Annotated in this window: 109 protein-coding genes, 1 tRNA gene and 1 other RNA gene (2 of these 111 cut by a window edge); 64 read left to right on the top strand and 47 right to left on the bottom strand. The window is 64.2% G+C overall.

The features are described 5' to 3' along the window. Positions 1–422, top strand: the 3' portion of a protein-coding gene (locus GR158_RS01320) for a chemotaxis protein CheW (protein WP_134649548.1). Its footprint begins 43 nt before the window's first position; only the last 422 of its 465 coding nucleotides appear in the window; its start codon lies beyond the left edge, outside the window; its stop codon occupies positions 420–422. A gap of 164 nt (positions 423–586) precedes the next feature. Beyond that, positions 587–940 (top strand): hypothetical protein, encoded by a 354-nt coding sequence (locus GR158_RS01315; RefSeq protein WP_134649547.1) that lies wholly within the window; start codon positions 587–589, stop codon positions 938–940. 54 nt (positions 941–994) lie between these two features. Here GR158_RS01315 and GR158_RS01310 read toward each other — a convergent pair whose 3' ends face one another. From GR158_RS01310 to GR158_RS01280, 7 genes are all read right to left on the bottom strand, one after another. Then, complete coding sequence (locus tag GR158_RS01310; RefSeq protein WP_160869458.1) at positions 995–1,498, bottom strand: CreA family protein; 504 nt, start codon at positions 1,496–1,498, stop codon at positions 995–997. A gap of 62 nt (positions 1,499–1,560) precedes the next feature. Continuing rightward, positions 1,561–2,307 carry a copper homeostasis protein CutC gene (locus tag GR158_RS01305; protein WP_246665504.1) on the bottom strand — a complete coding sequence of 249 codons (747 nt, stop codon included), beginning with the start codon at positions 2,305–2,307 and terminating at the stop codon, positions 1,561–1,563. A 19-nt stretch (positions 2,308–2,326) separates the two neighbouring features. Next, on the bottom strand, positions 2,327–3,382 hold the full coding sequence (locus GR158_RS01300; protein WP_160869454.1) for a dipeptidase: 1,056 nt from the start codon (positions 3,380–3,382) through the stop codon (positions 2,327–2,329). Between the two features lie 68 nt (positions 3,383–3,450). Beyond that, positions 3,451–4,611 (bottom strand): N-acetylglucosamine-6-phosphate deacetylase, encoded by a 1,161-nt coding sequence (gene nagA, locus GR158_RS01295; RefSeq protein WP_134649543.1) that lies wholly within the window; start codon positions 4,609–4,611, stop codon positions 3,451–3,453. After that, entirely contained in the window at positions 4,608–5,630 is a 1,023-nt protein-coding gene (locus tag GR158_RS01290) for an SIS domain-containing protein (RefSeq protein WP_160869452.1), read from the bottom strand. Before GR158_RS01290 ends, nagA begins: the two co-directional genes overlap by 4 nt. 22 nt (positions 5,631–5,652) lie before the next feature. After that, entirely contained in the window at positions 5,653–6,417 is a 765-nt protein-coding gene (locus GR158_RS01285) for a GntR family transcriptional regulator (protein ID WP_134649541.1), read from the bottom strand. Next, positions 6,414–7,301: an N-acetylglucosamine kinase gene (locus GR158_RS01280; RefSeq protein ID WP_160869450.1), complete on the bottom strand. Its 888-nt coding sequence runs from the start codon at positions 7,299–7,301 to the stop codon at positions 6,414–6,416. The genes GR158_RS01285 and GR158_RS01280 overlap by 4 nt, the downstream gene beginning before the upstream one ends. A gap of 195 nt (positions 7,302–7,496) precedes the next feature. On the opposite strand from GR158_RS01280, the gene GR158_RS01275 reads away from it, so the two are divergent. The 13 genes from GR158_RS01275 to GR158_RS01215 all read left to right on the top strand — a co-directional run bounded on the left by GR158_RS01275 (position 7,497) and on the right by GR158_RS01215 (position 25,043). Continuing rightward, entirely contained in the window at positions 7,497–8,420 is a 924-nt protein-coding gene (locus tag GR158_RS01275; RefSeq protein ID WP_160869448.1) for an N-acetylmuramic acid 6-phosphate etherase, read from the top strand. Positions 8,421–8,434: 14 nt separating this feature from the next. Further along, complete coding sequence (locus GR158_RS01270; RefSeq protein WP_134649538.1) at positions 8,435–9,694, top strand: ABC transporter substrate-binding protein; 1,260 nt, start codon at positions 8,435–8,437, stop codon at positions 9,692–9,694. Positions 9,695–9,998: 304 nt separating this feature from the next. Next, positions 9,999–10,949 carry a carbohydrate ABC transporter permease gene (locus GR158_RS01265; protein WP_160869446.1) on the top strand — a complete coding sequence of 317 codons (951 nt, stop codon included), beginning with the start codon at positions 9,999–10,001 and terminating at the stop codon, positions 10,947–10,949. Between the two features lie 15 nt (positions 10,950–10,964). Next, positions 10,965–11,804, top strand: coding sequence for a carbohydrate ABC transporter permease (locus GR158_RS01260; protein ID WP_134649536.1), 840 nt, complete (start codon positions 10,965–10,967; stop codon positions 11,802–11,804). A gap of 8 nt (positions 11,805–11,812) precedes the next feature. Further along, on the top strand, positions 11,813–12,865 hold the full coding sequence (locus GR158_RS01255; protein WP_202402112.1) for a Gfo/Idh/MocA family protein: 1,053 nt from the start codon (positions 11,813–11,815) through the stop codon (positions 12,863–12,865). 10 nt (positions 12,866–12,875) lie between these two features. Further along, complete coding sequence (locus tag GR158_RS01250) at positions 12,876–13,877, top strand: ABC transporter ATP-binding protein (protein ID WP_134649534.1); 1,002 nt, start codon at positions 12,876–12,878, stop codon at positions 13,875–13,877. Between the two features lie 187 nt (positions 13,878–14,064). Further along, positions 14,065–15,342 (top strand): efflux RND transporter periplasmic adaptor subunit, encoded by a 1,278-nt coding sequence (locus GR158_RS01245; protein WP_160869444.1) that lies wholly within the window; start codon positions 14,065–14,067, stop codon positions 15,340–15,342. A gap of 11 nt (positions 15,343–15,353) precedes the next feature. Then, the gene (locus GR158_RS01240; protein ID WP_134649532.1) at positions 15,354–18,491 is read left to right on the top strand and encodes an efflux RND transporter permease subunit; all 3,138 of its coding nucleotides are present in this window, start codon (positions 15,354–15,356) and stop codon (positions 18,489–18,491) included. Between the two features lie 5 nt (positions 18,492–18,496). After that, the gene (locus GR158_RS01235; protein WP_160869442.1) at positions 18,497–19,120 is read left to right on the top strand and encodes a TetR family transcriptional regulator; all 624 of its coding nucleotides are present in this window, start codon (positions 18,497–18,499) and stop codon (positions 19,118–19,120) included. Between the two features lie 167 nt (positions 19,121–19,287). After that, complete coding sequence (locus GR158_RS01230; RefSeq protein WP_160869951.1) at positions 19,288–19,983, top strand: TetR family transcriptional regulator C-terminal domain-containing protein; 696 nt, start codon at positions 19,288–19,290, stop codon at positions 19,981–19,983. Between the two features lie 259 nt (positions 19,984–20,242). Beyond that, positions 20,243–21,661 (top strand): amidase, encoded by a 1,419-nt coding sequence (locus GR158_RS01225; RefSeq protein ID WP_134649530.1) that lies wholly within the window; start codon positions 20,243–20,245, stop codon positions 21,659–21,661. 251 nt (positions 21,662–21,912) lie between these two features. Then, complete coding sequence (locus GR158_RS01220; RefSeq protein WP_160869440.1) at positions 21,913–23,115, top strand: DUF2778 domain-containing protein; 1,203 nt, start codon at positions 21,913–21,915, stop codon at positions 23,113–23,115. Between the two features lie 224 nt (positions 23,116–23,339). Continuing rightward, positions 23,340–25,043 carry a PAS domain-containing methyl-accepting chemotaxis protein gene (locus GR158_RS01215; RefSeq protein ID WP_134649528.1) on the top strand — a complete coding sequence of 568 codons (1,704 nt, stop codon included), beginning with the start codon at positions 23,340–23,342 and terminating at the stop codon, positions 25,041–25,043. Between the two features lie 42 nt (positions 25,044–25,085). Here GR158_RS01215 and GR158_RS01210 read toward each other — a convergent pair whose 3' ends face one another. From GR158_RS01210 to GR158_RS01200, 3 genes are all read right to left on the bottom strand, one after another. Next, complete coding sequence (locus GR158_RS01210; RefSeq protein WP_160869438.1) at positions 25,086–27,560, bottom strand: ATP-dependent helicase; 2,475 nt, start codon at positions 27,558–27,560, stop codon at positions 25,086–25,088. 102 nt (positions 27,561–27,662) lie between these two features. Then, a complete protein-coding gene (locus tag GR158_RS01205) occupies positions 27,663–28,076 on the bottom strand; it encodes a carboxymuconolactone decarboxylase family protein (protein WP_134649527.1) in 414 nt (137 codons plus the stop codon). Between the two features lie 48 nt (positions 28,077–28,124). Beyond that, positions 28,125–28,946: a cyclase family protein gene (locus GR158_RS01200; protein WP_160869436.1), complete on the bottom strand. Its 822-nt coding sequence runs from the start codon at positions 28,944–28,946 to the stop codon at positions 28,125–28,127. A 298-nt stretch (positions 28,947–29,244) separates the two neighbouring features. Between GR158_RS01200 and GR158_RS01195 the strand changes: the two genes are divergently transcribed. From GR158_RS01195 to GR158_RS25585, 4 genes are all read left to right on the top strand, one after another. Next, positions 29,245–30,411: an efflux RND transporter periplasmic adaptor subunit gene (locus GR158_RS01195; RefSeq protein ID WP_160869434.1), complete on the top strand. Its 1,167-nt coding sequence runs from the start codon at positions 29,245–29,247 to the stop codon at positions 30,409–30,411. After that, entirely contained in the window at positions 30,411–33,566 is a 3,156-nt protein-coding gene (locus GR158_RS01190; RefSeq protein ID WP_160869432.1) for an efflux RND transporter permease subunit, read from the top strand. The genes GR158_RS01195 and GR158_RS01190 overlap by 1 nt, the downstream gene beginning before the upstream one ends. Positions 33,567–33,658: 92 nt before the next feature. Beyond that, entirely contained in the window at positions 33,659–35,080 is a 1,422-nt protein-coding gene (locus GR158_RS01185) for an FAD-binding oxidoreductase (RefSeq protein ID WP_160869430.1), read from the top strand. A 43-nt stretch (positions 35,081–35,123) separates the two neighbouring features. Further along, positions 35,124–38,924 (top strand): AsmA family protein, encoded by a 3,801-nt coding sequence (locus GR158_RS25585; RefSeq protein WP_160869428.1) that lies wholly within the window; start codon positions 35,124–35,126, stop codon positions 38,922–38,924. Here the strand turns inward: GR158_RS25585 and GR158_RS01175 are convergent. The 5 genes from GR158_RS01175 to GR158_RS01155 all read right to left on the bottom strand — a co-directional run bounded on the left by GR158_RS01175 (position 38,917) and on the right by GR158_RS01155 (position 41,134). Continuing rightward, a complete protein-coding gene (locus tag GR158_RS01175) occupies positions 38,917–39,147 on the bottom strand; it encodes a ribbon-helix-helix domain-containing protein (RefSeq protein ID WP_134649521.1) in 231 nt (76 codons plus the stop codon). The two genes, GR158_RS25585 and GR158_RS01175, sit on opposite strands and share 8 nt — an antisense overlap. Before the next feature lie 70 nt (positions 39,148–39,217). After that, entirely contained in the window at positions 39,218–39,415 is a 198-nt protein-coding gene (locus GR158_RS01170; RefSeq protein WP_134649520.1) for a DUF4169 family protein, read from the bottom strand. An 8-nt stretch (positions 39,416–39,423) separates the two neighbouring features. Further along, a complete protein-coding gene (locus GR158_RS01165; RefSeq protein ID WP_134649519.1) occupies positions 39,424–39,945 on the bottom strand; it encodes an SspB family protein in 522 nt (173 codons plus the stop codon). A gap of 112 nt (positions 39,946–40,057) precedes the next feature. Continuing rightward, positions 40,058–40,419: a transfer-messenger RNA gene (gene ssrA, locus GR158_RS01160) on the bottom strand. 31 nt (positions 40,420–40,450) lie between these two features. Beyond that, complete coding sequence (locus tag GR158_RS01155; RefSeq protein ID WP_202402130.1) at positions 40,451–41,134, bottom strand: EAL domain-containing protein; 684 nt, start codon at positions 41,132–41,134, stop codon at positions 40,451–40,453. 178 nt (positions 41,135–41,312) lie between these two features. On the opposite strand from GR158_RS01155, the gene GR158_RS01150 reads away from it, so the two are divergent. From GR158_RS01150 to GR158_RS01125, 6 genes are all read left to right on the top strand, one after another. Further along, positions 41,313–42,107: a thymidylate synthase gene (locus tag GR158_RS01150; RefSeq protein WP_160869426.1), complete on the top strand. Its 795-nt coding sequence runs from the start codon at positions 41,313–41,315 to the stop codon at positions 42,105–42,107. 22 nt (positions 42,108–42,129) lie between these two features. Next, entirely contained in the window at positions 42,130–42,651 is a 522-nt protein-coding gene (locus GR158_RS01145) for a dihydrofolate reductase (RefSeq protein ID WP_160869424.1), read from the top strand. Positions 42,652–42,815: 164 nt separating this feature from the next. Then, a complete protein-coding gene (gene hflK, locus GR158_RS01140) occupies positions 42,816–43,940 on the top strand; it encodes an FtsH protease activity modulator HflK (protein ID WP_134649515.1) in 1,125 nt (374 codons plus the stop codon). After that, positions 43,940–44,890: a protease modulator HflC gene (hflC, locus tag GR158_RS01135; RefSeq protein ID WP_134649514.1), complete on the top strand. Its 951-nt coding sequence runs from the start codon at positions 43,940–43,942 to the stop codon at positions 44,888–44,890. The genes hflK and hflC overlap by 1 nt, the downstream gene beginning before the upstream one ends. Before the next feature lie 7 nt (positions 44,891–44,897). Next, a complete protein-coding gene (locus tag GR158_RS01130; protein WP_134649513.1) occupies positions 44,898–45,086 on the top strand; it encodes a DUF2065 domain-containing protein in 189 nt (62 codons plus the stop codon). A 177-nt stretch (positions 45,087–45,263) separates the two neighbouring features. After that, a complete protein-coding gene (locus tag GR158_RS01125) occupies positions 45,264–46,742 on the top strand; it encodes a DegQ family serine endoprotease (protein ID WP_370359620.1) in 1,479 nt (492 codons plus the stop codon). Between the two features lie 80 nt (positions 46,743–46,822). Here the strand turns inward: GR158_RS01125 and serB are convergent, their stop codons facing one another. Further along, a complete protein-coding gene (gene serB, locus GR158_RS01120) occupies positions 46,823–47,713 on the bottom strand; it encodes a phosphoserine phosphatase SerB (protein WP_160869420.1) in 891 nt (296 codons plus the stop codon). Between serB and miaA the strand changes: the two genes are divergently transcribed. Further along, the gene (miaA, locus tag GR158_RS01115; protein ID WP_160869418.1) at positions 47,712–48,614 is read left to right on the top strand and encodes a tRNA (adenosine(37)-N6)-dimethylallyltransferase MiaA; all 903 of its coding nucleotides are present in this window, start codon (positions 47,712–47,714) and stop codon (positions 48,612–48,614) included. The genes serB and miaA overlap by 2 nt on opposite strands. On the opposite strand, the gene GR158_RS01110 is transcribed toward miaA, so the two are convergent. Further along, complete coding sequence (locus GR158_RS01110; RefSeq protein ID WP_371731606.1) at positions 48,604–50,598, bottom strand: ATP-binding protein; 1,995 nt, start codon at positions 50,596–50,598, stop codon at positions 48,604–48,606. The two genes, miaA and GR158_RS01110, sit on opposite strands and share 11 nt — an antisense overlap. Positions 50,599–51,004: 406 nt before the next feature. On the opposite strand from GR158_RS01110, the gene GR158_RS01105 reads away from it, so the two are divergent. Together GR158_RS01105 and ilvN are read left to right on the top strand one after the other, a co-directional pair. After that, positions 51,005–52,783, top strand: a complete 1,779-nt coding sequence (locus tag GR158_RS01105) for an acetolactate synthase 3 large subunit (protein ID WP_134649508.1) — start codon at positions 51,005–51,007, stop codon at positions 52,781–52,783. A gap of 16 nt (positions 52,784–52,799) precedes the next feature. Then, on the top strand, positions 52,800–53,372 hold the full coding sequence (ilvN, locus tag GR158_RS01100) for an acetolactate synthase small subunit (RefSeq protein ID WP_134649507.1): 573 nt from the start codon (positions 52,800–52,802) through the stop codon (positions 53,370–53,372). Between the two features lie 83 nt (positions 53,373–53,455). On the opposite strand, the gene GR158_RS01095 is transcribed toward ilvN, so the two are convergent. Next, positions 53,456–54,301, bottom strand: coding sequence for an aldo/keto reductase (locus GR158_RS01095; RefSeq protein WP_160869414.1), 846 nt, complete (start codon positions 54,299–54,301; stop codon positions 53,456–53,458). A 114-nt stretch (positions 54,302–54,415) separates the two neighbouring features. Between GR158_RS01095 and GR158_RS01090 the strand changes: the two genes are divergently transcribed. The 4 genes from GR158_RS01090 to GR158_RS01075 all read left to right on the top strand — a co-directional run bounded on the left by GR158_RS01090 (position 54,416) and on the right by GR158_RS01075 (position 56,681). Then, on the top strand, positions 54,416–55,009 hold the full coding sequence (locus GR158_RS01090; RefSeq protein WP_160869412.1) for a LysE family translocator: 594 nt from the start codon (positions 54,416–54,418) through the stop codon (positions 55,007–55,009). A gap of 97 nt (positions 55,010–55,106) precedes the next feature. Beyond that, positions 55,107–55,682: a nitrile hydratase subunit alpha gene (gene nthA / locus GR158_RS01085; protein WP_160869947.1), complete on the top strand. Its 576-nt coding sequence runs from the start codon at positions 55,107–55,109 to the stop codon at positions 55,680–55,682. Beyond that, positions 55,679–56,338, top strand: coding sequence for a nitrile hydratase subunit beta (nthB, locus tag GR158_RS01080; RefSeq protein ID WP_160869410.1), 660 nt, complete (start codon positions 55,679–55,681; stop codon positions 56,336–56,338). The genes nthA and nthB overlap by 4 nt, the downstream gene beginning before the upstream one ends. Then, the gene (locus GR158_RS01075) at positions 56,325–56,681 is read left to right on the top strand and encodes a nitrile hydratase accessory protein (protein WP_160869408.1); all 357 of its coding nucleotides are present in this window, start codon (positions 56,325–56,327) and stop codon (positions 56,679–56,681) included. The genes nthB and GR158_RS01075 overlap by 14 nt, the downstream gene beginning before the upstream one ends. Here the strand turns inward: GR158_RS01075 and GR158_RS01070 are convergent. Further along, entirely contained in the window at positions 56,678–57,763 is a 1,086-nt protein-coding gene (locus GR158_RS01070) for an AbrB family transcriptional regulator (protein ID WP_371731605.1), read from the bottom strand. The genes GR158_RS01075 and GR158_RS01070 overlap by 4 nt on opposite strands. 146 nt (positions 57,764–57,909) lie before the next feature. Between GR158_RS01070 and GR158_RS01065 the strand changes: the two genes are divergently transcribed. Next, positions 57,910–59,037, top strand: a complete 1,128-nt coding sequence (locus GR158_RS01065) for an ATP-dependent RecD-like DNA helicase (RefSeq protein WP_134649501.1) — start codon at positions 57,910–57,912, stop codon at positions 59,035–59,037. A gap of 18 nt (positions 59,038–59,055) precedes the next feature. Here the strand turns inward: GR158_RS01065 and GR158_RS01060 are convergent, their stop codons facing one another. Both GR158_RS01060 and GR158_RS01055 read right to left on the bottom strand, forming a co-directional pair. After that, a complete protein-coding gene (locus tag GR158_RS01060; RefSeq protein WP_134649595.1) occupies positions 59,056–59,733 on the bottom strand; it encodes a MerR family transcriptional regulator in 678 nt (225 codons plus the stop codon). A gap of 256 nt (positions 59,734–59,989) precedes the next feature. Beyond that, positions 59,990–61,072 (bottom strand): hypothetical protein, encoded by a 1,083-nt coding sequence (locus GR158_RS01055; RefSeq protein ID WP_160869402.1) that lies wholly within the window; start codon positions 61,070–61,072, stop codon positions 59,990–59,992. Positions 61,073–61,320: 248 nt separating this feature from the next. Between GR158_RS01055 and GR158_RS01050 the strand changes: the two genes are divergently transcribed. Then, positions 61,321–62,073, top strand: a complete 753-nt coding sequence (locus GR158_RS01050) for a pyridoxine 5'-phosphate synthase (RefSeq protein ID WP_160869400.1) — start codon at positions 61,321–61,323, stop codon at positions 62,071–62,073. Between the two features lie 41 nt (positions 62,074–62,114). On the opposite strand, the gene GR158_RS01045 is transcribed toward GR158_RS01050, so the two are convergent. Next, a complete protein-coding gene (locus GR158_RS01045) occupies positions 62,115–63,002 on the bottom strand; it encodes an SDR family oxidoreductase (protein WP_160869398.1) in 888 nt (295 codons plus the stop codon). Positions 63,003–63,157: 155 nt separating this feature from the next. On the opposite strand from GR158_RS01045, the gene GR158_RS01040 reads away from it, so the two are divergent. Both GR158_RS01040 and GR158_RS01035 read left to right on the top strand, forming a co-directional pair. Further along, the gene (locus GR158_RS01040) at positions 63,158–63,565 is read left to right on the top strand and encodes a helix-turn-helix domain-containing protein (RefSeq protein WP_134649496.1); all 408 of its coding nucleotides are present in this window, start codon (positions 63,158–63,160) and stop codon (positions 63,563–63,565) included. Between the two features lie 18 nt (positions 63,566–63,583). Beyond that, positions 63,584–64,828, top strand: a complete 1,245-nt coding sequence (locus GR158_RS01035; protein WP_160869396.1) for an NAD(P)/FAD-dependent oxidoreductase — start codon at positions 63,584–63,586, stop codon at positions 64,826–64,828. Between the two features lie 3 nt (positions 64,829–64,831). Here GR158_RS01035 and GR158_RS01030 read toward each other — a convergent pair whose 3' ends face one another. Beyond that, entirely contained in the window at positions 64,832–65,545 is a 714-nt protein-coding gene (locus tag GR158_RS01030) for an aspartate/glutamate racemase family protein (protein WP_160869394.1), read from the bottom strand. A 168-nt stretch (positions 65,546–65,713) separates the two neighbouring features. Here GR158_RS01030 and GR158_RS01025 point away from each other — a divergent pair, with 168 nt between their 5' ends. Continuing rightward, positions 65,714–66,178, top strand: coding sequence for an Lrp/AsnC family transcriptional regulator (locus GR158_RS01025; RefSeq protein ID WP_134649493.1), 465 nt, complete (start codon positions 65,714–65,716; stop codon positions 66,176–66,178). 57 nt (positions 66,179–66,235) lie between these two features. On the opposite strand, the gene GR158_RS01020 is transcribed toward GR158_RS01025, so the two are convergent. The 3 genes from GR158_RS01020 to GR158_RS01010 all read right to left on the bottom strand — a co-directional run bounded on the left by GR158_RS01020 (position 66,236) and on the right by GR158_RS01010 (position 67,384). Next, positions 66,236–66,445 carry a cold-shock protein gene (locus GR158_RS01020; protein WP_134649492.1) on the bottom strand — a complete coding sequence of 70 codons (210 nt, stop codon included), beginning with the start codon at positions 66,443–66,445 and terminating at the stop codon, positions 66,236–66,238. Between the two features lie 260 nt (positions 66,446–66,705). Further along, on the bottom strand, positions 66,706–67,086 hold the full coding sequence (locus GR158_RS01015) for a hypothetical protein (RefSeq protein WP_160869392.1): 381 nt from the start codon (positions 67,084–67,086) through the stop codon (positions 66,706–66,708). A 34-nt stretch (positions 67,087–67,120) separates the two neighbouring features. Beyond that, positions 67,121–67,384 (bottom strand): hypothetical protein, encoded by a 264-nt coding sequence (locus tag GR158_RS01010; protein WP_160869390.1) that lies wholly within the window; start codon positions 67,382–67,384, stop codon positions 67,121–67,123. Positions 67,385–67,492: 108 nt separating this feature from the next. On the opposite strand from GR158_RS01010, the gene GR158_RS01005 reads away from it, so the two are divergent. The 3 genes from GR158_RS01005 (at position 67,493) to GR158_RS00995 (ending at position 70,919) form a co-directional block, all read left to right on the top strand. Then, on the top strand, positions 67,493–68,140 hold the full coding sequence (locus GR158_RS01005) for a TetR/AcrR family transcriptional regulator (protein WP_230640024.1): 648 nt from the start codon (positions 67,493–67,495) through the stop codon (positions 68,138–68,140). 57 nt (positions 68,141–68,197) lie between these two features. After that, positions 68,198–69,217: a ketol-acid reductoisomerase gene (ilvC, locus tag GR158_RS01000; RefSeq protein ID WP_134649489.1), complete on the top strand. Its 1,020-nt coding sequence runs from the start codon at positions 68,198–68,200 to the stop codon at positions 69,215–69,217. Positions 69,218–69,695: 478 nt separating this feature from the next. Then, entirely contained in the window at positions 69,696–70,919 is a 1,224-nt protein-coding gene (locus GR158_RS00995) for a PLP-dependent aminotransferase family protein (RefSeq protein ID WP_160869388.1), read from the top strand. Positions 70,920–71,131: 212 nt separating this feature from the next. Here GR158_RS00995 and GR158_RS00990 read toward each other — a convergent pair whose 3' ends face one another. Continuing rightward, entirely contained in the window at positions 71,132–72,784 is a 1,653-nt protein-coding gene (locus GR158_RS00990) for a M20/M25/M40 family metallo-hydrolase (protein WP_246665503.1), read from the bottom strand. Between the two features lie 137 nt (positions 72,785–72,921). Between GR158_RS00990 and GR158_RS00985 the strand changes: the two genes are divergently transcribed. The 10 genes from GR158_RS00985 to GR158_RS00940 all read left to right on the top strand — a co-directional run bounded on the left by GR158_RS00985 (position 72,922) and on the right by GR158_RS00940 (position 83,130). Then, the gene (locus GR158_RS00985) at positions 72,922–73,338 is read left to right on the top strand and encodes an Lrp/AsnC family transcriptional regulator (protein WP_160869386.1); all 417 of its coding nucleotides are present in this window, start codon (positions 72,922–72,924) and stop codon (positions 73,336–73,338) included. A 112-nt stretch (positions 73,339–73,450) separates the two neighbouring features. After that, positions 73,451–74,557: an endonuclease/exonuclease/phosphatase family protein gene (locus GR158_RS00980; RefSeq protein ID WP_160869384.1), complete on the top strand. Its 1,107-nt coding sequence runs from the start codon at positions 73,451–73,453 to the stop codon at positions 74,555–74,557. 93 nt (positions 74,558–74,650) lie between these two features. Further along, positions 74,651–75,565 (top strand): PhzF family phenazine biosynthesis protein, encoded by a 915-nt coding sequence (locus tag GR158_RS00975; RefSeq protein ID WP_134649485.1) that lies wholly within the window; start codon positions 74,651–74,653, stop codon positions 75,563–75,565. 117 nt (positions 75,566–75,682) lie between these two features. Then, positions 75,683–75,758 (top strand) — tRNA-Lys (locus GR158_RS00970). 328 nt (positions 75,759–76,086) lie between these two features. After that, entirely contained in the window at positions 76,087–77,142 is a 1,056-nt protein-coding gene (locus GR158_RS00965; protein WP_160869382.1) for an acyltransferase, read from the top strand. A gap of 86 nt (positions 77,143–77,228) precedes the next feature. Next, positions 77,229–77,780, top strand: a complete 552-nt coding sequence (locus GR158_RS00960) for a DUF924 family protein (protein WP_160869380.1) — start codon at positions 77,229–77,231, stop codon at positions 77,778–77,780. 101 nt (positions 77,781–77,881) lie between these two features. Beyond that, entirely contained in the window at positions 77,882–80,359 is a 2,478-nt protein-coding gene (locus GR158_RS00955) for a mechanosensitive ion channel family protein (RefSeq protein WP_202402108.1), read from the top strand. A gap of 140 nt (positions 80,360–80,499) precedes the next feature. Continuing rightward, positions 80,500–80,754: a hypothetical protein gene (locus GR158_RS00950; RefSeq protein WP_371731604.1), complete on the top strand. Its 255-nt coding sequence runs from the start codon at positions 80,500–80,502 to the stop codon at positions 80,752–80,754. A gap of 97 nt (positions 80,755–80,851) precedes the next feature. Further along, entirely contained in the window at positions 80,852–81,679 is an 828-nt protein-coding gene (locus GR158_RS00945) for a response regulator (RefSeq protein ID WP_160869376.1), read from the top strand. Between the two features lie 128 nt (positions 81,680–81,807). Then, on the top strand, positions 81,808–83,130 hold the full coding sequence (locus GR158_RS00940) for a diguanylate cyclase (RefSeq protein ID WP_230640021.1): 1,323 nt from the start codon (positions 81,808–81,810) through the stop codon (positions 83,128–83,130). Between the two features lie 46 nt (positions 83,131–83,176). Here GR158_RS00940 and GR158_RS00935 read toward each other — a convergent pair whose 3' ends face one another. Continuing rightward, on the bottom strand, positions 83,177–84,184 hold the full coding sequence (locus tag GR158_RS00935) for a GlxA family transcriptional regulator (RefSeq protein ID WP_134649479.1): 1,008 nt from the start codon (positions 84,182–84,184) through the stop codon (positions 83,177–83,179). Between the two features lie 287 nt (positions 84,185–84,471). On the opposite strand from GR158_RS00935, the gene GR158_RS00930 reads away from it, so the two are divergent. Then, positions 84,472–85,080 carry a GNAT family N-acetyltransferase gene (locus GR158_RS00930; protein WP_160869374.1) on the top strand — a complete coding sequence of 203 codons (609 nt, stop codon included), beginning with the start codon at positions 84,472–84,474 and terminating at the stop codon, positions 85,078–85,080. A gap of 86 nt (positions 85,081–85,166) precedes the next feature. Here the strand turns inward: GR158_RS00930 and GR158_RS00925 are convergent, their stop codons facing one another. Both GR158_RS00925 and GR158_RS00920 read right to left on the bottom strand, forming a co-directional pair. After that, entirely contained in the window at positions 85,167–85,382 is a 216-nt protein-coding gene (locus tag GR158_RS00925) for a hypothetical protein (protein ID WP_160869372.1), read from the bottom strand. A 103-nt stretch (positions 85,383–85,485) separates the two neighbouring features. Next, on the bottom strand, positions 85,486–85,704 hold the full coding sequence (locus GR158_RS00920) for a hypothetical protein (protein ID WP_160869371.1): 219 nt from the start codon (positions 85,702–85,704) through the stop codon (positions 85,486–85,488). A gap of 116 nt (positions 85,705–85,820) precedes the next feature. Between GR158_RS00920 and GR158_RS00915 the strand changes: the two genes are divergently transcribed. Further along, the gene (locus tag GR158_RS00915) at positions 85,821–86,738 is read left to right on the top strand and encodes a LysR family transcriptional regulator (protein ID WP_134649475.1); all 918 of its coding nucleotides are present in this window, start codon (positions 85,821–85,823) and stop codon (positions 86,736–86,738) included. Positions 86,739–86,772: 34 nt separating this feature from the next. On the opposite strand, the gene GR158_RS00910 is transcribed toward GR158_RS00915, so the two are convergent. From GR158_RS00910 to GR158_RS00870, 9 genes are all read right to left on the bottom strand, one after another. Further along, a complete protein-coding gene (locus GR158_RS00910) occupies positions 86,773–87,177 on the bottom strand; it encodes a hypothetical protein (RefSeq protein ID WP_160869370.1) in 405 nt (134 codons plus the stop codon). A 66-nt stretch (positions 87,178–87,243) separates the two neighbouring features. Then, on the bottom strand, positions 87,244–89,316 hold the full coding sequence (locus GR158_RS00905) for an ASKHA domain-containing protein (RefSeq protein ID WP_160869369.1): 2,073 nt from the start codon (positions 89,314–89,316) through the stop codon (positions 87,244–87,246). Positions 89,317–89,349: 33 nt separating this feature from the next. Further along, entirely contained in the window at positions 89,350–89,673 is a 324-nt protein-coding gene (locus GR158_RS00900) for a hypothetical protein (protein ID WP_160869368.1), read from the bottom strand. Then, on the bottom strand, positions 89,673–90,641 hold the full coding sequence (locus GR158_RS00895; RefSeq protein ID WP_134649471.1) for a methyltetrahydrofolate cobalamin methyltransferase: 969 nt from the start codon (positions 90,639–90,641) through the stop codon (positions 89,673–89,675). Before GR158_RS00895 ends, GR158_RS00900 begins: the two co-directional genes overlap by 1 nt. Positions 90,642–90,869: 228 nt before the next feature. Next, positions 90,870–91,964, bottom strand: a complete 1,095-nt coding sequence (locus GR158_RS00890; protein ID WP_160869367.1) for a methylenetetrahydrofolate reductase — start codon at positions 91,962–91,964, stop codon at positions 90,870–90,872. Between the two features lie 2 nt (positions 91,965–91,966). Next, the gene (locus GR158_RS00885; protein ID WP_134649469.1) at positions 91,967–92,581 is read right to left on the bottom strand and encodes a methylenetetrahydrofolate reductase C-terminal domain-containing protein; all 615 of its coding nucleotides are present in this window, start codon (positions 92,579–92,581) and stop codon (positions 91,967–91,969) included. Further along, positions 92,574–92,876, bottom strand: coding sequence for a virulence factor (locus GR158_RS00880; RefSeq protein WP_134649468.1), 303 nt, complete (start codon positions 92,874–92,876; stop codon positions 92,574–92,576). The genes GR158_RS00885 and GR158_RS00880 overlap by 8 nt, the downstream gene beginning before the upstream one ends. 199 nt (positions 92,877–93,075) lie before the next feature. Beyond that, positions 93,076–93,822, bottom strand: coding sequence for a formyl transferase (locus tag GR158_RS00875; protein ID WP_246665502.1), 747 nt, complete (start codon positions 93,820–93,822; stop codon positions 93,076–93,078). Between the two features lie 133 nt (positions 93,823–93,955). Next, positions 93,956–94,597 (bottom strand): DUF1638 domain-containing protein, encoded by a 642-nt coding sequence (locus tag GR158_RS00870; RefSeq protein ID WP_160869365.1) that lies wholly within the window; start codon positions 94,595–94,597, stop codon positions 93,956–93,958. Between the two features lie 17 nt (positions 94,598–94,614). On the opposite strand from GR158_RS00870, the gene GR158_RS00865 reads away from it, so the two are divergent. After that, positions 94,615–94,773, top strand: coding sequence for an entericidin (locus tag GR158_RS00865; RefSeq protein WP_160869364.1), 159 nt, complete (start codon positions 94,615–94,617; stop codon positions 94,771–94,773). Between the two features lie 49 nt (positions 94,774–94,822). Here GR158_RS00865 and GR158_RS00860 read toward each other — a convergent pair whose 3' ends face one another. Continuing rightward, the gene (locus GR158_RS00860) at positions 94,823–95,518 is read right to left on the bottom strand and encodes a B12-binding domain-containing protein (protein ID WP_023514481.1); all 696 of its coding nucleotides are present in this window, start codon (positions 95,516–95,518) and stop codon (positions 94,823–94,825) included. Between the two features lie 335 nt (positions 95,519–95,853). Between GR158_RS00860 and GR158_RS00855 the strand changes: the two genes are divergently transcribed. From GR158_RS00855 to GR158_RS00835, 5 genes are all read left to right on the top strand, one after another. Further along, on the top strand, positions 95,854–97,437 hold the full coding sequence (locus GR158_RS00855) for a trimethylamine methyltransferase family protein (protein WP_160869363.1): 1,584 nt from the start codon (positions 95,854–95,856) through the stop codon (positions 97,435–97,437). A 107-nt stretch (positions 97,438–97,544) separates the two neighbouring features. Then, positions 97,545–98,237 carry a 4Fe-4S dicluster domain-containing protein gene (locus GR158_RS00850; protein WP_160869362.1) on the top strand — a complete coding sequence of 231 codons (693 nt, stop codon included), beginning with the start codon at positions 97,545–97,547 and terminating at the stop codon, positions 98,235–98,237. A 114-nt stretch (positions 98,238–98,351) separates the two neighbouring features. Next, positions 98,352–99,044 carry a phosphodiester glycosidase family protein gene (locus GR158_RS00845; protein ID WP_246665501.1) on the top strand — a complete coding sequence of 231 codons (693 nt, stop codon included), beginning with the start codon at positions 98,352–98,354 and terminating at the stop codon, positions 99,042–99,044. 78 nt (positions 99,045–99,122) lie between these two features. After that, entirely contained in the window at positions 99,123–99,641 is a 519-nt protein-coding gene (locus tag GR158_RS00840; RefSeq protein ID WP_134649461.1) for an RNA polymerase sigma factor, read from the top strand. Positions 99,642–99,656: 15 nt separating this feature from the next. Beyond that, on the top strand, positions 99,657–101,729 hold the full coding sequence (locus GR158_RS00835) for a VWA domain-containing protein (RefSeq protein WP_160869360.1): 2,073 nt from the start codon (positions 99,657–99,659) through the stop codon (positions 101,727–101,729). 45 nt (positions 101,730–101,774) lie between these two features. Here the strand turns inward: GR158_RS00835 and GR158_RS00830 are convergent, their stop codons facing one another. After that, positions 101,775–102,074, bottom strand: a complete 300-nt coding sequence (locus GR158_RS00830; RefSeq protein ID WP_160869359.1) for a hypothetical protein — start codon at positions 102,072–102,074, stop codon at positions 101,775–101,777. A 98-nt stretch (positions 102,075–102,172) separates the two neighbouring features. Between GR158_RS00830 and GR158_RS00825 the strand changes: the two genes are divergently transcribed. Beyond that, positions 102,173–103,057: a LysR family transcriptional regulator gene (locus tag GR158_RS00825; RefSeq protein WP_160869358.1), complete on the top strand. Its 885-nt coding sequence runs from the start codon at positions 102,173–102,175 to the stop codon at positions 103,055–103,057. Here the strand turns inward: GR158_RS00825 and GR158_RS00820 are convergent. Next, on the bottom strand, positions 103,042–103,389 hold the full coding sequence (locus GR158_RS00820) for a hypothetical protein (protein WP_134649458.1): 348 nt from the start codon (positions 103,387–103,389) through the stop codon (positions 103,042–103,044). The two genes, GR158_RS00825 and GR158_RS00820, sit on opposite strands and share 16 nt — an antisense overlap. A 125-nt stretch (positions 103,390–103,514) precedes the next feature. On the opposite strand from GR158_RS00820, the gene GR158_RS00815 reads away from it, so the two are divergent. The 3 genes from GR158_RS00815 to GR158_RS00805 are packed head-to-tail and all read left to right on the top strand — an operon-like array spanning position 103,515 to position 105,820. Beyond that, on the top strand, positions 103,515–104,153 hold the full coding sequence (locus tag GR158_RS00815) for a transcriptional regulator (RefSeq protein ID WP_160869357.1): 639 nt from the start codon (positions 103,515–103,517) through the stop codon (positions 104,151–104,153). A 4-nt stretch (positions 104,154–104,157) separates the two neighbouring features. Then, the gene (locus GR158_RS00810; RefSeq protein WP_160869356.1) at positions 104,158–105,291 is read left to right on the top strand and encodes a pyridoxal phosphate-dependent aminotransferase; all 1,134 of its coding nucleotides are present in this window, start codon (positions 104,158–104,160) and stop codon (positions 105,289–105,291) included. 52 nt (positions 105,292–105,343) lie between these two features. Further along, positions 105,344–105,820, top strand: a complete 477-nt coding sequence (locus GR158_RS00805; protein ID WP_160869355.1) for a hypothetical protein — start codon at positions 105,344–105,346, stop codon at positions 105,818–105,820. 128 nt (positions 105,821–105,948) lie between these two features. Here the strand turns inward: GR158_RS00805 and bmt are convergent, their stop codons facing one another. From bmt to GR158_RS00790, 3 genes are all read right to left on the bottom strand, one after another. After that, a complete protein-coding gene (bmt, locus tag GR158_RS00800; protein WP_160869354.1) occupies positions 105,949–106,965 on the bottom strand; it encodes a betaine--homocysteine S-methyltransferase in 1,017 nt (338 codons plus the stop codon). Positions 106,966–107,164: 199 nt separating this feature from the next. Further along, positions 107,165–108,211 (bottom strand): glycine betaine/L-proline ABC transporter ATP-binding protein, encoded by a 1,047-nt coding sequence (locus tag GR158_RS00795; RefSeq protein ID WP_134649453.1) that lies wholly within the window; start codon positions 108,209–108,211, stop codon positions 107,165–107,167. After that, on the bottom strand, positions 108,204–109,115 hold the full coding sequence (locus GR158_RS00790; RefSeq protein WP_134649452.1) for a proline/glycine betaine ABC transporter permease: 912 nt from the start codon (positions 109,113–109,115) through the stop codon (positions 108,204–108,206). The genes GR158_RS00795 and GR158_RS00790 overlap by 8 nt, the downstream gene beginning before the upstream one ends. A 75-nt stretch (positions 109,116–109,190) precedes the next feature. Between GR158_RS00790 and GR158_RS00785 the strand changes: the two genes are divergently transcribed. Further along, positions 109,191–109,349, top strand: a complete 159-nt coding sequence (locus GR158_RS00785; protein WP_160869352.1) for a hypothetical protein — start codon at positions 109,191–109,193, stop codon at positions 109,347–109,349. 6 nt (positions 109,350–109,355) lie between these two features. On the opposite strand, the gene GR158_RS00780 is transcribed toward GR158_RS00785, so the two are convergent. Next, a complete protein-coding gene (locus tag GR158_RS00780) occupies positions 109,356–110,354 on the bottom strand; it encodes an ABC transporter substrate-binding protein (RefSeq protein ID WP_160869350.1) in 999 nt (332 codons plus the stop codon). Positions 110,355–111,119: 765 nt separating this feature from the next. After that, positions 111,120–111,263 (bottom strand): hypothetical protein, encoded by a 144-nt coding sequence (locus GR158_RS25065; protein ID WP_202402104.1) that lies wholly within the window; start codon positions 111,261–111,263, stop codon positions 111,120–111,122. A gap of 246 nt (positions 111,264–111,509) precedes the next feature. Here GR158_RS25065 and GR158_RS00775 point away from each other — a divergent pair, with 246 nt between their 5' ends. After that, a protein-coding gene (locus GR158_RS00775; protein WP_160869348.1) for a cobyric acid synthase crosses the window boundary here: on the top strand, positions 111,510–111,935 show its beginning. Its footprint extends 1,035 nt past the window's final position; 426 of the gene's 1,461 nt are visible here — the first part of the coding sequence; the start codon lies at positions 111,510–111,512; the stop codon falls past the right edge of the window.

The raw sequence follows: 111,935 nt of genomic DNA, 5'->3' as shown, positions 1-111,935 counted from the left end.
TCTCGTTCCATCTGGGCGAGCAGGAATTCTGCATCGACATCATGGCTATCCGCGAAATCCGCGGCTGGGCTCCGGTGACCCCGATGCCGCATACGCCGCCCTACGTTCTGGGCCTCATCAACCTGCGCGGCGCCGTCATTCCCGTGATCGACATGGCCTGCCGCCTCGGCATGAAGATGACGGAGCCCTCCGAGCGCTCGGCGATCATCGTCACGGATATCGCCGGCAAGCTGGTCGGCCTGCTCGTCGAGCAGGTATCCGATATGATGACCATCAAGAGCGAGGAACTCCAGCCGGCGCCGGAAATCATTCCCGAGGCACAGCGTGCCTTCTGCCGCGGCATCGTTGCCCTGGAAAAGTCGATGGTATGCTTCCTCAACCTCGATACTGTCATCGCGGACGAACTCGCCCAGGCCGCCTGAGGCGACGGGCAACACGCTGATTTTGCGCCCGGTGTCGCGTGTACTGCGCGCCGCCCGAAACATGAATTATCGTTCATGTCGGGATTTTCGCGAAACCCGGCAGGAACAATCGCGGCATGTTCCCATTCTCCCCCTGCATTTCAATCCAACAGTGGAGAATGAAAATGAACAAGACCGTAACCATCGCCCTTGCTTCGCTTCTCGCCGTTTCGCCGGTTGCCGGCATCGCGCATGCCCAGTCCGCCACGACGACCGAGACCATGACGACCGGCTCGATCTCCGCCGACAACGTGTCCGTCGTGACGCTGTCCTCGCTGGAAAACGACAGCTCGTCCAAGGGTGAATACGATCGCCTGAACGCCAAGGCCCAGGACGCCGCTGCTGTCGCCAAGACGCAGGACGAACTGCGCACCGATACGGCCCTGACGGACGTCCTCGTCTCGAAGAACGTTCAGCTTGAGAACGTGATCGACGTAACGACCGCAGCCAATGGCGGCAAGATCGTTTACGTCAAGTAAGCGGCTCCCACCGTTAAGAAAAAGCCCCGGTCACTGCAAGGTGCCGGGGTTTTTTTACGGCTTGCCGTTCGTCCAGGTGACGTTCTCATCGTAGAGCGGCACGGTCGATATCGACATCTTCGCCGATCCATCCGTCAGTTCGCGGGAATGGGCGAGATAGATCAGCGTGTCGTTCTTCTTGTCATAGACGCGTGTGACGATCAGCGATTTCCAGATCAGCGACAGGCCGGATTTGAACACTTCCTCGCCGCCGCGCGACAGGTCGATGTCGCCGATCGTGACCGGGCCCGTCTGGCGGCAGGCGATGGCGTTGTTGGACGGATCCTCGAACCAGTTCCCATTCTTCAGCCGGTCGATGACGCTGCGGTCGAAATAGGTGACATGGCAGGTGACGCCGGAAATCTTCGGATCGCTCACCGCATCGATGTAGATATCGTTGCCGATCCAGTCGACGCCCACCTTGCCGACGGTTTCTGCCTTCGCGGGCAGGGCGGCGAGCGTCAGGAGGCTGGCGGCGAGGACGGTGTGCAGGCGCGGCAGGGCGGATGACAGGGGCATGGCGGTCTCCATTGTTTCGCTGACACGTAAGGATAGCCGCCCGCCGCGCGCAAGTGGCGCGGTCAGGATTTTGCAGCGGCGATCGTTTCGCGCACGGCGCTCTCGTCGGTGATCGTCAGCTGGTACTCACGATCCTTCTCGGTGCCGCCCATGCCGACATGCGGATTTCGGAAGACCATGCCGCTTGGAACCGTTGTGAGGGCGGCGAAATGCAGCTCGGTGAGGCCCGTCGCGTCCCGCACGGCGCGAATGTTTGCGGCGTCCAGCCCGCCGCAGCCCATGATGACGATGCGGCCTGCCGCCTGTTCTGCCGCTTGCTTCAGGATGGCAATGCCTTCTACGGCGGTATCGCGCTGTCCCGACGTCAGAACGCGGTCGACGCCGCAGCGCACGAGCGCTTCCAGCGCTTCACCGGCATCGGCCGTCATGTCGAAGGCGCGGTGACAGGTGACGGACATGGGGCGTGCAGCCTCGACCAATGCCTTGGTGCGTGCCTCGTCGATCTGCCCATCCGGCGTCAGGCAACCGATGACGACGCCCGATACGCCTTCGGTGCGAAGCGCCGTCACGTCCTCCAGCATGCTGGCGAACTCGGCCTCGGAATAGAGGAAATCGCCCCCGCGCGGGCGGATGATGACGTGGACCGGGATATGCCCGGCCTTCACGGCGGCGCGGATGGTGGCAAGGCTCGGCGTCAGGCCGCCTTCCAGCAGGCTGGCGCAGAGTTCCACCCGGTCCGCGCCGGCGGCCTGGGCGGCAAGGAAGCCGTCTATGCCTTCGACGCACAGTTCGATGAGAGGCTTGGACATGACGGTTCTCCGTAATTGCTCAGGCTTCATGCCAGACGGTTTTGAGAAGCCGCAGCCAGTTTTCGCGGCACAGTTTTGCCAGGTCGTCTTCGCCGTAGCCTGCCGATCGCAGGGCCTGGACGAGCGCCTGGTTTCCGGCAGCGTCGCCGATGGCGGAAGGAATGGTCGCGCCGTCGAAATCCGAACCGATCGCCACGCAGTCGATGCCCATGCGCTCGACCAGGTAGTCGATATGCCGCACCATGTCGGACAGCGAGGTGTCGGGGTTTTCGAGACCATCGGACCGCAGCATGGTGGTGGCGTAGTTGAGCCCGGCGATGCCCTTGCGTTCGCGGATCGCGTCGAGCTGGCGGTCCGTCAGATTGCGCGAGATCGGCGTGAGGGCATGCGCGTTGGAATGGGTCGCGACCAGCGGCTGCGTGCTGACGCGCTCGACGTCCCAGAAGCCTTGTTCCGTGATGTGGGCAAGGTCGATCATGATGCCCATGCGGTCGCACGCCTTTACCAGCTCGATGCCTGCATGCGTCAGTCCGGGGGCGGTATCCGGCGAGGAGGGGAAGGCGAAGGGCACGCCATGGCCGAAGCGGTTGTGCCGGCTCCAGACGGGACCGAGCGAGCGCAGCCCGGCGGCGTAGAGCGTTTCCAGCGTCGACAGGTCCTCGGCGATCGGCTCGCAGCCTTCGATGTGGAGCACGGCGGCGAAGCGGCCGGCGGCCATGGCAGCGCGGATGTCGGCAGTGGAGCGGCAGATGGCAAGTGCGTCGGCGCCCTCCAGCCGGAAGGCGATGGCCGCCATCGAAAGCGCCGTGTTCAGCGCCTCCGGCTGGTTCAGCGGGCCGACCATGCGGATATTGTAGTGGCCGTTCGCATCGAGCTCGCGCGGCGGGTAATCCTCGTTGGGCGGGATGAAGATGGCGCAGAGACCACCGGCAAGGCCGCCCTTGCGCGCACGCGGGCCATCGATATGGCCGAGTTTCGTTCCCTGCACGAATTCGGCAACCGGATCGGCGCCCGCTTTTGCATTCTCCCACAGCCGCAGCAGAACGTCATTATGGCCGTCGAAGATCAGTTGCATGCGCCGCTCCTATGCTTGTCGCACCGGTAGAGCCGATTCCGCCGAGGCCCGCAAGGACCGGCCGAAGGTCAGGCGGCAAAGACCGGCGTGCCGCCGATCCAGGTCGAGACCACGTTTACGCCATCATCGATGACGGCGAAATCGGCGTCGTGACCATGGGTCAGCCGCCCCTTGCGTCCCGTCATGCCGATGGCTTCGGCGGGATAGAGCGAGGCCATGCGCAGCGCTTCCTCCAGATCGATGCCGACCGTATCGTGCATGAAGCGGATGCAGGATGCCATGTCGATATCGGCCCCGGCCAGCGTGCCGTCGGCGAGCGTCAGGCGTCCGCCTTCGCGGAAGATCTCGCGGCCGTTGAGGAAGAAGCTCGTCATATCCGTGCCGAGCGGCGACATGGCGTCGGTGACCAGGAAGATGCGGCCGGGGCCGCGCTTGGCGCGCAGTGCCGCGCCGATCGATACGGGATGCACATGGTATCCATCCGCGATGAGACCGGCATTGATATGGCCGAGATCGAGAGCCGCACCCACCATGCCCGGCTCGCGGTTGCCGAGCTGGCTCATGGCGTTGAAAAGGTGCGTCGTCATCTGCGCGCCGGCCGTGACGGCGGCGGCCGCGGTGGCGTAGCCGCAATCGGAATGGCCGAGGCTGACGGTGACGCCGGCTGCGTGCAGGGCGGCGATCTGCTCGTTGGTGGCGTTCTCGGGCGCGAGCGTCATCAGCAGGGCATCGAGACCCGTGCGGGCCGCGATGGTGCGCGCAAGGTCTTCCTGTTCCATGGGCCGGATGAAGGCCGGGTCATGTGCGCCCTTGCGCGCGATGGAGAGATGCGGGCCCTCCAGGTGAAGGCCGAGAAAGCCGGGCACTGCTGCGGCCCGCGCCGCAAGGCCGGCGTCGATCGCGGCCGTCGTGACGGCGACGCTGTCGGTGATCAGCGTCGGCAGGAGGGCCGTGGTGCCGAAACGGGCGTGCGCCGCGCAGATGGTGCGGATGCCCTCGACATCGGGACGCTCGTTGAGCAGCACGCCGCCGCCGCCATTGACCTGCAGATCGACGAAGCCGGGAACGAGCGAAAGCCCGTCCATCGGTACGATGCGGGCTTCGGCCGGCACATCGCGGTACGACGCGATGGCGGCGATCCTGCCGTCCGAGATCAAAAGCGCGCTGTGCTCATGCCAGAGATCGCCATCGAAAATGCGGGCGCCGGTAATGGCGGTGAGCGCTGTCATCGGGTTTCCGTCACTTTCTTGAGGTTGACCGGCTTGTCGGGGTCGAGGCCCTTGCCGCGCGACCAGGCCTCCACGAAGCCGTAGAAGGGCACGATCAGCGCCAGCGCATCGGTGATCGGATGGCCGGTGGCGACAAAGGGCAGCATTCGCGCCGCCTTCGCGGTGTCCGAGGTCACGCAGGCATAGGCGCCCCGCTCGGCGAGGCCATCGGCCATGCCGGTGACGGAGGCTTCCGCAGCGTCGCGCGCGGCGAGCGCGATGACGGGAAACGAGGGGCCGACAAGTGCCACCGGCCCATGCACCACCTCCGCCGAGGAATAGGCTTCGGCATGCATGCCCGACGTTTCCTTGAACTTCAGCGCGGCCTCGCTGGCTATCGCCAGGCCGGGGCCGCGGCCGAGAACGTAGAGCGACTGGGCGTCCTTGAGGTCGCCGGCCAGGCCAGACCAGTCCAGCGCCACGGCCCTGGCGAAATGCTCCGGCAGGTCCTGCACGGCCCGGCCGAGCGCGGTGTCGCCCGTCCAGTCGGCGAGCACGGCGAGGCCCGCGACGATGGAGTTCACATAGGACTTCGTCGCGGCGACGGAGAGTTCGGGACCGGCCGACAGATCGAGCGAGTGCGTACAGGCTTCAGCGAGCGGCGAGGGCAGGGTGTTGGTGAGCGCGATGGAGACCGCACCGCCCTTCGTGGCGCCATCGGCCATGGCGACGATATCCGGGCTCTTGCCGGACTGGGAAATGGCGATGGCCGCGCCGCCCGCCAGTTTCAGGCGTGCACCATAGATCGAGGCGAGCGAGGGGCCGAGCGAGGCGACGGGGCGGCCGGCCGTCAGCTCGATGGCATATTTCAGGAAGAGGGCGGCGTGGTCGGACGAGCCGCGCGCGACGGTCACGAAAAACTGCGGGTCGCGTTCGCGCAAAGCCAGGCCGGCCGCTTTGATCGCGCCGGCCGACTGTGTCAGCACGCGAGCCGCGGCTTCGGGGATTTCGTTGATTTCTTTGCGCATATTGGTCTGCATGGACGTCTCTTTCAGGTAGGGCTCACGTATCGGACAGCGTGAGCTCGGCGACGAAGTCATAGGCGTCGCCGCGATAGATGGAGCGGGTGAACTCGACCACCCGGCCCGTGCGAAGATAGGAAACACGCTCGATGGAGAGACCCGCCGAACCGGGCGGCACGCCGAGGATGGACGCGTCGGGGTCCTTCATGTTGTAGGCGGAGATGCGCTGGACGGCGCGCACCGGCCGGCAGCCGCGCTTTTCCAGCGCCGCGTAAAGCGAATCCTGCACCTGCAACGGTTCCGGCAGGAACTCCGCGGAAATGCAGGCGCGTTCGATGGCGAGTGGCATGCTGTCGGCGATGCGCAGGCGGCCCAGTCGCGCGACGAGGGCGTCAGCCGGCAGGCCGAGCATCATCATCTCGTCGGGCGAGGGGTGGAACAGGCCTCGGTCCAGCCATTCGGCGCGGGTGGTGAGGCCGCGCCGCGCCATGTCCTCGGTGAAGGAGGTGAGGCGCGAAAGGGACTGCTGCACCTTGGAGACCGGCTTGGCGACGAAGGTGCCGGAGCCGTGGCGGCGCACCAGAAGCCCGTCCTTGACGAGATCGTCCACCGCCTTGCGCACGGTCACGCGGCTGACATTGGCGTGGTCGGCCAGATCGCGCTCGGCGGGCAGGGCGTCGCCGTAGTTCAGCCGGCCGGAGGTGATCGCCTCTTCCAGCGTCTGACGCAGCTTCACATAGAGCGGGCCGGGCACGCCCGATTGCAGGCTGTTGGGCGGCAGGATGGCGGACAGCGGCGTCGTCATGCGGCCGCTCCCGTACGCTCCCGGTAGCCCTTGGCGGCGAGCGCCACCGCGCCCGTCAGGGCATCGGCCTCGGCCTCCATCAGGATCGCGCGGTGCCCGTGCGAGAGCCATTCGGGATAAAGCGGCGCAAGCCCGCCGAGCAGGCACAGGCGCGGTGCGCCGGCGAGCTTCATGATGGCGTCGAGGGCCTCGTTGACGGACGCGGCGGCCGCCTCGACGATCGCCAGCGCCTGGCGGTCGCCCTGGCGGGCATGGTCGAAAATCAGCGGCGCGAAACGACCGAAATCGCCGGGCTTGGACAGGCGGGCGAACTCGACGATACTGCGCGGATCGCCCTTGAATTCGTCCAGAACGGCGTCGGTCACGGTCGAGCGCGGATGCACGCCGTCATGGGCGAGCAGCGCTTCCTGCAGGAGGGCATGGCCGAGCCGCGCGCCGCCGCCGAGATCGCCGACCGTAAAGCCCCAGCCGCCGATGTAACGCACCGTGCCGTCCTTGCGGCCCATAAAGATGGAGCCGGTGCCGAGGATCGCCACCGCGCCGTCCTCGTCGCCGATCGCGCCTTGCAGGGCGACCAGGCCGTCCGAGTCGATGTCGGTATGCCGGAAGGGCAGGCGGTCGTGCACGTAGCGGGTAAGGTCGCCGACATTGGTGCCGGCAAGGCCGAGAAAGGCGGAGGCGCTGTTGATGCCGGCCTCGTCGAGCCCTGCATCGCGGTAGGCGGCCTTTGCCGCCTCGGTGATCGAGATGATCGCATTGTTGGGATCGGTGAGGATGTTGGCCGCGCCGCTCTTGCCGCGCCCCAGAACCATGCCATCAGGTGTGGCGACGGCTGCGCGGCAGCTGGTGCCTCCGCCATCGATGCCGAGAATGTAATGGGTCATGGCCACCTCCGGAGATGACGATACCAAAAAAATACCAATAACCAAGGGGTATGGTGGTATCGAAGTGTGACTTTCTCCTAATTTACTGTTTTTGATGGATAAAAATGAGTGCAGCCAAAAAATTGGTCTCAAAAGTTAATTCTCTATGGACAAGTGGTATTTTTTTGGCATTAATTTGGCCAAGGGAGAACAAGCATGGCCGAGCGCAGAACGGAAGGCAGGCATGAACAGGCGGAGGGGCTGGACGCGCGCCAGCCGCTGGATGTTCTTGGCGTGCTCGCCGATGCGCAGAAGGCGGCCGTCGCAGCCGTGGACCCCGCGCTTGCCGATATCGCCGCGGCGTCACGCCTTGCCGCCGATGCCCTGCTTGCCGGCGGGCGTCTTGTCTATGCGGGTGCGGGCAGTTCCGGCCTGATGGCCATGGCCGACGCGCTGGAGCTTCCCGGCACCTATGGTATTGGGCGCGAACACATCGTCATCCTGCTTGCCGGCGGTGCCGCGAGCCTGGTGGATCTGGCCGGCGGCTTCGAGGACGACCGGGCGCTCGCCGTCTCCGATGCGAGGGAAGCGGGGCTTCGGGCCGGTGACTGCGTGATCGCCGTTTCCGCAAGCGGCAGCACGCCCTATGCGCTTTCCCTGATCGCCTATGCGAAGGAGAAGGGCGCCAAAGTCATCGCGATGGCCAACAATCCGGGTGCCGCGCTGTTCGACGAGGCCGATGTCTCGATCCTGCTGCCGACGCCGCCGGAGGTGATTTCCGGTTCGACGCGCATGGGTGCGGGCACCGCGCAGAAGATCGCTTTCAACCTCTTCTCGACGCTTCTCGGCATTCATCTCGGCCACGTTCACGATGGCCATATGGTCAATCTCAAGGCCGACAATATCAAGTTGCGCGGCCGCGCCTGCCGCATCGTTTCCGACATTTCGGGTGTCGGTCTCGACGAGGCCGAGCGCCTGCTCACCTTGTCCGACGGGTCGGTCAAGGCCGCAGTGCTGCTGGCCAGGGGCGTGGAGGACAAGGCTGCCGCGCAGGTGGCGCTCGACCATTCGGGGCAAAGCCTCCGCCGGGCCCTCGAGGCCGTTGAACAACAGAATCTCAAAGCGCGCTACGGCGCATAAAAGGGGAGAATGACATGACACGCAACGCAATCAAGGGCCTGCTTCTGGCCTCCAGCATGCTCGGCACGGCCGGGCTTGCGCAGGCGCAGGACGTGACGCTGACGGTGGAAAGCTGGCGTAACGACGACCTGTCGATCTGGCAGGAGAAGATCATCCCGGCCTTCGAAGCGAAGAACCCGGGCATCAAGGTCGTGTTCTCGCCGTCGGCCCCGACGGAGTACAATGCGGCGCTCAACGCCAAGCTCGATGCCGGCTCGGCAGGCGATCTCATCACCTGCCGTCCGTTCGACGCCTCGCTCGAACTCTTCAACAAGAAGCACCTCGTCGGCCTGAACGATCTGCCGGGCATGGAGAACTTCTCCGACGTCGCCAAGTCCGCCTGGACGACGGACGACGGCGCGACGACCTTCTGCGTGCCGATGGCATCGGTCATCCATGGCTTCATCTACAATGCAGACGCCTTCGCGGAAGTCGGCGTAGAAGTGCCGAAGACGGAAGCCGAGTTCTTCGCGGTCCTCGACAAGATCAAGGAAAACGGCAACTATACGCCGATGGCCATGGGCACGAAGGACCTCTGGGAAGCCGCAACCATGGGCTACCAGAACATCGGCCCGACCTACTGGAAGGGCGAGGAAGGCCGCAAGGCGCTGATCGCCGGCACTGAGAAGCTGACCGACGAACCGTGGGTCGAGCCGTTCCGCGTTCTTGCCAAGTGGAAGGATTATCTCGGCGACGGCTTCGAGGCGCAGACCTATCCCGACAGCCAGAACCTCTTCACGCTCGGCCGCGCGGCGATCTATCCGGCCGGCTCCTGGGAAATCGGCCTGTTCAACACGCAGGCCCAGTTCAAGATGGGCGCGTTCCCGCCGCCGGTGAAGAACGAAGGCGATACCTGCTATATCTCCGACCATAACGACATCGGCATCGGCCTCAACGCCAAGAGCCCGAATGCGGAAGCCGCGAAGAAATTCCTGACCTTCGTCGCCTCGCCTGAGTTCGCCGACATCTACGCCAACTCGCTGCCGGGCTTCTTCAGCCTGAATTCGACGGCGGTGAAGATGAACGACCCGCTGGCGCAGGAATTCGTCTCCTGGCGCGAGAAGTGCAAGCCGACGATCCGCTCGACCTACCAGATCCTGTCGCGCGGCACGCCGAACCTTGAAAACGAGACCTGGACGGAATCCGCCAACGTGATCAACGGCACGGACACGCCGGAAGTCGCTGCGGAAAAGCTCCAGAAGGGCCTCGACAGCTGGTACAAGCCCGCGAAGTAAGACGGCTTGCCGAAGGGCAGGGATCTTTCCCCGCCCTGAGCCTCTTTCCGCAGGCGGGGAGAGGGGCCAAGTCTTGAAGCTGGTCTTCCTCTCCTCGTTTGCGAGGGGAGGAGGCCCGCAGGCAGGAGCCGGGACATCGCGCCCGCCCAGCCGCAGGCGGACGTAATGCCTCCGCGCAAAATCGGGGCGGCAGCCTCAAGCCAAATGTGTATGCTGACCTTGGCCCTGTGCGGCACAGCCGTCCGCGCATGGCGTCCGTTCCTGCGGGCATTCAACGAAGAACAACCGGATGGGGCAGGCTTTCATGAGCGACGCAACTTCTTCCCGCGACACGATGGCGCCGATCCGGCGTCCGAGGCGCTGGCATATCGCCGTCTTCCTGCTGCCGGCCTTCCTGGTCTATTCCGCGGTGATGATCCTGCCCCTGATCGAGACGCTGCGCCTTTCGCTGTTCAACACGGTGGACGGCGAGGCGGCCTTTGTCGGGCTCGCCAACTTCAAGGTCCTGTTCGGCGATGCGCGCTGGGCGGCGGATTTCTGGAACGCGCTGAAGAACAACGTCATCTTCTTCATCATCCACATGCTGGTGCAGAACCCGATCGGTGTCGCGCTCGCCGCCATGCTGTCGATCCCCAAGCTGCGTTTCGCCGCCTTCTACCGCACGGCCATCTTCCTGCCGACGCTGCTTTCGTTCGTGATCGTCGGTTTCATCTGGAAGCTGATCCTGTCGCCGATCTGGGGCGTGTCGCCCTATCTGATGGATCTCGTCGGCCTGAAGTCGTTCTTCTCGCCCTGGCTCGGCAAGCCGGATACGGCGCTGATCGCCGTCTCGCTCATCTCCGTCTGGCAGTATGTCGGCATCCCGATGATGCTGATCTATGCCGCACTCCTCAATATTCCCGAAGAGGTGATCGAGGCTGCGGAATGCGACGGCGTGACGGGCTGGAGCCAGTTCTGGAAGATCAAGCTGCCGCTGATCCTGCCGGCCATCGGCATCATTTCCATCCTGACCTTCGTCGGCAATTTCAACGCCTTCGATCTGGTCTACACCGTGCAGGGGGCGCTCGCCGGCCCCGACAAGTCGACCGACATCCTCGGCACGCTGCTCTACCGCACCTTCTTCGGTTTCCAGCTCCAGCTCGGCGACCGCTCGATGGGCGCGACGATCGCGACGGTCATGTTCCTGATCATCCTCGCCGGCGTCTCGCTTTACCTCTTCGTCATCCAGCGGCGCATGCGCCGCTACCAGTTCTGATCGGGAGGGCCTGACATGTCCAAGGCACGCGCTTCGCTCAGCCGCACGACCCTCGTTCACCTCGCGCTCATCGGCTATACGCTCATCGCGGTCTTTCCGGTGTTCCTGACGCTCATCAACTCGATGAAGAGCCGCAACGCGATCTTCCGCAATCCGATGCAGCTTCCCACGACCGAGACCTTCGATCTCGTGGGGTACACGACGGTTCTGGGGCAGGGGGATTTCGCGTCCTATTTCCAGAACAGCTTCATCGTGACGGTGGCCGCCATCGCGCTGGTGCTGCTGTTCGGTGCCATGGCCGCCTTCGCGCTTTCCGAATACCGCTTTCGCGGCAATACGCTGATGGGGCTCTATCTCGCGCTCGGCATCATGATCCCGATCCGGCTGGGCACGGTGGCCATCCTCCAGGGCATGGTCGCGACCGGGCTCGTCAACACGCTGACGGCGCTGATCCTCGTCTATACCGCGCAGGGCATACCGCTCGCCGTCTTCATCCTGTCCGAGTTCATGCGCACGGTCTCCGACGATCTCAAGAACGCCGGGCGCATCGACGGTCTTTCGGAATATGCGATCTTCTTCCGCCTCGTGCTGCCGCTGGTGCGGCCGGCCATGGCGACGGTCGCCGTGTTCACGATGATCCCGATCTGGAACGATCTGTGGTTCCCGCTGATCCTGGCGCCGAGCGAGGCGACCAAGACGGTCACGCTGGGCTCGCAGCTCTTCATCGGACAGTTCGTCACCAACTGGAACGCGGTTCTGGCGGCGCTGTCGCTCGCCATCCTTCCGGTCCTCGTCCTCTACCTTGTCTTCTCGCGGCAATTGATCCGCGGCATCACGTCGGGAGCTGTAAAGTGAGTTCTGCCATGACCCCCATCCGTGTCCTTTCCGCCGGCCTCGGCAACATGGGCAGGAGCCATGCGCTCGCCTATCACGAAAACCCGGGCTTTGAACTCGTCGGGCTGGTCAACCGCTCGAAGGTGCCGGTTCCGGCGGGGCTGGAAGGCTACGAGATCCATCCGTCGTTCCTCGATGCCCTCCACGAATTCAAGCCGGAGCTCTGCTCGATCAGCACCTATTCCGACAGCCATGCCGACTACGCGGTGGCGGCGATGGAAGCGGGCGCCCATGTCTTCGTGGAAAAGCCGCTGGCGACCACGGTCGCCGATGCCGAACGCGTCGTGGCCTGCGCCAAGGCCAATGGTCGAAAGCTCGTCGTCGGCTATATTCTCCGCCACCATCCATCCTGGGTGCGGCTGATCGACGAGGCGCGCAAGCTCGGCGGCCCCTATGTCTTCCGCATGAACCTGAACCAGCAGTCGAGCGGCGCGACCTGGGCGACCCACAAGGCGCTGATGAACACGACGCCGCCGATCGTCGATTGCGGCGTGCATTATGTCGACGTGATGTGCCAGATCACGGATGCCAAGCCCGTCGAGGTGCGCGGCATGGGGCTGCGCCTGTCGAACGAGATCGCGGCCGACATGTACAATTACGGCCACCTTCAGGTGCTGTTCGACGACGGTTCGCTCGGGTGGTACGAGGCGGGCTGGGGCCCGATGATCTCGGAGACGGCGTTCTTCGTGAAGGACGTCATGTCGCCGAACGGCTCGGTCTCCATCGTCATGGACCCGAACGCCAAGTCCGACGATATCGACACGCACACCAAGACCGCCGTGATCCGCGTGCACAATGCAGCGACCGGGCCGGACGGCAAGTTCCTGTCGCCGGACGAAGACATGACGATGGCGGGCGAACCCGGCCATCAGGAGCTCTGCGACCGCGAACAGGCCTATGTACTGAAGGCCATCCGCGAGGACATCGATCTCACGCGGCACATGGACGATGCCGTGCAATCGCTGAAGATCTGCCTTGCGGCGGATGAAAGTGTCAGAACCGGCCAGCCGGTCAAGCTCTAGAGGATATCGCGTGGGCTCTCTTCAACTCAAATCCGTCCGCAAGTCCTTCGGCCCGGTCGACGTGCTCAAGGGCATCGATCTCGATGTGAAGGATGGCGAGTTCGTCATCTTCGTCGGCCCGTCGGGCTGCGGCAAGTCCACGCTGCTGCGCATCATCGCCGGTCTCGAGGATGCGACATCGGGCTCCATCACCATCGATGACCAGGAGGTGGCGACGGTGCCGCCGGCCAAGCGCGGCATCGCCATGGTGTTCCAGTCCTACGCGCTCTATCCGCATCTGAACGTCAAGGACAATATGGGGCTCGGCCTCAAGCAGGCCGGCACGCCGAAGGATGAGATCGACAGGCGCGTCGCCAAGGCATCGGCGATGCTGTCGCTTGAAAAGTATCTCACCCGCCGTCCCGCCGAACTGTCGGGCGGGCAGCGTCAGCGCGTGGCCATCGGCCGCGCCATCGTGCGGGAACCGAAACTGTTCCTGTTCGACGAGCCGCTCTCCAACCTCGATGCGGCGCTACGCGTCAACACGCGCCTGGAGATCGCAAGGCTTCATCGCGAACTCAAGGCGACGATGATCTACGTGACGCACGATCAGGTCGAGGCGATGACGCTCGCCGACAAGATCGTGGTGCTCGATGCCGGCGTCATCCAGCAGGTCGGCTCGCCGATGGAACTTTACAACCGCCCGGCCAACCTGTTCGTTGCCGGCTTCATCGGCTCGCCGGGCATGAACTTCATCGACGCCGGCCGGCTGGGCGTGAGCGATGCGAAGACGATCGGGGTGCGGCCCGAGCATGTCGCTTTGTCGCGCGATGCCGGGACGTGGCAGGGCAAGGTCGTGCATGTCGAGCATCTCGGTGCGGACACGATCGTCTATCTCGAATCCGAGGCCATCGGCACCTTGACGGTGCGCCTGTTCGGCGAGCATCATCACGCCGTCGGCGATGTGGTTTTCGCAACGCCCTCGGCAGATCAGACGCATCGTTTCGATGCGGTGGGGCAGGCGATACGTTGAGGCCCCTCATCACAAATCCGTGATCACAGCAGATCGCGGTGCGTCCGGCATGCGTGCCGGATTGTCAAAAGGCAGGAATTAACATACAGCCGTGTTTGTATGTTGCGATGCGGTGGTCCTCTCGGCCACCGCATCTGTTCGTTTTCAGCACCCAGCCGCCTAGACGGCGCCTTCTATGGAAGAACCGATGCGTTTCACGAGACCGATTTCGATTGCGACCCTTGGCGCCGTTTTGATTCTCGCAGGATGTCAGGAAGAGCAGGCGCCGCAGGCCGGCGCCGCCTTTCCGCCGCCGGCGGTCTCCGTCATTACCGTGAAGGCCGAGGACGTGCCGATCACCAACGAGCTGCCCGGCCGCATCGCCGCGACCCGCACGGCGGAAGTCCGCCCGCGCGCTTCCGGCATCATCATCGAGCGTGTTTTCGAACAGGGCTCGCAGGTCAAGGAAGGCGATGTGCTCTACCGGATCGATCCGGCGCAGTTCAAGCTGCAGGTCGATAGCGCCGAAGCCACGCTGCGGCGCGCCCAGGCCGTCCAGGCCCAGGCGAAGAACGACACGGCACGGCAGGAGCAACTGAGGAAGTCGAACGTCGCCTCCGCGCAGAACTACGATGACGCCGTTGCCCGGCTGGCCCAGGCCGATGCGGACGTCGCGAGCGCCCAGGCTGGCCTCGCCACCGCCAAGCTGAACCTCGAATACACCGAGGTGAAGGCGCCGATCAGTGGCCGAATCGGTCGCGCCTTGATTACCGAGGGCGCGCTGGTTTCGGCCAACGGCACGGAAAACCTCGCGACCATCCAGCAGCTCGATCCGGTCTATGCCGACTTCACCCAGTCCGCCACGGACCTTATCCGCCTGCGCAAGGCGCTGGAGGATGGCGACCTGATGGCCGACAACAATTCGGCCGCCGTCAAGCTTATCCTCGATGACGGGTCGCCGTATCCGCACCCCGGCAAGCTTCTGTTCTCCGAAGCGGCTGTCGACGAGACGACCGGCCAGGTGACGCTGCGTGGCGAATTTCCCAATCCGGACGGCGATCTTCTGCCGGGCATGTATGTCCGCGTCCAGATCGAGCAGGGCGTCGAAAAGGGCGCTGTCCTGGTGCCGCAGCAGGCCGTTCAGCGTGACGGTTCCGGCAGTGCGCTCGTCTATGTCGTCAGTGCCGACAACAAGACGGGTGTCCGTCCGGTCCGCGTCGGCCGTGCCGCCGGAACGCGCTGGGTCATCACCGATGGCCTGAAGGACGGCGAAACCATCATCGTCGAGGGCTTCCAGAAGGTTCAGCCCGGCGGCGAGGTCGTTCCGTCCCCGTGGGATCCGAACGCCGTGGCCAAGGACGCCGAGAAGATGGATGCCGAAGGTGCTGCGACCGAAAACGGCGATGCCAAGCCGGCCGACGCGCAGACGGATGAAGCCGGCAAGGCGGAAGGCGCAGGCGCCGACACGACCGAACAGGCGAAGTAAGGACCGCAACGATGCCCAGTTTTTTCATCGACAGGCCGATTTTCGCCTGGGTGGTCGCGATCTTCATCATGATCGCCGGCGCCATCTCCATCCCGTTGCTGCCGATCTCGCAGTATCCGGATGTCGCTCCGCCGCAGATTTCGGTTTCCACCTCCTACGCCGGCGCGTCGTCCCAGGACACCTACCAGAGCGTCACCAAGCTCATCGAGGATGAGCTGAACGGCGTAGACGGCATGCTTTATTTCGAATCGACCTCGAGCGCTTCGGGTTCGGCCGAAATCAACATCACCTTCGCGCCGGGCACCGATCCGTCGCAGGCCTCGGTGGATGTGCAGAACCGCGTCAGCCGCGTCGAGCCGCGTCTTCCCGATTCGGTCCGCCGTCAGGGCGTGCAGGTCGAGGAAGCCGGTTCGGGCTTCCTGCTTATCGTGTCGCTGACCTCCACCGACGGCTCGATGGACGCGATCGGTCTCGGAGACTATCTCAACCGCAACATCCTCTCGGAAGTGCAGCGCGTGCCCGGCGTCGGCCGTGCACAGCTGTTTTCCACGCAGCGTTCCATGCGTATCTGGCTGGATCCCGCCAAGATGCTCGGCCTCAACCTGACGGCAGCCGACATCACGGCGGCTGTCCAGGCGCAGAACGCGCAGATCGCAGCCGGTTCGATCGGCGCGCAGCCCAATCCGATCACGCAGCAGATCGCGGCTCCCGTCAACATCCGCGGTCAGCTGACGACGCCGGAAGAGTTCGGCGCCATCGTGCTGCGCGCCAATGCGGACGGTTCGGCCGTGCGTCTGCGCGACGTTGCGCGCGTGGAAGTGGGGGGCGAGACCTACTCGTTCTCCACGCGCCTCAACGGCCAGCCTTCCGCCGCCATCGGCGTGCAGCTTTCGCCGAGCGGCAACGCCATGGCGACATCGGCAGCGATCAAGGCGCGCATGGACGAACTGTCGAAGTTCTTCCCGCCGGGCCTCGAATATTCGATCCCCTATGACACCTCGCCCTTCGTGAAGGTGTCGATCGAGAAGGTGCTGCACACGCTGCTGGAGGCCGTGGGTCTCGTATTCCTCGTGATGTTCCTGTTCCTGCAGAACATCCGCTACACGATCATTCCCACACTCGTCGTTCCCGTTGCGCTGCTCGGCACCTGCGCCGTCATGCTCGCCATGGGCTTCTCGATTAACGTGCTGACCATGTTCGCCATGGTGCTGGCGATCGGCATCCTCGTCGACGATGCCATCATCGTCGTCGAAAACGTCGAGCGCATCATGTCGGAAGAGGGGCTGCCGCCGAAGGAGGCGACCCGCAAGGCGATGAAGCAGATCACCGGCGCCGTCATCGGCATCACGCTGGTGCTCGCTTCGGTATTCATTCCGATGGGCTTCTTCCCCGGTGCGGTGGGCGTCATCTACCAGCAGTTCTCGCTGACCATGGTCGTGTCGATCCTGTTCTCGGCCTTCCTGGCGCTCTCGCTGACGCCGGCGCTTGCCGGCAGCTTCCTGAAGCAGGTGCCGAAGGGCCATCATCACGCCAAGGGCGGCTTCTTCGGCTGGTTCAACCGCGGCTTCGACCGTACGTCGAAGGGTTATAGCGGCAGCGTCAGCTGGCTGGTTCGTCGCGCCGGCCGGTTCATGATCATCTACCTCGCGATCCTCGCGGGCCTCGGCTACATGTTCATGAAACTGCCGTCCTCGTTCCTGCCGGATGAGGACCAGGGCTTCGTCATCGTCATGATGCAGCTTCCCTCGGAAGCGACCGGCCACCGCACGGATGAAGTGCTCAGCCAGACCGAGAAGATCTTCGGGCAGGAGGCTGCGGTCGACAAGATCGTCGGCATCAACGGCTTCTCGTTCTTCGGTGCGGGCCAGAATGCCGGCCTTGCCTTCGTGACGCTGAAGGACTGGAGCGAACGCGGGCCTGAAGATGCCGCGCAGGCGATCGCCGGGCGTGCCAGCATGGCGATGAGCCAGATCAAGGATGCGATCAGCTTCGCGCTGTCGCCGCCGCCGATCCAGGGTCTCGGCACGACGGGCGGTTTCTCCTTCCGCCTCCAGGACCGTGGCGGCCTTGGTCAGGAAGCCCTCTCGGCCGCGAGCCAGCAGCTGCTCGGCCTCGCCGCGCAGAGCAATGTCGTGGCCGGCGTTCGCGTCGAAGGCATGCCCGACGCCGCGCAGGTCAATGTCATGATCGATCGCGAGAAGGCCAACACCTTCGGTGTGACCTTCGCCGATATCAACTCGACGATCTCGACCAACCTCGGCTCCACCTATGTGAACGACTTCCCGAATGCCGGCCGCATGCAGCGCGTGACGGTGCAGGCAGATCAGAACGAGCGCATGCAGGTCGCCGACCTCCTGAACCTCAATGTCCGCAACGCGAGCGGCGGCATGGTGCCGATCTCGGCCTTTGCGACCGCCGAGTGGGTAAGAGCTCCCACGCAGACGGTGGGTTACAACGGCTATCCGTCGATCCGTTTCAGCGGCGACACCAAGCCGGGCTTCTCCTCGGGCGATGCCATCGCGGAAATGCAGCGGCTTGCCGCCCAGCTTCCGCCGGGCTTCGGCTATGAGTGGACCGGACAGTCGTTGCAGGAAATCCAGTCCGGCTCGCAGGCGCCGATCCTTGTCGGCCTCTCGATCCTCCTGGTCTTCCTGTGCCTTGCGGCGCTCTATGAAAGCTGGTCGATCCCGTTTGCGGTCATCCTCGTCGTGCCGCTCGGCGTCATCGGCGCGGTCATCGCGGTCACGCTGCGCGACATGTCGAACGACGTGTACTTCAAGGTCGGCCTGATCGCCATCATCGGCCTCTCGGCGAAGAACGCGATCCTGATCATCGAGTTCGCCAAGGAGCTTATGGAGGACGGCAGGTCGCTGATCGATGCGACCATCGAGGCCTGCCACCTGCGCTTCCGGCCGATCCTGATGACCTCGCTCGCTTTCACGCTCGGCGTTCTGCCGCTCGCGATCGCCACCGGTGCGAGCTCGGGCAGCCAGCGCGCCATCGGTACCGGCGTGATGGGCGGCATGATCACCGCGACGGTGCTTGCCATCTTCTTCGTGCCGATCTTCTTCGTCTTCGTGATGAAGCTGTTCGGATACGGAAGAAAGAAGGAGGAGCCGGCTCCGGCGGCGACCAACCCGGCCGAGTAAGCCGCATGCGCCGGACCAAGGCCAGGGCCAAGGAAACCCGCGAGCAGATTTTGCTCGCGGCCGAGAAGGTCTTCTACGAAAAGGGTGTTGCGCACGCCTCCATGGAGGACGTGGCGCGCGCCGCGGGGGTGACCCGCGGCGCCATCTACTGGCACTTCGCCAACCGGGCGGATCTGGTGCTGGAACTCTACAATTCCCTGCCCATGCCGCAGGAAGAGCTGATCGCACGCGAGCTGGAAGCTCAGAATGCCGATGTCTTCGGCGTGCTGGAGCGTGTGGGCCGGGAGTGGCTCGAGCTGCTGGCTTCTGACGAACACCGCCAGCGCATTCTCTCGATTCTCCTGCGCTGCGACCACAGCGGCGAATTCGCCGCGATAGCCGAGCGCCAGAACGATATCGACGACGAGCATATGCAGGTGCTGGAGGCAGCATTTGCGAAGGCTGATGGCCAGGGCAAGCTCGGCGGCACCTGGACGCCCCGCTCGGCGGCATCGATGCTGCGCTGGGTGATCAAGGGCCTCTGTTCGGAATGGCTGCTGTTCGGCCGCCGCTTCGATCTTGCCGGGGAGGGCAAGGAGGCGCTGCGCCGGCTTTTCGCCAGCTATGCCCAGCCCGCGCCGTCGGGCTGAGCGGCATCGACGCCGCTCCTTTTTGATCCGAACCCGCCTGTCTGCGTCGTCAAAAGGTTCTTGACAGCGGCGAGCATTGTCCCGCTCTGCTGCATCACGCCATGGCGGCCCTGTGGGCGCCCATGACCAGTATGCTTGATGATCCGGGAGGCAAGGTGACGGCGAAGATGCGGGCAGGCGGGGGCGAACAGGGCTCGATCGACGGCGAGAAGCGCGGTCGCAAGGCCTCCAGGGAGACGCGGCGCCAGCAGCTCATCGAGGCGACCATCGATTCGCTGGCCAAGCGTGGTTATTCCGACACGACGCTGGCGGATGTCGCCGTTGGGGCCGGACTTTCCCGGGGCATCGTCAACTTCCATTTCGAGAGCAAGGAAAACCTGCTCGTCGCCACGCTGCAGTTCCTGTCGGAGGAGTACAGCGACAACTGGCAGGCGGCTCTGGAGAAGGCGGGACCCAGCGTCGCCGGCCGGCTGTGGGCGCTCGTGCATGCGGATTTCAGCAGAAAGATTTGCACGAAACGCAAGATCGCCGCGTGGGGTGCCTTCTGGGGAGAGGCCAAGTCGCGCCCGACCTACCAGGCCCTCTGCGGCGCACGGGACGTCAAATATCGCGAGACGGTCATCGCTCTTTGCACCGAACTTAAGGCGGAGGGTGGTTACGATTACCAGCCGGAGCCGGTCGCGCTGTCGCTCTGCGCCATGCTGGAAGGGTTGTGGCTGCGCCTCTTGATGGGCGACGGCACGACGCGCGAAAAGGCGCTGGAAGCGGCTAGCGCATTCGTTGCGGCGGTCTTCCCGCGACACCTGACGCCGCAGGGACCGCGGCCGGATCAAGCGCCCGCCGGTCAATGGGACAGGCCTTAACCGCTCGGTAACCCTTCGGCATCGCCGGCATGACGGCGGATTGACCTTTCGCAAGCCGCGGGCGTAGTTGATGCAACCGCCATGATGGCGGCCAGCAGTTCGTCGTCCTGGACGCGGGCTGCGCCCTGTCACCGACACGCTGTTTTCGATGTAAATCCGCCGCGTCCTTCTCGCCCCTGTGTAGCAGCGTTCATGCCCGGGCTGGCGCTCCGATTTTCCACCTGCTAGCTCTTGCTCGACCAGATCGCCGGAGCAGACCTTGCAGGACATCACAGACCTTTCCGCCCTCGCTCTTTCCACCGCCATCGCCGAACGGCGGCTCGATTGCCGAAGCGTCATGACGGCCTACCTGTCGCGGATTAAGGCCATCAATCCCCGCATCAACGCCATCGTGAGCCTGCGGTCGGCCGAAACGCTGCTGGCGGAGGCCGAGGCGGCCGACCGGGCCCTTGCTGCCGGCGATTATCGCGGCTGGCTGCACGGCATTCCCTTCGCCGTGAAGGACCTCGCGGAGGCCAAGGGCATTGTCTGCTCATTCGGCTCTGCCAACTACGCGGATTTCGTGCCCGACTACGACGATATCCAGGTCGAGCGCATCCGCGCCGCCGGCGCCATCATCATCGGCAAGACGAACGCGCCGGAAATGGGCCTGGGCTCGCACAGCTACAATCCGGTTTTCGGCGTGACCCGCAATCCCTACGACACGACGAAGAGTGCGGGCGGATCGTCCGGCGGCGCCGGTGCGGCACTTGCTGCGCATCTTCTGCCGGTCGCCGACGGCAGCGACATGATGGGTTCGCTGCGCAATCCGGCCGCCTTCAACAATGTGGTCGGCTTTCGCCCGTCCTTCGGCCGCGTGCCGTCGCTGGGCACGGAACTCTTTCTCGGCCAGCTTGCGGTGAACGGGCCCATGGGGCGCACCGTCGCCGATGTGGCTGCGCTTCTGGCCACGCAGGCCGGATACGATGCGCGCGATCCGCTGTCGCTTGCCGATGAGGACCTTTCCCCGGATATGCAGCGGGACTTCTCTGGCGCCCGCGTCGGCTGGCTCGGCGATTTCGGCGGTTCCCTGCCGTTCGAGCCCGGCGTGCTGGAACTGTGCCGCAGTTCGCTCGACGTGTTCCGGCGGCTCGGCTGCGCGGTCGAGGATGTCGCGCCGGGCTTCGACATGGCGGCGCTCTGGCAGACCTGGCGCACGTTGCGCCATTTCCTCGTCTCGAACGGGCAGGCGGCGGATTATGCCGACCCCGCGCGCCGCGCGCGCATGAAGCCGGAGATGATCTGGGAGGTGGAGAACGGCCAGCGACTGTCGGCGGGGGACGTTTACGCGGCCTCGCTCGGGCGCAGCGAATGGTATCGCTACGTCGCCGGCCTTTTCGAACGCTACGATTTCCTGGTCCTGCCATCGGCGCAGGTCTTCCCGTTCGATGCCGCACTGGACTGGCCGAAGAGCATCGACGGGCGTTCGATGGACACCTATCACCGCTGGATGGAGGTGGTCATCGGCCCGACGCTGGCGGGTCTTCCGGTCGCGGCCATGCCGGCCGGTTTCGGCGCGAACGGCTTGCCCGCCGGCATCCAGATCATCGGCCGCGCCAGGGCGGATCGGGACGTGCTTTCCATGGCCGCGCGCTATGAGAAGGCGACGGATTGGCTCGGCCTGCATCCCCAGTTCTAGGGAGCCGGGCAGCGCGGACACGCGAGCGCCGCATTTCCATGACAGGGAGCCTTGCCGGGCGATGAGCGCCCACAGGGCCTATTCCTGCAAAAACATGGGGCGCCGTAAAGGAATTGCTTACCATATTTCGTCATTCTTTACCCGTTCGGCAGGAACCGGAGGCGCATCGCCCCACCCGCCGCAAGCGTAATGGCTTCCGCAGGATGTCGTCCGCGGCCGCGCCGAGTAACGAGTATCGGGTAACGAGTATCATGGCGTCTGTGTACAGTTCCGCGCGTTCCGCGTCGAAATCCCGTCGGGGTCGCCCCGGAGGTATTCTTGTCAGCGCATTGCTTGCCTGCGGCGTCATTGCCGGATCCGCCTGGGCCGTCGTCTCGACGCTCGGGGCCATGCAGGAAGCGGCGTCGTCGCTTTCGCAGAGCAAGAAGCACCTTGCCCTCTCGCTTCCCGGCCAACCTGTTTCGGCCGAAAAGATGCAGGCCGAGCGCAATCTGAAGATCGCCAAATTCTCGCGCCTCTCGCCGCCGTCGGAAAGCGATATCCGCCAGAAGCAGCTGACGGCCGAGGCCATTCAGGCTGCGCATCAGCGCAAGATTTCCGTCCAGCTCGCCTCCGCCGTCAAGCGCGAGAAGCAGAAGGCCATGATGATCGAGGCGGCCTTTGCCCGCGCCGAACGCTCGGTCGAGCAGGAGAAGGCGATCACGGGCCAGCCGGCGCTGGTGACGGCGCTCCTGCCGGACGATTCTTCGCGCAAGAACATCCAGCCGTTCGGCCTCGTCATGGCGAAGCCGGAAGCCGAGGACGAAGACGAGGATTTCCTGGCGTCGATCCCGCTGCCCGAGGCACGGCCGGCGCTGGAGACGGTGACGATCGAGCGCAAGCCGGCCGTCGAGGAAAAGCCGGTCGCCCGCACCAAGCGCGACGAGGCGAAGGACAAGGACGAGGATGTCGCCTTCGCCAAGCCGGAGCGCTCGCTGTTCGGCGATCTCTTCAAGGGCAAGGGCAGCGGTTCCGGCTGGCCGGGCAAGGGTACGCGGGTCGCGATCTACGATGTCTCCAACGCCACGGTCCACATGCCCGACGGCACGAAGCTGCGCGCCCATTCCGGCATCGGCAAGATGCGTGACAACCCGCGCTACGAGCACGTCAAGATGAACGGCCCGACGCCGGCCGGCATCTATCGCCTGCGGATGCGCGAAAGCCGCTTCCACGGCGTCGAGGCGATCCGCATGCTGTCGGTCGATGGCCGCGATCCGAAGAACCGCACGGGCCTGCTCACCCACACCAACCTGCTGCGCGGGCAGAAGGGATCGCATGGCTGCGTGGCCTTCCAGAACTACGAGCCCTTCCTGAACGCCTTCAAGCGTGGCCACGTCACCATGCTGGTCGTGGTGCCGGAGCTGCCGTCCTCGCGCAACCAGCTGGCGGCGCTCTATCGCAAGGCGGGCGCCTGAGCCATCCCGTTTCCTTCTACCAAGACCGGCGCCATGGCGCCGGTCTTGGTATGTGCGCTACGTCCCGTCGTCCAACACGGCGGTTTTTTTATCAAATGTCAGTTCTCCGGCCGCCGTGGTTTAGCAAACGCTAAGAATTTTAGGCGATTTCTGGTCAGCCGCGGATTGGACCGCGGCGTTTCGCGTTTCGTTTGGGGTGCTACGTGGCTGCTTTTGATTTCGGAATGAATGCACGCGCCGTTCTGGCGGCGGTGAACCGCTCGCAGGCGATCATCGAGTTCGACCTGACAGGCCGCATCCTCCACGCCAACGAGAATTTCCTTGAGGCCGTCGGCTATACGCTGCCGGAGATCGTCGGCAAGAACCATCGCATTTTCGTCGCGCCCGACGAGGCGGCGTCGGCAGCTTACGCCGCCTTCTGGGCCAATCTGGCGAAAGGCAATTTCGACCGGGGCCAGTACAGGCGTATCGCCAAGGGCGGCCATGAAATCTGGATCGAGGCGTCCTACAATCCGGTGTTTCGCGGCGGCAAACCCTACAAGGTGGTGAAGTTCGCGACCGATATCACGGTCCTGAAGCGCAAGGCGCTGGAGGACGAGGGCAAGCTTGCCGCGCTCGGCCGCGCGCAGGCCGTCATCGAATTCACGCCCAGGGGCGACATCCTTACGGCGAACGCCAATTTCCTCTCGACGCTCGGCTACAGCCTCTCGGAAATCGTTGGCCGCCATCACTCCATGTTCTGCACGCGCGATTATGTCGACAGTCCCGATTATGCGCGGTTCTGGGAGCGGCTTGCCGAGGGCCAGTTCGCTTCGGACCAGTTCACCCGCATTGCCAAGGATGGCAGCAGCGTGCACATCCAGGCCTCCTACAATCCGATCCTGGATGCCGATGGAAAGGTCTTCAAGGTCGTGAAGTTCGCGACCGACGTGACGGAGCGCGTGCGGGCAATCTCGGAGATCGGCGCGGGGCTCGGGCGGCTGGCCGAATGCAACATCCGCGTTACCATCGACGACGCTTTCGTCAGTGAATTCGAACCGTTGCGGCGCGACTTCAACAATTCGATCGCGGCCTTCCAGGAGACGCTTTCGCTCGTCCTCGACCAGACCTATGTGCAGAACCGCAGCGGCCAGGACATGCGCAAGGCTGCCGAGGAGCTTTCCGAGCGCACGCGCAAACAGGCCGTTGCGCTGGAAGAGACGGCCGCCGCCCTGACGCAGGCGACCATCGCCGTGCGTTCCTCCACCGAGCGCACGCGCGAGACGCGCAAGCTCGTGCAGGATGCGCGCGTATCCGCGAGCAGTTCGGCGCAGGTGGTGAACGATACCGTCAGCGCGATGCAGCGCATCGAGGCCGCCTCCAGCGAGATCGGCCAGATTATCGGCGTTATCGACGAGATCGCCTTCCAGACCAATCTGCTGGCACTCAATGCAGGCGTCGAGGCGGCGCGTGCGGGGGACGCGGGCAGGGGCTTTGCCGTCGTCGCGCAGGAGGTTCGCGAACTCGCTCAACGCTCCGCCAAGGCCGCGCGCGAGATCAAGACGCTGATCACCAATTCAGGGGCGGAAGTGCAGGATGGCGTGCGCCTCGTCGGCGAAACCGGCCGGGCGCTGCAGGAAATCGGCAGCTTCGTGCAGAAGATCAACGAGAATGTCGATGCCATCGCGACTTCGGCCGCGGAGCAGGCGTCCGGTCTCGAGGAGATCAGCGCCGCCGTCTCCGATGTCGACCGCATCACGCAGGAAAACGCCGCCATGGTGGAGCATACGACCGCCACAAGCCAGACGCTGGCCGAAGGCGCGGTCAAGCTGAGCGACCTCGTCAACCGCTTCCAACTCAACCGCCGCGCCCGTCGTCGCGATGGCGGCGATATCTGGACGCCGGAGGAGCGTGCGGCGCGCCTCGGGACGATGCGCAAGGCATCCTGATCCCTTAGCAAGGCGGGCGGGGCCGGTGTCGGCTCCGCTCCGTCAGGCCTTCTGGACGAAACCGTCCAGCACGCGTTTCTGGCCGGCGCGGTCGAAATCGATGGTCAGCTTGTTGCCTTCGATCGACGCGACATTGCCGTTGCCGAATTTGAGGTGGAACACGCGGTCGCCGATGGCGAATTTCGAGGGTTCGCTTGTCGCTGACTTGGCGATGAGCTCTCCTTCGATCGTGCGGCCGCGCGGACCGCTTTCACCATAGCCGACGCGTTCCACCGCATGGCCCGAGCGCGAGCCCCAGTTGTCGCGCGTCGCGTCGGTGCGGTTTGCCTGCGCGCGCCGCCAGCCGGGCGTCGAATAGGCGTTCTGGAACGGCTCCTGCTTGTCGAAGCGGGATTGGCCATAACCGCCCCCGCGACCATAGCCGCCATAGGACTGCTCGACCTCCGCTACTTCGACATGTGTTTCCGGCAGCTCGTCCAGAAAGCGGGACGGCAGCGTCGATTGCCACAGGCCGTGGATGCGCCGGTTGGAAACGAACCAGATGTGGCAGCGGCGCTTGGCGCGCGTGATGCCGACATAGGCGAGGCGGCGTTCCTCCTCCAGCCCCGAGCGGCCGCCCTCGTCGAGCGAGCGCTGGTGGGGGAAGAGGCCTTCCTCCCAGCCGGGCAGGAAGACGGTCTCGAACTCCAGGCCCTTGGCCGAGTGCAGGGTCATGATCGAGACGGCGTCGAGGTCGGCATTCTGCTCGGCATCCATGACCAGCGAGACGTGATCCAGGAAGCCGCGCATGGACTCGAACGCTTCCATCGAGCGGATGAGTTCCTTGAGGTTGTCGAGGCGTCCGGGGCCTTCCGCCGACTTGTCGGCCTGCCACATCGCCGTGTAACCGCTCTCGTCGAGGATCTGCTCGGCAAGCTCGGTATGCGGCATCGTCTCCAGCAGCGATTGCCAGCGGCGAAAATCGGTGACGACATCGAACAGCGCCTTGCGAGCCTTCGGTTTCAGCTCGTCGGTCTCGATGATATCGGCGGCGGCGGCGAGCATGGGGATGTCGCGGGCGCGGGCATAGTCGTGCAGGTTTCGGATCGTCGTGTCGCCGAGGCCGCGCTTGGGCGTGTTGACGATGCGCTCGAAGGCGAGGTCGTCGGACGGCTGGCTGACGAGGCGGAAATAGGCGAGCGCATCGCGGATTTCGAGCCGCTCGTAGAAGCGCGGGCCGCCGATGACGCGGTAGTTGAGGCCGAGCGTGACGAAACGGTCTTCGAATTCGCGCATCTGGAAGGAGGCGCGCACGAGGATGGCCATGTCGTTGAGCTTGTGCTGCTTGCGCTGGAGCTGCTCGATTTCCTCGCCGACGGCGCGGGCCTCTTCCTCCGAATCCCAGGCCGCGTGGACCACCACCTTGTCGTCGTCGGGGTCGTGCCGGTCTGTGAACAGGGTCTTGCCCAGCCGGTCCTCGTTATGGGCGATCAGGTGGCCGGCCGCACCCAGGATATGGGCGGTGGAGCGGTAGTTGCGCTCCAGCTTGATGACCTTGGCGCCGGGAAAATCCTTCTCGAAGCGCAGGATGTTGTCCACCTCCGCACCACGCCAGCCATAGATCGACTGGTCGTCGTCGCCCACGCAGCAGACGTTCTGCGGTGTGCCCTTCGGGCGCTGGGCGAGCAGGCGCAGCCACATATATTGCGCCGTGTTGGTGTCCTGATACTCGTCGACGAGGATGTAGCGGAATTTCTGGTGGTATTCCGCCAGCACGTCCGGATTGGCGCGGAACATGCGGATCGGGTGCAGCAGCAGGTCGCCGAAGTCGCAGGCGTTCAGCGTCTTCAGGCGGTTCTGGTAGGCGGTGTAGAGTTCGCGGCCCTTGCCGTTGGCGAAGGCGCGGGCATCGCCTTCCGGGATCTGCGCGGGATCGAGGCCCTTGTTCTTCCAGCCGTCGATCATGCCGGCGAACTGCTTGGCCGGCCAGCGCTTGTCGTCGATGTTCTCCGCCTGGAGCAACTGCTTGATCAGCCTTACGACATCGTCTGTGTCGAGAATGGAGAAATCCGAACGCAGGCCGACAAGCTCCGCATGGCGGCGCAGCAGCTTCACGCCGATGGAGTGGAAGGTGCCGAGCCACGGCATACCTTCCACGGCGCCGCCGACGAGCAGGCCGATGCGTTCCTTCATCTCGCGTGCGGCCTTGTTGGTGAAGGTCACCGCGAGAAGCTGGCTCGGATAGGCGCGGCCGGTGGCGAGGATATGGGCGATGCGAGTGGTCAGCACCCGCGTCTTGCCGGTACCGGCGCCGGCGAGCACCAGAACGGGCCCGTCGAGGGTCTCGACGGCTTCACGCTGTTCCGGGTTGAGGCCGGAGAGATAATCGGGCGCGCGGTTGGCGTCGCGCGCCGCCATGGCGCGCGCGGCGATGCCGAGCCCCGACCCGCCGCCCGCTTTCGGGGCGGGTGCGGCCGGATTGGGGCCGAGCTGCGGGTCTTCATCGAAGAAGGGAATATCGTCGTAACCGCTCATCATGCGGCTCAATGTAGTGATTCGGGACCGAAAGGCCAGTTTTGCGTTCTGCTTTTATTCCACGGGCAAAGAGATCGCTCCGAATATTGTGGAAAGGGCGGCCCGTCAGGGCTTCGCGGCATCCGCATCGAAAGCGCTGTCCACGGGGACCTGCAGGCCAAGTGCGAGCTGGTTTGTCTTGCCGGCCAGGGAGATGATCGAGAGCAGCTCGGCATATTGCGCGTCCGTCATCCCCTTCGCCTTTGCCGCTGCCGTGTGTGAGTGGACGCAGTAGCTGCAACCGTTCGTCACCGAAACGGCGATGTAAAGCATTTCCTTGATGACGGGGTCGAGTGTCGAGGGTGTCGCCATCACGGTCTTCACTTCGGCCCAGGTCCGTTCCAGAAGGGCCGGATCGAAGGCGAGATAAAGCCACATGTTGTTGATGAAATCCGATTTGCGCGTGGCGCGGATATCATCGAACACCGCCTTCACGCGGTGATCGGCTTCGAGGTTTTCGGCGGGCGTAATGGTGCTCATGACAATTCTCCGGAGGAAGCCGGCGGTGGTGCCGCCGGCCGCATGACATCAGGCGAGGGCGAAGACGCGGGATGGACCGCCGGTGCCGCCGCGTACCTTGGGCGCGCCGACGATCAGGGTGGCGCCCTTGGCGGGAAGCTGATCCAGATTGGCGGCCGCTTCAAGCCCCCAATGACCGGAGGCGAGCCAGGCATAGTGCGTGGCAAAATCCGGTGAGATGCCGTAGTCGAGCGACAGCGTGTCGACGGCGATGCCGACGGCGGTCGAATTTTCCGCAAGATACTGCACCGCTTCGACGTGGAAGCCGGGGAAGTGCATCTTGCCCTCACTGTCGGCGTTGCGGAACTTGTCCGTGCCGAGATGCTTGTCCCAGCCGGACAGAAGCGCGACGCAGGCCTTCTCCGGCAGGTCGCCATTCGCCGCGATCCAGCCCTTGATATCGTCGGGCGTCAGCTGCGCATCGGCATTCTCGGCGGCCTTCTTACGGATATCGATGACGGCGAGCGGCACGACGAGATCGGAAACCGGAATCTCTGCGACCGACTTGCCGTCTTCGGAAAAGTGCAGGGGTGCATCGATATGGGTGCCGGTGTGTTCGTTCACCCGCAGTTCGAACAGATTGAACTTGTGTTCCTTGTAATTGAACTTCTGCTCGCGCCAGAACTGCTGGTCGCCGAAGAAGGTCGGGAATTCCTCGTAGAGTTCGTGCGTAAGATCGGTCGCTTTCGTCGGTGCCTGCGCAAGGGCCGGGCTGAGCGCACCCGTGCCGGCTACGGCCGCGGTCGCCGCGCCGGCTGCGGCGGCGCGGAAGAAGCCCCGGCGCGAAAGCATGCGGTTTTTGACGGATTCGATGACGCAGGCGTCACACATGAGTTTCCCCTCTCGTTTGTGCGTCCCCAAGGATGCGTACCGGCCACGGACGACAAATTGGCCGGTAGGGACGCTATCACAAGCCGTGCCATGATCCAGATTACGGCATGCTCAAAGAGGCGGCGAACGGGAAACTTTTCTCCCCGGCGGCTTACCGTCCTGTAACGAACCGGCCGGGCAATCTTACAATTCCGTAATGATCGGATTCTTTCATTGCCGGTTCATTTCCAAATCGGGATACTTGCCCTATGTCGCGACGCAACATGTCGCGGTTTGCTTGTCATCGGAGAGAGAGTGCATGCGGGTTTGGAAACAGCTCCTTCTTGGCGTCGGCGTCATTTCGGCCGGCGTGCTGCTGTGGGGCCGTTTCGTGCCGGGTGCGAACGGTGTTCTGGAGGCCGCCGGCCTGCCGGAGACGGTGGTCGCGGCGATTGCGCCGGCCGGTGAGGGCAATGGGCAGGCGGGCGGCGAAGGCGGCGGCAGGAGCGGCGGCTTCGGCGGCGGCCCGGCCCTGGTGGTGACCAAGCCCGTCGCCATGGCGCTCGTCAACGACCGGCTGAATGCCATCGGTGACGGCGAGGCGATCCGCTCGGTGACGGTAACGCCCTATGCCTCCGGCAACCTGACGGAGGTTCTCGTCCAGTCCGGCAGCCGGGTTGAGCAGGGGCAGGTGATCGCCCGCCTCGACAATGACGAGCAGAAGATCGCGGCCGATCAGGCCCGTGTGGCTCGTGAAAGTGCTGCCCAAAAGGTGACGCGCCTGACCAACCTGCGCTCGTCCACCAGCGCGGCCGACCTCCAGGACGCCGAAACGGCGCTGAAGGCCGCGGAGCTGGCCTTGCGCAACGCCGAACTCATGCTCAGCCGGCGCGATATCACCGCGCCGTTCGCCGGCACGGTCGGCATCATCTCGGTCAATCCCGGCGATTACGTCACGACCACGTCCGCCATCGCACGCGTCGACGACCGTTCGAAGATCCTCGTCGATTACTGGGTGCCGGAGCGCTTCGCGACGAACATCCGCGTGGGCGGGGAAGTCACGGCCACCGCCGTGGCGCGTCCGGGTGAAACCTTCACCGGCACCATTCAGGCGATCGACAACCGTATCGACCAGGAAAGCCGCACGCTGCGCGTGCGCGCCCAGATCGAAAACCCGCAGGATCTGCTGCGCGCGGGCATGTCCTTCCAGGTGACGATGCATTTTGCCGGCGACCACTATCCGAGCGTCGATCCGCTTTCCGTGCAGTGGAGCGCTGACGGGTCGTTCATCTGGCGCGTCAGCGGCGACAAGGTGGAGCGCGTGCCCGTGCATATCGTCCAGCGCAATCCCGACAAGGTGCTCGTGAAGGCCGACCTCGCGGATGGCGATGCCGTCGTCGTCGAAGGCGTGCAGACGCTCAGGCCGGGCGGCGCGGTGCGCACTGCCGCCGAGCGACAGGCCCCCGCCGGCACGGAGGGTTCGTGATGTCGGGCGATGCGGTGGAGGCGAATGGCGGCGGCAAGGCGGGGTTTACCGCGCTCTTCATCCGCCGACCGATCTTCGCGCTCGTTCTCAATACGCTGATCGTGGTGGCGGGGCTCGCCGCCTTCAACGGCGTCGAGATCCGCGAGCTTCCTTCGGTCGACCAGCCCGTCATCAGCGTCACCACCGATTTTGACGGGGCATCGCCCGAAACGGTCGACCGTGAGCTGACCGATATCGTCGAGGGTGCGGTCTCGCGCGTCCAGGGCATCAAGGATATTTCCTCCACGTCGTCCTTCGGCCGTAGCCGCGTCACGCTTCAGTTCTCCGACACGACCGACGTCAACCAGGCGGCGAACGACGTACGCGACGCACTCGGCCGCGTGGCGAACAACCTTCCGGATGGCGCCGAGGAACCGCGCGTCGTCAAGGCGGATGCCGACAGCCAGCCGATCATGCGGCTTGCGCTCACCTCCGATACGCAGTCCCTCGAAAACCTGACGCTGCTCGCCAATAACGAGATCACCGACCGGCTCGCCTCCGTCGAAGGGGTCGCCGACGTGGTCGTCTACGGCGATCAGGAGAAGATCTTCCGCGTCGACGTCGACCAGTCGCGGCTTGCCGCGCGCGGCCTGACCGTGGCCGACCTGCGCAATGCGCTGGCGACGGCGGCCTTCGATGTGCCCGCCGGTTCGCTGAAGAGCCAGAGCCAGGACATCACGGTTCGGGCGACGGCGGACCTTGCCACCCCCGCCGATTTCGAGAACCTCATCCTGAAGAACCATGTGCGCCTCGGCGATGTCGCGCTGGTGACGCTCGGCCCCGACGACGGCTCGACCGCCTTGCGCTCGAACGGCCGGGCGGGCATCGGCCTCGGCATCATCCGGCAGGCGCAATCCAACACGCTCGACATTTCCGCGGGTGTGAAGACCATGATCGGGCAGTTCGGCGACGTGCTTCCGCCGGGAACCGAACTCAAGGTGACGAGCGACGACGCGGTCTTCATCGACGGCGCCATTCATGAGGTGGAGATCGCGCTGGTGGTCGCCGTCCTCATCGTGACGCTCGTGATCTATCTCTTCCTGCTCGACTGGCGCGCGACGCTGATCCCGACGATCAGCATGCCGATCGCGCTGATCGGCACCATCGCGGCGATCTACATGGCCGGGTTCTCCGTCAACATCCTGACGCTGCTCGCCATCGTGCTGGCGACGGGGCTGGTGGTGGATGACGCCATCGTGGTGCTGGAGAACATCGTGCGCCGCCGCGCCGAGGGCCTCAAGCCGCGCGCGGCCGCCATTATCGGCACGCTCGAAGTGTTCTTCGCGGTCATCGCGACGACGGCAACGCTCGCCGCCGTCTTCGTGCCCCTGTCCTTCCTGCCCGGACAGGCGGGCCGGCTGTTCCGCGAATTCGGCTTCGTGCTCGCCTTCGCGATCCTGCTCTCCTCCTTCGTGGCGCTCACGCTCTGCCCCATGCTCGCATCGCGCATGCTGACGAAGGACATGACGCACGGGCATACGGGCCTGCTCGCGCGCATCGGGGGCGCGGCTTCGCGCTTCTACCGCTCGACGCTCAGCGCCTGTCTCGGCGCGCCCGTCATCGTCTTCGTTGTCGCACTGCTTTTCACGGCCGCGGGCGCGACCTCGTTCTTCACCATCAAGTCGGAACTCACGCCGACAGAGGACCGGTCCATGGTGATGCTGCGCGTGAACGCGCCGCAGGGCGTGTCGCTCGAATATGCGCAGGACCAGATGCGGCGCATCGAGGGCAAGCTGCGCCCGCTCTACGACAAGGGCGAGATCGTCAACATCTTCTCGATTTCCGGGCAGGGCGGCTCGACCAACAGCGGCTTCATGGTACTGACGCTGGCGCCCTGGAGCGAACGCGACCGCAGCCAGCAGCAGATCGTCCAGGACATCAACACGGCGGTCGCCGAGGTACCGTCCGTGCGAAGCTTCGTCACGCAGCCGAACAGCCTCGGCATCCGCGGCGCCGGCAATGGCCTTCAGGTCGCGCTCGTCGGCAACGACTATACCAAGCTCGGCAATGCCGCGGCCGAGCTCGTGCGCAAGATCGAAGACAGCGGGCGCTTCCAGAATGTGCGCCTCAACTACGAGGCCAACCAGGCGCAGCTCTCCGTGACCGTCGACCGCGAGCGTGCGGCCGATCTCGGCATCGATATCACCGGTCTTTCCGCGGCCCTGCAGGCCATGCTGGAAGGCACCAGCGTCGTGGATGTCTATGTCGAGGGCCAGTCCTATCCGGTCAAGCTTTCCTCGACCACCACGCCGATCAACGATCCGACGGACCTGGAAAACATCTTCCTGAAGACCGGAGATGGAAAGATCGTGCCGATGTCGTCCATCGCCACGCTGGAGGAAAAGGCCGTCGCGCCGCAGCTGTCACGCGAGCAGCAGCTGCGCGCCGTGTCGCTTTCGGCAGGCCTGAAGGACGGCCTGGCGCTCGGCGAGGCGCTCCAGCTGGTGCGCGAGATGGCCGAACCCTTGCTTCCGGAGGGCTCGCGCGTGCTGCCGCTGGCGGAAGCGGCGACGCTTCAGGAAAACTCCAACGGCCTCATCATCACCTTCGGCTTCGCGCTCGTCATCATCTTCCTGGTGCTGGCCGCGCAGTTCGAAAGTTTCGTGAGCGCCATCATCATCATGGTCACGGTGCCGCTCGGGCTGGCCTGCGCCGTCTTCGCGATGGTCGCGACGGGGACGTCGCTCAACATCTACAGTCAGATCGGGCTGGTGCTGCTTGTCGGCATCATGGCGAAGAACGGCATTCTCATCGTGGAGTTCGCCAACCAGCTGCGCGACCGCGGTCAGGATATCCGCAGCGCCATCGAAAACGCCTCGAATATCCGCCTGCGCCCGGTCCTGATGACGATGATCGCCACCGTCGTCGGCGCCGTGCCGCTCATTCTGGCAAGCGGCGCGGGCGCGGAGGCGCGTATCTCGCTCGGCTGGGTCCTGGTGGGCGGCCTTGGCCTTGCAACCGTCGTGACGCTTTATCTCACGCCCGTCGCCTATCTCGTCATCGCGCGGTTCACCAGCCCGCATGCCGACGAGGAGCGGCGCCTTGCCGCCGAGTTGCAGCATGCCGCGACGATCGAGCGCCGCGAGGAGCCGCCATTGCCGCAGGCGGCGGAATAGGCACGCCGAAATGCTGCCGATGAGCCGCGATTGGCGCTGGACAGGGCAGCGCCAATTTGCACAGTAACGCCTCACGGATGTGAGGACCCAGCATGGCATTGGCGGATATCAGGCGTGGCACACGCAACGACACGGGCATCGCCGCGGCGCTGCCGCAACTGGCGTCGCGGTTCGGGCAGCGCTTCCAGACCGGCGAGGCGATCCGCACCCAGCATGCGCATACCACCACCTACATCCCGGCCCAGCTCCCCGACGGCGTCGTCTTCGTGGAGAATGCCGAGGATGTGAAGGCGGTCGTGGCGATCTGCGCAGCGCTGAAGGTGCCGGTCATCCCCTTCGGCACCGGCTCCTCGCTGGAAGGGCAGGTGAACGCGCCCGAGGGCGGTATCTCCATCGATTTCAGCAACATGAAGCGTGTGCTTTCGGTCAATGCCGAAGACCTCGACTGCACGGTCGAGCCGGGTATCACGCGTGAGGAGCTGAACCTCTACCTGCGCGATACCGGGCTGTTCTTCCCGATCGATCCGGGTGCCAACGCCTCGATCGGCGGCATGGCCTCGACGCGGGCCTCCGGCACCAATGCGGTGCGCTACGGCACGATGAAGGACAACGTCCTGGCGGTGACCGCGGTGATGGCGACGGGCGAGGAGATCCGCACCGCGCGGCGCGCGCGCAAGTCTTCGGCCGGTTACGACCTGACCCGGCTTTTCGTCGGCGCGGAAGGAACCCTCGGCGTGCTGACCTCCGTCACGCTGCGCCTGCAGGGCATTCCCGCCGTCATCGCCGGCGGCATCTGCGGCTTCCCGACGCTGAAGGATGCCTGCAATGCGGTGATCATGACGATCCAGCTCGGTATCCCCGTCGCGCGCATCGAACTGCTCAACACGTTGCAGATCAAGGCCTGCAACGCCTATTCCGGCCTGACCCTGCCGGAGCAGCCGACGCTTTTCGTGGAGTTCCACGGCAACGAGGAAAGCGTGCGACTTCAGTCGGAGGAATTCGGCGCCATCGTCGCCGAATGCGGCGGTGGCGAATTCCAGTGGAGCGCCGATGCCGACGAGCGGGCGAAGCTCTGGAAGGCGCGGCACAATGTCTATTGGGCGTCGAAGGCGCTGCGTCCCGGTTATGAGGCGATTGCCACCGATGTCTGCGTGCCGATCTCGCGCCTGGCCGATTGCGTGGCCGAAACGGAGCTCGACATCGAGAAGAACGGGCTGCTCGCGCCGATCGTCGGCCATGCCGGCGACGGCAACTTCCATGTCTGCGTCGTCTTCGATGACAAGGATCCCGTGCAGATCGAACAGGTCGAGGCTTTCGTCGGACGGCTTGCCGCGCGCGCGCTCGCCATGGACGGCACCTGCACGGGCGAGCATGGGATCGGACAGGGAAAACAGCGCTTCCTGCCGGACGAGCTCGGCGGCGCCGTGCATCTGATGCAGCAGATCAAGCAGGCGCTCGACCCCGACGACATAATGAACCCCGGCAAGATTTTTTCGTCACTTCCGTCGATTTAGACGTTATCCTCTGAACGACTGAAGGACATTCGAGGCATGCGGCGTGCTTTCTAGGATCGGGCTTATCGTTGGCGGCTTGGTGGTCGTGGCGCTCTTCGTGGCGCTTCTCGCTCCCCTGTTCGTGGACTGGACAAGCTTTCGGCAGGATTTCGAGCGGGAGGCGAGCCGCATCATGGGGCGGCCCGTCACCGTGCACGGCAGCGTCGATGCGCGGCTGATCCCGTTTCCCTCCGTAACGCTCAACGACGTGCGGGTCGGCTCGCCGGAGGACGGCCAGCCGCTGGTCGAGGTCGCGCGCTTCTCGATGGATGCCGAACTCGCGCCGTTCCTGTCCGGCGAGGCGTTGATTTTCGACATGCGCATCGAGGAGCCGAAGGCGCGCATCAAGCTTTTCAAGGACGGCACGCTGGATTGGGCGCGCGGCCGGAAATCCGATATCCCGGCCCGCACCGTCATTCTGGAAAATGTCTCGATCACCGGCGGCGAAATCGAATTCGTCGACGAGCAGACCGGCCGCACCCGCCATGTGACGGGTCTCGATGCGCAGATTTCCGCGAAATCGCTCGGCGGGCCGTGGCGCATCGACGGGCGCGGGGCGCTCGATGGCGAAGCCGGCGCCTTCCAGCTTTCGAGCGGGCAGGTGGAGGACGGCGCGCTCTCCCTGCGCACCCGCATCGTACCCGACCGGGTGTCCTTCACCGCCGATCTGGATGGCGCCTTGAAACTCGTCGATTTCCGGCCGCAATATGCGGGCGGCTTCACCCTGTCGGAAAAGCCGCGCGCCAAGGGCGAGAAGCCTGTCGATCCGATCCGCGTCGGCGGCAAGTTCGAGCTTTCCAACGAGCGCATCCGCGTGCCGGAATACCGCCTCGAGGCCGGGGCGCAGGCCGATCCCTATGTGGTGACCGGCGAAGCGACGCTCGATACCGGCCGCGCGCCGGAATTTCTGCTCACCGCCAATGGCCAGCAGATCGACGTGAACCGCATCGGCAACAGCGGCGAGTCGGGCAAGACCGGGCGCAATCCGCAGGTCTCCGCCCGCCAGCGGCTTCAGGCGCTGCTTTCGATCGCCGCCGACATTCCCATTCCGCAGGTGCCGGGGCGGGCGAGCCTCCTGCTGCCCGCCGTGGTGATCGGCGATACGACGGTGCGCGAAATCCGGCTCGACGTGAAGCCCGATGGCGACGGATGGCTCGTCGACCAGGCGACCGTGCTTTTGCCCGGCCGAACGACGCTGGAGGCGAAGGGGCGGCTGAGGCTCAAGGACAACCGCGGCTTCATCGGCGACCTCCTGGTCGCCTCCAACCAGCCGTCGGGGCTTGCGACATGGCTTACGGGCTCCGTCGACCCTGAGATCCGCAAGCTGAAGACGGCCGGGTTTTCCGCCCGGGTGAACCTTGCCGACGAGTTGCAGCGCTTCGAGAACCTGGAGATCGCCATCGGCGGTGCAAGCCTGCTGGGGCGGATGGAGCGTGAATCGCGCGCGGATGCCGTGCCGGCTCTTTCGCTGCAATTGCAGGGCAACGAGGTGCGGCTGGAATCGCTTCAGGCGCTTGTCGGCCTCGTGGCCGGCGATGCCTCGCTTTCCAGCATTGCGAGCAACGCGATCGCGCTCGACCTCAAGGCCGACAGGCTGGTTGCGTTCGGCGAGACCGCATCCGGTGTGAACGCGGTCCTCTCTTCCAGGAATGGTGCGCTGACGCTCGACCGTTTCAACGTGGCCTCGCTGGCGGGCGCGGCGATTTCGGCGAAAGGCACGCTGGGCGGATCGCTGGACGCACCGGATGCCGGGCTGGACGTGACCGTGAAAGTGGAGGCGATGGAGCCGCTCGCGGCCCTGCTGGCGCGTCATCTGCCGGCGCATCCGCTGTTGTCGCGCTTTGCCGAGAATGCGGGCTATTACGACAACGCCGATCTCGCCATGCGCATCGCCACCTCCGGCGGAGACGAGAGCCCTGCGACCGTGACCCTGTCGGGACCGGTCAATGACGGGCGGGTGGATATCAGGCTTTCGGCGGCAAGCCTCGCGGACCTGCTGGCGGCGCGCGATTTCGAGCTGAACGGCAGCCTGTTCAATCCGCGCACCGTGGTTCTGGCTGGCCAGGCGGGTCTCGCCCCCCTTCCGTTCGATGCCGATCCTGATGGCACCATCACGATCGAGGCCAAACAGCCCGCCGATGGGCCGGCTACGGTTTCCGCAGCGTTCAAGGCCGGCGGCACGACGGTTTCCGCCGCGGGCACGGCAGCGCTTTCGGCGGATGATTTTCTGAACGGCGCGCTCACGCTTTCGGTCGCCAGCGACGACATCGAGCCCTATCTGATGATGAACGGCATCGCGGCGCCGCAGGCGGGCACCGGGCTGCCGCTCACCTTGCAGGCCAAGCTGGACACCGGCGCCGAGAGCGTCGCGATCACCGACATCGCCGGCAAGGCGGATCGCAATGGCTTTTCCGGCGCGCTGACCTTCGACCGTGCGGCGACCGCGCTGAAGGGCACGGGCTCGCTGCGCATCGACACGGTGGATTTCGCGTTCCTCGCCGAGGCGGTCGGCGGGCCGGTGACGGATGTGGCGGAGGGCGGGCTGAACAGCGCGCCGCTGACGCAGCCCCTCTTGGATAATGCCGACGTTTCGGTGGCGCTGGAGGCCGGCGCCTTCTGGCCGGGCCTCTATGGCGCGGTGGACGGTTTCAAGGCGAACCTCGCCTGGAAGGGCAGCGAATTCGAGCTGACGGATATGGCCGGCGCGTGGCTGGGCGGCAGGCTTTCCGGCCGCGTGAAGGTCTCGAATGCCGAGGAGAACGGCCTGTTCGAGGCGCGCATGGACCTTGCCGGGGTGGATGTCTCCAAGGCGGTCTGGGCCCGACCGGGTGGCGCGGTCGCGAGCGGCAAGGCGGATGTGACGCTGGCCGTCGATGCCTCGGGCAAGAGCGTGCGCCGCATGGTGGAGGGCGCCAGCGGCTCGGGCGAGGCGAACATCTCCGACCTCGTGCTGCACGGCCTGGACACGTCGGCCTTTCCCGCCCTGCTGGCGGCGGCCAACGCGATCGAGGGCGACATCACGCCGGAGCGGGTGGCGGGCTTTGCCGCCGACGCCATCCTGAAGGGCGAGGCATCCCTTGGTGCCGTGCGTGTTCCGCTCGCGCTTGCCAGCGGCAGGTTGCGCGCGCAGAGCGTCGCAGCCGAAAACAGCGGTGCGGCGCTCTCTGCCGATGCCGATCTCGATCTTGCCGGCGATGCGATGACCGGCCGGCTCGCCGTCACCTTCAAGGCGGGTGAGGATGCGCTGGCGGGTGCTGCGCCCGAAGTGTCGCTCGATTATCGCGGTCTCATCGAGGCGCCCGGCGTCACGTTGGATGTCCAGCCTCTGGCCAACTATCTCTCCCTGCGGCGTTTCGAGACGGAGCGCCGGCGCGTCGAGACGCTCCAGGCCAATGTGCTGGAGAAACAGAGGTTGCGGCGCGAAGCGGCCCTTTATCGCGCACGTGCCGATGAACGCGCGGCCCGTGCCGAGGCCGAGCGCCTGCAGATGGAGGAAGAGCAGCGCCGCCGCGTCGAAGCCCAGGAGCGTGCGGAGCAGGAACGGTCCACCCGGGCGGCGGCCGAGGAAGCCGAACGCGTGCGGCGCAACGAGGAAGAGAACGCTCGCCGTATCCTGGCCGCACAGGAAGAAGCGCGCAGGCTTACCGAGCAGCGCGCCGCGCAGGAGGCGCGCAAGGCGGAAGAAGAGGCGCGCCGCCGCCGATTGCCGGCCACGGGTGGGGAGGCGGTGGAGCGCGGCGGCGAGTTGCCGCCGGTCGATGGCGGGAGAAACCTGAACTTCGAAAGCCTGCCGGGTGTCAACTGATCGCGGCGTCCCGCACTTTCGTCTTCAGCCATTCCAGCACATGAAGGCGTAGCGCCGAGGAGAGGTTGTCATCGACCGCACGCGCGTCGTCGATCTCGCGGATCAGCGCGGCGACGGGCATTTCCCGTTCGTCGGCGATAGCCTTAAGCTCGTCGTGGAAAAGCGGCTCGAGCGAGAAGCTCGTGCGGTGGCCGTGCAGCGTGGTGGAATATTTGCGGATCATACCGATCGTGGTGTCTGGCTGGGGGAGATTGGCAGATCGATTCCGGTTCCGGCGGCAAGCCGTTGAAAGATCACTCTTTCGTCTCGTCGGGCCGCTCGATGCGGCCTTGGTCGAGCGTGCGCCTCGCCTTGTCGTTGAGGGCATCCGTCAGCGTCTTCTCGGCCTTGGTACGGCCGAAGGTCAACCGGTTCTGCTCGGCCTGCCGCTCCTTTTCGGAGCGGGCCTTCTGCTTGCGGAACTGGCGAAGGTTGACGACGTCGCCGCTCATGCCGCTGCTCAGTTCTTCTTGCGGAAGGAATCGAGCGAGACCACGGAGCCGCCCTTGTCGCCGCCACCGCCGGTGGGGGGCGTGGGTTCCTCGACGGGCTCCTCGGTCTTTTCCGCAACCGGGTAGGCGGTGATTTCGGCGGAGTGATCGTCCTCGCCTTCTTCCTCTGCGGCGGGAACGTCGAACTCCAGCTCGAAGCTGACCGAGGGGTCATAGAAGCCGCGGATGGCGTTGAAGGGAATGACGAGCTTTTCAGGCGTGTCGGAGAAGGACAGGCCGATCTCGAACAGGCTCTCGGTGACCTTCAGGTCCCAGAACTGGTGCTGCACGACGATGGTCATCTGCTCGGCATATTTCGCCTTGAGATGCTGCGAGATGCGCACGCCGGGCGCATTGGTCAGGAAGGTGATGAAAAAATGGTGCTCGCCCGGCAGGTGGCCGGTGACCGCGACTTCGGACAAAACCTTGCGAATGACGCCGCGCAGAGCGTCCTGGGCGAGAATGTCGTAGCGAATGTGGTCTTGCGCCATCCGTTCCTGTCTTTCTTTCTGATGCCTTTGTCTTCAGGCATTGCACTTCATCTCGTGCCTTCCGACGCGAGTCATCTGGGACAGCTATAGACCATTTCAAGAGATTGGAGAAGGTGAAGGCTTCTGTTGCCAGGTGCCTTCGGACCCCGCCTGCCGGTGCGACCCGTCAGGACTTTGAGTGAAGTGTCACACCGCCATTAGGCAGCGAGACGAGCTTCCGCATAGTTGTCGTTTGCAACTACAAGTTTAGCCCGATAACGGTGGTACAATGCCGAGCAAAAAGTCGATCTTTACGCCCTTGTCGATCCTATTTCGCCCCCATCAAAAGCCGGTCGGTCGTGCTTTGACCGGTTTTTGGTGGAGGCGCCGGGTACCGCCCCCGGGTCCAATGGGTTTATTGCACCGCTCGTTTATTGCCATAGCTGCCGAAGCAGCAATCCACATATAGGCATTCTGTCCGGCCAAGGAAAGGGGGGCCGGCAGGGATTTGACACCGGGAGGGCGTTCAGGCGAGCCGCGCAGCCGGCGGGACGGGCTGGTCCGCCCATTGCGACTGGAATTCGCTGCGTGGCACGGGGCGCCCGAAGTAATAGCCCTGGAAGGCGGTGCAGCCGAAGGACCGGAGCAGACCCAGTTGCTCCAGCGTTTCGACCCCTTCGGCGACCACGGCAAATTCCAGCACATGCGCCATGTCGAATATGCTTTTGAGCAGCACGCGGTTTCGCCGGCTCTCCACGATATCCTGCACGAAGGAGCGGTCGATCTTGATTTCCTGCACGGGCAGCCGGCGCAGGTGGCTGAGGGAGGAATAGCCCGTGCCGAAATCGTCGAGCGATATGAAGAGACCGGCATCCCGCAAGGCGCGCATCTTTTCACTGATCGCGTCGATATCGCCGGCCATCATGCTTTCGGTAAGTTCGAGCTTGAGAAGGGCCGGGTCGAGCTCCAGCGTGCGCAGGCAATCTAGGACCATGTCGACGAAATCCGGCTTCATGAAGTGGTCGGCGCTGACATTGATCGCGAGTTTCAGCCCGCTCGTCGCCGGGTCGTGACGCCATGCCGCGAGCGTCTCGCAGGCCTGTGCCAGGACCCAGTCGCCGATGGCCGGCATCAGGCCCGCTTGTTCTGCGGCGGGGATGAATTCGGCGGGCGGAACGTGGGTTCCGTCGCCGCGTCGCCAGCGCAGCAGGGCTTCGGCCCGCGCTGAAATTCGTTCAGAAATTGCAAAAGGCTTCCGAACCGGCCTTCTGCAACCGCGAATAGGATAAGGCGCCTTAAGCCAAAAGCCGGGAAAATCCTATTTGCCGTTTGGCCGTTGCGGCGTCTGGCCTTAATATAGCGCGCTGAATCAGGAAACGGCGGCGATCATGCAGCAATATCTCGACCTTCTCGCGCATGTCATGGAAAACGGCAGCGACCGGGGTGACCGGACCGGCACCGGCACGCGCGGCGTTTTCGGCTACCAGATGCGGTTCGATCTCGAGGAAGGCTTCCCGGTGCTGACCACCAAGAAGCTGCATCTGCGGTCGATCATTCATGAACTCCTGTGGTTCCTGAAGGGCGACACCAATATCGCCTACCTGCACGAGAACGGCGTCACGATCTGGGACGAGTGGGCGGACGAAAAGGGCGAGCTCGGGCCGGTCTACGGCTATCAGTGGCGCTCATGGCCGACCTATGACGGCCGTCATCTCGACCAGATCGCCGTCGTCGTCGAGAGCATCCGGCGTAATCCCAATTCGCGCCGCCACATCGTCTCCGCCTGGAACCCGGCGCTGGTCGACGAGATGGCGCTTCCGCCCTGCCACTGCCTGTTCCAGTTCTACGTGGCGGACGGCAGGCTGTCCTGCCAGCTCTACCAGCGTTCGGCGGATATCTTCCTCGGCGTGCCCTTCAACATCGCGTCCTACGCGCTGCTGACCATGATGGTCGCGCAGGTGACGGGGCTGCGGCCGGGGGATTTCGTGCACACGCTGGGTGACGCGCATATCTATTCGAACCATTTCGAGCAGGTGCGCACCCAGATGACGCGCCGCCCGAAGCCCTTGCCCTTCATGAAGATCAATCCCGAAGTGAAGGACCTTTTCTCCTTCAAATTCGAGGACTTCGAGCTGGTCGGCTACGAAGCTGATTCAACCATCAAGGCGCCCATCGCCGTCTGATTTCTTTGAAAGTCTGTCTTGCATGAATGAACCCCGGATCGTGCTCGTGGTCGCCGTCGCCAGCAACGGTGTCATTGGCCGCGACGGCGACTTGCCGTGGCGGCTGCCGTCCGACCTCAAGCGCTTCAAGCAGCTGACCCTCGGAAAGCCTGTCGTCATGGGCCGCCGGACGTGGGATTCCATCGGCCGGCCGCTGCCGGGGCGCCCCAATATCGTCATTACCCGCGATCCGGCCTTTTCCGCGCCGGGCGCGCAGGTGGTCGCCTCGCTCGACGACGCGCTGGCCGCTGCGCGGCAGGAAGCGGAAACGCTCGGCGTGGACGAGATCTGCGTCATCGGCGGCGGGCAGATCTATGCGCAGGTCTTCGACCGTGCGGACATCCTGCATGTCACCCATGTCGAAGCGGATGTGGAAGGCGACACGCGCTTCCCGGATATCGACCCGGCTTCCTTCGAAAAGGTCGTGGAGGAGGAGATTCCCCGCGGTGAGAAGGACAGTCACGCCATGCGCTTCGTCACCTGGCGCCGGAAATCGGCCGTTTAAGCGGTAAAACCCATCGATCACGAACTATTTTGCCGCAAGGACACCCAAGCCGGGCGGGATTTGTTGAAAGGTGCCGGTGGGATACCTATAACGGGTTCACATCGCGTTGCGCGGCGAAACAATCCGCGACATGCGCCTATGGGGATTTATAGAAAGAGGTATTGATGCCCTGGAGCAATCAGAATGGCGGCGGCGGCCCTTGGGGCGGCGGCGGCGGTGGTGGAAACAATCAGGGGCCATGGGGGCAGGGACCGAACCGTCCTCGCGGCGGTGGCGGCAGTGGTAACGGTGGTCCGCCCGATATCGAGGACATCATCCGGCGCGGCCAGGACAAGCTGAAGACCGTCATGCCCGGCGGTTTCAACGGCGGTGTCGTCGTCATCGCACTGCTTCTCGTCGGCGTCTTCTGGCTGATGAACTCCATCTATACCGTCCAGCCGGACGAGCGCGGCGTCGAACTGCGCTTCGGCAAGCCCAAGCAGGAAATTTCCATGCCGGGCCTGCACTTCCATCTCTGGCCCTTCGAGACGGTCGAGCTGGTCAAGATCACCGAACAGCAACGCAATATCGGCCGCCGTTCGGCCGCGTCGAACTCCGACGCTTCGGGCCTGATGCTCACCGGCGACCAGAACATCGTCAATGTGCAGTTCTCGGTGCTCTACACGGTCACGGATCCGCAGTCCTACCTCTTCAATCTTGAAAATCCGGCCGAAACGCTGCAGCAGGTCGCCGAAAGCGCCATGCGCGAAGTCGTCGGCCGCCGTCCGGCGCAGGACATCTTCCGCGATAACCGTCAGGCCATCGCCGAAGGCGTGAAGACGACGATCCAGGCGACCATGGATGCCTATGGAGCCGGCATCTCGATCAACACGGTCGCCATCGAGGATGCGGCTCCGCCGCGCGAAGTGGCCGATGCCTTCGACGAAGTGCAGCGCGCCGAACAGGACGAAGACCGTTTCCTGGAAGAAGCCAACCAGTACGCCAACCAGAAGCTCGGTGCCGCACGCGGTCAGGCCGCGCAGATCCGCGAAGAGGCAGCCGCCTACAAGGATCGCGTCGTCAAGGAAGCCGAAGGTGAGGCGGCTCGCTTCATCTCCATCTACGACCAGTACAAGATCGCGCCCGACGTGACGCGCAAGCGTCTCTTCCTTGAAACCATGGAAGGCGTGATGAAGAACTCCAAGAAGGTCATCATCGATGAAAAGCAGGGCGGACAGGGCGTCGTTCCCTTCCTTCCCCTTAACGAACTCGGTCGCACGACCGGTCAGCAGGCAGGAGGTTCGCAGTAATGGGTAACCGTTTGCCAGCCGTTTTGATCGCCCTCGGCGTTCTTCTCTTCATCGCCTATTCGTCGGTGTTCGTCGTCAACGAGCGCCAGCAGGCCATCGTCATCCGCTTCGGCCAGATCCAGGACGTGAAGACCGAGCCGGGCCTGTACTTCAAGCTGCCCTTCGGCTTCATGGATGCCGACAGCGTCCAGTATATCCAGGATCAGGCCCTGCGCTTCGATCTCGACGATATCCGTGTCCAGGTCTCGGGCGGCAAGTTCTACGAGGTCGATGCCTTCGTGGTCTACAAGATCACGGATGCCCGTCGCTTCCGCGAAGCCGTCTCGGGTGACCGGGAATCGGCCGAGGCCCGCCTCAGCACCCGTCTCGATTCGGCTCTGCGCCGCGTCTACGGTCTGCGCGGCTTCGAATCGGCTCTTTCCGAAGAGCGCGCGTCGATGATGCGCGAAGTTCGTGGCGAACTGACCGCCGACGCCTCCAACCTCGGCCTCACCATCGAGGACGTCCGCATCCGCCGCACGGATCTCACGCAGGAAGTCTCCCAGCAGACCTACGAGCGCATGAAGGCCGAGCGTCTGGCGGAAGCCGAACTGATCCGCGCCCGCGGTAACGAAGCCGGCCAGCGTCGCCGCGCCATCGCCGATCGTCAGGTCGTCGAGTTCATCGCGGCCGCCCAGCGCGACTCGGAAATCCTGCGCGGTGAAGGCGACGGCGAACGCAACCGCGTCTTCGGCGAGGCCTTCTCCCAGGATCCGGCCTTCTTCGACTTCTACCGGTCGATGAGCGCCTACCGGGATTCGATGAGCTCGTCGGATACGACGCTCGTGCTGTCGCCGCAGTCGGAATTCTTCCGCTATTTCGAGGACGCGGCTGGCACACGGCCGGCGGCCACGGGCACCGGTGCGGGCACGACGAACGGCACGGCCACGACGCCGTCGACCGCAAACTGAGAACGCCATGTCCGATTTCCTGACGGGGATCGCGTTCTTCCTGATCATCGAGGGGCTGGTGTACGCACTGGCCCCTTCGGTTTTGAAGCGCATGGCGGAACTGCTGCCGCAAATCCCGGAAAACCAGCTCAGGCTTTCGGGGCTGTTTGCCGTGGCGCTTGGCGTTTTGATGGTGTGGTTCCTCCGCAGCGCCTGAAAGCCGCCCTTGCGAGCGGCGGCGAAGACAGGCAAAAGTTCAGACAAATCATCGTGGCAGACTGATTTTTGCCGTATCCGCGGCGAACACTCGCCAGAGCCGACCAGACCCGAGAGGATGCCGAACATGGCCTTGAAGATGAAGTCCAGCGTTGCCAATGCGGCGCTCACGCTTGCGATGAGCTTTTCGCTGGCCGCCGGCCCGCTCGCAGCGCCGGCAATGGCCCAGGCGCGCCAGGCCGGACCGGAATCGGTGGCCGACCTTGCCGAAGGCCTGCTGGACGCGGTGGTCAACATTTCGACCTCGCAGAACGTGAAGAACGAAGACAAGGCGCCGATGCCGCAGGTGCCGGAAGGCTCGCCCTTCCAGGACTTCTTCGATGAGTTCTTCAAGGGCGATGGCGGCGAGGGCTCCAACCAGGGACAGACGGTCAACTCGCTCGGGTCCGGTTTCGTGATCGATCCCGCCGGTTATATCGCCACGAACAATCACGTCATCGAAGGCGCCGACGATATCGAGGTGAATTTCGCCAACGGCTCCAAGCTGAAGGCCAAGCTCGTCGGAACCGACCCCAAGACCGACCTCGCGCTGCTGAAGGTCGAGCCGAAGGCTCCCTTGAAGGCCGTTCCGTTCGGCGATTCCCGCGTCATGCGCATCGGCGACTGGGTCATGGCCATCGGCAACCCCTTCGGGCTCGGCGGCTCCGTGACGGTCGGCATCATTTCCGCGCGCGGCCGCAACATCAATGCCGGCCCCTATGACAACTTCATCCAGACGGACGCGGCCATCAACCGCGGCAATTCGGGCGGCCCGCTGTTCAACATGAAGGGCGAGGTCATCGGCATCAACACGGCGATCATCTCGCCGTCGGGCGGTTCGATCGGTATCGGCTTCTCGGTCCCGACGGAGCTGGCGCAGAACATCTTCTCGCAGCTTCGCGAGTTCGGCGAGACCCGCCGCGGCTGGCTCGGCGTGCGCATCCAGCCCGTTACGGACGATATAGCCGAAAGCCTGGGCATGAGCGAGGCGAAGGGCGCGCTCGTTGCCGGCATCATCAAGGGCGGGCCGGTCGACAACGGCGTGATCCAGACCGGCGACGTCGTCATCCGTTTCGACGGGAAGGACGTGCATGAAATGCGCGATCTGCCGCGCGTCGTCGCCGAAAGCCCCGTCGGCAAGGCCGTGGACGTGCTGCTCCTGCGCAACGGCAAGGAAATGACCGTGAAGGTCACGCTCGGCCGTCTCGAAGACGGCGAAAAGCAGGTGGATGCCGAGGACGATGCGGCAACGCCGGACGAAGGCACGACCGAAGAGGATACGACGACCGGCGGCGAAGAGCTGGCCGAGCCGCAGAAGGCCGAGCTGGTGCTGGGCATGGGCATCGGCGATCTCGACGAAGCCGCCCGCAAGACCTTCAACATCGTGGAAAGCGTCAAGGGCGTTGTCATCACCGAGGTGGCCCCCGACACGGCGGCCGCCGAGCGTGGCATCGTGCCGGGCGACGTGATCGTCGAGATCGGCCAGGAGGCCGTGGCGACGGCCGAGGAGGTCAAGGCCCGCGTCGCCAAGCTCAAGTCGGAAGACCGCCGCAACGCGCTGCTGATGATCGCCGACCGCACCGGCGCGCTGCGCTACATCACGGTGCGCATCGACTGAAAGGCGAGTCCCGTCAGGGACTTGGCGACGTCAATGCAGAGATTGATTCAGGCCGCTGGAGCATTGCTTCAGCGGCTTTTCTACGCCGTGACAAAGTCGCTCTTGCGGTAGCCCTGCAGGTAGAGCAGTGCGGTGAGGTCGCCGTGGTCGATGCGGATCTTCGCTTCGGCCGCCACCGCGGGCTTGGCGTGCAGCGCGACGCCCGCGCCCGAGAGGTGCAGCATGCCGAGATCGTTTGCGCCATCGCCGACGGCCATCGCCTCTTCGGGAGAAATGCCGAGGCGGGCGGCGATCTCATTGAGGGCGTCGACCTTGGCCTGTTTTCCGAGGATGGGTTCGGCGACCTCGCCGGTCAGCCTGCCATCCGCGTCGAGAAGAATGTTGGCGCGGTTCTCGTGGAAGCCGAGCGTGGCGGCGATGCGGCTGGTGAAGACGGTGAAACCGCCGGAGACGAGGGCGGTGTAGTAGCCCTTCGCCTTCATGGTGGCGATCAGCTCGCGTCCGCCCGGCGTCAGCGTGATGCGCTTTTCGATCACCTCGTCGATGACGGACACCGGCAGGCCCTTAAGCAGGGCGACGCGCTCGCGAAGCGCGGGCTCGAAGGCGATCTCGCCGTTCATGGCGCGGGCGGTGATGGTGGCGACCTTGTCTTTCAGGCCAACCTCGGCGGCCAGCTCGTCGATGCATTCCTGGCCGATCATGGTGGAATCCATGTCGGCGATCAGCAGCTTCTTGCGCCGCGTTTCCGCCGCCTGCACGGCGAGGTCCACCGGCGCATCGCCGATGATCGTTCGCAGCGCCGCGCTCGCGGCCTCGATGTCGCTGCCGTCGCGCAGGGCGATATCGCAGGCGATGCCGTCCGCAAGCCAGTAGAGACCGGAAGCCTTGACGGCATCCGCGGCCTTCTCGGCAAGCGATGGCGTCAGAACAGGATTTGACGGATTGGCGACAAGCGTGGCAACGAAAGCCATGATGAGAAACCTTGATCGAATGCAGGACGCGATCCTGATAACGGGCCCGACGGCGAGCGGCAAGTCCGCGCTTGCGGTGCGCCTTGCCGCCGAACATGGCGGGGTCGTGGTCAACGCCGACAGCATGCAGGTCTACGACACGCTGGGCATCCTCACGGCACGGCCGCAGCCGCAGGATCTGGAGGGCGTCGAGCATCGGCTTTACGGTCACGTGCCGGCCGCGGCCGCCTATTCGACGGGCGAATGGCTGCGCGAGGCGACCGCTCTTGTCGCCGAACTGCGCGAACGGCAGACGCTGCCGGTCTTCGTCGGCGGTACGGGGCTTTATTTTCGCGCGCTGACCGGCGGTCTCTCGGATATGCCTGAAATTCCTGACGATGTGCGGGAGCGGCTGCGCGCGCGGCTTGCCGCGGAAGGACCCGAAGCGCTGCACCGGGTACTCGGCGAGCGTGATCCCGAAACGGCCGCGCGCCTGATGCCCGGTGACGGCCAGCGCATCCTCCGTGCGCTGGAGGTGCTGGACGCGACGGGGCGCTCCATCTCCACATTCCAGGCGGGGTCGGGGCCGGCGGTGATTGATCCGGCGCGCGCGCGAAAGATCGTCGTCCTGCCGGACCGGGCCGTCCTTGCCGCCCGCATCAACCGGCGCTTCGGCGAGATGCTGAAGACCGGTGCGGTGGAGGAGGTGAAGGCGTTGATGGCGCTCGATCTTTCACCCGCCATGCCGGTCATGAAGGCGATCGGCGTGCCGCAGATCGCGGCCATGCTGGCGGGCGAGATGAGCGAGGCCGAGGTCATCGAGCGCGGTGCGGCCGCGACACGGCAATATGCCAAGCGCCAGATGACGTGGTTCCGCAACCAGCTCGATGAGAGCTGGCAGCGCATCGACCCTAGCGCCTGATCAGGCTGCTCAGCGGCTTTTTCAAAAGCTGCTCGCGGATGGAGCCTTCGCGGCGCGGTTCCTGCTGCTCGCCGAAGGCGGGGCGCGGCGGCTGGCGGTAGGGATCGGCTTCCGGGCGGCGCGGTTCTGCCGCGAGCTCGCGGCGAATGGAATCGAAGCGCTCGTTTGCCGGGGGCTGGTATGCGCTCGCGGCGCCGGGCAGCATGTCGGGTCGATAGGGTTCGTGGGCTGTCGGTTGCGGCGCCTTCTGTGCCGCGGCTTGCAGCGTATCGATATAGTCTTCCTCGTCCTCGTAGGGCGCGTCCTCGTATCCGCTTGTTGCGACAGCGCTCGTATCGCGCGCCGCAAGATAGGAAGACTGGAAGCCGGAAATGTCAGGACCTGCGACCGACCGCATACGCGCCACGATGGAGCGAAGATCGACGCTTTGTGGCGTTTCTTCCGTATGTATGTTGCCTGTGCCGTTGGCCTTGGGCAGTCGGTTCGTATCGACACGGGCGAAGCGCATGCGCATCGGCACCGCCACCGCCTCGCCGAAGGCGATCGCCTCGCCATTGCCGATCGAGGAGATGAAGCTCGTCGTGGAGGAGGACGAATTGGGGATCGCCGAGCGGATGATGTCCTGGTCGCGGTCGTTGGCAAGCCGCATGGCGAAGATCGTCGAGCATTGCGACAGGATCGTCGGATCGAGTTCGCCCGGGCGCTGCGTGATGATGCCGAGCGAGACGCCGTATTTGCGGCCTTCCTTCGCGATGCGGGCAATGGCCTGGCGCGTCGGCGTGAAGCCGAGATTGGGATCGGCCGGCACGTAACGGTGCGCTTCCTCGCACACGACGAGCATGTGCACGCCGCCGTGGCTCCACAGGCCGATCTCGAAGGCCATGCGGCAAAGAACCGATGCCACCGAGTTCACCACTTCCGAAGGGATGCCGGCGAGTTGGAAGGTCGTCACCGGCTGGCCGTCGCCGGGAATGCGAAAGATGCGGGCGATGGTGTCGAGGATCGTGTCGGTGATCGTGTTCGAGGAGAACATGAAGTGGTAGCGCGGATCGTTGATCGCCGACATGATCTTGCTCTTGAGCGAGCGCAGGTGCGGCTTTTCCGCCCGTCCCTCGAGGCGGCCGATCCGTTCGTCGACCAGCGCCAGAAGGTCGGCCACACGGAAAGGCACCGGCGTATCGGCGGTGATCGAGCTTTTTTCGCTGGTGCGGCGCATCAGGCCGCTTTCGGGCGAACCGCGGAAGGCGCGCTTGGCCTCCGGGATCAGGTCGCGCAGGATGTCCATTTCCTCCGGCACGGGCGGGCGGCCGCGGAAGATCACCTCGGCGAACTCCTCCAGCCGGAAAAGCCAGAACGGCAGGTCGAGCGTGTCCGTATCGATGACCATGGCAAGGTCGCCGAAGGCGGAGGCGAATTCGTTGTGCGGGTCGAGAATGAGCACGCGCAGCTGCGGATCGGCCTGGATCGCCTTGTGAAGCAGGAGGGTAACGGCGGTGGACTTGCCGACGCCCGTCGTTCCCACGATGGCGAAGTGTTTCTCCAGCATGGAGGGCACGTGGATGGTCGCGTCGATCTGGTCATCCTGCGTCAGCTTGCCAATGGTGCAGACATCGTCCTTGCCGGTATCGTAGACCTTTGCCAGATCCGCGGCGCGGATCCTGTGCGCGATGGCGCCGAGATAGGGATAGTCGCTGATGCCGGCCGAAAACTCCTCGCGGCCATCGGCGCCCACGCGCACCTCGCCCATCAACTCCACTTCGACATGGAACGTCGTGTCGCGGTTTTCGGTCCAGTTCTGCTGGTCGGTGGCCATCGAATAGACGAGGGCGACGATGCGGTTGCGGCCGACGGAAATCGAGACGAGGCGGCCGACGGCCCAGAGCTCGGTGAGGGCGGTTTCCCCGCCTTCCGCCGTGGCGCAGATGGTGGCACGCGACCCGCTGCAGGCGACGACACGGCCCAGCATCCGGTTTCCGGCGGCCATCTCATCGCGGCGTTCCTGTTCGCCTGCGGTGATCGACGTCTGAAAATCGTTGTTCAGCAAATCCGGCGCTCCTTGCCTCCGATCCTTCACTTTAGGGAATCCGGCTTAATAACCCGTTTCCGGTTGTGGCAGGTTTCAGCGGCTCCGGCGGCGCGGCTGCCCCTGATCGTGCCATCGGGATGGAGCAAAAGGCGTTGACGCGCATTCGATTTGCCGTTAACACTCCGCACCATGAAAAACTTCACGACGATCATTCTTGTGGTGGGAAGGCGCATGGGCAGGATGGTGTAACCATCCGGCGAAAGCACCCATGCGCGGTAAGCAGGCTCCTCCAGGGGGCCTTTTTTTATGCCCGAAAATTCTATAAGCACCCCGACAATACGAAAGAAACGGACGGAAACATCCGATGAGCGGAACAGAAAACCAGATGACGGGCGCCGAAATTGTCTTGCAGGCCCTGAAAGACAACGGCGTCGAACATATCTTCGGCTATCCGGGCGGTGCCGTCCTGCCGATCTATGACGAGATCTTCCAGCAGGACGACATCGAGCACATTCTCGTGCGTCACGAGCAGGGCGCCGGCCACATGGCCGAAGGTTATGCCCGCTCCACCGGCAAGGTCGGCGTCATGCTCGTCACCTCCGGTCCCGGCGCGACCAATGCCGTCACGCCGTTGCAGGACGCGCTGATGGATTCGATCCCGCTCGTCTGCCTCACCGGCCAGGTTCCGACCACGCTCATCGGATCCGACGCCTTCCAGGAATGCGACACGGTCGGCATCACGCGCCCCTGCACCAAGCACAACTGGCTGGTCAAGGACGTCAACGATCTCGCCCGCATCATCCATGAGGCCTTCCGCATCGCGCAGTCCGGTCGTCCGGGCCCCGTCGTCGTCGATATCCCGAAGGACGTGCAGTTTGCGACCGGCACCTACACGCCGCCATCGGCAGCGCCCATCCAGAAAAGCTATCAGCCGAAGACCTCCGGCGACGCGCGCGCCATCGAAGCCGCGATCAGCCTGATGAAGGGTGCCCGTCGCCCCGTCATCTATTCCGGCGGTGGTGTCGTGAATTCCGGTCCGGAAGCCTCGCGCCTGCTGCGCGAACTGGTCGAGATCACCGGCTTCCCGATCACGTCGACGCTGATGGGCCTGGGCGCCTATCCGGCATCGGGCAAGAACTGGCTGGGCATGCTTGGCATGCACGGCTCCTACGAGGCGAACATGGCGATGCATGATTGCGATGTCATGGTCTGCATCGGCGCGCGTTTCGACGACCGTATCACCGGCCGTCTCAACGCGTTCTCGCCGAACTCGAAGAAGATCCATATCGACATCGACCCGTCTTCGATCAACAAGAACGTTCGTGTCGACGTACCGATCCTGGGCGATGTCGGCGCCGTTCTGGAGGACATGGTTCGCCAATGGCGCGCCGGTTCGAAGACGTATGACAAGGCCATCCAGGCGGACTGGTGGACGTCGATTGCCAAGTGGCGTGCCCGCAACTCGTTTGCCTACAAGGCGAGCGACGACGTGATCATGCCGCAATATGCCATCCAGCGTCTCTACGAGCTGACCAAGGATCGCGACACCTACATCACGACGGAAGTCGGCCAGCACCAGATGTGGGCGGCGCAGTTCTACGGCTTCGAGCAGCCCAACCGCTGGATGACTTCGGGCGGCCTCGGCACGATGGGCTATGGTTTCCCGGCGGCGATCGGCGTGCAGGTCGCGCATCGCGACAGCCTCGTCATCGATATCGCCGGCGACGCCTCGATCCAGATGTGCATTCAGGAAATGAGCTGTGCGGTCCAGTATAACCTTCCCGTCAAGATCTTCATCCTGAACAACCAGTATATGGGCATGGTGCGCCAGTGGCAGCAGCTGCTGCACGGCAACCGCCTGTCGAACTCCTATACGGAGGCGATGCCCGATTTCGTCAAGCTGGCGGAAGCCTATGGCGGCGTGGGCATTGCCTGCGACAAGCCCGGCGATCTGGATGCCGCTATCCAGGAAATGATCGACGTGAAGCGTCCGGTCATCTTCGATTGCCGCGTGGCGAACCTCGCAAACTGCTTCCCGATGATCCCGTCGGGCAAGGCGCATAATGAAATGCTGTTGCCCGACGAAGCCACGGACGAGGCGGTTGCCAACGCGATCGACGCCAAGGGCCGCCAGCTCGTTTGATGAAGAGGTAGATACCATGAACGCACACCTACAGCCCACCGGTTCCGCCTACTTCATCGCCGCCGAGACGCAGGTCGCGGAGAGCCACACGCTCTCCGTGCTGGTTGACAACGAGCCGGGCGTGCTGGCGCGCGTCATCGGCCTGTTTTCGGGCCGCGGCTACAACATCGAGAGCCTGACGGTTTCCGAGACCGAGCACGAGGCGCATCTGTCGCGCATCACCATCGTGACGCGCGGCACGCCCGGCGTGCTGGAGCAGATCAAGTCACAGCTCGAGCGCATCGTGCCCGTCCACCGCGTGGTCGACCTGACCGTGCGCGCCAAGGCCATGGGCCAGGAACGGCCCATCGAGCGTGAAGTCGCGCTGGTGAAGGTCGGCGGCTCCGGCGAAATGCGGGCGGAAACGCTGCGCCTTGCCGATGCCTTCCACGCCAAGGTCGTCGACGCCACCGTCGATCACTTCATCCTGGAAATCACCGGCAAGTCGTCCAAGGTCGACCAGTTCGTGGCCGTCATGAAGCCGCTCGGCCTCATCGAAGTGTGCCGCACGGGCATTGCCGCGATGAACCGCGGTTCGCAGGGCATGTAATCGCCGCCGCCCTTCGCTCAGGCGAGGTCCGGGATTTCAAGAAACGAGAAAGGCTTTCCGGTCAAATGGAAAGCCTTTTCGTTTCAGATCATTTCCAGCGGCCGTTTGCGGGTCGGCGGAGGGAAGGCTTCGTCGAGCAGGCGCAGGTCTTCGGAGGTGAGCCGGATCTCCGACGCCTTGAAATTCTCGCGCACGCGCTCCGGCGAGCCGGATTTCGGAATGGCGATCACACCAGCCTTGGTCAGCAGGAAGGCGAGCGCGACCTGGGCGCCGCCGGCATTGTGGATGCGGCCGATCTCGTCCAGCACGGGATGGCCGATCAGCCGGCCCTCATCCAGCGGCGAATAGGCCATGATCGGAATGCCCTGGACCTGGCTCCAGCGCAGCAGGTCGTATTCGATGCCGCGGCGTGCGAGGTTGTAGAGCACCTGATTTGCCATGGGGCGGGCCGGTTCGGCCACGCCGAGCAGTTCCTTCATGTCCTCCTCGTCGAAGTTCGACACGCCCCAGGCCCCGATCTTGCCGTCCGCTTTCAGGCGCTCGAAGGCCTCGACGGTGTCGGCCAGCGGATACCGGCCGCGCCAGTGCAGCAGGTAAAGGTCGATATGGTCGGTGCCGAGCCGCTCCAGGCTCGCTTCGCAGGCGGCGATCGTTCCGGCGCGGCTGGCATTGTGCGGCAGGACCTTGCTGACGAGAAACACCTCGTCGCGCCGGCCCCGGATGGCGTCGCCGACCACGGTTTCGGCGCCGCCATCGGCATACATTTCCGCGGTGTCGATGACCGTCATGCCGAGATCGAGCCCTGCGCGAAGGCTCGCGGCCTCCTGCGCTGCCGATGCGCGGCTTTCGCCCATATGCCATGTGCCGAGGCCAAGGGCGGGCACCTGTCGCCCGCCGGGAAGGGTCACTGCCGGTAGTTCCGCTTTCATCGTGCGCTCCATCTGCCGTGGCATGCAATTGTCTGCATGACAAGAATTGGCTGGTCGTTGCAAGGAGATGGACTATCAATCGCAAAAAACAATCCGGATACCCAGAGTTCTGCCATGCAGATCGAAATCTTTCTCGCCCTTCTCGTCTTCGCCTTTACCACGTCCATCACGCCGGGCCCGAACAACATGATGCTCTTTGCGTCAGGTGTGAACTTCGGTTTCGTGCGCACGATCCCGCATATGTGCGGCATCGGCCTGGGCTTTCTTTCGCTTCTGCTGGCGGTCGGCTTCGGGTTGGGCGCGCTCTTGGAGACGGTGCCGCTCGTCTATACGGCGCTGAAGTTTGCGGGCGGCGCCTACCTGCTGTGGATCGCCTTCAAGATCGCGACGTCTCGCACCCTGGGGGAAGGCAAGGCCGGCGCGCGGCCGATGAGCCTGCTGGAAGCGGCCGCCTTTCAGTGGGTAAACCCCAAGGCCTGGGTGATGGCCGTTTCCGCCATGGCGACCTATACCAATGCGGCGAACTATACGACGAGCGTCCTGATCGTCGGCGTCGCCTTCGCTCTCGTGAATTTCCCGAGCGTTTCCACCTGGGCCGGCTTCGGCTCGGCGCTGCGGCAATGGCTGTCCCATCCGGTGCGCCTTAAATGGTTCAACATCTCGATGGCGCTGCTGCTCGTGGTGAGCCTCTGGCCGATGCTGCGATAAATGCGCTAGAAGTGGGCCTCGAAGCGGAGGAACTGCCGTGTCGCACGATCACGACCACGACGACCATCATCACCGTCACGACAACCATTTCTCGCCGATGGAAGCCCGCGTTCGCGCGCTCGAGACCATTCTGACTCAGAAGGGGCTGATCGATCCCAAGGCCATCGATGCGATCGTCGAGACCTATGAAACGAAGATCGGCCCGCGCAATGGCGCGCGCGTCGTGGCGAAAGCCTGGGCCGAGCCGGATTTCGCCGACTGGCTGAAGCGCGATGCGACCGCGGCCATCGCCAGCCTCGGTTACACCGGCCGGCAGGGCGAACATATGCGGGCGGTCTTCAACGACGCGGAGACGCACAATCTCGTCGTCTGCACGCTTTGCTCCTGTTATCCGTGGTCGGTGCTCGGCCTGCCGCCCGTCTGGTACAAGGCGCCCGCCTACCGGTCGCGTGCGGTGGTCGACCCACGCGGCGTGCTGGCGGAGTTCGGCGTGACCTTGCCCGCGGGCAGGAAGATCCGCGTGTGGGATTCGACGGCGGAGCTGCGCTATCTCGTCGTGCCCGAGCGGCCGGCCGGAACGGACGGACTGGACCAGGAAGCGCTCGCCGATCTCGTGACGCGGGATGCCATGATCGGCACGGGGCTGGCGCTGGAACCGGAGGCCGGGGCATGAACGGACCGCACGATCTCGGCGGCCAGCATGGCTTCGGCCCGGTCGCGCCGGAGCCGAACGAACCCTATTTCCACGGCGACTGGGAAAAGCGGGCGCTCGGCGTGACACTCTCCTGCGGTGCGTTCGGCGCCTGGACCATCGACGAGAGCCGTCACGCGCGTGAGAACATCCCGCCTGCGACCTATCTTTCGGCGAGCTACTACGAAATCTGGATTCGCGCGCTGGAGACGCTGCTTGCGCGTCACGGCTTTGTCAGTGCGGAGGAATTGTCGACGGGGCGCATGCTGGAGAAGGGTGCTGTGCCGAAGCGCGTTCTGACGGCGGACATGGTGCCGGCCGTTCTTGCCAAGGGCGGCCCCTGCGACCGGCCGGTGGCGGCGACGCCCCGCTTTGCTGTAGGCGCACGCGTGCGCGCCCGAAATTTCAATCCGACGACGCATACCCGCCTGCCGCGCTATGCCCGTGGCAAGGTCGGCGTGGTCGAGGCCGTGCAGGGTTCCTTCGTCTTTCCCGACGACAATGCGCATGGCAGGGGCGAGAACCCTGAATGGGTCTATACCGTCGTCTTCGACGGCGGCGAGATCTGGGGCGAGGATGCGGCAGACGGCCTCACGGTCTCCATCGATGCCTGGGAGAGCTATCTTGAGCCGTTGTGAGACGCTTGCCGATTCGCCCGGCCTTCCCGTTTCGGCCGAAGGCGAGCCGGTCTTTGCCGAGCCCTGGCAGGCGCAGGCCTTCGCCATGACGGTTCGCCTGCATGAACAGGGTGTTTTCACCTGGGCGCAATGGGCCGAGGTGCTGTCGCGCGAAGTGCACCGGCCTGGTCGTGCGGTTGACGGCGCCGACTATTTCGACTGCTGGGTTGCGGCCCTCTCGTCGCTCCTGTCGGAGCGTGGCGTGGCGAGCGAGGCGGAGCAATCCGCCCTGTCCGACCGCTGGGCGCGCGCTGCCGAGGCGACGCCGCACGGCATGCCCATTCTTCTCGACAACGCCGGCTAGGCGCGATCTGCCACGAAGCGCGCGAGCCAGGGGCCGATGATGGTGACAAGGATGAGGCGCGCCGTCTGGAGCGTCATCACGAAAGCGATGTCCACATTGCTGGAGGCCGCGATGACGGCGATGGAATCGAGGCCGCCGGGGCTGGTCGCCAGATAGGCCGTCAGCGGATCGATGCCGAGCAGCAGGATCAGCGATCCCGCCAGCAGGCCGGAAAAGCCGATCAGCGCGAGGATCGACAGTATCGTGGGCACCAGAGCGCGGCGGGCGTGCACCAGGATCGTGCGGCTGAAGCCGAGGCCGATGTTCCAGCCGAGCAGGGTGAAGGCGATGACGAGCAGCCAGTCCGGCAGTTCGATGGTGACCGTGCCCGAGGAATTCAGCATGGAGGCCAGCGCGAAGGGCACGAGAAAGGCGCCGGCGGGAACGCGCAGTTTCTGCCCAATCAGGCCCGCGACGACGCCGATCGCCATCATGGCCACGAGCGGCAGCATCGGGACGGGCTTGAACCAGGCATGCGGCGGTACGGATGCGCCGTCATGGCCGCCGAAATGGGCAACGAGCGTCGCAAAGCTCGCGACGAAGACGACGCGCAGATATTGCATGAAGGCGACGAGGCGGGCGTCTGCGCCATAGGCTTCGGCCATGATCATCATGGTGGAGGCCGCGCCGGCCGAGGAGCCCCAGATCGCCGTCGTGCCGGGCAGGATGCCGGTCCGGGTGATCAGCCAGCCGGACAGCGTGCTCATGCCGATGACCGACGTCACCACGAGCAGTATCAGCAGCCAGTTGTCGCGGAAGGTGCCGACGAAATCCTTGGAGACCATGGTCGCGATCATCAGCGCCAGAACGACCTGAACGACAAAGAAGAAGAAGCGGGGCAGGCGGATCGTGCTGCCGGCAAGCGCGACCGCAATGCCTGCCAGCATCGGGCCGATGAGCAGGGCAGCCGGCAGGCCGGCGATTTCGAGTGGCACCGTCGTCAGCACGGAAAGGCCGGCGACGACCCCCCATTGCAGCCATGGCGGCAAACGGCCGATGCCGGTCTCTATGCGGGCGACGTCGTTCTGGTTTCGGGAAGGCACGTGACGGCTCCGGGAAGATCGGCCTTCCATACCGCGTGATGTCGAGGGAAGACAGGGCGAAATATAGGGACGGGCATTTTACAGCTGCTTGTGAACTGATCGGCGGGCCCCTTGCTTCACCGCCGCGAATCCTGCCAAGTCCCGGCATGGAATTCGCACCCCAACAGGATGAAGCGCTGAAGGCCGTCTCGCGATGGCTGAAGGATGGGCGCCAGCCCTTGTTCCGGCTCTTCGGTTATGCCGGCACCGGCAAGACGACGCTCGCACGCCATTTTGCCGAGAATGTCGATGGCGAGGTGCTGTTCGCCGCCTTCACCGGCAAGGCCGCGCAGGTGCTGCGCTCCAAGGGCGCTTCCAATGCGAAGACGATCCATTCGCTGATCTATCGTCCGCGCGGCGAAGAAGAAGTGTCCGACGAGGAGACCGGCAAGACCTCGATTTCGCCGATGTTTTCGATCAACCGCCAGAGCCCAGTCGCCAAGGCGGCGCTGGTGGTCGTGGACGAATGCTCCATGGTGGACGAGGCGCTCGGCCGCGACCTGATGAGCTTCGGCACGCCGATCCTCGTGCTGGGCGATCCCGGCCAGTTGCCGCCGGTGAGCGGCGGCGGCTACTTCACCAACCAGGAGCCGGATTACCTGCTGACGGATATCCACCGTCAGGCGCGCGACAATCCGATCATCCAGCTTGCCATGCAGGTGCGCGAAGGCAGCGATATCGATTATGGCGATTACGGCGCCGCCCGGGTCATCGGCCGCAATGAGGTCGATCAGACGCTCGTGCTTGATGCCGACCAGGTTCTCGTCGGCACCAACCGTACGCGCCGTCGTTACAACCAGCGGCTCCGCGAACTCAAGGGCTTCACCACGGATTATCCGCAGTCCGGCGACAAGCTGGTGTGCCTGCGCAACGACCCCGCCAAGGGGCTGCTGAACGGCTCGCTGTGGCAGGTGATGAGTTCGTCCAAGGAAACCGTGAAGCCGGGCATCAACCTGATGATCCGGCCCGAAGACGACGACATGGATCGCGGTGCCGCCAAGATCAAGCTTCTGAAGGCGGCCTTCGAGAACCTTGACGAGGAAATTCCGTGGTCGACGCGCAAGCGTTACGACGAATTCGATTTCGGCTATGCCCTGACCGTCCACAAGGCGCAGGGTTCGCAGTGGAACAATGTCGTCTTGTTCGATGAGAGCTTCGCGTTTCGCGATACGCGCGAGCGGTGGCTCTACACCGCCATCACGCGCGCCGCGGAAACGCTGACGATCGTTCGATAGGACCGCCTTTCGTCCGCCCTAGTGGCCGACGATCCCGAGCATCACGGCCTTTGCAATCGCCTGGAAGCGGTTGTTGCCGTCGAACTTGCCGATGATGGTCTTCTCCATGACCTGGATTTCGCCGGGCTCCATATCAAGGGCACGTGCGATCCGGCTGGTCGGATAGCCTTCCGCCATCAGCTCCAGGCAACGCAGTTCCGCGGGTGTGAGATGCGCCGGCGGCGCATTGTCGTTCACTTCGATTTCCGCAGACGGCGTGAAGTCGAGCAGTTCGTTGATCTGCTGCATTTGCCGGCGGATCGTCGATTGCTGGGCGGCCAGTTCGCGCTTGCGGGCAAGCATCGCGGACCGGAAGACGAAGTCCGCCTCTTCCTGCGTCTGCGCGGCGGAAAGCCGCTCCAGGAGCTCCTGGATGACGGCGACGGGCATGCCGGTTTCGCGGCAGGTATTGACCACCGCCATCTGGTGGATCTCGCCCTGACCATAGACCCGCATGGGGCCGACGCGGGCGGCGGTCAGCAGGCCTTTTTCCTCGTAGAAGTGCAGCGTGCGGTGGGTCACGCCAAAGGCATTCGCCATGTCGGCGATGGCAAGGCGGCCTTCCGGCAGGTTGTCCGGCAGCGGCATGACCGGCAGGAAACGGATGGATTTGCGCTCGCCGCCCTGCGTTTCGGTTTTCTTCGACGCGCTGGCCATCATGCTAGCCTTCCACATGAAAGAAGAGTGGTCATCGATTACCCCCGGATTGCCGGTGCCCTTTGGCCCGCGTGTGCATTGCCATGGCCGGAACCTGATTGCGAAGGCGCTCGCGATCGGCGACCGGGCAGAGAAGCCGGACGTAATCCTGTCGACGCGCTTGTATACAACAATACCCGCAGCGCATGCGAATGCCTATCACTACATCTAGGGATGTATGTTTCGTCACCGGCTGCGCGCGGAGGCCGCAGGGCCTTCACTGTGCGGAGGGCACGTCGTTTTGCGGCGTGATCGCGGCAACCACGTTCGGTGGCGTCGTTCTGCAGACGGTCGATTTTGCGCTCTGGGATATACCCGCCGAGAGCGAGGCGGTCCGGTGGATCAGGCATTCCATGAGGCCGCTGGCAATGCCGGTGCGCGCGGCGTGGCGATAGAGCGGGCCGTTCACGGAGAGGGCGCGCGCCGTGAAAGTCACTGCCTCGAAGGCCACGGCCTCGGCGCTGCCCAGCTGCTCGCGGGAAAAATGCCGCGTATCGACCGTGATACCGGAGCTTTCGTGGAAAAGGCGGACATAGACGCCCTTTCCATCCGGCTGGGTCTCGACGCGGACGGCATAGGACAGGGGCGCCGGATCGTCGTCGCGCGATCCCGCAATACGCACGGTCCTGTGATAGCCCGCAGCCTTTTCGACGGCATCGGCGAGGACATGGCATTCGCTGCCGGCCGGCCAGCAGCGGAGAATGCGAAGGCGCGGCAGGGCCAGCGCCTGGCTGGGAAAGCGGTTCTGGACGGAGAGCGCGAACTGGGCGTCGCCGATCGCCGCATTGGTCGCGCCCGGATAGACGGACGGGGCGAGAAAGACGAGCGGAAGCAGAGAGAAGAGCGCCAGGTGGGATGAGACGGGCGCGGGAAGCCAGGAGCGCGAGGGCTTGGCGGGCGCAGCGCGGGGCCGGCGCGTCTCGATGTCGCGGTTCGCTTTTGGCGGTACGTCCACGCTGACGACGCTGTATTCCGGCACATAGCTGCCGAGCGGCACCCGAATGCGCACGGGATCGGCCGCGCCTTCCTTGTTGTAGTATTCCTCGATGAGCTTGCGCAGCTTTCCCGCCTGCACGCGCACCAGGGGGTCGCTTCCCGCGTCGAAGCCGGGCGGGCGTCCGAAGACGTCGACGCCGATGCTGTAGCCCTTCAGGTGACTTGCCTTGCCGGAAAGATCCATCTCGACGATGTAGGCGAGGAACGAGCGCAGGCGCTCCGAGCGGGCGAACGTCTCGCTGGCGATGATGGCCGAAAGCGCCAGCCGAATGCACTCGCACGCCGGCCTTTCGATCCTGCTCATCGTGTCGCCATAAAGGAGACCATCGGTGTTTCGACGTCCTTCCCGTTTCGCCGGGCCTATTTCGCCGGCCGCTTCAGCATGCCCTAAAATTTAAGGGTACTTTAGCGGTGATTCCCGAGGGGCGGCAAGGGGGCGAAGCAGACTGTATACAGACGACTGACGACTGGCGGCGGCCGGCCGGTTGCGGGTGATTGCTCTTGTGGAAACAACCGGCTAGACCTTTCTTTCGAAAGGGAGTCCATGTCGCCATGCCTGCAAAACTGTCGGTCAATCTGAACGCAATCGCCATGCTGCGCAACCGTCGGGACCTGCCCTGGCCGAGCGTCACCGATCTCGGGCGGATCGCGCTCGATGCGGGGGCGAGCGGCCTGACGGTTCATCCCCGGCCCGACCAGCGGCATGTGCGTTTCAGCGATCTCGCGCCGATCCGTGCTTTGGTGGACGAGGCAGGCGCGGGCGCAGAGTTCAACATCGAGGGTTTCCCGGAAGAAAACTTCATGCGGCTCGTGGAAGAGCATCGTCCCGAACAGGTGACGCTGGTGCCGGATGATCCCTCGCAGGCTACATCCGATCATGGCTGGGACTTCCGCAAGAGCCACAATCTCCTGGGCAATATCGTCGACCGGCTCAAGAAGCTCGGCCTGCGCGTCTCGGTCTTCGCCGATGGTGATCCCGATCGCGAGGCGCTGACCATTGCACGGGAGATCGGCGCGGACCGGATCGAGCTCTATACCGGTCCTTACGGCGGCTGCTACGACAATCCGGCAGAGGGCGAGCGCATTCTGGAAACGCTCGGCGAGACCGCCGATATCGCTTTCGATCTGGGCCTCGGCGTCAATGCCGGCCACGACCTGACGGTCGCCAACCTGCCGCCGCTGGTCGCCCGCATACGCGGTCTCGCGGAGGTTTCGATCGGCCACGGCCTGACGGCCGATGCGCTGCAATACGGCATGGCCGAGACCGTGCGCCGCTTCTGCCGCGCCTGCGGGCAGGACGTCTGACGCGATGCGGCGCGCCTGTTGGCACGCCGCATCCTCATGGATCAGCCGAGCAGGGCTGCCTTGTTGGCGGCAACGAAATCCTCGAGCGTGGTGAGAGGGCGGCCAGACAGGGTTTCTGCGTCCTTCGTCACCATCGCGATCTTGCCTTCGCGCGTATTGGCGTCGAAGGAGACGATGGTTGGGATGAAGGCTTCGGGAAGCCCGGCGCCCTTCAGGCCTTCGGCAAGCTGCGCATCCGTGACGTGAACGACATTGAGCGGCTTGCCCGTGGCGGCCGAGACGATCGCGGCGATTTCTTCCGCCGTGCGGCTCTTCGGGCCGGTCAGCGTGTAGGTCGTGCTTTCCGTTCCGGCCTTCAGGATTGCGCCGGCGAGGGCCGCGGCGGTGTCGGCGCGCGTGATATGGGCGATCTTGCCCTGGCCGGTCGACGTGTACCAGGAACCGGTCTGCAGCGCATGCGGCAGCGACATGAAAAGATTTTCCGCATACCAGCCGTCGCGCAGGATCGTATAGGGGATGCCCGTCGCCTTGATGGCCTTTTCGGTGCCGAGATGATCGGGCGCAAAGGTGACGAGCGAATCGTCCGGCTGCGGCATGGACGTGTAGAGGATGTGCTTCGCGCCGGCCTTCTTCGCGGCGGCGACGGCGGCCTCATGCTGGGCGAGGCGGCGGCCCGGCTTGTCGAGCGCGTCGGTGGAGATGATGAGCACCTTGCCGGCGCCCGCGAACGCGGCGTCGAGCGAGGCCGGATCGTCGAAATCGGCGGCGCGGACGGTCACGCCCCGCGCGGCATAGTCACCCAGCTTGGCCGTATCGCGGCTGGTCGCGATAATGTTTGCGGGGGCTACCTTGCCGGAGGCCAGGAGCGCGTCGAGCACCAGCCGGCCGAGATGGCCCGAAGCGCCGGTGATGAGGATCGTGTCTGACATGGACTTGCCTTTCTCTCGATGTCTTGGGGGAGGCAAAGCGCCTTCGGACCCGATGGAATAAGGTCTCAAATTGAGACTATCTCCAATTTGGTCATGTGATAGAATAAGTAAAGGAGGCAGTTTTTCCTGCCGTGGTTACCTGGAGGGAACCGGCCATGAACAAGATGATCGACCGCGCCGAGGGCGAGCGCGTCATTCTCATCGACGGCGTCGCCATGTCGATGAACGACTGTCCCGTGCGGGACGTGCTGGACAGCGTGGGCGGCAAATGGACGTCGCTGATGATCCTCGGCCTTGCCGATGGTCCGCGCCGCTTCTCGCAGCTTCGCCGCTTCATTCCCGACATCTCGCAGCGCATGCTGACCCAGACGCTGCGCGATCTCCAGCGCGACGGCTATATCACGCGCACCGTCTATCCCACGCAGCCGCCGAGCGTGGAATATGCGCTGACGCCGCTCGGGCAGTCCTTTCTTGCACTTCTGCGGTCCCTGGTGCACTGGTCGACGGAAAATCACGACGCGATCCGTGCCGCGCGGGCGGTCTACGACGCTGAACAGGACTGAGGGCCCGGCGGGGAAAGCATGAAGCCACTGGATATCGGGATTGCCGGAGCGGGGCCTGCGGGGCTTGCCGCTGCACTTTTTCTGGCGCGCGCCGGCCACCGGGTCGAGATCATGGAACGTTTCGAGCAGCCGTCGCCCGTCGGTTCGGGCCTGTTGATGCAACCGACCGGGTTGACCGTGCTCGATGCACTCGGCCTGTCCTCGACGATCCACGGCCTCGGCAACCGGATCGAGCGACTGCATGGCGCGGATGCGCGCAGCGGCCGCACCGTGCTCGACGTTCGTTACGATGCGCTTTCCGGCGGGCGCTACGGGCTTGCGGTGCATCGCGCCGCGCTGTTTACGACCCTGCACGACGCTGTCGTGGCGGAGCGGATTGCGGTGCGCACGGGCATTTCGCTCGCCAAGGCCGAGACGCGGCAGGCGCGCACGGTCCTGCATGATGTCGATGGCGAGATCGTCGGGGATTACGACCTGGTGGTCGATGCGACGGGCGCGCGTTCGCAGCTCGTGGCCGCATCCGTCGTCGCGCCCGCGATCCGCGAACTGCCGTGGGGCGCCTTCTGGGCGACGCTCGACTCCGATGGCATCGATCATGATCCGCGCGCGCTGACACAGCGCTACGATGCGGCGAAGGTGATGATCGGCGTGCTGCCGGTCGGCCGGGCACATCCGGCGGAAGGCCGCAAGGTCGCCTTCTTCTGGAGCCTCAAGATCGCCGAGGCCGATGCCGTAAGAAAGGCCGGGCTTGCGCGCTGGAAGGCTGGCATCGCCGATTACTGGCCGGAAACGGCGCCGTTCCTCGACCAGATCGCCGACTGGGACCAGCTGACGCTGGCGCGCTATGCCCATCGCACGGCGCTTCCGCCGCATGCCGACGGCATCGTCTTCATCGGCGACAGCGCGCATTCGACCAGCCCGCAGCTCGGGCAGGGCGCGAACATGGCGCTGCTCGACGCCGCCGCGCTCGCCCATGCCCTGTCATCGGCCGCCAGCGTCGAGGAGGCGCTTGCCGCCTACGCCGCCGCGCGGCGCAATCACGTGCGGCTCTTTCAGCTGCTGTCCTATGTCTTCACGCCGTTCTACCAGTCGGATTCGCGGGCGATCGCGTGGTTGCGTGACCGGCTGGTCGCGACCGTCGCAAAAATCCCGCCGGCGCCGCAGCTGCTGGCGTCCATCGTCTCGGGCACGCTTGCCGACCCGTTCGCCCGTGCCGGCTTGCAGGAATGCCGCTGGCTGGAGGCGGCGCTGCGGGAGGCGTAGGCGTCAGGCCGCCCGGCTGGCGGCGGCACAGCCAAGCGCGAAATCGACGGCGGCCTTCGCGTGGATGGCGGTCGAATCGAAACCGGGCAGCGGCAGGGCATCGGGATCGAGCAGCATGCAGATTTCCGTGCAGCCGAGGATGACGCAGTCTGCGCCCTCAAGACGGGCTGCCTCGATCAGCGCGATCATGCGCGCATGGGAGCTTTCCAGCACCTTGCCCTGGCACAATTCGTCGAAGATCACGTCGTGAACCAGCGTGCGGCCCGCCGCGTCGGGGACCATGACGTCGAGGCCCGCCATCTTCATGCGGTCGGCGTAGAAGCCGTGCTCCATCGTGTAACGGGTCGCGAGCAGCAGCGGGCGGCGCTTGCCGGCGGCGAGAATGCTGCGCGCCGTCTCGTCGATGATGTTGAGAAGCGGGGCCTTCACCGCGCTCTGGACCGCATCGGCCACGAGATGCATCGTGTTCGTGCAGATCAGCACGCAGTCCGCGCCTGCCTTCTCCAGCCCCGCGGCCACTGCACCGAGGCGCGCGCCGGCGGCGTCCCAGCGTCCGGCCTTCTGCAAATCGACGATGGACTGGAAATCGACGGAGTGCACGATGACATCCGCGGAGTGCAGACCGCCGCGCCGCGCGCGGACGGCCTCGTTGATCATGCGGTAATAGACCGCGGTGCTTTCGAAGCTCATGCCGCCGATAAGGCCGATCGTTTTCATCGTCACTTCCCCATGATTTTCCTGTTGCGTCTATAATGATGCCGATGCCGTGGCGATTGTTTGCAAAGTTGCGGCGATTTTCCCGAATTCTCGCGTGTCTCGTGTTGTCTGATGCATTTAATGCGCTAATAATTCGCGCATAGGCCGTAAATATCGAGGAATCTGCGCGTGCTTGATGATCGTGACCGGAAATTGCTGGCGTTGCTTCAGGAGGATGCGGGTGCATCCGTGGCGGTGCTGGCCGAGAAGGTGAACCTTTCGCTCTCGGCCTGTGCCCGGCGCATCCAGCGGCTTGAGGAAAGCGGCCATATCGCCGGGCGGGTCGCGCTGCTGGACCGCGAGAAGATGGGGGTGCCGACGACGGTCTTCGCCCTGATCAAGACGGCGCATCATGCCGATGACTGGATCGAGCTGTTCTCGCGGGCGATCGCCGATATCCCCGAAGTGGTCGAGGCGCACCGGCTGACGGGCAATTACGACTACATCCTGAAGGTCGTTCTGCCGCGCGTCGAGCACTATGACGTCGTCTACAAGCGCATCGTGCGGCGGGTCGAACTCTTCGACGTCTCTGCCTCCATTTCCATGGAGGTACTGAAATCCGGGGTCAGGCTACCGGTCGACCACGCGCAGTAGGCCAAAGAAAAAGGCCGGTCGAGACCGGCCTTTTCCGTCTGTCAATTCAATTGCTGATCAGGCCGCGGCGAGCTGATCGGCCGACATCTTGCCGGACTTGCGGTCGCGGACCAGCTCGAAGCTGACCTTCTGACCTTCGTCCAGAGCGACGAGGCCCGCGCGCTGTACAGCGGAGATGTGGACGAAAACGTCCGGTTCACCGCTGTCCTGCTGAATGAAGCCGTAGCCCTTGGTCGTGTTGAACCACTTTACAGTGCCAGTTGCCATGACGAAACCTTTCCTAGCCGTCAAATCAATCTTCGGCCGCCGGAGGGCGGCCTTGGGTGGTCGAATTTGAAGGGGAAGTTCGTGAAGCTGCAGGCAGAGCCGGCAAAAGCAGAAGACAACGTTCAAATCTCGATGCGGGAGAAATAAGTGCTTCGCCGCAAGCGGTCAAGACGCGCCGTCGCGCATGTCGTCATTCGTTTGGCGCCGGAAATGCGCTTGCGAAGGACGCAGGCCCCGCCATTGACGGGGCCTGGCCACAATCAGGCGGGGCGCCGCTTGTCGATGCGGTGCTGGTTCAGGAAGGCTGCGATGGCGGTTTCGCCATAGAGCCGGCGTTGCGCGACGCTGACGGCGGCAAGGCGGGCAGCGTCGCCGAACGTGACGATTTCCGTGTTGGACGCCGCCGGGTCGTGGGCGAAGGCCGTTGTCACGATATCGACCAGCGTACGCGGGAGGATATCGGTGCACTCACGCATGTTTTCGAAAACGAGGCCGATCGGGAGGAGCTGGTCCTCGTAGATCACGGTGGGTTCGGCGCGTCCATCTTCCCAGGAATCGAAGGCTTCCAGGGCATCGCCGAACAGTTGTTGCAGGGTTATGGGAGCATGTCCTTCGTGCAGGTCTGGCAGGAAATTCATCATTCTCTGTCTCCTTGGCATAAGGGCGTTTTGCTTCTTACTCCTGACTGAGCACCTGAGGCGTGGCGGGCCGATACGTATGGGCATCGGTCTGCTGCACCGCAGGCCTCACAAATCTTAACAAGCGGAAATCGATTGGGAAGCGAAAAATATTGTGCATCGCCGATGCCGCGAGTGAATAACCGGGAGTTCTGTTTCTAAACAGCAGGATAGCGGGAAAAATATTTTTCGCGCCGTTGTGCGTTGCGGCGTATTTTGTGTGCCGCAGCGCGTGAAGGGACGCGACTCTCTCCATATCCATCCGTGACTCATCCCTTTATCGCACAAAAGGCGATTGACCGGCGCCGCGCGGATCGCTAGAAGATGCGAACCGTACCGTACGGTACGTATAATGTGGCGGGTGACAGACGTGCAGGCGACAGAACAGGGCAGGGCAGGTGCAGCCGCCGCGGGACTGACGGAACGTCAGGGCGCGGTGCTGGAGCGTGCGCTCGGCCTGCTTGTCGAGGGTGGCGAGCGGGCGCTGACGACCGCCGGTGTCGCCCGCGCGGCGAACTGTTCCAAGGAAAGCCTCTACAAGTGGTTCGGCGATCGCGACGGGCTGATCGCGGCGATGATCGCCTACCAGGCCGGCAAGGTGCGCACGGTGGAGGCGAGCGCGGGCGCGCTGACGGCCGAGACGCTGCGCGCGCATCTCGTCGCCTTCGCCGTCGATCTCATCGATGTCCTGTCGGGCGATGTGTCGCTGGCGCTGAACCGGCTTGCCATCGGCCAGGCGAGCCGCGAGGGCGCCGGGCTCGGCCGGCTGTTGCAGGAGCGCGGCCGACGCCAGATCGGCAAGCGCGCCGCAGCGCTGCTGGAAGCCGGACGCAAGGCGAAGCTGCTTGCTTTCGACCGGGCGGACGAGGCATACGGCACGCTCTACGGCCTCATCGTCTCCGACATGCATCTGCGCATGTTGCTGGGCGAGGATGCCGCAGCCCTCAGGAAAGAATTCTCGCCACGCGCGGAGAAGGCGGTCGATGCCTTCCTGACGCTTCATGGCGCGAAACGGTAAAACCGGCAGGAAACCGCCGGTCCAGTTCAAACAGACAAGCAAGGGAAGGAACCATCGATGCGCGTCTATTACGATCGTGATGCCGATCTCAACCTCATCAAGGCGAAGAACGTCGCCATCGTCGGCTACGGCTCGCAGGGCCGTGCTCACGCCCTCAACCTGAAGGATTCCGGCGCCAAGAACGTCGTGATCGCGCTCAAGGCCGGATCGCCGACCGTCAAGAAGGCCGAAGCCGACGGCTTCAAGGTCATGACCGTTGCCGAAGCGGCCAAGTGGGCCGACCTCCTCATGATGGCGACGCCGGACGAGCTCCAGGCCGACATCTACAAGGCCGACATCGCCGGCAACATCCGCGACGGCGCTGCCATCGCCTTCGCCCACGGCCTCAACGTGCATTTCGGCCTCATCGAGCCGAAGGCTTCGCTCGACGTCGTCATGATCGCGCCGAAGGGCCCGGGCCACACGGTTCGCGGCGAATACCAGAAGGGCGGCGGCGTTCCCTGCCTCGTTGCCGTTCACCAGAACGCCTCCGGCAACGCGCTCGACCTCGCGCTCTCCTACGCCTGCGGCGTCGGCGGCGGTCGTTCGGGCATCATCGAGACCAACTTCAAGGAAGAGTGCGAAACCGACCTCTTCGGCGAGCAGGTCGTTCTGTGCGGCGGTCTCGTCGAGCTCATCCGCGCCGGCTTCGAAACGCTGGTCGAAGGCGGCTATGCGCCGGAAATGGCCTATTTCGAGTGCCTGCATGAAGTGAAGCTCATCGTCGACCTGATCTATGAAGGCGGCATCGCCAACATGAACTACTCGATCTCGAACACCGCCGAGTGGGGCGAATACGTCACGGGCCCGCGCATCATCACGGAAGAGACCAAGGCCGAGATGAAGCGCGTCCTCAAGGACATCCAGACCGGCAAGTTCACCTCGGACTGGATGCAGGAATGGAAGGCCGGCGGCGCCCGCTTCAAGGGCATCCGTCGCAACAACGACGCCCACCAGATCGAGGAAGTCGGCGCCAAGCTGCGCGGCATGATGCCCTGGATCGGCAAGAACAAGCTGGTCGACAAGGCCGTCAACTAAACACTTGGCTCCAGCCAAGTAATCGTCCGGCACCCTGCGCCGGGCGAGCGACCGGGCGGTCTTCCGCCCGGTCTTTTATTTCAGCGCCATCAAATTAATGCGATGCATACATTTTATATATTGCATCGCAGCAAGTAATATTCTTGCGAAAACCCTCCTTCAGGAACAAAATACCTCTGTGTTTCGTTCGACTGTCAGGAGGATGGTGCGATGACCACGATTATCCAATACTTCGCCTGGTTCGATCTTTTTATCCTGGGCAGTATAGCGATGCTTGTTCTGCTCAGTCTCTACGGTGACCGGACGACCTGAACGCTAAAGGCGCGGGCCGCGGTATTCGGCGGTGCTTGCCGGCGGCGATACCAGGCATGGTTTCGGGCCTTGAACGTCTTTTGGTGCTAAAAATTAGGTCAGTATTATTGACATAAATGCGGCGCCATGATGAGGTGCGTTCAAACAACAAGCCCGAGGAAACACCATGTTCAAATGGGAACAGGCCTTCGCGACCCGCGCGTCGCGCATGAAGGCGTCCGAAATCCGCGAACTTCTGAAGCTTCTGGAGCGTCCCGACATCATCTCCTTCGCGGGCGGCATTCCGGATCCGGCCTTGTTTCCCAAGGAGGCCTTCGCCGCCGCCTATGCGGATGTGCTGGCGGGCGAGAACGCGGCGGCCGGCCTGCAATATTCCGTCAGCGAAGGCTACAAGCCGCTGCGTGACTGGCTGGCCGGCGAAATGGGCAAGATCGGCATTCCCTGCACGGCCGAGAATGTCTTCATCGTCTCCGGCTCGCAGCAGGGGCTGGATTACCTCGGCAAGCTTTTCCTGTCGCCGAAGGATACGGCATTGGTCACCTGGCCGACCTATCTCGGCGCGCTCCAGGCCTTCAACGCCTATGAGCCGACCTATGACCGGCTGAACCTTTCAGGCAATCGCACACCGGACGCCTATCGCGCGACGGCGGCGGAAGCCGGTGGTCGCGTCAAGTTCGCCTACCTCTCCGCCGACTTTGCCAATCCCACGGGCGAGACCGTCGATCGCGCCGGCCGTGAAAGGCTGCTGTCGCTCGCGGAGGAGCTGGATATCCCCGTCATCGAGGACGCCGCCTACCAGTCGCTGCGCTATGACGGCGAGGCCGTGCCGCCGATCCTGGCGCTGGAAATCGCCGAGAAGGGCGATATCGATGCCACGCGCACCATTTATTGCGGCAGCTTCTCCAAGACGCTCGCGCCGGGCCTGCGTGTCGGCTACATCGTCGCGGCCGCCCCCGTCATCCGCAAGCTGGTGCTGATGAAGCAGGCGGCCGACCTGCATTCCTCGACGATCAACCAGATGGCCATCGCCCATGTCGCCGAGCGCGGCTTCGACGCGCAGGTCGCGAAGATCCGCACCGCCTACAGCGCGCGCCGTAACGCCATGCTGGCCGCACTCCAGAAATACATGCCGGATGGCGTGAGCTGGACCAAGCCGGAAGGCGGCATGTTCATCTGGGTCACGCTGCCGGCTGGCATGGACGGTGCGACGCTGCTCGCACGCTCCATCGAGACCGAAAAGGTCGCCTTCGTGCCCGGTCAGGCGTTCCACGCCGATGGCAGCGGCGCCAACACGCTGCGCCTCAGCTTCTCCTGCGCCGATGCCGCGACGATCGAGGAAGGCATCTCCCGCCTCGGCCGCCTGCTGAACGCGGAACGCCTGGCGGCGTGATCACGACCTTCGCCGCCCTGCTCTGCCTGCAAGCGTGCCGGATTTGCTGAGGGGATGCGGGTCTCTCTCATCTCCTTCTCCCCACGGGGAGAAGGTGGCCCGAAGGGTTGGATGAGGGGGCTGCGGTTAAAGGTTGCGCCACTCCCTCATCCGCCTGCCGGCACCTTCTCCCCGCGGGGGAGAAGGGCAGGATGCCAGCCTCAGCCGAGCTTTCATGGGTGGGTTTCTGGAGCTGAATCCAGCAAGGCCACAGCCGACTCGAACACCAGGTCCGGCAGCACTTCGAATGTATAGGGCGCATGCACGCGCTCCCATTTCTGGTGATAATCCCGCCCCCATGGGCCGATATTCACGGTCGGGAAGGACAGCAATCCGGCAGGGGCTGCGTCGGTGAAGGCCGCCGACGGGGTGTTGGCGGCGAGGATGCCGGTTTCGCCGGCGTCGGGACGATGGCCGAAGAAACTCATGTCGGAAATGCCGGCGAAGATCTGCTTGAACTTGATCGACGTGCCGTGTCGCTTCGCGGTATCCGCCATCACGGCCTGCAAGCGGCTCCGCATGGTGCGGCCGGCGCCTCCCGCCTGTTCCAGATGCACCAGCGGATAATGCAGGCTGCCGAAGCCGATGATGACAGCGGGGCCCTCGATGCCCGCTTCGGCTGCCGCCGCCGCCACGATCTCGCGGCTCACCTTCAAGGGATCGTTGCCGCCGGAGAGTGAACGGTCGAGTGCTTCCAGGCGTTCGAGCGCATCGCCCTTCAGCCGCGCCACAAGCTCCGCATAGGTCAGCACCACGCCTTGTGTCTTCGCGACCGGACCGCCCTGGAAACGGGCGTGATGCGCGTCCTGCGTGTCGAGTGCGGACTGGAGCGCTCCGCTTACGACCACGCGGAAATCGTTGAGGATGTCGGCGGCGCGGCGTCTGTGGGTCAGCCAGTTGAAGGAGAGCCAGACACGATCCGGTGTCGTCACCTCGTAGCCGTCCCTGACGTCGCGCGCTTCAAGGCAGACCGGCGGCGGCGCGCGCTCGCCGAAGGCCTCGTCGCTGAGCTCCGGCACGGTATCCATGGCACGCACGATGTCCGCGCCGATGCGGGAGGCGCTCGTGCCGTCGAAGGGATAGCCCGCATGGGTCGGGCGGCCGATGACGAAGGCGAAGGGCGCGAACTTGCCGATGGAACCGAGATAGATCGCGCGGCCCTCTTCGCCACCGTGCTCACAACTGGAGGCATCCAGGTTGATGCCGGCGACGATGTCGAGGTCGAAGCGGCGGGCGATGTCGGGCAGGGCGTCGCGCAGGCTGCGCATGCCGCGCGAGCGGTTTTCCTCGTCCGGCGTAGCAACGAAGAGGATATTGCCCTGCGGCGCCTCCATCGCCACGAAGCGCTCGAGCGCGGCGATGCCGGCGGCAAGGCCGCTCTTCATATCGAGAAGCCCGCGCCCGGCGATGAAGTCGCCGCTTTCGAAATCTATGAGTACTTTTTCTTCGGCGCGGTTGCGTGGGCGGCCACGCAATTCGGCGATGAGCGCTTGGGTGAGGGGTTCGGGATCGCAGGCAAGCGCTGCCAGCGCGCCATAGTTTGCGATGGAGACGGTATCGAAATGCCCGGCCAGCACGACGGTTCGCCGGCCGGTGCCGCGCGCCAGCGCCACGAGGGTGCGGGTCATCGGTTTGCCATGGCTGGCGATGGTGAAAAGCTGGTCGGGATGGCGCGTGAAATAGGGCGTCTCGGCCAGATGCGCGCGCAGGTGCTCTGAAAACGCTGCCTCGTCGGGCGAGCCGGTCACACTCGGCCAGCGCGTCATCTGCAGCGAAAGAGCCCTGGAGCGCCGGGCAGCCGTTTGAACCGCGGTTTCTGTCATCATCGGAGCGCCTGTCGTCAGCGTTGTCATGATGAGAACGCTAGCCGAGGATGAAGGCAGGCAAAACGCCAAATCCCTGTATGAATTGTGCGAATTTCTGGCATTCTGTCATGAGAGATTGTCATTTCGTCAGGTTTCCCATGGATACGATCGATCAAAAGCTTCTCGCGCTGTTGCGCAAGGATGGCCGTGCGTCGTTGTCGGCGCTGGCGACGGCGCTCAATGTATCGCGCGGCACGGTGCAGAACCGCATCGAGCGGCTGACGCGTGCGGGCGTCATTTCCGGCTTCACGGTGCGGGGTTCGGAGGCGGATGATCCGCACGCCGTGCGCGCGGTCACGATGATCGAGATCACCGGGCAGAAGACGCTAGCTGTCATCAAGGCATTGCGCGGCATCCCCGAGGTGCATGCCCTGCACACCACCAACGGTGCGTGGGACCTCGTCGCGGATCTTCGAGCGGAAAACCTCGTCACCTTCGAGCGCGTGCTGCGCGGCATCCGGGCCATGGACGGGGTTTCGAAATCCGAAACGAGCCTGCTTCTGACGACGCTCTAGCCTTTTGCCGCCCGGTCACGGCTCCGGGCCGACCGGTTGTGCACGGACCGAAAAGACGCTTTCCATTGCCGGGCAGGCGGTTACACTTCGCCGGCATTGCCGAAAGGACCCCATGTCGCTCCGCCTCGCCACCTTCAATATCGAAAATCTCCTCACACGCTTCGATTATACCGGTTTCCGCAACCAGGTCCGGCAGGATCGCGTCCTGCGGCTGTTCGATATCCGCAACGAGGCCGAATACCAGCGGCTGGAGGAGGCGCGCACCATCGCGCTCACCGACGATGCGCGCCAGCATTCTGCCCTGGCGATCGCGGATGCGGATGCCGATATCCTGTGCCTGCAGGAAATGGACAACATGGCGGCCCTGCAGGCTTTCGAATACGGCTATCTGTTCCGCATGGTGGGCAACGGCTACCGGCAGAAATACCTCATCGAGGGCAATGACAGCCGCGGCATCGACGTCTGTGTGCTCATGCGCGAGGAGACGCGTGACGGGCAGCGGATCGAATGCGTCGACATCCGCAGCCATGCCGGCGTGACCTATCGCGATTTCGATCTGCACACGGCTGATCCCGCCGCGGGCTTCAATCCCGATGACAGGGTCTTCAAGCGCGATTGCCTGGAACTGGACCTGCGCATCGGCGGGCGTCCGCTGACGCTTTACGTCGTGCATTTCAAGTCGATGGGGCCGGGGCGTGACGGCATGGATGGCCGGCAATCGACCATGCCGGTCAGGATCGCCGAGGCGCGGGCCGTGCGCCGCATCATCGAGAATCGCTTCGGCGTCGGGAAAACCGCCGACAAGGCCTTCGCCATCTGCGGCGACATGAACGATTATCAGGAAAAGCTCGCCATCGAAGGCGACCGGCGCAGCGGCTACCGCTTCATCCCGCAAAAGGAACCGCTGAGCGCGCTCGACACGTTCACCGTGGATGGGTTTGCGGTGAACCCCATGCTGCGCCGTCCCGTTGATGACCGCTGGACGCTCTATCACAGCCGGGGGCCGGAGGAGCGCCATCTCTGCCAGCTCGATTACATCTGGCTTTCGCCATCGCTTGCCGAGCGCAACGCCCATCGCGTGCCGGAGATCATTCGCGCCGGCCAGCCGTTCCGCACGCTGTTTCCGCCGGGGCAGGAGGTGGAGCGTTATCCGCGCGTGGGCTGGGACCGTCCGAAGGCGTCCGATCATTGCCCCGTCGTCATGACGCTGGATGTCTGACAGGCACCGGCATCATTTCCGCTTGCCCGCGGTTGGAAGCTCGGGCAGGTTTGGGTGCATGTGTTCAGGCAAAAAATGAACAGGGAGAATGCCTTGTCCCGTCGCTACGCCCTTTACGACGTCTTCACCGATACACGCCTTGCCGGCAATCCGCTGGCGGTCGTCTTCGACGCCGACGATCTGGACGACGGCACGATGCAGCGCATAGCCGGCGAGTTCAACCTTTCCGAAACGGTGTTCGTCAAGGCGGCGGAGAACCCGGCGCATACGGCGCGGCTGCGCATTTTCACGCCGGGCCGCGAACTGCCGTTCGCGGGCCATCCGACGGTGGGGGCAGCCATCGCCATCGCGGAATCGGCCGGGGAGGCCGCCGGGCAGCGCGATCAGGTCTGCGTGCTGGAGGAGAATGTCGGGCCGGTGCGCTGTGCGGTGCGGCTCGGTGGTGGCAAGGCGGCCTTCGCCGAGTTCGACCTGCCGCGCAAATCCGCGCAGCTCGACGCCACGTTCGACCGGCAGGCGCTTGCCGATGCGTTCAGCCTCAAGCCCGGGCAGATCGGTTTCGAGAACCATGTGCCGTCGCTCTGGAGCGCGGGGGTGGCCTTCGTCATGATCCCCGTGCACGATCTTGCCGCGGCCGGTGCCGTGGAGTTCGATCCCGCGCTCTGGGAGCGTTGCGTTCCCTTCGCGGAAGGGCGGCTTGCTGCCGCCTATCTCTATTGCCGCGGCGGCGTGAACCACAATGCGAAATTCCACACGCGCATGTTCGCGCCCGACATGGGCATTGCGGAGGATCCGGCCACGGGCGCGGCCGTGGCGGCGATGTCGGGTGCGATCCACTTCTTCGACGGGCTGATGGACGGTCATCATCCCTACCTGATCGAACAGGGCGTCGAGATGGGCCGCCCCTCGCATATTCATCTGCACCTCGATGTGGCTGGCGGAACGATCGCCGGCGCACGCATCGGCGGCGAAGCCGTTCGTATCGCCTCGGGAACGCTGGATTTGTGACGGTATTTTTGCGCTGCGGAAGAAATTTGCCCACGGACGCAGATTTTTTCCGATGCGGTATGGACAAGGTCGGAGAACGTCTTTATACGCCCCGTCAGACCGCTGGAGCGGTCAAGTGGGTGATTAGCTCAGTTGGTAGAGCAGCTGACTCTTAATCAGCGGGTCCACGGTTCGAGCCCGTGATCACCCACCAAATCAATTGCTTAGCGCATTTCTACCAACGCGCTTTCTCAGAAAATGACCATGTCCAAGGCGCCTCACGGCGCCTTTGTCGTTTGTGCGTGTTCGGCCCGCGCGGCAGGGAGGACGGTCCCCGATTTGGTTGGTAAAGCTGTTCCTAACGCTGCGACAATTGTGTGTCTGAACAAGACGGAATCACGGGCCGATTTTCGCTGCGGCAGTGGAATTTACCATGCGACCGGGCATTTCCCTCTGGTTGTGCCTTTCCGCTTGCATGAAAGGTGAAGGCGAACAATCTGACGTTCCGGCATCGTGCCGATGAACGGTCAGGATTGTGTTTCATGCCGAACGAGCTTCGATCTCTTCAGTATCTGCGAGCTGTCGCCGCGCTTTTGGTCGTGATGGTCCACTACCAGGCGCCGCTGGCGCGGCTCGGTTATCACGGATGGTCCCCACAGGCACTCGGGTCTGGTGTCGACATTTTCTTCGTCATCTCCGGCGTGGTCATGTGGCTTTCGACGGTGGATAAGAACCTGACGCCGGGTGATTTCCTGCTGAAGCGGGCGTTGCGCATCGTGCCGATGTATATGCTCATCACGCTGTTCATCACGCTGATCATGGTCGCGTTCCCCTGGGCCGTGAGCAACGGGCACTTCGATGGTGCGCATGTCGCAGCGTCGCTGCTGTTCCTTCCCTGGGAGCATCCCGATCTGAGAGGGCATCTCTATCCGGTTTTCGTGCCCGGCTGGACGATCAATGCCGAGATGTTCTTCTACCTCCTGTTCAGCGTGGTGCTTCTGCTTGCGGTGCGCCTGCGGATCGTTGCGGTCGCTCTTGCCTTCGGCGCACTTGTGCTCATAGGAGCTGTCCTGCATCCGACCGGTTCGCTCTCGTTCTACACGGAGCCTTATCTGCTTGAGTTCCTGTTCGGCCTCGTGATTGCGGCCGGTTACAGGACCACCGGGCAGATCGGCGTTCTGCCGTCGGCCCTGCTGGTTGCGGGCGGTGTTGCCTGGCTGGTGCTGTCCGCCGTGTTCGAGCCATCTGTGCAGGATATCGATCGCGTGATCACCTGGGGTATCCCCGCCGCCATGATCGTCTGCGGCAGCATGTATCTCGAGCGCGCGGGCGCGCTGCGGCACAGCCGGATCATGCATTTTCTCGGGAACGCGTCCTATTCGATCTACATGACCCACACGATCGTACTGTCGGCCTGCGGTCTCGTGCTGTCGCGCCTCCCGCTGTCGCCGGTCGCCCAGCAATTGATCTATCGCCCCTTCGCCATGGCTGCGGTGGTAGCGGTGGGCTGTCTGACCTATCTTGTGGTCGAACAGCCCATGACACGGGGCCTCCGAGCACTTGTAGGCCTGCGGCAACGACGCCAGCAGATCGCCTAGCGCCTTTGTGCCGAATGCCGGCAAACGCCCTTGCCTCGCGGGCCTCGTTCGCCATATTGCCTCCCGAACCGAATGGAGGACCAGGCATGACGGATATCAAGCGACCGGAAGAGGTGGTTGCCTATTGGTGCGATACGCTGACGGCCGAGAACTGGTGGAACTCCACGCCGGAACTCGATGCATGGGTCCACGGGCAATTCGCCGCCACGCATCTGGCGCTATCGCGCGGTGTCGGGCCGCAATGGCGTGCGAGCCCCGAGGCGCGGCTGGCGGCCATCATCGTGCTCGACCAGTTTCCGCGCAACATGTACCGCGCATCGCCCATGGCCTTCGCGACCGACTGGCTGGCGCTCAGGGAAGCGCGGCTTGCTCTTGAGGCTGGGGCGGACCAAGAGGTCGATTACGGGCGCCGCCACTTCTTCTACATGCCCTTCGAACATTCCGAATCGCTGGCCGATCAGGACCGCTCGGTGCAGCTGTTCGAGGCGCATGGCGATGCCATGTATCTCGATTATGCCATCCGCCATCGCGACGTGATCGCCGAGTTCGGCCGCTTTCCCCATCGCAATGCCTATCTCGGCCGCGTCTCGACGCCGCAGGAGGAAATCTATCTCGCCCAGCCGGACGCGGGCTTCTAGGCGCCGGGCGGCCCCATTTAAAATGGCCGCATTCATGGCTAGAAGGGTGTTCGTTCGCGCGTCTGCGAAGTCGCCTGTTTCCGTTCAGTGAGGATGGCCCGTTGCCGATCTCCCGTCTCCTGTCCATTCTTCTTGCGGTTTTCCTGTTGGCCGCTTCCCCCGCCGGTGCCCAGACGGCGCCGACGGTCGCGACGGATGTGGGCACGCAGCTGGACCAGGCGAATGCCGGCCTCACCACCGCCGGCAAGCAGCTCGACGACATCCGCAAGCAGGTCGATGCCTACGAGACCGACGATAACCGCCTTGTCGACCTCAAGGTCGAGGCGGAGACGCTCAACCGGTCCATTCTGGCGATTTCCGTGGCGCTGCGCCCGCGGCTCGACGCCATCAAGGCACGGCAGACGGAGCTCGGCGATCCACCGGCGGACGGCGAGCCCGCCGAATCGGCCGTCGTGGTGGAGGAGCGCAAGAAGCTCTCGGCCGAACGCAACCAGATCAATGCATTGACCGGCGAGGCCGAAAATCTCTCCATCGAGGCGACGAAGCTTTCCAACCGGATTACCGAAATCCGCCGGCAGCTGTTCAGCGAGGCGCTGCTAAAGCGCACGGAAATAACGCCCGACCTCTTCAGCGATGCCGCCACCGCCATCGATGCCGAGGCGCGCACCTTGCAGCGGACGGTGACGGCCTGGCTCCAGTTCGTCTGGAAGTTCAAGCGGTTGCAGCTGCTTGCCGCCGTTTCGCTCTCGCTGATGGCGGCCCTTGTGCTTCTCACGGGCAGTTACCGGCTGTTTTCGCCCTACATCACGCGCGTCGCCCAGCAGGAAAAGCCGCACTACATCACGCGGCTTTCCGTCGCCTTCTGGTCCACGGTTCTGCCGACGGCGGCCGCGGGCGCTTTCGCCGGTACCAGTTACTTCTTCATGGATGCGTTCAAGGTCCTGCGGCCTGACACCGCTCCAATGCTTGCCGTGGCGCTCGCCGTCATGGTCGGCATCTTTTTCGTGGGCCAGCTTGCCAATGCCGTGCTGTCGCCGGGCGACGGGAACTGGCGGCTGGTGCGGGTATCCGATCATGGTGCACGTCTGCTTTGGCTGCTGATCTTCAGCATGGTCATTGTCAACGGAGCGGACTACTTCCTGGGCACGATCAGCGAAACGCTGGGCTCCCCGGTCATCCTGACCGTGGTCAAGAGCTTCTTCGCCTCCATCATCATCGGCTTGCTGCTTCTCGTGACGGCGTTTGTCCAACCCGTCCTGCGGCGCGGGGAAGCGCCGGAGTCGCAAGGTCATCAGTGGCCGCGCTCCGTCTTCGTGCTGCTTGTCCTGACCGGCCTCGGCCTCATCCTGGCATCGCTGCTCGGCTATGTCGGCCTGGCGCGCTTCGTGGCGGCGCAAATCGTCGTGACGGGCGCAATCCTCGTGACCATGTATATCGGCTTCCTGTCCGGCCGCGCGGTGTCCGCAAACAATGCCTTTGGTGCGACTGCGGTCGGCAAGCGGCTGGAGGAGCGCTTCGGCCTGAGCCCGATCGTGCTCGACCAGATCGGGCTGGTATCCGGCTTGAGCATCTACCTGCTGATCATCGTGCTCTTCCTGCCGATGATCTTTCTGCAGTGGGGCTTCCAGATCGCCGACATCGAGTCCTGGGCGTACCGCATCTTCACGGAAATCCGCATCGGCAGCATCACGATCTCGCTGGTCGGTATCCTTGCGGGGATCGTGCTCTTCGCGCTCGGCTTCATCGTCACGCGCTGGTTCCAGAAGTGGGTGGACGGCAACGTGCTGGCGCGAAGCCAGGTGGATGCGGGTGTGCGCAATTCCGTGCGCACCGCGGTCGGCTATGCCGGCGTGGCGCTTGCCGGGCTCATCGGCATATCGGCGGCGGGCATCAACCTGTCGAGTCTCGCGCTCGTCGCCGGTGCCCTCTCGCTCGGTATCGGTTTCGGCCTCCAGAACATCGTGTCGAACTTCGTCTCCGGCCTCATCCTGCTGGCCGAACGCCCCTTCAAGGTCGGCGACTGGGTGGTGGCGGGAACGACGGAGGGCTTCGTGCGGCGCATCTCGGTGCGCGCCACGGAGATCGAGACGTTCCAGCGCCAGACCGTGATCGTTCCCAATTCGGTGCTGATCAACGGACAGGTCGGCAACTGGACGCATCGCAACAAGCTCGGCCGGATCGATATCGCTCTCAGCGTTCACGCCGGCAACGATCCCCGCCAAGTGCAGGAGGTCATCGCCGATGTCGTGCGCGGCCAGCAGGGGCTGTTGCGCAACCCCGAGCCGGTCGTCGTTTTTCAGGCCTTTTCCGCCGCGACGCTCGATTTCGAGATCCGCGCCTTCCTTGCCGATATCCTCAACGGTACGGCCGTGAAATCCGAACTGCGTGCCGCCATCCTCGAGCGGTTCCGCGCTGATGGCATCGCCATGTCCGGCCCCGCCGCCCCGGAGGTGCCGGTCAAGATCTCGCCGGAGGGGGCTCTCCTTCTCTCGACGCTTCTCGAACAGGCGACGGACAAGCTGGCGAAACCGGCCGCCCAGCGCAACCGCAAGCCCGCGCAGGATCCGTCCGATGCCTGATTTGCGGCACATGAATGCCGCATTCACGCTGCATTCAGCCGTCCCCTCATAAAACACATGCAAATCCCGCCGGGGAGCGATAGTGTTCTTCAGGGCGTGTGAAGAGGGGCGGCGCGTTGCGCCGGGCAAAGATGAAGCGAATGATCATGATGCTGCTTGTGTCGGCCGCAATGACCGCGCAAGCCGAGGCCGCCTCCGTGACGAACAAGGATGCCGAGACGCAGGTGCTGGTGGTCGTCGAGGACGGCAGCCGCGCGGAGATCGCGCTGGAGCCGGGCACGACGGAAACCATCTGCCCGTCCGGCTGTTTCCTCACCATGCCGAATGGCGACCGCATCGCACTCGGCGGCGGAGAAGAGGTCGAGATCAAAGGCGGCGAGGCGCTGGTCAAATAGGCCACGACCGTGGTTTCCCATGACGGGAACTTAACGCTTTCTCAAAGGGATGCATCTACGCCTTAACGTGGGGAAAATCTACGTAAGAAGGCAGATCATGGGGTTCATCGGCATTTCCGGGATGCAGTATTCCGGCGCGTCTCTTTCGCATCATCGCATCATCGTTGCCGAGGATTCCAACGTCTTCACATCCATGATCTCGAAACGGCTCAAGGAGCTGTTCGATATCGACGTGGAGATCTGCCGCAGCTTCGAGGAGCTGGAGCTTGCCTATGACAAGTCCAGCGAGAAGATCACGCTGGCGATCTCCAATATCAACCTGCCGGGCGCGGAGAATGGCGAGGCGCTGAATTACCTCGTCGACCTCTCCATACCCACCATCGTCTTCACCGGCACCTTCCAACAGACGACACGCGACCAGCTCCTGTCCAAGGAGATCGTCGATTATATCCTGAAGGATAATATCTTCGCCGTGGACATGCTGGCGGAGTCCGTCTGCCGCTTCCTGACCAATCACAATCACCACGTGCTGATCGTCGATGACAGCGCCACGGCCCGTGCGCTGCTGTCGACGCGGCTCAAGCGGTACAACTTCCGCGTCAGTGTGGCGGAGAACGGCGCGGCGGCGCTCGCGCTCCTCAAGGCGAACCCCGATATCGGGCTGATGATCACCGATTACAACATGCCCGACATCGACGGCTTCGAACTGACGCGGCGAATCCGCAGCTCCATCGGCTCGCACCAGCTGCGGATCATCGGCATCTCGTCATCGACGGACAGGCTGCTTTCCGCGCGGTTTCTCAAGGCCGGCGGCAACGATTTCATCATGCGGCCCTTCATCGATGAGGAGTTCTACTGCCGCGTCAACCAGAACCTCGACACGCTGGCGCAGATCAGGAGCGCGCAGTTCAAGATGGCCGGCTGAGCCTGCCTTTTGCCGGCGTTTTACCTCACGTAACGTGAGATATTTCCGGCCGGATTAACGACTTGGTAAAGCGTGTGGGTTGTAATGCCCGCAGACGAATGTGTCATCGGGGTAGGGGAAGCGTGGACGTGGATTCGAATCCGCAGCGAGGACCGGCATTTCTGCGTCATACCGGCCAGAAGGTGCTGCTCGTGGAGGATTCGCGCATGTTCTCCACGGCGCTCAAGTACCGGCTCGAAAAGGAGCTTGGCCTGGATGTCACCCACTGCTCCAGCATGGCGGCGGTACGGACTATCTTTCAGGGCGACGCGCCGGAATTCGCCCTTGCCGTTCTCGATCTCAACCTGCCCGACGCGCCGAATTGCGAAGCACTCGACTACGTGATCTCGAAGGGCATCGCCCCGCTCGTCTTCACCGGCTCGTTCAGCGATGCGACCCGCGACCAGATCCTGGCCAAGAACGTGCTGGATTATGTCGTGAAGGACAATCCGGCGGCGATCCAGCAGCTCGTGCTTGCGGTGGACCGCATCCTGACCAGCGGCAAGACGCAGGTGCTCGTGGTCGATTCCGATCCGGAAAGCCTTGAGAAACAGGTCAGCCTCATCGCCAAGCAGCGGTTCCAGATCATTGCCGTCGATACGGGGGCCGCCGCACTGGAGGCGCTCGATTCTCATGGCGGGATTGACATGGTCGTCTGCGATATCGCGCTCTCCGACATGAGCGGCTTCGATCTGCTCAGCGAGATCCGCAAGCGCCATGGCGACGATGCGGTGCGCGTGGTGGGGCTTGCCCAGTCCGAAGACCGCATGGTTGCCGCCCGTTTCCTGCGGGCCGGGGGCGACGAATATATCCAGAAGCCCTTCCTCATCGAGGAATTCAACAGCCGCATCTTCCATGTCGCGGCGATCCAGAAGCGGGTGCAGTCGCTGCACCGCATCGCCGCGCGCGACTACCTGACGGACATCTATAACCGCCGCTACTTCTTCGAGGCCGGGCCGCGGCTCGTCGAGCAGGCGCTTCGGCGCGGGGAGCTGATGTCGATCGCCATTCTCGACATCGACCACTTCAAGCGGCTGAACGATACCTACGGCCACGAGGTCGGCGACGTCGTGCTGAAGGCCATTGCGCGGCGGCTGAAGCATCGCGTGAGCGACCGGCATCTGCTGGCTCGTCTCGGCGGCGAGGAATTCGGCCTCATCTTCAATGGGCTGGGCCTCGACGAGGCCCTGGATTACTGCGAGCGCCTGCGTGAGGAGATTGCGGCCCAGCCGATCGATGCCGATGGCGAGCCGTTGACGATTACCGTGTCCGTCGGCCTTGCGGTCATTTCCGACCGGGAAACCTTCGACAACTACCTGAATGCCGCCGACCAGTTCCTTTACATGGCCAAGCATGCCGGCCGTAACCGGGTGTTCTCGGAACTGTCGCTGATGAAGGCGCTGGCAAGCTGATCCCCGCCGCAGGGACGGGGACCTCCCTTATTTCAGGATCGTCCGATCAGCGCGCGATGGCCGAGAGCGTCAGCTTGCGTTCGGCGCGCTCCTGCTGGGGCGAGCGGTTGTAAAGCTCGCGGTAGCACTTGGAGAAGTGCGAGGCCGAGACGAAGCCGCAGGCGACGGCGACTTCCACCACGGGCATGGAGGACTGCACCAGCAGGTGGCGGGCACGGTCGAGCCGGATTTCCAGGTAGTAGCGGGCCGGCGAGCGGCCCATTTCCTGACGGAAAAGGCGCTCGATCTGGCGGCGCGACAGGTCGGCGCCATCGGCGATTTCCAAGAGCGAGAGCGGCTCGGAGAGGTTCTTTTCCATCAGTTCGATGATCGACAGCACCTTGGCGTTCTGCACGCCCAGTCGGGCGCGCAGCGGCAGGCGCTGGCGGTCGTGCGGGCCGCGCACGCGGTCCGTGAGGGCCTGTTCGCAGACGCGGTTGACGAGGTTTTCGCCGAAATCCTGGTCGATCAGGTTGAGCATCATGTCGAGCGAGGCCGTGCCGCCGGCGCAGGTGTAGATGTTGCCGTCGATTTCATAGAGATCGGCATAGACATCGGCCTGCGGGAATGCCTCGGCAAAGCCCGGCAGGTTTTCCCAGTGGATGGCGCAGCGCTTGCCAGAGAGGAGACCGGCCTGTGCCAGCACATGCGCACCTGTACAGAGCGAGCCCACGGCGATGCCGCGATTGTAGACCTCGCGCAGCCAGGCATTGACCGACTTGTTGGAGAAGTCCTCGACATAGATACCGGAGCAGACCAGCACCATGGAGGGGCGGTTTTCCCCGCCGAGATGCTTGCGCTCGTCGGCAAGCGAGGAGTTCACCTCGATGCCGATGCCGCTGGAGGACAGCACCTGCTGCCCGTCCGTGGAGGCGAGGCGCCAGGTATAGGCCTCGTATCCGAGCATGCGGTTGGCGATGCGCAACGTCTCGATTGCCGCCGAGAAGGGCAGCATGGAGAAGTTGGGCACGAGAAAGAAAACGAGAGAGCGCTTCTTGACGTCTTGCTTGTTCATCGGCGTGTCCATGCTGGTGAGGCGGAATGTCGCAATCGTCGCAGGCAAGCCGGCCGTCGCGCTAGTATTTTTGCGACAGGAAAAAGGATGGTTGCGACCGGGACGTATGCCGTATCGCTGAGATGTCAGCGTCTTCCGGCGAAATTATGACAAAAGTGCGTGGGTTGCGTATTTGCGACGTCGCTTGCGCCATGGCCGGATTGCGACGGCGGTGCTTCGTCAAGGCCCGCTGTTTGACAAGATCGTTCGGCGCAGCGAGAAAGCAGCCATCGAAAGAGAGGCGACAAATGCTGCCAGATGGATATTCGGACGTGCCGGCGGGCAAACTCGCAGCGGTGGTGACGCATCTCGAAATGCGCAAGCCGCCGCAACTAGGGCCTGACCCTGAACAACCCGGCATAACGCTTGCGCATGTCGAGACGCCTGATACCGCATGGTATCGCGATCTCTACGCGCGCGTCGGCACCGATTGGCTTTGGGATTCGCGCCTCAGAATGGCGGAATCGGACCTCGCGGCGATTCTGACCGATCCCGACGTCGAGGTCTATGCGGTGATGAAGGATGGCCGCGCGGAGGGCCTGCTGGAACTGGATTTCCGCGAGGAGGGGGCCTGCGAACTCGCCTTCTTCGGACTCACGCCTGCGATGGTCGGGAACGGTACGGGGCGCTGGTTGATGAACCGGGCGATTGCGCGCGCCTGGTCGCGGGAGGGGCACGCACCGATCGGGCGCTTCTGGGTGCACACCTGCACGCTCGATTCGCCGCAGGCGCTGAATTTCTACATCCGCTCGGGTTTCGTGCCGGTGAAACGGCAGGTCGAGGTCTTCGACGATCCGCGCCTGACCGGCGTGCTGCCGGAAACCGCCGCGCCCCAGGTGCCGATCTTGCGGGCCTGATGCAAAACCGCCGGCTTGACGTTGTCTGTCAGAGCCGGCGGCCTAGGCTTGGTCGATATGCGGCGTACAGCCGTTACAGTCTGCCGTCATCGTGTCGACTTGGGCGCTGTGTTGGTTGCCGCGCGGAAGCCGATGTCCTTGCGCAGGTCATAGGGCATGCTTTCCATCTCACGCTCCTGACGGCTGCGTTCCCATGCGGAGACGATCCGCCCGAAGAGTTCGCGGACGAGATGAGCAAGGCTGTGGCCGAGCCGGGCGCCCGTTGCGCGCCGTTCCTGCCGATGTTCCAGTACGAGTGTCATGTTAGGTTCCTTTCGTGCTTGGGAGTTCCGAAAGGTCGCGACCGTGGTCAGACTGTGCCGCAACCCAATGCATCAATCAAACGAATATATTTGATCCGATCGATCAGCGTTCTTCATGGTCTGACGCTGGCGGCCACTGGATATCCTGCTTGAGGTAGTCCGGCAGCTGGGCCAGTTCCCAGGCCGCGTGATCGACCGAGAGACGCCGGCGGCGGGCCTGGATTTTCTCACTCACGAACCGCCGTATGGTATAGTAGAAGCCATTTCCGCGGGCGCGAACGGCAATATCGCCGCCGAATATGGGAGATTTTTCGCTTTTCATGGCGTTTTTCCTCATGTTCGTTTGTTTGCCCGTTGACTATCCGCCTCACTCGGTTTTCAATCAAACGAAATGAAATGAGCTTTCACTTCATTTTTTCTGATCCATGGAGATTGGCCATGAACCTGTTGATGCGTCAGACGCTGCCGCTGCTCGAGCTGGATATCCTGCGAACGTTCGTGGCGATTGCCGAGACCGGCAACTTCACGACAGCCGCCGAGACCGTGCATCGCACGCCGTCGGCCGTCTCCATGCAGATCAAGAAACTCGAGGAGATGCTGGGCTGCTCGCTGTTTCGCCGCGATGCCCGTTCGGTCGTGCTCACCCACCAGGGCGAGGTGCTCCTGTCCTACGCGCGCCGGCTGATCGCGCTCAGCAATGAAGCGGTCTCACGCTTCATGATGCCCGAGATGAACGGCGTCGTGCGCCTTGGCGCGCCTGATGATGTGGGCGAGCTGATCCTGCCGGAAGTGCTGCGGCGCTTTGCCGAAACCTACCCGTCGATTGCCGTCAACGTATCGATCGAGACCAGCAGCACCCTGCGCCGCGCGGTCGCCGAGCGGCGTCTCGATCTGGCGATCTTCAACGCGACCGATGGCACGCTTCCGGTTCCCGGCGAAATCCTGCTGAAGGAACAGCTGGTCTGGGCGGGAAAGAACTGCGGCAATGCCTATCTGAAAAATCCGCTTCCCGTCTCCGTCTGGGAAGAAGGCTGCATCTGGCGCGCGCGCGCCCTGGAGGAGTTGAGCCAGTCGGGGCGCGATTTCCGGGTCGCCTATTTCTGCGCCCACCATATGGGCCAGCGCGCGGCCATTCGCGCCGACCTCGCCGTCGCGCCGCTCGCGCGCTTCCTGGTCGGTGACGACATGGTGGCACTGGGCGAGAAGGACGGCCTGCCGGACCTCGGCCACTATCTCATCGGTCTCGTCGTCAACGAGGAAGCGGAAGCGCCCGCGCAGGCGGTCGCAGACTATATCCGCTCCGCCTTCGCCCGCATGGAGCGGCGCCCCATGGACATGCTGCAGGTCGCCTGCTGATTTGGGAGGGCCGGGCGATCAGCCCGGCTTTCGCCTATTCGTAGGTATAGGACGCGCACATGTCCGCATCGCTTGCGGGCGGCTGCGGGGTCGAGAAGACCGCGAGAACGGTGCCGCTGCCGTCGCTCGTCTCCCAGGAGGCGACATAGGTGACGGGCGCGCCGCACAGTGTATTGCCGTTGAGCAGGACGGGATCGCGCGCCTCCGCGAGGCTGAAGACATGGGCCTCCACCGATTGGCCGTCGACCGTGAACCGGTCGGCCACCTGCTCCTCGAAGGTGAGCTGTTCGCCGTTTTCGAAGGTGATGCCGGTCTCGTCCAGCTCTATATCGCCGGTGATGGAAACAGCCGTGTTGCTGACGGCCGCATAGGTCTCGGCGAAAGCGGGCGAGGCGAGCACGACGCAAAGGGCGGTGGCGGCGATGGCGGAACTGGTCATGGTGTTCTCATTCTTTTCGGCAGGCCATCGTAGGGCCGCTTTCGGACGAAGAAAAGACCGGCCGCTTCATTCGCGGTTGCGCCGCCGACGGCGGCCGCCGCCTTCGCCGCCGCCCTCGTCGGACAGCACCTTGCGTTCGGGCAGCGTCACGACCTTGGCGAGTTCGGGGAAGGGGTCGACCTTGTTCGGCATCGCCATGGCGTTGACGAAGAGCTGCTGGAAATGCGGCTCGAGTGCCGTCTCGATCTTTTCGATGCGGCTGACCTCGCGCTCGATCTCGCGGCGGTGGTCGCGGTTGAGCAGCGCCATCAGTGCGCCTGTGCCTGCCGCATTGCCGACGGCCTTCACCTCGTTGAGGTCGCAATCCGGGATGAGGCCCAGCACCATCGCGTATTTGGGATCGATGAAGGAGCCGAAGGCGCCGGCGAAGCGGATCGTATCGACATGGTCGACACTCTGCTTTTCCATCAGCAGCTTGATGCCGGCATAGAGCGCCGACTTGGCGAGCTGTATGGCGCGGATGTCGTTCTGCGTCACCGTGATGCGCGGCTCGCCGTCATGCAGCAGATAGGAGAAGGTGCGGCCGTTCTGCAGGATGCGCGGGCTTCTCTCCGCCATGGTGCCATCGACGACGCCATCCTCGGATATGAGGCCGGTGAGATACATTTCCGCCACGACTTCGATGATCGCCGAGCCGCAGATGCCTGTTATGCCGACCTTTTCGGCTCCCTCGGCAAAGCCTTCCTCGTCGGACCACTTGTCCACGCCGATGACGCGGAACTTCGGCTCCAGCGTGACGGGATCGATGCGCACGCGCTCGATGGCGCCGGGTGCTGCGCGCTGGCCGGAGGAGATTTCCGCGCCCTCGAAGGCCGGCCCGGTCGGCGAGGAGGCGGCAACGACGCGCTGGCGGTTGCCGAGCACGATTTCCGCGTTGGTGCCGACATCGACCAGCAGCATCATGCGATCCTGCCGGTAGGGGCCTTCGGCGAGCGTCGCCCCCGCCGCATCCGCGCCGACATGGCCGGCGATGCAGGGCAGCGTGTAGAGCCGCGCGCCGCGGTTCACGTCGATGTCCAGTTCGTGCGCCCAGTATTGCAGCGCGCCGGAGACTGCGAGCGCGAATGGCGCCTGGCCGAGTTCCGTCGGGTCGATGCCGAGGAACAGGTGGTGCATGATCGGGTTGGCGACGAAGACCATGTCGAGGATGTCGTGCCGGTCGACGTCGCCTTCCGCGCAGACCTTGCCGATCAGGCCATTGACGGCTTCGCGCACGGCTTTGGTCATGGCTTCCCGGCCGTCCGGGTTCATCATGACATAGGAGACGCGGCTCATCAGGTCTTCGCCGAAGCGGATCTGCGGGTTCGACGTACCCGAAGAGGCGACGATGCGGCCGGACAGCAGCGAGACGAGGTGCATGGCGATCGTCGTGGAGCCGATATCGCAGGCCACGCCATAGGCCTCGTTCTTCAGGCCGGGCCACAGGCCGACGATAAACGGGCGGGAACTGTCCATGTCACGGTGGATGGCGGCGGTGACGCCCCAACTGCCCTTGCGCAGGATCGACTGCACCTGCGGGATGAGATGGGGCGCGATCAGCAGGTCCTTCCAGCCCCAGTCCTTTTCCAGCATCACCTTCAGGCGGTCGAGATCGCCCAGCGGCTTGTGCATGTCGGGCTCGTCCACCTCGACATAGCAGAGCTGGACGGCGGCGTTGCGCTCGATCACCCGGTCGGTCGCGGCCTTGCGCACCACCTGCGCATTGATGACGGTGTCCTGCGGCACGTCCACGACGAGGTCGCCGAGGATGAGGGCGGAGCAGGAGAGGCGGCGTCCTTCGGGCAGGCCGCGGACCTTTTCGTAACGCTCCTCCTTCGGGCCCTTTTCCGAGATGTGGTCGAGCGAGGAGACGATCTTGTGCTTGGCGAAATTGCCTTCCTGCACCTCGATCTGACAGCGCCCGCAGGTCGCGCGCCCGCCGCACACGCTCTCGACGTAGACGCCGAGTTTTCGGGCGGCTTCGAGAACCGGGGTGCCGACCGGGAAGCGGCCGCGCTTGCCCGAGGGCATGAAGAGGACCAGCGGTTCTTTTGCCGAGGCTTCGGTCATGTTGATCTCGCTTTCCCCTTCAATGCGCATCGGATCGGTCTTTCTACGGCCGGCTGGGCCGCCTCATGTCTTCTTGCGGGAAAGGCGGCGCATATTGCTGCGCACGCGCTTGCCGTAGGGTTTCAGCGCGGCCTGCGAAACCGCACGGACCGTGCTTTCCGGCGAGGTCGCCGTCATCATGGCTTTCGCCAGAGCAAGATTGGCCGCCACGGCGCTTTCCGCCGCGGCAGCCATCTTTTCCGTGACCATCCGGGTCATCTCGGCGGTGTTCTGCGTCGAGCCGGTCAGCGCCGCCATGCCCATCTCCTGGCAGCGCATGGCGATCACCAGAGGCGCCTCCAGCCACAGGCTGAAGGCGTCGTGGCGGAACTGGCGCCCGCCGGCCATTATTCGCGCGCCGCGCCCGCACCGGCGCGGGCTGCACGACCACCGCGGCGGCCGCCGGCAGGCGCAGGAGCTGCGGCGCCAGCGCCGGCCGAGGCACCGCCCTCGGCGGGCTTGTGATCGCGGTAGGTCATGATCCAGTTGGTGCAGTTGGGGTCCGTGCCGTTCAGCACGTTGGCGGCGCGCACGGCCTCCATTTCCTGTGGGCGGCAGGGGTTCATGATGGCGGATGTCATGCCTGCGCCGATGACCATGGGGATGAAGCCGGCATTGATGCCGTGACGGTGCGGCAGGCCGAAGGAGATGTTGGAGAGGCCGCAGGTCGTGTTGACCTTCAGTTCGTTGCGCAGGCGGTAAAGCAGCTGGAAGACCTGGCGGCCGGCATCGCCCAGCGCGCCGATCGGCATGACGAGCGGGTCGACGACGATGTCGTGCGGCTTGATGCCGTGGTCCATGGCACGCTCGACGATCTTCTTGGCGACGGCGAAGCGCACGTCCGGGTCCATGGAGATGCCGGTCTCGTCGTTGGAGATGGCAACCACAGGCACATCGTATTTCTTAACGAGCGGCAGGATGGCTTCCAGCTTTTCCTCTTCGCCCGTGACCGAGTTCACGAGCGGGCGGCCCTTTGCGACCTTGAGGCCGGCTTCGATGGCTGCCGTCACCGAACTGTCGATGGCAAGCGGAATATCGACGAGGCCCTGGACGATTTCCAGCGTCTGGACGAGAAGGCCCGGCTCGGTCTCGTTGGGGTTGACGGAGGTCACGCCGGCATTGATGTCCAGCATTGTGGCACCGGCGGCGACCTGTTCCAGCGCATCCTTGATGACGGTCTCGAAATTGCCGGCCTGCATTTCCGCGGCCAGCTTCTTGCGGCCGGTCGGGTTGATGCGCTCGCCGATGACGCAGAAGGGCTGGTCGAAACCGATGACGATTTCGCGGGTGGCCGAGGCGACGATGGTGCGTGTCATATAAGGTCCTCTGAGGCGGGGCGCCGATTGTGATCTAGCGCGCGATATCGGGTGTTACAATGCTGGTCGGCGGACGAAGCGGGAACCCCGCATCCGGCCCTTGCGGGCCACCTTCTCCCCGCGGGGGAGAAGGCAAAAGAGAGGTTGACGGACTTCCCCTTCTCCCCCGCGGGGAAAAGGTGCCGGCAGGTGGATGAGGGGGCAATCTCCTGCATGGCTACCGTCCGTTCAAAGCGGCTGCTGGGCGGCCTGCCCGGCGAGTTTCTGCTGGTCCTGCTCATGGCCGTCCCGGGCCATCTCGATGCGTTCGGCAACGAGCTGGTCGACAGGGTTCGGCTCGCGCTTCCAGGGCTTGCGCCCCTTCAGGACGCCGGAATCATGCACCATTTCCGCGACATATTCTTCCTGCCGGTACGCCATGACGTGAATGCCGGAAACGCCCTCGATCTCCTTCACCTCGTTGATGATGTCGATGCAGAGCTGCTTGCCCTCCTTCTTCTGGTCCTCCGCGCCTTCCAGGCGCTTGATGACGGAATCGGGAATGTGGATGCCCGGCACGTTGGAGCGGATCCACTTGGCGGTCTTGGCCGACGCCATGGGGCCCACGCCCACGAGGATGTAGCACTTCTCGTGCAGGCCGAGGTCGCGCACCTTCTTCATGTATTCGCGGAACATCGGCACGTCGAAGCAATACTGGCTCTGCACGAACTGCGCGCCGGCCTCGATCTTCTTGGCGAGGCGGTAGGGGCGGAAGTCGTAGGGCGGGGCGAAAGGATTGATCGCGGCGCCGAGGAACACCTTCGGCGGCGTTGTCAGCTTGCGGCCGGACAGGAACTTGGAATTGTCGCGCATGATGCGCACGGTTTCGAGCAGCGACATGCAGTCGAGATCGAAGACGGGCTTTGCGCCGGGCTGGTCGCCGGCCTGCACGCCGTCGCCGGTCAGGCACATGATGTTGCACACGCCCATGGCGGCGGCACCGAGAACGTCGCCCTGTATGGCGATGCGGTTCTTGTCGCGGCAGGCGATCTGCATGATCGGCGCATAACCCATGCGAGTCAAAAGCGCGCAGATGCCGAACGACGACATGTGGCAGTTAGCGCCCGACGCATCGACCGCATTGATGCCGTCGACCCAGCCGTCGAAGATCGCCGCGCGTTCGTAGACGTCTTCCGGGTTGGCGCTGTCGGGCGGGTTCAGTTCCGTCGTCACGGCGAATTCGCCGCGCCTGAGCACCCGTTCCAGCCGGCCCAGCGAGGAATGGCCGGGCAGGGGATCGAGCGGCAGGTGGGCCCCTAGCGGGTTTTCGTCGATATGCGCCATGCTCAGGCGTCCTTTCCGGCGGCGGCGGCCGCTTCACGGGCAGCGGCGGCTTCCGCGGTCACGCGCAGCCAGGACGAGGTCTCGCGCAGCGACTGGTTCACCGGCTTCTGCACGTTCATGATGGCGTCTCCCTTCACCATGTTCTGCGAGCCCTTCCAGGCCTGGACCCAAACGCAGGGCATATCCGGTTCCACCTCGCAGTTGCCATTGGCACGCACCCCGCCGCAGGGGCCGTTGCGCAACTGCTTGGGACAGTTCATCGGGCAGGACATGCCCGTGGACGACAGCGCGCACTGGCCGCACATGCGACAGTCGAAAAGAAAACCCTTCACATGCTTTTCGACGAAGGTGATGGGTCGCTCGACGCGCTGGTAGCCGAAGAGCTTCCAGACGGGGTGGAGAAGCAGGAACGCTTCCGCGAAACGGTGGTAGAACCACTCGAAAAAACGGGAATGGCGCACCGCCCAGAGGCGGATCGTGTATTTGTGGCGCGACCGGCGGTTCGGCGAGACGCCTGATGGCGTGAAGGCGCCCGTGGCGGCCTTCTTGGCGGGCGCGGCGTTGCCGGGCTTCTGCGCGCCTTCGAGCTTCGGTTCTCCGAGTTTCGGATCAGCCATTGTCGCGCCCTCCGGCCTTGACGAGGGCGACCAGCCGCTCGCGGTCATAGGCGGCCTCGATCTCGGCGACGGCCTTGTCGGCTTCCGCCTCCAGGTCGTCGGAAACGGGCTCGGGGGCGGCCTTGCGCCATTCGGCGAGGTAATCGTCGGTTTCCGCCGCGCCGGTGCGCATGGCGCACATGTCGATGGCCTCGGTGAAGCGCAGCGAGAGTTCCCGCTTGGCGCTGGCCCGGCCTCTCTTGATGATGACCTGGGCGGGGATATCGCGCCAGTAGACGATGATGCGGTCTGCCATGTCGAATTTCTCCCGGAACATTGCCGCGCGTCTTCAGCCGGAATGCTCTACCCCCTCTGCCGCAACTGCGGGCGGAAAGCGCTCGGCGTCTTCCTCCCGTTGCTATGCTGACAATGCGTGCTGGCGTCGTCGCGGGCTCTACTCGCCACGACTGCCTCATGCTCAAAAACGACGTCGGATTCGACCTCGCCGGGAGGACCTACCAGATGCCGCGGGTCACGCCGTTCCAGAGCCAGGTCCAGATCGGCGGATGATACCATTGTCGCGATGGTGCCGCTATTTTCAAGGGCTTGAGGTTACCCGTCACCGCTTCGTCGAGCGCCTGCACGACAAGGCCGGTGGCGGCGGCCGTCTGGAGGAGCGGATAGGTGTGCATCGTGTCGCGTTTGGAAGGTTTGATGCGCATCTGGTGGAGCACGCCGCCGGTGTCGACGCCGGCATCCACGAGATGGATCGTCGTGCCGAAATTCGCCTCATCCGACCGCACGCGCGACCAGTATCCGCCTTGCAGGCCGCGATATTGCGGGTTGATGCCCGCATGCAGGTTCAAGACCGGGCAGGGTATGGCGGCGAGCGTTTCGGCCTTCAGCATGCGCGTGCTGACCAAAAGCAGGGCGGCCGGCCGGATCTCGGCGATCGCGGCCAGGAACGCCGGGCTGTTGGCGGAGGGAACGGCCACGCGGCGAATTGCCGGATCGGGCGACGGGTCGGCGCCGAAGGTTTTAAGGATTTCGGCGGTGCGTTTCCTGGTGAAGCGCTTGCCGTATTTGGAGACGACCATGGTCGCGAGCTGCCCCAGCGCCTGGATCCAGCCGAGTTTTTTTGCGCGGCGGCGGATGAACAGCGCTTTCGACTCGGGCTCTTCCTCGATCACCACAAGATTAGGGAAGGCCGCCTTGACGGCATTGACGACGATTTCCGGGTTGGGTCCGGGCTGAATCAGCATTGCCACCGTTTCCGTCCGTACTGCCTGCTGCGTCATGTCGATGCCTCGCCGATTTCTGGCGGGCATGATCGGATCCCGCTCTTAGAAAGGCGTAACCGAGGGCGCGGGATTTGCGGGCAGGGCTAAGAATTGGTTAGCGCGTGGTGAGCAGGGCGCCGGTCAGGTCGCCGTAACCGGTGAAGCGGTACTCGTAGGTGAGCCCGAGATAGCCGGCCGCCTCTTTCGCCTTCTGCTGCAGGGCCTCGTCCTCGACCTGTGAGAGATAGACGAGTTTGGTGTAGTTGCCGAAATACATGTCCTTCAGCTGCGGATGCCGGTCGAGGCCGAGCGGCTCGATGACGAAGGCGCGGAACTGGCGGGCCAGGAAGTCGGTGAGGAAGAACGCGGTCACGTCGTCATCCTTCGCGGCGAAGGCCTCGTTGCCGGCGAAGAAGGAGTAACAGTGCGGTCCGGCGATCCGCTCGACGCCGAGCGTTTCGCAGACCCGGTCGAGCAGCCCGCCGGTGCCGCAATCGGCGTAGCCCACGAAGAAACGGGAGAAGCCTTCGGCGCGCGCCTCTTGAACCGCTTTTTCGACGCCGGGCGCAATCTTTTCGGGATGGGCGTGCCAGATGGCGGGCAGGCAGACGAGATCGATGTGATCGAGGCCGTTCGCATCGCGGATCGCGATGATCTCGCGCGCGATCGCACCGCACGCGATCACGCGAACTTTTTCGCGTCTCGTGCGTTTAGACGCCGGACTTCCAAGCCGAAGTTCTGCGTCAACCACATCCATCGAGAGGGACTCCCACCATGACTGGCACAAATCTGACCAAGATCAGCATCGTTCTCGCCGCTCTTCTGGCGCTCAGCGCCTGCGGCAACACCATTCGCGGCGTGGGCAGGGATACGGCCAATGCCGTTGATGCGACGCAGGATGCCGGCCGCAGCGTCGAGCGTGCCGCTCGATAAATCTCGTGGTCAGGCGGCGCGCTTTCAAGGCGCCGCCTGATATTTCACGTCAGCCGGCAAGCATGTTGTGCTTGCGCTTCATGAATTCCTTGGCGGTTTCCACGGCAACGGCCGCATCTCGGCAATAGGCGTCGGCACCGACGGCCTTGCCGAATTCCTCGTTGAGCGGCGCGCCGCCGACCAGGACGACGTAATCGTCGCGCAGACCCTTTTCCTTCATCGTGTCGATAACGACCTTCATATAGGGCATGGTGGTCGTCAGAAGCGCAGACATGCCGAGGATATCGGGCTGTTCGCGCTCGATGGCTTCCAGATAGTTTTCGACCGGGTTGTTGATGCCGAGGTCGATCACGTCGAAGCCCGCACCTTCCATCATCATGCCGACGAGGTTCTTGCCGATGTCGTGGATGTCGCCCTTGACGGTGCCGATCACCATCTTGCCCTGCTTCGGCGCGCCGGTGGCGGCAAGCAGGGGACGCAGGATCGACATGCCGGCCTTCATGGCGTTTGCCGACAGGAGAACTTCCGGAACGAAAAGAATGCCGTCGCGGAAATCGACGCCGACGATGCGCATGCCTTCGACGAGCGCCTGGGTCAGCACGTCGTAGGGTGCCCAGCCGCGCTCCAGCAGGATGTTGGTGCCCTCTTCGATTTCCTCCTTCAGGCCGTCGTAGAGGTCGTCGTGCATCTGCTGCACAAGCTCTTCGTCGGAGAGATCGGCGAGAATGATTTCGTCGTCAGACATTGCGTTTCCTCGTCTCCATTAGCGCTGCGGTCGGCAGGCTCCTCACCCTAGAAATATCCGTCCTCGTGTCGCAATCCGATTTCGAAAACGACGTCGCATACAGCGAAAAGCGACCCGACGAAAACATGCCGCGATCTTACGCTGCAAAACGGTGAATTGACAGCGCAAACAAGAGAATGCCGCTACGATCCCGGCGGCGTCCGCATTATGATCGCGCCAAAGCCGGTATCCAGCGTGCGCCATTGCTTGGCGCTTTGAGACCCGCCCCGATCCGGCGGCTTGCTAGCATAGCAAAAGAGGCGCTTTCGGGCGCGGGAAGAAAGGGAAGACGGATCATGAGCGAGGGCATTGAGCAGGTGGCAGGCGAGGGCACCCAGGAAGGTGGCGGGCGTCGCTCGCGGGAGGGGCGCGGCGCGGCCGCACGGCGCGCATCGCGCACCGGTGGCGGTCCGGGCCCGTCGCTGCCCTATATCACCCGCAAGATCAGGGAATACGAGGTTCTCGACGAGGACGGCCTGCAGCTCATCGAAGCCAATGCCGACCTCATTCTGGAGGAAATCGGCATCGAGTTCCGCGAGGATCCGGAAGCGCTCCAGCTGTGGCGGGACGCCGGCGCTGACGTGCGCGGCGAGCGCGTGCATTTTCCCAAGGGACTGTGCCGCGAACTCTTGAAGACCGCACCGTCGCAGTTCACCTGGCATGCCCGCAACCCCCAGCGCAGCGTCCAGATCGGCGGCAAGGCCACCGTTTTCGTGCCGGTCTACGGCCCGCCCTTCGTGCGCGACCTCGAAGGCGTCAGGCGCTATGCGACGATCGAGGACTTCCGCAATTTCGTGAAGCTCGCCTATATGGCGCCGTCCATGCATTCGTCGGGCGGCACGGTCTGCGAGCCGGTGGACATTCCGGTGAACAAGCGTCACCTGGACATGGTCTACAGCCACCTGAAATATTCCGACAAGCCGTTCATGGGCTCGGTCACCGCGCCGGAACGCGCGGAAGATTCGATCGCCATGGCCAAGATCGTGTTCGGCGACGAATTCGTCGAGAACAACACGGTCATGATGAACCTCATCAACGCCAATTCGCCGATGGTCTTCGACGAGACCATGGTGGGCGCGCTGAAGGTCTACGCCCGGCATAACCAGGCCTGCGTCGTTTCGCCGTTCATCCTGTCGGGCGCGATGAGCCCGGTGACCGTTGCCGGCACGCTGACGCAGATCCTCGCCGAGGTTCTCGCCGGCGCCTCCTTCACCCAGCTCATCCGCAAGGGCGCGCCGGTGCTGTTCGGCACCTTCGCCGCGTCGATCTCCATGCAGTCGGGCGCGCCGACCTTCGGTTCGCCGGAGCCGTCGCTGGTCTCCTACGGCGCAGCACAGCTCGCCCGCCGCCTCGGTCTGCCGTTCCGTACCGGCGGCTCGCTCTGCGGTTCGAAGGTTCCGGATGCGCAGGCGGCGCACGAATCCGCCAACACGCTCAACATGACGCTGCTGGCCGGCACGAATTTCGTGCTGCACGCCGCGGGCTGGCTCGAAGGCGGCCTCGTTTCGTCCTACGAGAAGTTCATGATCGACCAGGACCAGCTCGGCATGATGCAGAAATTCGCCGAGGGCATCGACCTCTCGGAGAATGCGCAGGCGCTCGACGCCATCCGCGAAGTGGGTCCGGGCAGCCATTATCTCGGCTGCGCCCATACCCAGGCCAACTTCCAGACCGCCTTCTATCGCTCGCCGCTCGCCGACAACAACTCGTTCGAGCAGTGGGAGATCGAGGGGCAGAAGCGCATCGAGGAGCGCGCCAACGCGCTGTGCCGCAGCTGGCTCGAAAGCTACGAGGCGCCGCATCTCGACCCGGCCATCGACGACGCGCTTCTCGCCTTCATCAAGGAGCGCAAGGACTCGATGCCGGACGCCTTCACCTGAAAGGGTCCCGACCGCGCCAGGGAGCAAGGCGGAGCGACGCGGGTGGCCGACATGATCCAGAAGGAAGTCTGGCGTCCGCATTATGAGCTCAAGGGAGACGTGACCCGGTGAACGCCTCCGGTCACCACCTCGAAACGATCCGTGCGGCTCTTCAGCCGCACGGTCTTTTTTTGCGCGGTGTGGTGAATTTTGCGGACGGCGAGGCCGCGCCGACGCTGAGTAACAGTCGCCCCGCCGCCAGCGTCGTGCTCATCGGCAATATCGGCAGCTCGCTCTGGCCGGCGTTCTCCCGCTGGCGGCGCAGCCGGGCGGATGCCGGCGGGCCCGACCCGCTCGATACCTGGTCGAAAGATGTCATCGGTCCCATCGCGGCGATGGCCGGTGCAACGGCGTGGTTTCCCTCCGATCCGCCCTGGCAGCCGTTCCAGCAGTGGGCGATGCGCGCGGAGGGTCTGAAAGCCTCGCCGCTCGGCATTCTCATCCATCCCGTTTATGGCCTGTGGCACGGTTATCGCGGTGCGCTTGGCTTTGCGTTCCCGGCCGAGGACGAGCCTGCACCGCGCGGCGCGCATCCCTGCGACACGTGTCTTGACCAGCCCTGTCTCACGACCTGTCCCGCCGCTGCCGTGCGCGCGGACGCATTCGACGTGCCGGCCTGCCGCAGCCATCTGCGCACGCCGCAAGGGCAGGGCGGCTGCCTGCGCGGCGGCTGTCTTGCCCGTGCCGCCTGTCCCGTCGGGGCGGCGTATCGCTACGGGGACGACCAGTTGCGTTTCCACATGGCCGCGCTATCGCTTTGACCATCTGCACGGCGCGCTGCTAAATTCGCCGCATTGCAAGCCGAGCCATCGTTCATGCGCTTTCTCCCCATCCTGTGCTTTTTCCTCGCCACCCTGGCCCTGCGGAGCGTCGCCATGGCCGAACCGCCAAAATGCGCCGAGGTCGAACATCTCGGCGGCCGCTATACGATCTGCACCTTCGATCCCGCCGAAGACACGATCCGGCTCTACGGTGCCCGCACGGTGGGCAGTTCAGGTGCGAGCTACGACCAGCTGAACACATACCTCCTGCGCAACGGCGAGCACATGAGCTTTGCCATGAACGGCGGCATGTACCATCCCGATTACGGCCCGGTCGGGCTTCTCGTCGAGAACGGCCGGGAGACCGGCGCGCTCAACCGTGATGATGCGTTCGGGAACTTCTTCATGAAGCCGAATGGTGTGTTCTGGCTGGCAGACGGCAAGGCCGGCGTTTTGGAGACGGAGGCTTTCGCCAAAGCCGGGCTTTCGCCGCGCGAAGCCACGCAGTCGGGTCCGATGCTGGTGGTCGACGGCAAGATCCACCCGCGCTTCCTGCCGGATGCGACGAGCCTGCAGATCCGCAACGGCGTCGGCATCCTGCCGGACGGGCGCGTGGCCTTCGCCATATCGAAAGACCATGTCCGCTTTCACGATTTCGCGACGCTGTTCCGCGACCGGCTGCACTGTCGCAACGCGCTGTTCCTCGACGGCAGCATTTCCAGCCTCTATGCGCCGGAAATCCGCCGACACGATCGTCGGGCCGCGATGGGAACGATCATCGCCGTCGTGAAAAAGCTGCCCTGGTAAGATTTTTTCGGATTCGATCCAAAGGATTGCCACGCCATGCACGTCTGAAAGGTCAGTGCACGCAATCGGGATGGGCCCGTGGAAACAGAACTCGTCGAAAAGGCGGCTCAGGGGGACCGGCAGGCATTCGCCGCGCTGATCGAGAGCCGCTATGATTTCATCCATGCCGTCGCCTGGCGATGGTGCGGCGACCGGCAGGATGCGGAGGATGTGGCGCAGGAAGTGTGCATACGCCTCGCCAGCGCGATCAGGGGCTTCAAGGGGGCCAGCCGCTTCAGCACCTGGCTCTATTCGGTCACGCTCAATTCCGCCCGCGACCAGATGCGCAAGCGCCGGCGCGCCGCATGGCGCGATGCGGCCTATCTGCGCGAGCAGGCGGTGCTGGAAGCCGGGCGCGCCGAGGATGACGGCGAGGAGCTGTGGCAGGCCGTTCGCCAGTTGCCCGACAGGCAGCGCGATGCCGTCCTGCTCATCTACGGCGAGGGGCTTAGCCATGCGGCGGCAGCCGACGTGCTCGGCTGCGCCGAAACGACCATTTCCTGGCATGTGCACGAGGCCCGCAAGCGCCTGAAGGTGCTTTTGCGCGATGCCGCGTGACGGAAGGATAGACCGATGACCGATCTCGATCTCGAAAAGCTCGCCCGCCGCCAGTCGCCGGCCGCCGGAGCATCGTCGCGCGCCGCAGCCCTTGCCGCCGCCATGCAGGCTTTCGACGACGCGGAAAAAAATGCGACCGCCACCAAAGGTTCCGCCGAGGGCGGGCGTCGAAGCTCCATCTTCAACAGGATATGGAGCCCTATCATGAACCGCAGACTTCTGGCCGGATCGGCCCTTGCCACGCTTCTCGTCGTCCCGGTCGCCGGCCTCGTGACGTATGAACTGGTGCGCAACGGTACCATCGCCTTGCAGGTCGAGCAGACTGGCGATGCGAAAACGCGGACCGATGCGCAGAAACCGGGCGCTGAGACCGCGCAGGTACAGGCCGAAAACAAGAAACAGGAAACGCGTACCGTCGAACAGGCGGACGACGCTGCCGCCCTGTTGAACAGGGAGCGGGCCGCGCAGGCGACGGCAACCCAGGGAACCAGCCAGTCCGCGGCCGACAACCGCGCCGCCGAACCCGCGCCGCTTACCGAAAGCCTGGATGGCGAGACGGCGGTGGTGCCGCAATCGCTTTCGGTCGACCGGACGCTGACGCGGCGCGTGGCGCAGCCCGCGGTGACACAGGATACCGGCATCATGCCCATGCCGCAGGAGGACCGCGAACGCTTCGCCTCCGCCGATCCGAACCCGGTGAAGAGCGTCGCCACCGATCCGGTCTCGACGTTCTTGGCCGATGTCGACACGGCGTCCTACTCCTATATGCGCAGCGCGCTTCTCGGCGGCAGCCTGCCGGAGCCGGATTCGGTGCGTGTCGAGGAGCTGATCAACTATTTCCCCTATGACTGGAAGGGGCCGGAAACGGTGGAAAAGCCGTTCAACGCCACCGTCACGGTCATGCCGACGCCCTGGAACAAGGGCACCGAACTGCTGCATATCGGCATCAAGGGCTTCGAGACCGTGGCGGCCGAACAGCCTTCGGCCAACCTCGTCTTTCTCATCGACGTCTCCGGCTCGATGGATGAAGCCGACAAGCTGCCGCTGCTCAAGAGCGCCTTCCGCCTGCTGGTCGGCAAGCTGAAGGATACCGATACCGTGTCCATCGTCACCTATGCCGGCAATGCGGGCGTGGTGCTGGAACCGACGGCGGCGAAGGAGCGACAGAAGATCCTCGACGCGATCGATACGCTCCAGCCCGGCGGCTCGACGGCCGGCGCCGAAGGCATCGAGATGGCGTACAAGCTGGCGCAGAAGGCCTTCAAGAAGGACGGCGTCAACCGCGTCATGCTGGCGACGGACGGCGATTTCAACGTCGGGCCGGCAAGCGACGAGGACCTGAAGCGCATCATCGAGGAGCGTCGCAAGAGCGGCATCTTCCTCTCGGTGCTTGGCTTCGGCCGCGGCAACTATAATGACGGCATGATGCAGACGCTGGCGCAGAACGGCAACGGCACGGCCGCCTATATCGATACGCTCGCAGAGGCCCAGAAGACGCTGGTGGAGGAGGCGGGGTCCTCGCTCTTCCCGATCGCCAAGGACGTCAAGTTCCAGATCGAGTTCAACCCCGATCGCATCGCCGAATACCGGCTGATCGGTTACGAAACCCGCATTCTCAACCGCGAGGATTTCAATAACGACAAGGTGGATGCCGGCGACATCGGCTCTGGCCATCGCGTCACCGCGATCTACGAGGTGACGCCGAAGGGTAGCCCCGCCGTGCTGAACGATCCCCTGCGCTACGGCAAGGGCGAGACGGCGGATGCGGCTTCGCGCGGCGTCGGTGAGATCGCGTTCCTGAAGATGCGCTGGAAGAAGCCCGACAGCGACACGAGCGAACTGGTCACCATGCCGGTGACGGACAGCAATGTGGTGCCCGATCTCGATGCGGCCTCGGCGGATGTCCGCTTCTCCGTCGCGGTCGCCGCCTTCGGGCAGAAGCTGAAGGGTGTTTCAGCCCTGCAGGACTACGCCTACGGCTCGATCCTCGGCCTGGCGGAGGCGGCCAAGGGCAACGATCCCTTCGGCTATCGCGCCGAGTTCGTGAAGCTCGTCCGGCTCGCCGAGGGCCTGGCGGGCGGCAAGTAACCGCCGCTACCCTGGTCGTCGTCCTTCCGATAGCCGGGGCACGTTTCAGGCGGCGGACGGCGCCTCTGCGCTGCACGGTTCCTGCGCAGTCGCCGGCTGGACATTCTTCGTGCCGGTTTTGCGCGGCCAGACAGGCGACAGCCGCATGAGGGGCGCTCTCCAGCGCCTCTCTTTTTCGGTTGGCAGAGGCGTGCAGGTCGGCGGTGTGGCGTCCACGAGTTCGAGCCCGGCGTCCCGCAACAGGCGCCGGTCCCGGCGCCGGACAAGGTGTTGCAACGCTTCGCGCTCGGCCATTCGCTGCCGCTGGTAGTTCCAAAATTCCCGCAATGTTGCCAGAATATCCATGCCATGCGCCCTTCTTTCCTCCGCACAGCCAAGCAAAGCCGTAGACATTTCACAAACGAATAGCGATGATGGCAGGCATCAGAAAAGGCGATGGCTGAATGTACCCACCTCTTGAAAGCGATCTGCTCCGGATTTTCGTCGCCGTCGCGCAGGCGGGCAATGTCACCCATGCGGGCGAACGGCTCGGGCGAACGCAGTCGGCGGTCAGCATGCAGGTGCGCAAGCTGGAGGAGTCCGTCGGGGCGAAACTGTTTGCCCGCGGCCCGCGCGGCGTGGGGCTGACGATGGAAGGACAGCGGCTGCTGCCCTATGCCAAGCGCATCGTCGGCCTTGTCGACGAGACGACCGCGGCGATGCGCACGCTGCCGCTCGACGGGCCGGTGCGGGTCGGCATTCCCGAAGAATACAACCAGACCATCCTGCCCAATGCGCTGGCGGCCTTTGCTCAGGTGCATCCCGGCGCCGAGGTGACCGTGTTTTGCGGCTATACCGCGCAGCAGATGGAGGCGCTGGAGGCCGATGAACTCGATCTCGCCGTGATCTTCGAATGGGACGGCGGCATTTCCGGTGAGCTTCTGGCGATCGATCCGACGGTCTGGGCGGTCTCGGTCGGGCATGACCTGCACCTGGAGCGCCCGGTGCCGGTCGCGCTCTACCGGCGCTCGGTCTGGTGCCGGGAGTTTGCGGAGCGCTCGCTGGAGCGATACGCCATTCCCTATCGGGTCGCCTATACCAGCGATACGAGCAGCGGCCTGCGTTCGGCGGTGTCGAGCGGCCTTGCCATCGCACCGCTTGCCCGCAGCAACATTCCCGCAGGCGCGCGCGAATTGACCCTTGCCGAGGGCTTTCCGCAGGTCGATTCCTCGCGCGTCGTGCTCAAGCGCAACCCACGCCGTGGCGGGCCGGCCATCGATGGCATGGCGGATCTCGTCCGCAAGTCCTTCGCGCCGCTGGCGGCGGCGACCGATCAGGCTTTCGGATAGGCTCTTTCCAGCCCGCCGGACCGGGTCAGCCCGGCGCGAAAGGCGGCGTGTGCGGCGTGCTGGCTGGAGCGTGCGCATTCCATGAGGCGGATCTGCAGGCGGGCGGGCGCCGTCTCGCCCAGCCATTCGCCAAGCTTTTCCAGCTTCAGGGAATTCAGGAAGCGGGCGGTGGACGCCCGGTCGAGAGATACGCTCAGGCCTTCGAGCAGGTTCTCATCCTGCTGCGGGTTTTGCATCAGCAGGCTCAGATAGGCCTTCTCGCCGTCGCCGAGCGCCAGAAGCTTGTCGGCGACGGTATCCCTGTCCGGAAAGGCGGCCGGATCTGCACTCATATCATCCCCCATAGAATCGTCTCCGTCTTGGATAAGGCGCGCAAAGGCTCGCCGCAAGCGACGGGAAAAATGTGGACTTAAAATCCAATATTGACAAAACGTCTATAATCGGATTGGTTGCCGCCATGTTTGATGCTTCGAATTCCAACGCGCTGCTGGTGCGCCACGCCACGACCGCCGCGGCCATCTCCACCCTGTTCTATCCCCATGCCGAGGTCGTGCTGCACGATCTCGAAACGGGCCGGATCGCGGGTATCTGGAATGCCTTTTCCGGCCGCAAGCCCGGCATGGAATCGCTCGTCGACGGCGAGCTGGAGGAGGCCGGCGAGGCGGGCGTCTATGGCCCCTATGAAAAGACCGGTAACGACGGCCGGCGCCTGAAATCGGTGACGTCGGTGCTGAAGGACGAGTTCGGCCAGGCGCTCGGCCTGCTGTGCATCAACATGGATGTCTCGCATTTCGATGCCGCGGCGAAGCTGCTGTCGGCCTTCACCGGAACGGTGGCGCCGCGTCCGCCGTCGCTGTTTTCCGGCGACTGGCGCGAGGAGATCAATACGGCTTTGCACGACTGGCTGCGCAACCAGGGCCTTGCATTGACGGCCCTGAAGAAGGCCGAGCGCGTGGCGCTGGTGGCAGCGCTTGAGGAACGCGGCCTGTTCCAGACCCGCAATGCGGTCGATCATCTCGCCAGTCTCATCGGCGCCTCGCGCGCCTCGATCTACAACTACCTCGCCGATGCCCGGCGCCAGAACGTCAAGGATTGACCGCGTGACCCCATTGCCGGATTTCCGTCTCGAAACCCATTTTTCCCGCTGGGAGTTCAAGGCTCGCCACCACATGACGGCGAGCGATGCCGAGACGATGAGCATGTCCGAACTCCTGGCGCTTGCCGGCCCCGAGGACCTGGAGGCGTGGGAGCATGTCTCGCTCGGCTATACGCAGACCTGGGGTGCGCCGGAGCTGCGCGAGATCATCGCCTCGACCTACGAGACGCTTGGTGGCGCTGACATCCTGACCTTCGCCGGCGCGGAGGAGGGGCTTTACTGCGCCATGCTGGCGCTGCTCGGGACTGATGATCACGCCATCGTCACCGTGCCGAACTACCAGTCCATGGAGACGCTGCCTGTCACCATCGCCGGCAGCGTGACGGGCGTTGCGCTGCGGGCGGAGAACCGCTGGCAGCTCGACCTCGACGATGTGAGGGCCGCGCTTCGCCCGGAAACCCGGCTCATCGCCGTCAACTTTCCCAACAACCCGACCGGGGCCATTGCTGATCAGGCGACCTTCCGGGAACTGGCTGAGCTTTGCGCGGAGCGCGGCATCCATCTCTTCTCCGACGAGGTCTATCGCGGACTGGAGGTCGACGATGCCAAGCGCCTGCCGCAGGCCGCGGACCTGTTCGACAAGGGCATTTCGCTCAATGTCATGTCCAAGGCCTATGGCCTGCCGGGCCTGCGCATCGGCTGGATCGCCTGCCGTGACCATGCGCTGCTCGAACGCATGGAGAAGATGAAGCACTATCTCTCCATCTGCAACGCGCGCCCTTCGGAGGTGCTGGCCGGTATCGCGCTCAAGGCGCGCGAGACGATCCTGGCCCGCAACCGCGCGCTATGCGCTGACAACACCGAAAAACTGGGCCGTTTCTTCGCGGACTACCCGCGTCTCTACGAATTTTCGCCGCCCGACGGCGGCTGCGTCGCTTTCGCCCGCTATCTCGGAGCCGATGGCGTGGAGGCGCATTGCCGCCGCCTGGTGGAGGAGAAGGGGGTGCTTCTCCTGCCGTCCAGCCTCTATGTCTCCGATCTGCTGCCGGTGCCGGCAGATCGCTTCCGCGTCGGCATCGGGCGCAGGAACATCGACGCGGGCTTTGCGGCGTGGCGGGAATTCCTGTCTGCGGCTTGAGCGCACGCATCATGGCGGGTTAGGCTTGGCAAAGCCCGAATGGAGACAGGGATTGGTCACAAAAACAGAGTTCCTTTCACCTGCTATTTTTTTGATGGTTCTGCTGGGATCGCACTCTTCTGCGCCCGCTGATGACTTCAAGCGATGCGGCGTCCGGCACCACGTGCCGGCGTTGCTGGTTGTCGATAAGGTACTTGGGAGGGATTCTATCGGCCAAGTATACGCTGATTTCTGGGTGACAATGAATCCAAACGCGTTCGTTATCTTAGACATGAAAACGCGGCCCGTGGCTGTGACCCAATTCAGCGGCACTTTCCACGTTGCGCTGCCGGGCAGGGGAGTTCGCGGCATAGGAGCGTCGGTATCGAGCGAATGGATTACCGCAACGGCGCCCGTAAAAATTCGTATCACGCTAAATTATAGACCCAACTGGGAGAAATTCTTGGCAGGTCCGGCCAGCGAGATGGAGGTGTGGGTGTGTGATCAATCTATCACTTACGATGACGGAACTTCCATCATTAGAAATTGATGATTTTCTGCTGCCGGTGCGGGGTGGGCGCGGTGGATCAACTTTAGCAGGGAATGCTGAGGACACGCGCAAAAAAGCCGCCCGCGGCGCTAACCGGGGCGGCTTGCAATTGTCGATCCGACAACCGGTCAGCCGCGCCGGCGGCCGCCGCGTTCGCGGGCGGGCGCCGCGGGGGTTTCATTCGCGGTCTTGTTGCGCAGCGGGCCGATCTTTTCGACGATCGTTTCGAGTGTCGGGCGTTCGCGCGGTTCATGCGCGTCGAGGGCCACGCGCATGGCGGCAAGGTGCTCGCAGGACGTGCCGCAGCAGCCGCCGATGATGCGTGCGCCGGCATCGCGCGCAAGGCGGGCATATTCGGCCATCAGCGGCGGCGTGCCGGAATAGTAGATTTCCGAGCCGCGGAATTCCGGGATACCGCAATTGCCCTTCACGACGACCGTGGCCGAGGGGGCAGCGCTGGTCATGTCAAGCAGCGAGGACAGGATGTCGGAGGCGCCGACGCCGCAATTGGCGCCGACCGCGAGCGGGCCCGCGCCAATGTCGCCGGCCACGCCGTGGATATCCTTCGGATGCAGGCCCATCATCGTCTTGCCGGCCGTATCGAAGGAGCCGGTATAGACGAAGGGCATGCCGACCTTGGTGGCGGCTTCCGCGGCCGCGCGGATTTCATCCGGCGACGACATGGTCTCGATCCAGGCGACATCCGCGCCACCGGCCTTCAGGCCCTCGATCTGCTCGACGAACGCGGCGACGGCATCGTCACAGGTCATGGCGCCGAGAGGCACGAGCAGTTCGCCCGTCGGCCCGACGGAACCGGCGACGATGACGGTGCGCGGCGCCTTGTCGGCGACCGCGCGGGCGATCTCGGCGGCCTTCTTGTTGAGCGCGTGCACACGATCCTGCGCATGGTGCAGTTTCAGGCGGTGCCGCGTGCCCCCGAAGGTGTTGGTGAGGATGATGTCGGCGCCCGCATCCACGAAGTCCTGGTGCAGCTTCGTGATGTTCTCGGGCTTGGCCTCGTTCCACAGTTCCGGCGCTTCGCCCGCTTCCAGCCCCATGGCGAACAGCGACGTGCCGGTTGCGCCATCGGCAAGCAGGAAGGGTTTTTCGGCCAGGAGGCTGGCGAGCGGATTGGTGGCGGTCATGGCATGTCCTCTGTTTGCTCCATCATATAAGGATTTCTTTATGTGGTTGCAACGGCGGATTGGCAGAGCCCCCCATGGAGGCCGTCGACCCCCTTCGGTCCCGGCCGAGTGGCCGCGAGAAACATCTAATTGGGACAGTGCGTCGCAAAACGGGAAGAGGGCGCCCCGGGGCGCCCTCTTGAGGTGCTTGTAATCAGGCTCAGGCCGCCGCCTTCGCCTCGTGGCTCGTCGGCGTCACCATGGAGGAGATGATCGCGCCGATGTCGATCGCGCCGATCGGCCGGCCGGCCTCGTCCACGACATGGGCCTGCGTCTGGTTGGCGCCCGTCATGGCCCGGGCGGCGGTTTCCAGCACGGTGCCCTTGGCGATCGGCATGCCCTGGGGATTGCCCGCGAGCGGCGCCATGATCGTCTCGACATTGACGACGCGGCCACGGTTCACTTCCTTCACGAAGGCCGTGATGTATTCGTCCGCCGGGTTGAGCACGATCTCCTGGCCGGTGCCCTGCTGCACGACCATGCCGTCACGCAGGATGGCGATCTTGTCGCCGAGGCGCAGCGCTTCGTCGAGGTCGTGGGTGATGAAGACGACGGTCTTTTTCAGTTCTTTCTGCAGGTCCAGAAGCACCGTCTGCATGTCGACGCGGATCAGCGGGTCGAGAGCGGAGTAGGCTTCGTCCATCAGCAGGATGTCGGCATCGTTGGTCAGCGCACGCGCGAGGCCAACGCGCTGCTGCATGCCGCCCGAAAGCTGGTTCGGGTAGTGGTTCTCGAAGCCGGCAAGGCCGACGCGCTCGATCCACTGCTTGGCGCGCTTTTCGCGTTCGGCTTGCCCGATGCCCTGGATCTCCAGGCCGTAGACCGTGTTTTCCAGCACCGTGCGGTGCGGCAGGAGCGCGAATTTCTGGAACACCATCGCCGTCTTGTGGCGGCGGAATTCGCGCAGGTCGTTTTCGCTCATCCGACAGACGTCGACACCGTCATAGAGCACTTCGCCGGCCGTTGGATCGATCAGGCGGTTGATGTGGCGGATCAGCGTCGACTTGCCCGAGCCGGAGAGACCCATCACCACCATGATGCCGCCGGCGGGCATGGAGATGTTGATGTCGCGAAGACCGAGCACATGGCCGTACTGCTGGTTCAGCTCGGCCTTGCCCAGGCCGTTCTTCACCGCGTCGACGTAATCGCCGCCACGGGGTCCGAAAATCTTGTAGAGGTTGCGGACCTCGATTGCATGACTAACCATGAATTACCTCCGAATGCTTCTGTAGTCGCCTGCCATAGGCCTGGCTTGTACGGTCGAAAATGATGGCGATGGCCACGAGCGCGAACCCGTTGAGGAACCCCACCGTGAAGAACTGGTTGTTGATGGCCTGAAGGACGTTCTTGCCGAGACCACCGACGCCGACCATGGAGGCGACGACGACCATGGCAAGCGACATCATGATGGTCTGGTTGATGCCGGCCATGATGGTGGGCAGGGCAAGCGGCATCTGCACGTTCTTCAGCTTCTGCCAGGCGGATGAACCGAAGGCGTCGGCCGCTTCCAGCACTTCCTTGTCGACGAGCCGGATACCGAGATTGGTCAGGCGGATCATGGGCGGGACGGCATAGATGACGACGGCGATCAAACCCGGCACCTTGCCGATGCCGAAGATCATGACGACGGGGATCAGGTAGACGAAGCTCGGCATCGTCTGCATCACATCGAGGATCGGGTTGATGAAGCCCTGCACCCGGTCCGAGCGTGCCATCGCAATGCCGATGGGAATGCCGATCACGATGGCGATGAGCGTGCAGACCGTGACCATGGCGAGCGTCACCATCGTGTCGTTCCACAGGCCCAGCATGCCGATGACGAGCATCGAAGCGGCCGTTCCGATGACGATCTTGGTGTTGCGGCTGGCGAAATACACGATGGCCAGCAGGATCAGCAGGATGATCGGCCATGGCGACGTGACGAACAGGCGCTCGAGATAGTTCAAAAACCATTGCAACGGCTGAACCATCGCATCGATTGCATTGACGTAACTTCTGACGAGCCCCTTGAACCCGTCATCGACAGTCTTTCTCACGGCGCGAATGCTCGCGTCGCTGAATGCCGGAAACTTGCAAAGAAAGACCGGCAACGAGTCGCATAGTCCTGCCATCCTTTTCCCCTCTTCCTACCGGTCGATGGTGCCCCGCAATGCGACGGATGTATCCGGCATGGCGAATGGGGCGGCTTGTACAGCGATATTCTTCTTATTGTTCCGGTTTGTCCGTATTGGCACGGGCGGCGGCCCGATAGTGTACTGTTTGCGACCTTCTCGGTGAAGATCAGTCAAATGGCTATCCGCACCGAAGCCATTGGCACCGGCAGCCTTGGGGCCGCCGGTGCCTGATGTCTGTCAGAGAGCGGCCTTGACCTTCTCGGCAACCTCGGGGCTTACCCACTTGGTCCACATATCGGGATAGGTTTCGAGGAAGTACTTCGCCGCATCCTCGTTCGTGCCCTGGTTTTCCGTCATCCAGGCGAGAACCTTGCCGACCGTGCCGTTATCCCACTGGCGGGTCTTCATGTAATCCATGGCGACGCCCGCCTTTTCGGAGAAGGCTTTCGTCACGACGGTGAAGACGTCGGAGGTCGGGTAGGAGTTCACCTTGGGGTCGGGGCAATCGGGAACGGCCGTGCAGGCATCCCAGTCGGCCTTGTTGTGCTCGACGCCGAAGGACAGGCGCGTCATCTCGTACTGACCGAGAATGGCGGTCGGCGCCCAGTAGTAGCCGAGCCAGCCGGTCTTCTTTTCGAAGGCGTTGGCAATCGAGCCGTCGAGGCCGGCCGCCGAGCCGGTATCGACCAGTTCGAAGCCGTCGGCATCCGCGTTCAGCGCCCGGTAGAGGTTGGATGTCGATACCTGGCAGTTCCAGCCGGCGGGGCAATTGTGCACCGCGCCCTTCGACGGATCCTCCGGCGCCGGGAACAGGTCCGGATGCTTGAGCGCATCCTGCACGGTCTTGATATCAGGATGCGCGTCGGCGAGGAATTTCGGTATCCACCAGCCTTCCACGCCGCCTTCCGACAAGAGTGGCGCAAGCTGGATCAGGCGTCCCTCGGCGATGGCCTGGTCGAGCGGCGTGCGCACGGCGTTGACCCACATTTCCGGCGCGACATCAGGTTCGCCCTTCTCGTTCATGGAGGTGAAGGTGGGCATGGTGTCGCCCGTCACCAGGGTGACGTTACAGCCATAGCCGTTTTCGAGAATGATCTTGTCGACCTGTGCGGCGACGCCGGCCGACGCCCAGTTCATTTCGGCGATCGAAACATCGCCGCATTCCGCCGCCTGGGCGGACCCGGCAAAGCCATAAAGGCCGGCGGCGAGGATAGTGGAGGCAAAAAGCTTCTTCATCGGATTTAAGACCTCCCAGTCTTGAGATGCAGCGTTCATCCCGGAAGGCAGAGCAGGTTACTGCGTTGTCCCGACTGCCCGGTCTCATTGTTCGGCAGACGAGGGAATGCGATGCCAGGTGAGGCGAGCCAATCCCCCTGCTGCAAGGACGTCGAGCTTTTTTCTGTTCCCCGGCGTAACCCTGTCACCGGCGATCCGTCCGCGTACGTCACGGGGCAAGCCTACGGGTTCTTATTGAGAAATCAACCGCCTGAGAGGCAGGCAAGCGCTGCGTCGGGCGCGAGTCATGAGCGGAATGCTGAAAAACAGGTGTTCTTGCCGTCGAAAAATTGGGCGTTTGCCCCAGTGCGGGCAAATACTCGTGACCGATCCGCGCCGGGAACGCCGCTTCCTGTCCGGAAGCAGACAGATCGTGTCCGGATTACGCCGTTTCGCCCCGGCAGCCACTTTTTTCGCGGTTTTATAAAAAAATCGCGATTCACCTTTGCTTAAGGTCTCGATAACCGTCCGGTAACGATGTGGCGCTATTGATCTTCTCACGGCGGGGGACACTGCCGAACGCTCCGGAAAAGGTATTGCGTACCGGGGTGACTGGGCTCCGATGTGTTTTTGTCGGAAGCCGCCATGCGTATTTTGGCAAGCCGTGCACTTCCGTCAGGGGTGCGCGGCTTTTGTGTTTTAGCGATCCGGCAGGCAATAAAAACGTCGCCTCCCGGAGAGAGGCGACGCTGGATGCGAGCGGGACCTGACGTCGCGCTCGAAGGATCAGCCGATGTTGCGCGTGCGGATGACGCCGAGCGGGCCGAGCGGCACATCCATGACCTCGTTGCGCACACGCGACTGGTTCTGGGGAGCGACGCCGTTCCAGGCGATCTGTACGAAGTTCGGCTTGCTGAAGATGAACAGCATGGTCTTTGTCCTAAAAATCCGAAGCCACGCGCCTCGGCTGTCTGATGTCCCTCATATAGGTGCGCCGCAGAGAAAAATCAGCGTCGTTCACGGCGCAAAATGTCGCAAAAAGGATAGCATCCCAGCTATGCCGATCTTGCATGGCACGCTGTTGCGGAAATACATCGGAGCGCCGGGCCGGATTGCGGCAAAATTGCGGTAAATCAGGGCTTTCCGGTGGCGAGGCGCGGTGATAGGAAAAGCGCCATGACAAGAACGATCATGCTACAGGGCACCGGCTCGGATGTCGGAAAAACGGTACTGGTGGCGGGCCTCTGCCGCATGGCCGCCAACCGCGGTCTGACGGTGCGCCCGTTCAAGCCGCAAAACATGTCCAACAATGCCGCCGTTTCGGCCGACGGCGGCGAGATCGGCCGCGCGCAGTGGCTCCAGTCGCTTGCCGCGCGCGTGCCCTCCAGCGTGCATATGAATCCGGTGCTGCTCAAGCCGCAGTCGGATGTCGGCAGCCAGATCGTCGTTCAGGGCAAGGTCTTCGGGCAGGCCAAGGGGCGGGACTACCAGGCGCTGAAGCCCAAGCTCATGGGCGCGGTGATGGAGAGCTTCGAGACCGTGTCGGCCGGCGCCGACCTCGTGGTCGTCGAGGGCGCGGGTTCGCCGGCGGAAATCAACCTG

Source organism: Shinella sp. AETb1-6, assembly GCF_009826875.1.
Classification (GTDB): Bacteria; Pseudomonadota; Alphaproteobacteria; order Rhizobiales; family Rhizobiaceae; genus Shinella; species Shinella sumterensis.
The sequence above is the reverse complement of the archived record's forward strand: the minus strand, read 5'-3'. Positions and strand labels throughout refer to the sequence as shown.

Excerpts from the sequence above, each read along its gene's own strand:
- GR158_RS01035 (WP_160869396.1), top strand. The coding sequence starts at position 63,584 with ATGAAGCCACTGGATATCGGGATTGCCGGAGCGGGGCCTGCGGGGCTT.
- GR158_RS01125 (WP_370359620.1), top strand. The coding sequence starts at position 45,264 with ATGAGCTTTTCGCTGGCCGCCGGCCCGCTCGCAGCGCCGGCAATGGCC.
- GR158_RS00935 (WP_134649479.1), bottom strand. The coding sequence starts at position 84,184 with ATGAACAAGCAAGACGTCAAGAAGCGCTCTCTCGTTTTCTTTCTCGTG.
- GR158_RS01145 (WP_160869424.1), top strand. The coding sequence starts at position 42,130 with ATGAATGAACCCCGGATCGTGCTCGTGGTCGCCGTCGCCAGCAACGGT.
- GR158_RS01305 (WP_246665504.1), bottom strand. The coding sequence starts at position 2,307 with ATGTCCAAGCCTCTCATCGAACTGTGCGTCGAAGGCATAGACGGCTTC.
- GR158_RS00780 (WP_160869350.1), bottom strand. The coding sequence starts at position 110,354 with ATGAAGAAGCTTTTTGCCTCCACTATCCTCGCCGCCGGCCTTTATGGC.
- GR158_RS01130 (WP_134649513.1), top strand. The coding sequence starts at position 44,898 with ATGTCCGATTTCCTGACGGGGATCGCGTTCTTCCTGATCATCGAGGGG.
- GR158_RS01300 (WP_160869454.1), bottom strand. The coding sequence starts at position 3,382 with ATGCAACTGATCTTCGACGGCCATAATGACGTTCTGCTGCGGCTGTGG.
- GR158_RS00835 (WP_160869360.1), top strand. The coding sequence starts at position 99,657 with ATGACCGATCTCGATCTCGAAAAGCTCGCCCGCCGCCAGTCGCCGGCC.
- GR158_RS01205 (WP_134649527.1), bottom strand. The coding sequence starts at position 28,076 with ATGAGCACCATTACGCCCGCCGAAAACCTCGAAGCCGATCACCGCGTG.
- GR158_RS01030 (WP_160869394.1), bottom strand. The coding sequence starts at position 65,545 with ATGAAAACGATCGGCCTTATCGGCGGCATGAGCTTCGAAAGCACCGCG.
- GR158_RS01315 (WP_134649547.1), top strand. The coding sequence starts at position 587 with ATGAACAAGACCGTAACCATCGCCCTTGCTTCGCTTCTCGCCGTTTCG.
- GR158_RS00905 (WP_160869369.1), bottom strand. The coding sequence starts at position 89,316 with ATGCGCATTGAAGGGGAAAGCGAGATCAACATGACCGAAGCCTCGGCA.
- hflC (WP_134649514.1), top strand. The coding sequence starts at position 43,940 with ATGGGTAACCGTTTGCCAGCCGTTTTGATCGCCCTCGGCGTTCTTCTC.
- GR158_RS01210 (WP_160869438.1), bottom strand. The coding sequence starts at position 27,560 with ATGATGAGCGGTTACGACGATATTCCCTTCTTCGATGAAGACCCGCAG.
- GR158_RS01220 (WP_160869440.1), top strand. The coding sequence starts at position 21,913 with ATGGCGTCTGTGTACAGTTCCGCGCGTTCCGCGTCGAAATCCCGTCGG.
- GR158_RS01265 (WP_160869446.1), top strand. The coding sequence starts at position 9,999 with ATGAGCGACGCAACTTCTTCCCGCGACACGATGGCGCCGATCCGGCGT.
- GR158_RS00925 (WP_160869372.1), bottom strand. The coding sequence starts at position 85,382 with ATGACACTCGTACTGGAACATCGGCAGGAACGGCGCGCAACGGGCGCC.
- miaA (WP_160869418.1), top strand. The coding sequence starts at position 47,712 with ATGATGAGAAACCTTGATCGAATGCAGGACGCGATCCTGATAACGGGC.
- GR158_RS01185 (WP_160869430.1), top strand. The coding sequence starts at position 33,659 with ATGGCATTGGCGGATATCAGGCGTGGCACACGCAACGACACGGGCATC.
- serB (WP_160869420.1), bottom strand. The coding sequence starts at position 47,713 with ATGGCTTTCGTTGCCACGCTTGTCGCCAATCCGTCAAATCCTGTTCTG.
- GR158_RS01095 (WP_160869414.1), bottom strand. The coding sequence starts at position 54,301 with ATGAAAGCGGAACTACCGGCAGTGACCCTTCCCGGCGGGCGACAGGTG.
- nthB (WP_160869410.1), top strand. The coding sequence starts at position 55,679 with ATGAACGGACCGCACGATCTCGGCGGCCAGCATGGCTTCGGCCCGGTC.
- GR158_RS00885 (WP_134649469.1), bottom strand. The coding sequence starts at position 92,581 with ATGGCTGATCCGAAACTCGGAGAACCGAAGCTCGAAGGCGCGCAGAAG.
- GR158_RS01175 (WP_134649521.1), bottom strand. The coding sequence starts at position 39,147 with ATGATCCGCAAATATTCCACCACGCTGCACGGCCACCGCACGAGCTTC.
- GR158_RS01050 (WP_160869400.1), top strand. The coding sequence starts at position 61,321 with ATGCCTGCAAAACTGTCGGTCAATCTGAACGCAATCGCCATGCTGCGC.
- GR158_RS01260 (WP_134649536.1), top strand. The coding sequence starts at position 10,965 with ATGTCCAAGGCACGCGCTTCGCTCAGCCGCACGACCCTCGTTCACCTC.
- GR158_RS00890 (WP_160869367.1), bottom strand. The coding sequence starts at position 91,964 with ATGGCGCATATCGACGAAAACCCGCTAGGGGCCCACCTGCCGCTCGAT.
- GR158_RS00910 (WP_160869370.1), bottom strand. The coding sequence starts at position 87,177 with ATGACCAGTTCCGCCATCGCCGCCACCGCCCTTTGCGTCGTGCTCGCC.
- bmt (WP_160869354.1), bottom strand. The coding sequence starts at position 106,965 with ATGACCGCCACCAATCCGCTCGCCAGCCTCCTGGCCGAAAAACCCTTC.
- ilvC (WP_134649489.1), top strand. The coding sequence starts at position 68,198 with ATGCGCGTCTATTACGATCGTGATGCCGATCTCAACCTCATCAAGGCG.
- GR158_RS00825 (WP_160869358.1), top strand. The coding sequence starts at position 102,173 with ATGTACCCACCTCTTGAAAGCGATCTGCTCCGGATTTTCGTCGCCGTC.
- GR158_RS00880 (WP_134649468.1), bottom strand. The coding sequence starts at position 92,876 with ATGGCAGACCGCATCATCGTCTACTGGCGCGATATCCCCGCCCAGGTC.
- nthA (WP_160869947.1), top strand. The coding sequence starts at position 55,107 with ATGGAAGCCCGCGTTCGCGCGCTCGAGACCATTCTGACTCAGAAGGGG.
- GR158_RS01060 (WP_134649595.1), bottom strand. The coding sequence starts at position 59,733 with ATGGCCAGCGCGTCGAAGAAAACCGAAACGCAGGGCGGCGAGCGCAAA.
- GR158_RS00945 (WP_160869376.1), top strand. The coding sequence starts at position 80,852 with ATGGGGTTCATCGGCATTTCCGGGATGCAGTATTCCGGCGCGTCTCTT.
- GR158_RS00795 (WP_134649453.1), bottom strand. The coding sequence starts at position 108,211 with ATGGTTAGTCATGCAATCGAGGTCCGCAACCTCTACAAGATTTTCGGA.
- GR158_RS01245 (WP_160869444.1), top strand. The coding sequence starts at position 14,065 with ATGCGTTTCACGAGACCGATTTCGATTGCGACCCTTGGCGCCGTTTTG.
- GR158_RS00900 (WP_160869368.1), bottom strand. The coding sequence starts at position 89,673 with ATGGCCGGCGGGCGCCAGTTCCGCCACGACGCCTTCAGCCTGTGGCTG.
- GR158_RS01285 (WP_134649541.1), bottom strand. The coding sequence starts at position 6,417 with ATGACGACGCCGCTGTCCGCCATCCTGCCGCCCAACAGCCTGCAATCG.
- GR158_RS01165 (WP_134649519.1), bottom strand. The coding sequence starts at position 39,945 with ATGGCGCAAGACCACATTCGCTACGACATTCTCGCCCAGGACGCTCTG.
- GR158_RS01065 (WP_134649501.1), top strand. The coding sequence starts at position 57,910 with ATGGAATTCGCACCCCAACAGGATGAAGCGCTGAAGGCCGTCTCGCGA.
- GR158_RS00995 (WP_160869388.1), top strand. The coding sequence starts at position 69,696 with ATGTTCAAATGGGAACAGGCCTTCGCGACCCGCGCGTCGCGCATGAAG.
- GR158_RS00965 (WP_160869382.1), top strand. The coding sequence starts at position 76,087 with ATGCCGAACGAGCTTCGATCTCTTCAGTATCTGCGAGCTGTCGCCGCG.
- nagA (WP_134649543.1), bottom strand. The coding sequence starts at position 4,611 with ATGACAGCGCTCACCGCCATTACCGGCGCCCGCATTTTCGATGGCGAT.
- GR158_RS01020 (WP_134649492.1), bottom strand. The coding sequence starts at position 66,445 with ATGGCAACTGGCACTGTAAAGTGGTTCAACACGACCAAGGGCTACGGC.
- GR158_RS00895 (WP_134649471.1), bottom strand. The coding sequence starts at position 90,641 with ATGACACGCACCATCGTCGCCTCGGCCACCCGCGAAATCGTCATCGGT.
- GR158_RS01090 (WP_160869412.1), top strand. The coding sequence starts at position 54,416 with ATGCAGATCGAAATCTTTCTCGCCCTTCTCGTCTTCGCCTTTACCACG.
- GR158_RS00790 (WP_134649452.1), bottom strand. The coding sequence starts at position 109,115 with ATGGCAGGACTATGCGACTCGTTGCCGGTCTTTCTTTGCAAGTTTCCG.
- GR158_RS01230 (WP_160869951.1), top strand. The coding sequence starts at position 19,288 with ATGCGGGCAGGCGGGGGCGAACAGGGCTCGATCGACGGCGAGAAGCGC.
- GR158_RS01275 (WP_160869448.1), top strand. The coding sequence starts at position 7,497 with ATGGCCGAGCGCAGAACGGAAGGCAGGCATGAACAGGCGGAGGGGCTG.
- GR158_RS00920 (WP_160869371.1), bottom strand. The coding sequence starts at position 85,704 with ATGAAAAGCGAAAAATCTCCCATATTCGGCGGCGATATTGCCGTTCGC.
- GR158_RS00815 (WP_160869357.1), top strand. The coding sequence starts at position 103,515 with ATGTTTGATGCTTCGAATTCCAACGCGCTGCTGGTGCGCCACGCCACG.
- GR158_RS00820 (WP_134649458.1), bottom strand. The coding sequence starts at position 103,389 with ATGAGTGCAGATCCGGCCGCCTTTCCGGACAGGGATACCGTCGCCGAC.
- GR158_RS00870 (WP_160869365.1), bottom strand. The coding sequence starts at position 94,597 with ATGGATGTGGTTGACGCAGAACTTCGGCTTGGAAGTCCGGCGTCTAAA.
- GR158_RS00845 (WP_246665501.1), top strand. The coding sequence starts at position 98,352 with ATGGCCGAACCGCCAAAATGCGCCGAGGTCGAACATCTCGGCGGCCGC.
- GR158_RS01290 (WP_160869452.1), bottom strand. The coding sequence starts at position 5,630 with ATGCAGACCAATATGCGCAAAGAAATCAACGAAATCCCCGAAGCCGCG.
- GR158_RS01045 (WP_160869398.1), bottom strand. The coding sequence starts at position 63,002 with ATGTCAGACACGATCCTCATCACCGGCGCTTCGGGCCATCTCGGCCGG.
- GR158_RS01235 (WP_160869442.1), top strand. The coding sequence starts at position 18,497 with ATGCGCCGGACCAAGGCCAGGGCCAAGGAAACCCGCGAGCAGATTTTG.
- GR158_RS01170 (WP_134649520.1), bottom strand. The coding sequence starts at position 39,415 with ATGAGCGGCGACGTCGTCAACCTTCGCCAGTTCCGCAAGCAGAAGGCC.
- GR158_RS01280 (WP_160869450.1), bottom strand. The coding sequence starts at position 7,301 with ATGACCCATTACATTCTCGGCATCGATGGCGGAGGCACCAGCTGCCGC.
- GR158_RS00855 (WP_160869363.1), top strand. The coding sequence starts at position 95,854 with ATGAGCGAGGGCATTGAGCAGGTGGCAGGCGAGGGCACCCAGGAAGGT.
- GR158_RS01240 (WP_134649532.1), top strand. The coding sequence starts at position 15,354 with ATGCCCAGTTTTTTCATCGACAGGCCGATTTTCGCCTGGGTGGTCGCG.
- GR158_RS25065 (WP_202402104.1), bottom strand. The coding sequence starts at position 111,263 with ATGCTGTTCATCTTCAGCAAGCCGAACTTCGTACAGATCGCCTGGAAC.
- GR158_RS00915 (WP_134649475.1), top strand. The coding sequence starts at position 85,821 with ATGAACCTGTTGATGCGTCAGACGCTGCCGCTGCTCGAGCTGGATATC.
- GR158_RS00985 (WP_160869386.1), top strand. The coding sequence starts at position 72,922 with ATGGATACGATCGATCAAAAGCTTCTCGCGCTGTTGCGCAAGGATGGC.
- GR158_RS00860 (WP_023514481.1), bottom strand. The coding sequence starts at position 95,518 with ATGTCTGACGACGAAATCATTCTCGCCGATCTCTCCGACGAAGAGCTT.
- GR158_RS01310 (WP_160869458.1), bottom strand. The coding sequence starts at position 1,498 with ATGCCCCTGTCATCCGCCCTGCCGCGCCTGCACACCGTCCTCGCCGCC.
- GR158_RS01105 (WP_134649508.1), top strand. The coding sequence starts at position 51,005 with ATGAGCGGAACAGAAAACCAGATGACGGGCGCCGAAATTGTCTTGCAG.
- GR158_RS00960 (WP_160869380.1), top strand. The coding sequence starts at position 77,229 with ATGACGGATATCAAGCGACCGGAAGAGGTGGTTGCCTATTGGTGCGAT.
- GR158_RS00875 (WP_246665502.1), bottom strand. The coding sequence starts at position 93,822 with ATGCTGATTCAGCCCGGACCCAACCCGGAAATCGTCGTCAATGCCGTC.
- GR158_RS00865 (WP_160869364.1), top strand. The coding sequence starts at position 94,615 with ATGACTGGCACAAATCTGACCAAGATCAGCATCGTTCTCGCCGCTCTT.
- GR158_RS01270 (WP_134649538.1), top strand. The coding sequence starts at position 8,435 with ATGACACGCAACGCAATCAAGGGCCTGCTTCTGGCCTCCAGCATGCTC.
- GR158_RS00980 (WP_160869384.1), top strand. The coding sequence starts at position 73,451 with ATGTCGCTCCGCCTCGCCACCTTCAATATCGAAAATCTCCTCACACGC.
- GR158_RS01015 (WP_160869392.1), bottom strand. The coding sequence starts at position 67,086 with ATGATGAATTTCCTGCCAGACCTGCACGAAGGACATGCTCCCATAACC.
- GR158_RS01215 (WP_134649528.1), top strand. The coding sequence starts at position 23,340 with ATGAATGCACGCGCCGTTCTGGCGGCGGTGAACCGCTCGCAGGCGATC.
- GR158_RS01200 (WP_160869436.1), bottom strand. The coding sequence starts at position 28,946 with ATGTGTGACGCCTGCGTCATCGAATCCGTCAAAAACCGCATGCTTTCG.
- GR158_RS01150 (WP_160869426.1), top strand. The coding sequence starts at position 41,313 with ATGCAGCAATATCTCGACCTTCTCGCGCATGTCATGGAAAACGGCAGC.
- hflK (WP_134649515.1), top strand. The coding sequence starts at position 42,816 with ATGCCCTGGAGCAATCAGAATGGCGGCGGCGGCCCTTGGGGCGGCGGC.
- ilvN (WP_134649507.1), top strand. The coding sequence starts at position 52,800 with ATGAACGCACACCTACAGCCCACCGGTTCCGCCTACTTCATCGCCGCC.
- GR158_RS01190 (WP_160869432.1), top strand. The coding sequence starts at position 30,411 with ATGTCGGGCGATGCGGTGGAGGCGAATGGCGGCGGCAAGGCGGGGTTT.
- GR158_RS01255 (WP_202402112.1), top strand. The coding sequence starts at position 11,813 with ATGACCCCCATCCGTGTCCTTTCCGCCGGCCTCGGCAACATGGGCAGG.
- GR158_RS01010 (WP_160869390.1), bottom strand. The coding sequence starts at position 67,384 with ATGGATATGGAGAGAGTCGCGTCCCTTCACGCGCTGCGGCACACAAAA.
- GR158_RS01195 (WP_160869434.1), top strand. The coding sequence starts at position 29,245 with ATGCGGGTTTGGAAACAGCTCCTTCTTGGCGTCGGCGTCATTTCGGCC.
- GR158_RS01040 (WP_134649496.1), top strand. The coding sequence starts at position 63,158 with ATGAACAAGATGATCGACCGCGCCGAGGGCGAGCGCGTCATTCTCATC.
- GR158_RS00990 (WP_246665503.1), bottom strand. The coding sequence starts at position 72,784 with ATGATGACAGAAACCGCGGTTCAAACGGCTGCCCGGCGCTCCAGGGCT.
- GR158_RS01110 (WP_371731606.1), bottom strand. The coding sequence starts at position 50,598 with ATGGCCGCCGGAAACCGGATGCTGGGCCGTGTCGTCGCCTGCAGCGGG.
- GR158_RS00950 (WP_371731604.1), top strand. The coding sequence starts at position 80,500 with ATGATCATGATGCTGCTTGTGTCGGCCGCAATGACCGCGCAAGCCGAG.
- GR158_RS00930 (WP_160869374.1), top strand. The coding sequence starts at position 84,472 with ATGCTGCCAGATGGATATTCGGACGTGCCGGCGGGCAAACTCGCAGCG.
- GR158_RS00830 (WP_160869359.1), bottom strand. The coding sequence starts at position 102,074 with ATGGATATTCTGGCAACATTGCGGGAATTTTGGAACTACCAGCGGCAG.
- GR158_RS01055 (WP_160869402.1), bottom strand. The coding sequence starts at position 61,072 with ATGAGCAGGATCGAAAGGCCGGCGTGCGAGTGCATTCGGCTGGCGCTT.